The following is a 113,448-nucleotide window of genomic DNA, read 5'->3' as shown; positions in this document are numbered from 1 at the left end:
GGCGAAACACCACGACATGCGCGTCATCGACGATGTGGAAGCGCGTACCGACGGCGCTCATCTCGCTGAGCTCTGGGCGCGCCGGCAGCCGTTCTATCCCGCTGGTGATACTGATCTGCTGCGGCGCTTCATGATCGACGCCCTGCGGTCCGGAGAGATGGCGGCGGAAGGCCACCGGGTGGTGAATCGCTATCGGATGGAGGACCGTCTGGGGCAGATCCGCTGTCCCACGCTGGTCATTGCTCCGACGGGCGATCCGCACGTTCATCCGGTGGCTCCGAAGGTCGCTGGAGCCATCGAAGGCAGCATCTTGCGCGAGCTCTCAGGAGGCATGGTGCCGCTTCCCGATCAGATGCCGGAGGCTTTCGCCGGCCTCGTCCGCGATTTCATCGCCGCCCAGATGTCCGGAAACTGAAACGCCCCGCTTAACCGCGGCGAATGGGAATTCGCCCGCAGCGCTTGCTGTTCCGAGGTTGATGATCTCAGCCACGAGTGATGAGCCTTTATCAACGCAACTACCAATGCGACGTGCGCCCGTACAGGCGCCGGTGCCTGCCCAATTGTTTAAAGCCTAAAGTATTTATCGGCCGAAGGTCAATACGCCAGATTCGTGCGCCGCGGAAAAAGTTTGCCGCGGCGCGTGCGGGCCGCGAAGGCTGAATTCGCCTGTGCAAAAGGGCGAGGCGCTACCTGCCTGTCCTTTCAGCACGCGATCTTGTCGCGCGCTGAACGTATCGGCATGCGGTTCAATTGACGCCAAAATTATTTTGTGGTTGAAATATTTCGGTCGATGGAATGGCGCCACGCTACGGCGCGCTTTCGCAGTGACCGGCATGTGCGTGTCGTCAGCCCTCCAAGGCTGCGAAGGTTCGAGGACCGGCACGCTTAGCCTGTGAACAGGATACCCGCTGTGCGCATCTTCTGGCAGAGCTTCGTCGACCAAGCTACGAGCGCGCCCTACATGGCGCGGCTTGCGGCCTATCTGAACGAAATCGCGGCGCCCGGCACCAGCGTCCACGTTGAAGGCATCACGCCCGCCGATCGCGACTTCGGCCGCCTCAGCGAATTTCGTTGCGCGATCCAGGCAGTCGATAACGGGCTCGCGGCGCAGGAGAACGGCTTCGACGCGTATGTCATGGGGCACTTCCAGGATCCGGGATTGTACGAATTGCGTTCGGCGCTGACGATTCCGGTGGTCGGCGCTGGTGAGGCCACGCTGCTCGCGGCCTCGCAGCTTGGGCGGCGGCTCGGCCTTGTCACGCTCGATTCAGCTTTCGAGGTCTGGCATTACGAGCAGGCCGATCGTTACGGGCTTTCCGGCCGCGTGGTGCACGTCACCGGGATGGGCTGCCGTCCGGAGGATTTCAGCGCCGCGTTCGCAGGCGATGCGGTGGCAAGGGCGCGCATGCTGAGCGACTTTTCGGCCTGCGCGCAGCCACTCGTCGATCGTGGTGCCGACGTCATCATCCCGGCCGGCGTGTTGCCCGGTCTCCTCATTGCGAGCGAGCACGGCTTCAAGATCGGTCATGCGCCCGTGGTGAACTGTGCAGCGGTGGCGCTGAAGAGCGCCGAGATGTGGGTGCAGTTGCGATGCCTCAATGGCACCGAGCCGAGCCGCGGGCCGAGCTTCGCACTGGCCAACGACCGCGCCCGCCAGGATTTCCGCGCCACCGTTGCGCGCACGCAAGCCGACAAACCAAAGAGCCCCTGAGGACAAGACATGCTGCAGCCAGACAAGATTCTGTACGAAGCCGAGGTGACGGCGACCGGCGGGCGCGACGGCAAGGCCGCGAGCGACGACGGGTTGTTGTCAGTGTCGCTGTCGCTACCGAAATCGCTGGGCGGGCTGGGTGGACCGGGAACCAATCCGGAGCAGCTTTTTGCCGCCGGCTATGCCGCGTGTTTCCTGGGCGCAGTGAAGCTGGTTGCGCGCACCCGCAAGATCACGCCCACGGCGGAGCCGGCCGTTACCGCCAAGGTCGGCATGGGGCCGGTCGCGGTCGGTTACGCGCTCACCGTCGAGCTCAAGGTGCTGCTCCCCGGATTGGAGAAATCCGTCGCGGAGGAAGTCGTTGCCGGCGCCCACGAGCGCTGCCCTTATTCCAACGCAACGCGCGGCAATATCGACGTCAAGCTGACCGTGCTCTAAGCGGCTCACAGGAACCTGGTAGTCCGATGCAGAGCTCCATCCGAACACCTTATGATCGGGTTGTGATGGCGGTTCCGGTGACGATTCCCTATGTGCGCTACTCGATCGAGAGCGCACAGTGGTGGATCGGCCGCGCGCTGAAGGCGCTGGTCGATGGCGCCGGGATCACGCCGCGCGACATCGACGGGTTCTGTGTTTCGAGTTTCACGGCGGGGCTCGATAGCGGGATCAGCCTCACCCAGCATTTCGGCCTGTGCGTGCGATGGATCGACACCATTCCGCTCGGGGGCGCGAGCGCGATTGCCGCGCTCCGCCGCGCCGCGCGGGCAGTGCAGGCTGGGGACGCCCGCATCGTGGCTTGCGTGGCGGGTGATACCAACCATGTCGATTCCTTCCGCTATACGCTCGAAAATTTCTCGCGCTTCAATCAGGATGCCGTCTATCCCTATGGCGCCGGCGGCGCCAATGCGAGCTTTGCGCTGATCGCGCGCAACTACATGCGCACGTTCGGCGCGCGGCGCGAGGACTTTGGCAAGATCGCGGTTGCCCAGCGCAGCAACGCACTTCGCAATCCCCATGCCCTGATGAAGGCGCCGCTGACCCTCGATCAGTATATGTCGGCGCGACCGATCGCCGACCCTATTCATCTGTTCGACTGTGTGATGCCGTGCGCGGGCGCGGAGGCCTTCCTGGTCATGGGCGAGGACGTCGCCGCTTCGCTGAAGCTGCCTGCCGCCAAAATCCTCGGCACGATCGAGCGCCACAATGCGTTCAGCGACGATCCTGTTCAGGTGCGCGGCGGATGGGCGATGGACGTCGACGAGCTCTACGCGATGGCCGGTGTCAAGCCTGATGATCTGGACTTCGTCGAGACCTACGACGATTACCCTGTCATTTCGATGATGCAGTTCGAGGACCTCGGCTTCTGCCGAAAGGGCGAGGGGCCGGATTTCGTCCGGCAGCATGATCTCACGATCGATGGCAGCTTCCCACACAACACATCCGGCGGGCAGCTCTCGGTCGGGCAGGCCGGCGCGGGCGGCGCCTATCTCGGGGTGGTCGAGGCGCTGCGCCAGGTTCTCGGGCAGGCCGGTCCGACGCAGGTTAGGGATGCCCGCATCGGGTTGGCGTCGGGCTTCGGAATGATCAACTATGACCGCGGCCTCGCCTCGGGCGCGGCGATCCTCGCGGGACCAGGCTCATGATCGAACCGATCGTAAAACCGCGCCGGAAGAATCCGCTAAAGCGGACGCGGCTGCCGACATCGCCCCCGCGCGCACGCAGCCGCGCCTCGCACGGTTTTACGCGGGCCGCCGCCGAGGGCCACTTCATGCTGCAGCGCTGCGGCGCCTGCGGGACGTTCTGCTATCCGGCGCGCGATGCGTGCCCTACGTGCCTTTCCGCCGATCTCGTGTTCGCGGACGCACCGCGGCGCGGCACGCTTCTGTCCGAAACCACGCTGCACGTCCCGGCCGACGTGCATTTCCGCGAGCGCGCGCCATGGCGTGTCGGCCTGGTCGCGATGGAGTGTGGGCCCAAACTGGTGACGCACCTGCATGCCGATTGCGAAGAGGGCGGACCGGTCGTGATGTCGTTTCAACTGGACAAGAGCGGGCAGGCGGTAGCCTTCGCGCACCCCGAACGTGAGACCCCCAACATGATGGACGACAGGCAGTGGCGTGAGATGACGGCCGATCCAAAATTCCGGCGCGTTCTCGTGACGAACGGGCGGAGCATCGTCGGTCAGGAAGCGGTGGCCGCGCTGAAGGCGGCGGGCGCCTCGATCGTATTCGTCGGCGTTGCCGAACCGTGGAAGCCGTTCCGCGGTGAGGATGCGTTGCGCGCGCTGGAGGACGTCGAGATCGTGCCGCTCGATATCGGCGACGAAAAATCCGTCGCCGATCTGGCGGCTGATATCGGCGGCAAGGTCGATATTCTCGTGAACACCACCGAGCATGTCCGCGCCGGCGGGCTGCTCGATCGTCAGGGCACCAGCGTGGTGCGCGACGAGATCGACCAGAGCTATCTCGGCTTCGTGCATCTGGCGCAGGCATTCGGGCCGGCGATGCGGATGCGGGGCTCCGATGGTGTCAACAGCGCCGCCGCCTGGGTCAATATCCTGTCGGTCTATGCGCTCGCAAACTGGCCGGTATTCGGCGCCTATTCGGCGTCGCAGGCCGCGTGTCTGTCGCTGTCGCATTCCCTGCGCGCTGAGCTTCGGCCCGGCGGCGTCAAGGTGATGAACGTGTTCACCGGGCCACTCGATATCGAATGGTTCCAGACGGTGCCGCCGCCGAAGGTCGCGCCCCGCGCGGTTGCGAGTGCGATCGTGTCGGCGCTCAAGCGCGGACTGGAAGATGTGTTTGTGGGCGATGTCGCCAAGGACATTCGCCAGCGCCTTGCGGCCAATCCCAAGGCGGTCGAGCGTGAGCTAGGGGCGTAGGCGGGTTTGCTAGAAACGGGAGAAGCGCAATGGACAGCAACAGTCTCAAGCAATTTGCCGGCGCGGTTGCATCCGGCGCGGTGCGTGTCGTCGATCTGACCTTCACGCTCAGCCCGGACTTTCCGGTCATCGTACTGCCGCCGGAATTCGGCCAGGCCGCGCCCGTGCGCATCCAGCGGATTTCGCAATACGACGCGGCCGGCCCGGCCTGGTACTGGAACAACCTGACCTTCGGCGAACATACCGGCACGCATTTCGATGCGCCGATCCACTGGTTCACCGGCAAGGATCTGCCGAACAATTCGGTCGACACGCTCCCGGTGCGCGACATGATCGCGCCGGCCTGCGTGATCGATTGCTCGGCGCAGGCCGCGCAAGATGCGGATTTTCTTTTGACGGTACCGGTCGTTGAAGCCTGGGAAAAAAGCCACGGGCGGATTCCGGAACGGCACTGGGTGCTGCTGCGCACCGACTGGTCGAAGAAAGGCTGGCGCGACTACGCCAATTTGAAGGATGACGGCGCGCATACGCCCGGGCCGGGCGCCGCCGTGATGCGCTGGCTCGTCGAGGAGCGCGGCATCATCGGCCTCGGCACCGAGACCATCGGGACGGATGCCGGCCAGGCCGGTCATCTCGATCCGCCCTATCCGGCGCATCATTTCCTTCACGGTGGCGGGCGTTACGGCCTGCAATGCCTGTGCAATCTCGATCAGCTTCCGCCGACCGGCGCGGTGATCGTCGCCGCGCCGCTCAAGATCCAGAACGGCTCCGGCAGTCCGTTGCGCGTGCTCGCGCTGGTACCTGGGCAAGGTTGAATCCCTTCTTCCACATCGAGTGAGATCATGAAAAACAAAAAGACCTTGTTGATCGGTGCCGCGCTCCTGCTCGGTACGATCGCGCCGGCGCGTGCCGAAATCCTCGTCGGTTTCGTCACCGGCCTGAGCGGGCCGGTGTCCTCGATCGGCGTGCCGAACGCCAAGGGATTGGCCGCGGGCCAGGTCTATGTCGGCGAGATCGATGGTGAAAAAGTCCGCGTCATCCAGCTCGATGATGGCTCGGACCCGGCCGCATCCACGCGCAACGCCCGCAAGCTGGTCGAACAGGAAAAGGTCGACTTCCTGATCGGCACGTCAGGCGCGCCGCAGACGCTGGCGATGGCCACCGCGGCCATCGAAATGAAGGTCCCGATGGTGGCGGTCTCGCCGATCGCGCCGGTGCCGGCCGGTGAGGGCGGGCCATGGGTGGTACAAACGCCGCAGCCGACGCCGCTTCTCGTTCAAGGCATCGTCGATCATATGAAGAGCCGCAATGTGAAGACAGTGGCGTTCATCGGCTTCTCCGATGCCTTTGGCGACCTGATGTACAACTCGCTGCTGCAAGCCGCTGATGCGGCCGGCATCAAGGTGATCGCGAACGAACGCTATGCGCGCTCCGACAACTCGGTCACCGCCCAGGTGTTGCGCGCGATTTCCGCCCGCCCCGATGCGATCATGCTGGGCGGCACCGGCACACCCGGCGCGCTGCCCGTGATCGCGCTGTCCGAGCGCGGCTACAAGGGGCCGCTTTACGGCAATCACGGCATGATCAGCGCGGATTTCCTGCGGCTTGCCGGCAAATCCGCCGAGGGCATCATCTGTCCGACCGGGCCGGTGACGGCGGGCGAACAGCTTCCCGAGAGCAATCCGATCCGCAAGGTCGCGCTGGCGTTCCGCGCGGCCTACGAGAAGGCCAATGGCGAGGCGCCGGCCGACGCGTTTTCACCCTATGCGTTCGATGGCTGGCTGGTGTTCATGGATGCCGCCAAACGCGCAAAGGCGACGGGCGCGGCGCCCGGCACGCCGGCATTTCGCAACGCGCTGCGCGAGGCGCTGTTCGCGACCAAGGATGTCGTCGGCGCGCACGGCATCTACACTTATACGCCGGCCGACCGCCACGGCGTCGACAGCCGCGCGCGGATTCTGGTCCAGATCGAGAACGGGAAATACAAGTTGCTGCCGTGACGACAGCATGCTGGCGCGCGGCTCAGGCGTGGCGCAGCTTCGCCTTGAGCGCGCGCATGTCGATCGCGCGTTTGTCGCTGACCGAAGTGGCCGCGAGCGTCTTGATTTCGCCCCGGGCAAGCTTGCGCGTTGACGACAAGGGAAGTTCGTCGACGATGGCGATATAGCCGGGTACCTTGTGATAGGCGAGGCGTTCAGCGCAGGTCTTGACGATCGAGGCCGCGAGCGCAGCGGCGTCATCGACCTCGGCGTTCGGCACGATGAACGCGAAAACCTCTTCGCCGCGAATATCATCCGGAACGGGCGTCACCGCGCAGCCGCCGATGCGGGTGTCCATGTACAGCGCGCTTTCGACCTCGAGCACGCCGATGTTCTCGCCGCTGCGCCGCACGATGGTCTTCTTGCGATCGAAGAAATACATCAGCCCGTCTTTATCGGCGAAGACCAGGTCTCCGGTATGGAACCAGCCGTCCTGCCACGCCGCTTCGGTCGCTTCTTCGTCCTTTAGATAACCGCTGAAGAATCCGGCGCGGACATCGCCGCCTTTCGCGCGCACCAAAAGTTCGCCAGGTTTTCCAAGCGCGACATCGGCACCCTGATCGTCAACGAGGCGATATTCCATGCCTTCAGATGGCCGGCCGACGCAGCGTGCGCCAAAGCCCGCTGGTTCGCGAGCGGTGGTCGTCGCCGCCGCACCCCCGGTCTCGGTCATCGCCCAGGCCTCGACGATCGGGATGCGGTAACGCTCCTCGAAGGTGGCGCGGTGGCGCACATCGACGCCGGGCGCGAAGGCGAAGCGCACGCGATGCTGCCGTTCCGCCTCGGTCACCGGCAGTTGAAGCAGAATGGCGGGGATGACGCCGAGACAGTGCACGACGGTCGCCCCGCTATCGGCCACGCACTGCCACCAGCGATTGGCGTGAAAGCGGTCGAGCGGAACCACGGCGCCGCCGAGCACCATCATGCCGACGGCGCTGCAGCCGAGCGCATTCATGTGAAACATCGGCAGCGGCGTCAGGTTGATCTCGCGGTCCGGCTGCAGCTCGGCCACGCCGCCTTGCGTGACGTACCAGTCGGCGACCTGCAGGAAATAGCGGTTCGAAAGCATGCAGCCCTTTGGCTTGCCGGTGCTGCCTGAGGTGAACAGCAGCGCGCATTCGCCATTGAACTCGGCATCTTGCGCAACGACGTCCGTCCGGCACGGTGGAATACGACTGTCGGTGTCGATCAGGCGGGTGCGTCCGAGCACGGCATCCTTGGCCACGTGAATGCGATCCGGCGTCGCCACCAGCAGGTCAGCCTGTGACAGCTCGAGCTGGAAGGACAATTCGTCGGGGCGAACATCGGGGTTGATAGGAACGATCGAAACTCCGAGCGCATTGAGCGCGAGCCAGTGCAGAAAGAAGACCGGGCGATTTTCGAGCAGCAGGGCAGCCCGCGCCCCGCGTCCATAGCCGGCGGCCGCATATTCGGCGCGAAGCCGATCGACCGCCGTCTTGAACGCCCCGTATTCGATCTTGAATCCTTCCGGCGCGTAGGGCAATCCCGCGCTTGCCGGCGCCAGCAGGAATGGCGCGTCCGGACGTCTTTTGGCCGTGGCCGCGAAGGCATCGGACGGCGATTGATAAGGCGTGTCGAGGCTCATTGCGGATGTCGCTCCTGTTCGTGGGCTGCAGCCATTGCCAGGGATGTCGGCCGGAACCCGCGCGCAGCCCCTTGCTGCGGCGGCAGCTTTCGTGAATACTTTAAGCCTAAACTATCTCGCTGGCCAAGTGCGATCTATCGCAGACCAGTCCGGCGAAATCCCAGGAGGTGCGTGTGCAGGTAGATGAGAGCAGCGCGGCCAGGCAGCGGCGGGGTGCGCCGATCTGGTCGCAGGCGGCTGAACGTTTTCCGCCGGCGGACCGGATTCTCTCGACCATTCTGACGCGGCAGGCCGCGCAATACCGCGACCGCACGCTGTTTGTCTTTGGCGAAACACGATGGAGCTATGCCGAGACGGCCGCGATCGCCGCCGCATCCGCGGCCCGCCTGATGCGCGCCGGAATTCAGGCCGGCGACCGCATCGCCCTGATGTGCTCGAACCGGCCGGAATTTCTGGAAGTCTATCTCGGCTGCGCCTGGATGGGCGCCGTGACCGTGCCGATTAACACCGCGCTGCGCGGCATCCAGCTCAGCCACATCCTGCGCAACTCCACGCCGAAACTGCTGGCGATCGAGTCTGGATTTATGCCGACCATCGAAACGCTGGAAAGCGACGTCGCGCTGCCGGATCTTATCTGGATGATCGGAGAAGGCGCCGTGCCGCCGGCCGTGTCGGGATCGGTCTCGCCGCTGCCTGCGCTCGACGAGGAGGCCCCGGCCGCGCCCGTGCGGCCGGACGACACGGTCGCGATCCTCTATACGTCGGGCACCACGGGTCTTTCAAAAGGCGTCTGCTGCCCGCAGGCGCAGATGTTCTGGTGGGGCATCCACTCGGCGCGCGCGCTTGGGATCCTTGAAGGCGATGTGCTGTTCACGACGCTGCCGCTGTTCCACACCAATGCACTGAACGCGTTCTATCAGGCGCTCCTGAACGGCTGCACCTATGCACTCGAGCCGAAATTCTCCGCCTCCGGTTTCTGGGCAGCGGCGCGACGGCATCAGGCGACCGTCGGCTATCTCCTCGGCGCGATGGCCGTGATGCTGCTGGCGCAGCCGAGGTCCGCCGACGACACCGCGCATTTCCTGCGGGTCGCGCTCGGCGGCGGCGTGCCCGGCCAGTTTCACGGCCCGTTTCTCGAACGCTTCGGCGTGCCGCTGCTCGACGGCTACGGCTCGACCGAAACGAATTTCGTGTTCGCGAGCACGATCCCGTCCGATCGCCCCGGCACCATGGGCCATCTCGTCGAGGGCGTGGAGGCCTGCATCGTCGATACCGACGACGCGCCTCTCCCGGACGGTGAGGCCGGCGAGTTGCTGCTACGATCGCGCGAGCCGCTCGCATTCTCCACCGGCTATTTCGGAATGCCGGACAAGACGGCCGAAGCGTGGCGAAATCTCTGGTTTCACACCGGCGACCGCGTCGTGCGCGATGCGGACGGCCACTATCGCTTCGTCGACCGGATGAAGGATTCGATCCGACGGCGCGGCGAGAATGTTTCATCCTGGGAGGTGGAGCAGGTGCTGCTGAAGCATCCGGCGATCGCTGCCTGCGCCGTCTATCCGCTGCCGTCCGAACTCGGCGAGGATGAGGTTGCGGCCGCTGTCCAGCACGACCCCGGCCATATGCTGGAGCCGATCGATGTTGTCAGGCATTGCGAAGGAAAGATGGCCTATTTCGCGATTCCGCGCTTTGTCCGGATCGTCACCGAGATGCCGTTGACCGAGAACGGCAAGATCCGAAAGGTCGTGCTGCGCGAGGCCGGGAAGACTCCCGACACCTGGGACCGCGATGCCGCAGGCTACAAGCTGCGCCGTTAGGATCAGGCGCGGGCTTCGTCCGTCGCGCGCTTCACGGCGTTCTTCAGCTCGTCAAGCTCCTTGACCAATCCGTCGAGCCGCGCTTTCGGAAACCCGGCAAGCAGCGACGCCAGCCAGAGGCCGTGCTTTTTCGCCATCCGCCGGAACGCCTTCCTGCCCTCGGCCGTCATGCATACGATCTGCACGCGACGGTCGAGCGGCGACGGCGACCGCGTGATGAAGCCATCTTCGACCAGGCGATCCACAATCGGGGTCAGATTTCCGGCCGTGACCATCAGGCGCTTTGGCAGCTCACCCAGCACCAGCCCAACAGGCTCGCGATCGAGCTGTGCCAGCACGTCAAACCGCGGCATCGTGAAATCGAACTCTTCTCGGAACTGACGCCGAAGCTCGGCGCCAATTAACGACGTGCAGGCAAGGAGGCGAAGCCATACCCTGACCTGGGCGCGGTTATCAGCGTCTTCCTCGGTCATGTTCTCGTCGTCGATCAGCTCGGTCTCCTTGCCGGCCATCAATCCATGTCTCCCGACATTCCCTGTGCAGCCGAGCGGATCGGCATCAAAAGGTTCTGAAACGAACGTGTAGATCCTTTAGGACCAAATCAAGCGCCTGGTGCGAGAGAGGCCTGAACGATTCTGCTCCCGGTTCGTTGCCTGCAGCATCCACGACCGTAGTAGAGGATATCGTGGCGAGGCAAGCGGGCCGGGGCCCATTTACGCAGGAAATCGCCCTAAATTTCTGGAAAACGCGGCTCTGTGCCTCAACGCGGAATCGCCGATGAGAGGTGGGGTATGGCGTACGGAGACTTCGATGCTCGACTTTGCGCGGCGGCCCGGTTATAGAATAATACTTTATGCCTAAACTAAAATGAGCGCCTTGCATGGCCTGTTTTGAATCCATGACACTCTCCGAGCTGCCGAGTGGCATCTGGCGCACGCGCCTCCCGGTGCGCTTCGGCTCCTGCGATCCGGCCGGAATCGTCTACACGCCGGAATATCTCAACCTGTTCAACGGCGTGATCGAGGACTGGTACGGCGATGCGCTGGGACTGCCCTATCATCAGCTGGTCGGAACACGGAGAACCGGCCTTGGCTATGCGCACGTCTCGGCGGATTTCGCGAAACCCAGCCGCATGGGTGACGTGCTCGACGTCGCGGTCATCGTGCGCGATATCGGACGCACCTCGGTGAAGCTGACGGTCCATGCGTTCAAGGATGGCACCGAATGCGTACGCGCCACGTTCGTAACGGTGACGACTTCGCTGGTGGATCACAAATCGATCGCATTGCCCGACGACATGCGCCTCGCTTTGAAGGATTACCAGGCGAGTTGCGACGAGCCGACCAGCCCTGCTTCAACAAGCCTCGGATACGGACCGAGCAGCCTGCCGGCGTGACTGCCGCTCCCAGGCTGAACGCATCGAGCGCGCACACCGCTAAGAGCTCACTGAACACGATGTCGACGGGGCTTCCGGTCTGCGCGACCGTGTCGGTCGGCGGCGTCAAAGATCGCCTCGTATGATGCCTCATATGGGGTGGCTGATTTCCGTATCATTTCCTATCTGTTTGTGGACAAGAAATAATCAGCTTCCACATTGGCTTGTCCGCCGAAGGAGCCCCCAATGCGCGCATTGGCTTGCACGATTTTCACGATCGGAGCGATGCTGGTCGCCGCGTCCGCACGCGCCCAGACCTATAATCCAAACTTCCCGGTCTGCCTGCAGACCTACGCCCTTGGCGGCGGCTATATCGACTGCAGCTTTACTTCGCTGGCGCAGTGCGCCGCGTCCGCGTCGGGGCGTGCGGCGCAGTGCCTGAACAATCCGTATTTCGCGCAAGGCGACAGGAAACTGCCTCGGCACCGCGGCGTTTACTAGTGGCGGCCGCATTGGCTTGCTTCGGAGGCGTCATGCCCAATTTTGCCCACGCCATCGCTTCTACGTATAATCCGGCGAACCACCCATTCCGTGAGGTCATGTGACTGCCCCCAATCCCGCTGCCGGCAAACCGGTCGATTCCGCCTCCCTTGTCAACGTGCCGCAGTTGGTAACGGCCTATTTCGCGTCGAAACCGGATCCCTCTGATCCCACCCAGCGCGTTTCCTTCGGAACCTCTGGTCATCGCGGGACCTCGCTGAAGAACTCCTTCAACGAAAACCATATCCTGGCAACGACGCAGGCGATCTGCGACCACCGCCGCGAAACCGGGCTGACCGGTCCGCTGTTCGTCGGTATCGATACCCATGCGCTCGCCGAGCCGGCGCTGGCGAGCGCGGTGGAAGTGTTTGCCGCCAACGGCGTCGACATCATGATCGACGAGCGCAGCGGCTACACGCCGACGCCCGTCATCTCGCATGCGATCCTGAGCTACAACAAGGGTCGAACGAGCGGGCTTGCCGATGGCGTCATCATCTCACCATCGCACAATCCGCCTGAAGATGGCGGATACAAATATAACCCGCCGCATGGCGGCCCGGCCGACACCGATGTGACCGCCAAGGTCGAAAAGGCCGCCAACGCCTACATGGAAGCCGACATGAAGGGCGTTGCGCGGGTGCCGTATGAGCGCGCCCGCAAGGCGCCCTCGACGCATCTGCACGACTACATCCAACCCTATGTCGCCGATCTCGGCAATGCCGTGGACATGGCGCTGATCAAATCATCGGGCGTGAAAATCGGTATCGATCCGCTGGGCGGCGCCGCCGTTCATTACTGGCAGCCGCTGATCGAGCATTACGGAATCAGCGCGACTGTTGTGAACACCGCCGTCGACCCGACGTTTCGCTTCATGACGGCGGACTGGGATGGAAAAATCCGGATGGACTGTTCTTCGCCGTTCGCGATGGCGAGCCTGATTGCGATGCGCGACAGGTTCGACGTCGCCTTTGCCAACGACACCGACGCCGACCGGCACGGCATCGTGACGCGCACGGGCGGCCTGATGAATCCGAACCATTTTCTTGCGGCTGCGATTGCCTATCTGTTCGAGCATCGGCCGCAATGGGGCAGCGAGGCTGCGATCGGCAAGACCATTGTCTCCAGCTCGATCATCGACCGTGTCGCAGGTAAGTTGAACCGCAAGCTGGTCGAAACCCCGGTCGGCTTCAAGTGGTTCGTCGAAGGCCTTGGCACCGGTGCGTTCGGATTCGCCGGCGAGGAAAGTGCCGGCGCATCGTTGCTCAAGCGCGACGGCTCGGTCTGGACAACCGACAAGGACGGCATGGTGATGGGGCTGCTCGCCGCCGAAATCCTCGGCCGAACCGGCCGCGACCCAAGCCAGTTGTTTGCCACTCTGACCGCCGAACTCGGCGTGCCCTACTACGAGCGGATCGACGTGCCGGCGACGCCGAAGCAGAAGAGCGCGCTGAAGGCACTCGGGCCGGAGCAGCTCGATATGCGCCAGCTTGCCGGTGAGCCGGTCAGCGCGATTCGGACCCGGGCGCCGGGTAACGATCAATCCTTCGGCGGCATCAAGGTCGAATCGCAGGCGGGATGGTTTGCCGCGCGGCCATCGGGCACTGAAGACGTCTACAAGATCTACGCCGAGAGTTTCCGAGACCAGAGCCATCTGAAGATGATTCAGCAGGACGCCCAGCGCGCCATCGCGAAGGCCTTCTGATTTCGCGATGAGGCGGTTGGGGCAACGTCAAATCCCCGACCGCTCATCGCGCAGTGGGAAGAATGTTGCGCCAGGCTACGCCCAGGTGCACCAGTTCGGGTACACTCCTGCCCAGACGGGAACTGTGGAAATGGGTTTCCGGCGCCGTCGCGCTTGCGATCACGCTGAAATCACGAAGCTCCACGCAGTGTTAGCTTCGGGAGCTAGCTGCCAAAAGCCGTCCGAGAGCTGGGCGGCCTGTAAGCTATCACGAGGTACCGGGGGGATGAAATGAGTGCGGAATCAGTTGTCTACTATCTAAATCGCGTACCTGAGAGCGATCCGAATGACCAGACCGAATGGCTTTTGACTGCATTGGGGCAATATACCGGCGCGGAACTGCGTGAACTGCTCTATGTAGCGGAAGAGCCGGGATTCTTTGAATTGATGCGCGGGCTATTTGCGCTTTCGGACGAGAGCCGTGCCGTCCTGCAGCACTTTCTCGAAGCCGGCCACCCGCCGGCCATGAAGGCGGCGATCGACCCGAAGGGCCGGTTGACGATTGAGCACATCGATGTCGAGCGGCGCATAAAAATGCTCCCTGTGATCGCAAATTAGTATCTTGTGCTCCCTCAGGTTGTGCTAGGATTCCAGCTCGAACAGTTGGGAGCCTACCCATGGCGACGAGGAAATCTGGCCCGCTCGATGCGATGGTGGGTGCCAGGATTAGTATGTTGCGGGTCGACCGCGGCATGAGCCAGGCCATGCTCGCGGAACGGATCGGCGTTACCTTTCAACAGGTGCAGAAATACGAGCGGGGCGCCACCCGGGTGGGCGCCAGCCGGTTGTCGCAAATCGCTTCCGGGCTGGGTGTTTCGGTCGGCGAGCTGTTCGAATCTTCCGGGGTCGGATCTCCCGGCTTGAATTCGCCGGTTCGCTTGCTTGCCGAGCCGGGGGCCTTGCGCGTTCTCAAGGCCTATGCGCGAACGACCAGTCCGCGTGTGCGGCTTTGCATCGCGAAGCTGATTGAAAGCATCGCCAGTCGAACTCCCGGAGCGAAGGCCACGGTCGCGCTGTTCAATACTGTCGATCGTGGTGAGCGGCGGAAGTTTCCTCGCGAGGATAGTCTTCCGCAGGAAGACGAGCGGCAATCTTGTGCCGCCCCGTAATTTGATTGCAGGCGTCAGCCGGTCGCGCGAATCGCAAGCCGCTCCGGCGGCCTGCTGCCGGGAATGAATTCGCCGATCCAGTCGCGGCGCGTCGCTTCGATATGCCAGGACATTGCCTCGGCCGAATAGGGTGCCGGATCGGGAATGTCTTTGCGGATCTCCTTGCCGTCGAGCCAGCCGCAGCTGTGCGAGTAGCGCGCCTTGCAGACGAGGTGGATATCGCCGTGGTTCTGTAGCAGCACGTAGCCATCGGCCGGAAAAAACGTGCCGGCAAGCTCGATCGCACCAGGCAACTGGCGCACCAACAGGAACGTGCTGGTGGATTGCGATTCCGATTCGGAAACCAGTACGCCGACCAGGCTGTGGATCGGCGCGATCACCTGCGGTGCAACCAGCGCGAGAGGCTCCGTGATCGGGCCAGCCGTCGCGATCGAGAGATATTCGCCCTCCGGTCCCCAACGGCAGGCTATCAGCCACTCGCGGCTGCGGCTACGAATCAAGGTCGGCTTGGCATAGTCTGAACGGGCAATATCTGCTGCCATGGCTATGACTAAGGCTTTCGCGAGCATAATTTCCTCCAGGGCGAGGGCGGGCTGGCCTCTCGTCGGAGTCTGCAGGTCAAGTCGTGAGGTCACCGTGAGCGGTACCGAAAATTCGATGCAGGAATTGTTTGCGCGCGCGGCATCGTTGCTTATTGGCAACGAAGTGGACGCCGCCGGCGACCACGATGCCAGACATATCCTTCAGGCGCTGGAATATGCCTCGAAATCCAGCAAACGGATTGATCCGGAGACCGCGAATCGCGCCCATTTGCTGATCGCTGCTTCCCGATTTGCGCGGGTGTTCGAACTGTCCTCACCCGATGCGCCCGGCCTGTTCAGCTTTGGCGCGCAATTCGATCCGGCGCTTGCCGATCCCTTGCATGACGGAAGCCCGATGGTCGGCGTTTCCGGCGTCGGTCTGACGTTGCGGGATGCATTTCAGGGCTGCATCGGCGAGGGAATTGAGTACCTGTCTCAATTGCAGGCCGGGACCGACCTGCTGCTCAAGCCCGGCGTCGACGACTGGGCCGGAAAACTCGGTCCGAAGGCGCTGGCGCTAGTGGCTGCCGTTTCGGAACGCCGCATGCAACCAGAGCGAGCGCTTTCCTGGTACCGCGCAACGAGGCTGACCGACGGCGGCGAAGTGTGGCTTCCGGCCGACATCTGCCTGCGGCGTCCGCCGGCGCAGCGCGACTTTGCGCCGCCATTCCCCTTGAGCATCGGATCGGCCGCCGGTCCGTCACGGGACGCTGCGGCACTGCATGGCCTGCTGGAATTGATCGAGCGCGATGCGGCCAGCCTGTGGTGGCGGGGCGGTCAGCTGGCCCGATCGATTCCGCCGCAGCATGAAGCCGGCATCGTGGTGGAAGGTTTGCTGCGGCAGCTCCGGCATGGCGCATCGGTGCAGCGCCGGACATGGCTGCTCGATATCACGACGGATATCGGCGTGCCCTGCGTCGCGGCCGTCTCCTGCCGGGCGGACGGTTCCGGTTTTGCCTTCGGCCTCGCCGCGCGGCCGGCGCTCGAGGCCGCGGTCCGCTCGGCTACGCTCGAAATGTGTCAGCTCGAACTGGCCGACGCCGTCGTCGCAACCAAACGCAGCGAGCGCGGCGATGAGGCGCTCAACGCGCAGGATCGCATCCACCTGCAGCGCGCGGCGATCGATGCCGATCAGTGCAGACTGTTGCAGCCGGTCGCGGAGTACGCGGTCCATCTGCCTCTTCCCGCAACTGAAGCGAGCATCATATTTGGATTGATCGTACAGCGTTTGGAGAAGCTGGGAATCGAGACGTTTTGCCTTGATCTCACGCGCCAGCGCTTCGCCGTTCCGGTGGTCCGCGTGATTGCCCCAGGGCTGCAACTCGAGCCATCCGAAATCGTCACGGCCAGGCTGCAGGATGCGATTGCGCGAACCGGAGGCGGCGCAACCTATACCGGGGGTGTCTCTTTGATATAGACTGGCTGGAATTAACCAACCGGTTCCGAAAACCTTGCATGCCGGCCAGCACAAACGCCATGACAGCAGACAAGGCCACGGCGGCGCCTGAAAGCGCTCCGCGTCTTTCGGTGTCGCTGGTCGGACGGCTCGGCGTGCGGTTCAACGGCCGGGCGATCGCACTGCGAACCCGCAAGGCCGGCGCGGTCCTAAGTTACCTTGCGCTGTTGGAGGCGAAGCAGGAGAGCCGCGAGCGGCTCGTTGGCCTGCTCTGGAGTCGTTCGGACGAGGAAAAGGCACGTGCCTCGCTGCGCCAGGTCGTTCGCGAACTGCGGTCGATGCTGGAGGAGGCCGGATATGACGGCTTCGTCGCGGAGCGGCTGATGATCGGCATCGACGTCGGACGAATCGAAGTCGACATCGAAAGCGTGATCCAACTCGCCGAAGGCGGACGCGTTCACCCGCTGCTGCTCGATACTCCACAGCTTGATGGGCGGCTGCTCGAAGGAATGGACGATCTCGACCCGTCGTTCCGGGTCTGGGTGCTGGCCAAGCGGCAGACCATCCATGAACGACTGATGCGAAATCTCGACGAAGGCTTGACCTCCGCGCGCGTCCCCGCCGACGCCAAAAAGAGGATCGCGGCCGCGATCGTCAATCTCGATCCGACCCATGAATATGCCTGCCGCTATCTGATGCGGGCGCATGCGGAAGAGGGCGACGTCGCCGGTGCGCTGCGCATTTACAAGGCGCTGTGGGATCTCCTGGACCGCGACTACGCGATGGAGCCGTCGTCGGCCACTGAGGAGCTCGTCGCCAATATCAAGCTCGGCATTCTGGAGCGCACGCCGGCCGACCTGGCCGCCTCGGCAGCGAATGACGAGTTCGCCATCAGGATGGTCAGGGGGACGGCTCTCCAGCCGGTGGCCCCGATGTCGCCAGCGGTCAATGCATCTGCCAGGACGCGCCTGGTGCTGCGGCCCTTTGCGATGCATGGCGTCGACGAGGATCACAGCCATCTGGTGCAGGGGTTCTCGCAACATCTCGCCGCCTGTCTCGTCCGCTTCCGTGAATGGAGCGTGGTCGATCGTCCTCCCGCGGCTGTCGTACTTCCCGCCTCGGGCACGGCGTCGCAATACTGCATCGAAACCACCGCCTACCAGGCGGGCGCCGAAATCAACATCGTGATGGTGCTGCGGGACGATACCACCGGGATTTACGTCTGGAGCGAAAGCTTCCGGCTCGGCCTCGGCAACTGGTTCGAAACGCAGCAGCGCATCATCCGCCGGATCGCGACCTCGCTCAACGTTCAATTGTCGACCGAGCGGCTGATGCGGCTGGCGGGCGAGCCCGACGTGTCGCTCGAGCTGCACGACCGCTGGCTGCGTGGGCAGAATCTCATGTCGAAATTCGATCCCGAAAGCTGGCGGCGGGCAGTCACCATCTTCCGCGATGCGATCCGCGACAATCCAGGTTTCTCGCCCTGCTACAGCAGCCTCGTGCAGATGAACAACATCGAGCACCTGGTGCATCCCGGGATCTTTCGCGATCTCGACAAGGCCAAGGCCACCCTCGAACTGGCGAAGACCGCTGTTCAACTCGACCCTGTCGATTCCAGGGCGCATCTGTGCTGCGGCTGGTCCTACGTGATGGCGCTCCGTGAGGCGGAAGCAGCGCCGCACATGGAGCTGGCATGTGAGCTCAACGACAATGACCCATGGACGCTGCTGTCCAGCGCTCACTACTCGGCGATCTGCGGATCGATCGAGGATGCCCGCGCTCGCGCCGAGCGGTCGCTCGCGCTCTCACCTGCGCCGTCTTATCTCGAATGGGCGTATCACGGCACTGTGCGGTTCTTTTGCGGAGACTATGAAGGCACCATCGAGGCGTGCGATCGCGCGCAGGGCATCAACAAGGTCCTGCCGGCATGGCGCGCGGCTGCGCTGTTTCAGCTTGGGGAGCGCATGCAGGCGCAGCAGGAAATCCAGCGCTTCGTGAACGGTCTGCGTTCATTCTGGGTCGGATCGTCCACGCCGACGGACGAGGCGGCGGCGCGCTGGGTCATGCAAGCGCATCCAATCAGCGTGAGGGAGCGGTGGGAAGCCCTGCGCCAGAGCTTGCGTGGCGGAGGGCTTCCTGTCGATGGCATCACTCACCTAACGCGGAGCTAGATCATCAGGCACAGTAGCTGATGGTGTAGTCGCCGACACGTTCGGCATGGACGCGGAACTTGTCGCTCTCCGGAATTACCGGATCCAGGCCGTTGAACAGGCGCTTGTAGAACGGCGGAAGCGGATAGGTCGCGCCCGGCTTTTTGAGGCTTTCTTCGGAATCCGCAATCATCACGGCGGGCGGCAGGCGCACCACGATCGTGTCCATCTCCTGTTCGACGAACTTTACCTTCTTGAAGCGCTCCGGAACCGTCATGAACACCTGCGCCTTGGCGAGTTGCTCCTTGAATTCGTCGACGGTGGTCGGGATTGGGTATTCGTTGTCGTCGTCGAGATAGTTCTTGCCGGTGGACCAAGTCTTCACCAGGTTGCCCCAGCGCTCGTGGTTGGTTACTTGCATTCTTTCGATTGCCATAGCTTCACTCTCCGGGTTGCGTGAAACGGAGGATTCCGCCTCACAAAAATGCAGGCACTGCTTGCCGCAGCTCGGCAATTTCGGTGGTGAATTCCACGAGCTGCGCCATGCTTGAGATATCGGGAATATCCTGAAGTACGTTTGCCGGATAAAACTCGCGGGAAATTGCCGCCAGTTGCCCGGCAAGCGAGCCGCCGTCCGCGCAACGCGGGTCGCCGGCGAGCGCGCCAAAGATGACTTCCGAGACGATGATTGAGCCGAGCGGGCCGAGGTGCAGGCCCCCCGCCTGCGGTTGCCGCATCGCTTCGAACAGGATGAAGAAGGGCAGCGGCGGCTCGTTCGAAAGGGTTTCGATGTCCTCGGCCGTCAACGCGCCATACGCAGGCGCGGCTGCCAGCCATTCGCGAAGTTGATCGGCACGATAGGCGCGGTCGGCAAGCAGGCGCGACATGGCAATGAACTGCGGTCTGCGATTGCCGATCTCCGCAATCAGCGCGTCAACCGACCACATGCCGGCGAGGCCGGCGCCGAGCAGGTCGCGATAGAGCAGGCCGACCCGTTCCGTTTCGTCGAACGCCGGAAAGATCTGGTCATTGCCCAGCCCGTCACTGAGATGTGGTCCAATGCGGCGGCTGAAATTCGGCGTCGACCCGTTGATCTCGAAAAAACGCGACCATTGCACCATCCACGTCTCGTCGAGCGGCATATTTGCCGGGTCGTTTACCGAGCTCTTTTCGAGCGTGTTATTGAGGTCGTGGAGAGACAGGTCATTGATCTGGTATTCGGGTCGTACCATGGCGTGACCGAAGCGGAATGCGCCGTGCGAGAACTCGAACGGAATTTCCCAGTCGCCGGCCGGAAAGCCTTCCGCGGAATGGGGGCGATCGATGAAATCGGGGCTCGGTCCGTCATAGACGGCGTAGATCGCCGGATGGATCACCCGCCGCATCAGGTCCTTGCGCAGGATATTGTGATAGATCGCGATCAGCGACTCGCGGGCGCACAAGAAGTGCTTGTAGGCGGCACCGAACTGACCGTTTGGCCCCGTGTTGCCTTCATGGCGGCGAATGATATCGATGAGCCCGTTGTGCAGCAGCGCAAACAGCGCGGTGAGCTGCGACATGACGGCGTGATCGTCATTGCGCGGATCGGCGACCAGCGCCTCGGTGAGGGCAACGCGGACACCTGCAATGCTGCGGTCGATCCCCGTCACGTTCTCGGCCCGGGTTCGCGCGATGTCGCGGAACGGGCACCCGGTCGCCGGCTCGTTCTCTTTCCAGCGCATTCGCCCGAGCCGCAGCTTGGTGCGGCGGTCGTCATTCGGCGCATCGAGCGCGTAGATGTGCGGCGATCCGACAGGACCGCTGCCGTACAGCGTCTCCAGCCGAAGCGGCGTGCGGCGTGCGTTCGCGGTTCCTCCGCCGAGCCCGCCCGCGACCGAAAGCGGAATCGCCGAATGCACGAGGTCGTGCGCAATGAACTGCAGCAGATAGGTATAGCCCGAGGGGATGAAGGGATTTTCCCAGTATTCTGCCGATCGAACCTGGTGTGGCGGCCATTTGATTGCAGCATCCATTCGCCGCGACAGGCGATGCATCAGTCCGCGGAGCTCTGCATGGCGTGACGGCGAGCCGAGCGGGTCGACACCGAAGGCGCGGAAGCGTTGCGATGGAGCCGGCGTGCCCAGGAAGTGACGAAAGCCGGGAGTTGTCGCCACCTGAGCAGATTCGCGCGTATCGAACTCGGAAGTTCGGAAAGAGGATGCGTCAGCGACGTTCTGCAGAGCCATCAAAACTACTCTCGCACTTGGCCGGGGGCGCGGAGATTGCGAAGAAAGTCGTGAAATTATCGTGAGTTAATTCGTTAGAACCTGTGAACATCTGTGGACATCTTTGGGCCATTGTGCGGCAACTGGATGTTGCGAAACGCCGCGTCTCCCGGCTGTTTCCCGCAAAGCGATGCAGCTATATGGTCCGGCACCTCGTTGTGCCGGCTGAGATAGGAGCTTGGCGTGAAGCTTAAAGAGACGGCACCCTCGACGGCATCCTTGGCGCGATATGCCAGCGCAATGCTCGCGCTGATGTTTGTTGTTTCAGGCGCCGTGCGCGCCGAGCCGGTTTTCTCTTTCGACGCGACGCCGGGCAAGCTGCCGAAGACAGTCGTTCCGATCAGCTATTCAATCGAGCTGAGACCTGACGCCGAGAGCCTCGCGCTTCCCGGCATCGAAGTGATCGACATCGAGGTGCGCGAGCCGACGGCGCGGCTGACGCTCAACGCCGTCAACACGACGTTTGCTTCCGTTACCGCCGACGACGGCGCAGAGCGCGCCGACGTCGCGCTCGATGCTGCTGCCGAGACGACGACCTTCACTTTCGCACAGCCGCTCGCGGCGGGCGCGCATCGGCTGCGCATCGAGTTCACCGCGCGGATCAACAAGTTCGACCGCGGTTTCTTCTTCGTCGATTATCCGACCGACAGCGGCGTGAAGCGGCTGTTGACGAGCAAACTCGAGCCGGCGGACGCGCGGCGGATATTTCCGTGCTGGGACGAGCCGGCCTTCAAGGCGAGTTTCGCCCTGACCGTGAGGGTGCCGCAGCATTTTCTCGCGGTCGGCAACATGCCGGTCGTGCGCGAAGAGCCGGTCGAGCCGAACCTGAAGAACGTCGCCTTCGCGCCGACGCCGAAGATGTCGACCTACCTGTTCGTGCTGACGGTAGGCGAACTGGAGCGCATCACGGCGCAGGCGGAAGGCGTGACGATCGGTGTCGTCGCCACCACCGGCAAGGCTGCGAAAGGGCAATTCGCGCTCGATAGCGCGGCAAAACTGCTTGCCTGGTTCAACGACTATTTCGGTGTGAAATACCCGTTGCCCAAGCTCGACCTGATCGCGGTGCCCGGCGGCTTCGGCGGCGCAATGGAAAACTGGGGCGGCATCACCTTCTTCGAGAGCCGGCTGCTGTTCGACCCCGTAACAAATCCGGACAGCGCGCGACGCGGCATCTTTTCCATCATCGCGCATGAGATGGCGCATCAGTGGTTCGGAGATCTCGTCACCATGGCCTGGTGGGACAATCTCTGGCTTAATGAGGGCTTTGCGACCTGGATGGCGACGAAGGCTGCGGAGCAATTTTATCCGCAATGGCATAGCTGGCTGAACGGTTACGGCCAGAAGCAGTTCGCCATGGCGCTCGACGCCCGGCGCACCTCGCACCCGATCCAGCAGCCGATCGCCAACGAGAGCGAGGCCATGGCCGCGTTCGACGCCATTACCTACAACAAGGGACAGGCGCTGATCCGCATGCTGGAGAATTATCTCGGTGAAGCGGCGTTCCGCGACGGCATACGCGCCTACATGGCTGCGCATGCCTATGGCAACACCACCACGGCCGATCTCTGGCGGGCGCTGGAGCGCGCGGGCCACAAGCCCGTGACCGAAATCGCTGCGACCTTTACCGAACAGGACGGTGTGCCGCTGATATCAGCCGAAACCACCTGCAACGGCGATGCGCAGCGGCTGACGCTGCGGCAGGGCCGTTTCGTGATCGCGCCGGCGCGGACGGCTGCCTTGCCGCCGCGCAACTGGCAGATACCGGTCGCGGTCGGGCCGGTGGGCTTGGCGCAATCGTCCAATGTCGTGCTGCTGCAGGGCTCGACCGAAATCCCGGCCGGATCCTGCGGCGAGGCGATCAAGGTCAATCTCGGCGACATCGGTTACTACCGGGTCGAGTACGGGCCGGCGAGCACGGCCGCGCTGGCGAAGGCGCTGCCGCGGATGTCGCCGGCAGACCGCGTCAATTTCCTCGCCGACCGCTGGGCGATGGTGCAGGCCGGCCGCGCCGAGCCTTCATCCTATCTCGCCTTGGTCGAGAATGTCGGCATCGATGACCGCCGCCCGGTATGGGATCAGATCATCACGGTATTCTCCGCTCTCAACCGTCTGTCGCGCGATCGGCCCGAGCACCCGGCGCTGCAGCGCTATATCAGCGCCAAATTGCGCACCGTGTTCGACCGGCTCGGCTGGGATGGCAGCGGCTCGGGCGACGACGACAACACCCTGCTGCGCGGCAGCCTGACCTCGACACTCGGCGAACTCGGCGACGAAGAGATCATTGCGGAGGCGAAACGGCGGTTCGCCGGATTCCTCAGCGATCCGCAATCGCTGCCGGGGGCGCTGCGCGATTCTGTCACCCATGTCGTCGGCATCGCGGCGGATCGCGCGATGTATGACACGCTGCTGACGCTTGCACGCAAGAGCACCGTGACCAATGAGCGGCTGCGCTATTATTATGCGGCGGCCAGCGCGCGCGACCCGGCGCTGGCGCATGCCACGCTGGCGCTGACACTGACCGACGAAGTGTCGGGCACGATCGTTACCGGCCTGATCGGTTCGGTCGCTTCCTCCGGGGAGCAGCCTGATCTGGCGTGGGATTTTCTGCAGAAGAACTACGATGTGCTGTTCGCAAAGCAGGGGCCGCAATTCCGCGACCAGTTTATCGCCAACTTCATGACCAATTTCAGCGACGACGGCCACGCCGCCGAACTCGCAGCTTTCGCGCCGGCTCAGGCGACTTCAGGCGGCCGCGTGATGGCGGGCCGGGCGCAGGAAGTGATTGCAATCTCCGCCGACCTCAAAACCCGCGCGCTGCCGGCGGTCGAGGCCTGGATCAGGGAGCGCAAATGATTGCAACGCGCGGCGTTTTCAAGGAGCGTTGCCTTGCTCGGGCATTCCGGATAGCCATGACGGACAAACTTTCCCGCGCGGAGAACATTTCCTACCATGGCTGATTTCCACGGCGTCTTTCCCTATCTGGTCTCGCCCATCGATGCGTCAGGCCAGATCCGCACGGAGGTGCTGGGCCGGCTCTGCGACGACCTCATCAAATCAGGCGTGCATGGGCTAACGCCGCTCGGTTCGACCGGCGAGTTCGCCTATCTCAACCAGGCGCAGCGCGCGACCGTTGTACAAGCGACCATCGAAGCCGCTGACGGCCGCGTGCCGGTCATCGCCGGTGTCGCCTCGACGTCGACGGCGGACGCAGTGGCGCAGGCAAAGGCGCATCAAAAACTCGGCGCCGACGGCATCCTGGCGATCATGGAGGCGTATTTCCCGGTCGCCGACGCGCAGGTCGAATCCTATTTCCGCGCCATTGCCGACGCCGTCGATATTCCCGTCGTGATCTACACCAACCCGCAATTCCAGCGGTCCGATCTGACGCTCGACGTCATCGCGCGGCTCGCGACCCATCCGCGCATCGGCTACATCAAGGATGCCTCGACCAATACCGGCCGGCTGCTGTCGATCATGAACCGCTGCGGCGACAGCATCAAAGTGTTCTCGGCTTCCGCCCACATCCCGGCAGCGGTGATGCTGATCGGCGGGTTGGGATGGATGGCCGGTCCGGCCTGCATCATCCCGCGGCAGAGCGTCGAACTCTACAATCTCTGCAAGGCCGCGCGCTGGGATGAGGCGATGGCGCTGCAACGCAGGCTGTGGCGCATCAACGAAGCCTTCGCGCGGTTCAACCTGGCCGCCTGCATCAAGGCCGGCCTCGACATTCAGGGTTACGCGGTCGGCGATCCCATTCCGCCGCAGGCGGCGCTGACGGCAGATCAGCGCAAGGTGATCGAGGCGGCGCTGCGCGACCTCGGTCAGGCCTAGATCGCTCGCAGCGCTTCTTTCGGCGTTTCGCGTATCAGCGCTTCGAGATCGCTTTGCTCCAGGGTTTCCTTCTGCAGCAGCTTGTGCGCCGCCCGGTCCAATATCGTGCGGCGGGCCTTCAGGATGCTCTGCGCGCGTTCGAACACACGATCGACGATCGCGCGGACCTCGTGATCGACAGAAGCGGCGGTCTCTTCGGCATATTCGCGCTCGCGCGTAGGGAATGGCCGATCGGCGCCCGCCAGGAAATTGCCGGGGTCGCGCTCGTAGGCGATGCTGCCGAGCTTTTCGGACATGCCATAGCGCGTCACCATGCTGCGGGCGATGTCGGTGACGCGGCGAAGGTCGTCGGCGGCGCCGGTAGACAGATGGTTGAACACGATCAATTCAGCCGCGCGCCCGCCGAGCAGCACCGCCATCTTGTTCTCCAGCTCTTCCTTGGTCATCAGGAAGCGATCTTCGATCGGGCGCTGAATGGTGTAGCCGAGTGCACCGACGCCCCTGGGAATGATCGACACCTTGTGCACGGGATCGACGCCAGGCAGCGAGAGCGCGATCAGTGCGTGGCCCATTTCGTGATAAGCGACGATCTCGCGCTCCTTCGGATTAAGAAGCCGGTTTCGCTTCTCCAACCCCGCGACCATACGCTCGACCGCGTTGTTGAAGTCGGTCATTCCAACCGCACTGGCGCCACGGCGTGTCGCGAGCAGCGCGGCTTCATTGACTAGATTGGCGAGGTCGGCTCCCGTGAAGCCCGGCGTGAGCGCCGCAACCGCCTCGGGGTCGACGCTGGACTCAAGCTGAACCTTTTTCACATGCACCTTGAGGATCTCGATGCGTCCCTTCTTGTCGGGGCGGTCGACCAGCACCTGCCGGTCGAAGCGGCCCGCACGCAGCAGCGCCGGATCGAGGATTTCCGGCCGGTTGGTGGCGGCCAGAATGACCAGGCCCGAGCGCGAGTCGAAGCCGTCGAGTTCGACCAGCAACTGATTGAGCGTCTGCTCCTTCTCGTCATGCCCGCCGGCAAAGGGTCCAATGCCGCGGGCACGGCCCAGTGCGTCGAGTTCGTCGATGAAGATGATCGCCGGCGCCTTCTGGTGCGCCTGTTGAAACAGGTCGCGCACCCGCGCCGCGCCGACACCAACGAACATTTCGACAAACTCCGAACCTGAGATCGAGAAGAATGGTACCTTGGCTTCGCCGGCCACGGCCTTGGCGAGCAGGGTCTTGCCGGTGCCGGGCGGACCGACCAGCAACACGCCCTTGGGCATGCGTCCTCCAAGCCGCCCGTAGTCGGTCGGATTTTTCAGGAAGTCGACGACCTCGCGCAGTTCGTCCTTGGCTTCGTCGACGCCGGCGACGTCGGAAAAGTTCACGCCGGTATCGGCCTCGACATAGATCTTGGCCTTGCTCTTGCCGATCGCCATCAGGCCGCCGCCAAGGCCGCCACCTTCCGCGGCGCGTTTGCCGATGTACCACCACAGGCCGACGAACAGCAGCACCGGCATGACCCATGACAGGAGGTCGCGCAAAAAAGTGCTCTCGATCTGGCCGGTGAATTTTACGCCGTATTTCTCGAGCTCTTGCGCGGTCTCCTGGTCGACGCGCGTGGTGACGAACCGCGTTTGTCCGCCAGACAATGGCTCCTTCAAGGTGCCCTGCACGGTGCGGTCAGAGATGCCGACGGTCGCGACTTTCCCCTGCTTCAATAATTGCTGATACTCGCTGTACGGAACGATGGCGATCTGGCTGGCCGTGGAAATGAAGTACTGAATCACGAAGACGGCAAAGATCGCGGCGATCGCATATCCGAGGTTGAAACGCATCTTGTTGTTCATGATCGAACTCCGGTCGCAGATCCTCACGGGAAGCCGGGTCGGGGCATTCGCCTGATCCAAAGGGACCTGCGGCGAGCAGGATTGCGCCTCCATGACAATGGGAACGGGGAGGTTTGGTTTCAATGGACGCGGCTTGCGGGACAAATCGCGCTACCTAAATCATTGCTGAAAAGCCGATTTCAGCGCGCCAGCAAGTCTCTGAAAACCGGAAACTTTCGGCCGGTGTGGGCGTTTGGTGTGCTGGCACTTTAAACGGCTGAACGGCCCGTTGCTTGCTATTTGCCATTCGCACGGGAGCGGCATTGCCAGGTGAGTGATAGATGAACCGTCGCTTCGTGCTTTTCGCAGCCATTATCGCAGGCGTGTTGGTGGCGCTGACCGTCTCCAACATCAATATTCGCTACGGTCCGTGGACCAACTCGACCGCCCGGACCGTCGACCAGCGGGGACCGCTGTCCGAGGCCGAGCGCGCCAACATAGAGCTTTTCGAGCGCGTCTCGCCGTCGGTGGTGCAGGTCGCGGCGCGATCCGCTGTCACCAATCCGTTCGCCGACGACGAAGGCTCGGAAGCCGGCGCGGCAGCCTCGGGGACCGGTTTTGTCTGGGACAATAACGGCCATGTCGTCACCAACAATCACGTTGTCCAAAATGGCCGCGAGGTTGCCGTTCGCTTCGCCTCAGGCGAGGTGGCCCAAGCTTCAATCGTCGGCGTGGCGCCGAACTACGACCTCGCAGTGCTGCGGATCAGGAATCCCCGCCAATTGCCACCGCCGGTGGCGCTTGGCAGTTCGAGCGATCTCAAGGTCGGTCAAATTGCGTTTGCGATCGGCAACCCGTTCGGCCTCGACCAGTCGCTGACCAGCGGCATCATCAGCGCGCTCAAGCGCCGGTTGCCGACCAGCAGTGGCCGCGAGATCACCAACGTGATCCAGACCGATACGGCGATCAATCCCGGTAACTCGGGCGGGCCGCTTTTGGATTCGGCGGGACGGTTGATCGGCGTCAACACGGCCATCATCTCGCCCTCGGGCTCCAGCGCCGGTATTGGATTCGCGGTCCCGGCCGATATCGTCAATCGCATCGTGCCTGAGTTGATCAAGAACGGCCGCGTGCCGACGCCCGGTATTGGCATTGTTGCGGCCAGCGAAGCCGTTTCCACTCGCATGGGCGTCGAAGGGGTGGTCGTCGTGCGCACCGCGCCCCGAAGTCCGGCTGAGCGTGCCGGCATCCGTGGCGTCGATTTTGCCTCAGGCGCGCTCGGCGACGTCATCGTTCAAGCCGACGGCAAGCCGGTTCACCGCCTTTCCGATCTGACCGACCACATAGAGCAGGTCGGAGCTGGCAAGAGCGTCCGCATCACCCTGAAACGCGGTTCGGAGACGCGCGACGTCAATGTCGATATCGTGGATATCGGCCGCGGCTAACAATCCCATTTGGCGGCAGATCACACCCGTTCGCGGTCGCCCGCGCCCGGCGCGTTGGCGTGTTTGTTGCAGCGAATTGAATGAGTTGTCTCACGCCGAAAAACCGCTAAAACCCCGCCCAATCCGACAAGAAAGCTCGAAGGACAAACTGATGAATATTCTTCCCGGCAATATGCGTTTTGGTGCGGGCCAGCCGGTCAAGCGTTTGGAAGACCAGAGGCTGCTCACCGGGAAGGGACAGTTCATCGACGACAAGCCCGAGGAGGGCGCGCTGTGGCTCTACGTGCTGCGCTCGCCGCATGCCCATGCCCGGATCAAATCGATCGACACCAGGGCCGCGCTTGAAATGGCCGGGGTAGAGGCCGTCTATACCGGTGCCGACCTGGTGACGGACGATATCGGCACCCTCCCGACTCTCGCGATCTTCCAGCGGCCGGACGGCAAGCCGATGACGGTGCCGCCGCGGCGTCTGCTGGCCCATGAAATCGTGCGTTATGCCGGCGAGGCGGTGGCGGCGGTGGTAGCGGCGTCGCGGGTGCAGGCGCAGACGGCGGCCGAGGCGATCGCCGTCGATTACGAGGTGCTGCCCTCGGTGGTCGATCCCGTCGAGGCGGTGAAGCCCGGCGCACCCGCAGTGTGGCCCGAGGCGCCCGACAACATCGTGGCCGCCATGAGCTATGGCGACGCCGCCAAGGTCGAGGAAGCCTTTGCCAAGGCTGCGCACATGGTCTCGCTCGATCTGGTCAGCCAGCGGCTGGTGCCCTCGGCGATGGAGCCACGTTCGACGATTGCTGAGATCGAGAAGAAGACCGGCCGGTTGATCCTGCACGTGCAGTCGCAAACCCCCGGCTCGACCCGTGACCTGCTCGCGGAATCCATTCTGAAGCGGCCGAAGGACAGCGTGCGCGTGCTGGTCGGCGATATCGGCGGCGGCTTTGGCCAGAAGACGAGCCTCTATCCCGAAGACGGCATCGTCGCTTACGCCGCGACCAAGCTGAACAGGAAGATCCGCTGGCGCGGCGACCGCACCGACGAATTCGTCGGCGGCACCCATGGCCGCGATCTCACTTCGACCGGCGAATTCGCGCTCGACGCCAAAGGCCGCGTGCTGGCCTATCGCGTGCGCTCGATCGGCGGCACCGGAGCGTACTCGTCGGGGACCGCGAACATCATCCCGCTGGTGCTCGGCCCGTTCGTACAGACCGGCGTCTACGACCTGCCGCTGGTGCATTTCGAAGTGAAGTCGGTGATGACCAACACCGCGCCGGTGGGCGCCTATCGCGGGGCGGGGCGCCCCGAGGCCGTGTTCATCGTCGAGCGGCTGATGGATGCCGCCGCGCGGCAGATCGGCATGGACCCGCGTACCATCCGCAAGGTCAACTACATCAAGCCCGCGCAACTGCCTTACACCAATGCGGTCGGCCAGGTGTACGACTCCGGCGCCTTCGCGCACATGCTGTCGCGCGCCTCGGAGCTTTCGGACTGGGATGGCTTTGCAGCGCGCAAGAAGGCGGCGAAGAAGAAGGGCCTGCTCTACGGCCGCGGCCTCACCAGCTACATCGAATGGACCGGCGGGCGCGCGCACACCGAAAAGGTCAGCCTGCACGCGACCGCGGAAGGCCGCGTCATCCTGCATTCCGGCACCATGGCGATGGGGCAGGGACTGCAGACCACCTATACGCAAATGGTGTCGGATACGCTCGGCATCCCCATGGACAAGATCGACGTGGTGCAGGGCGATACCGACCTTGCCACCGGCTTCGGCAGCGTCGGCTCGCGCTCGCTGTTCGTCGGCGGTACCGCGGTCGCGGTCTCGACCAACGACATGATCCACAAGGCGCGCGAGAAGGCCTCGAACGTGCTGGAGACGTCGGTCGAGGATATCGAATATCGCGATGGCTGGCTCAGTGTGGTCGGCACCGACAAGCGCATCAGCCTGTTCGAAATCGCGAAGAAGGAAGACGGCGCGCGGCTTTCCGTTGACTCTGAAGGCGAGGTTGACGGGCCGAGCTGGCCGAACGGGACGCATATCTGCGAAGTCGAGATCGATCCGGAAACCGGCGTCAGCAAGGTGGTGCGCTACACCACGGTCGATGATGTCGGTATCGCCGTCAATCCGATGCTGGTGACCGGCCAGGTGCATGGCGGCGTAGCCCAAGGCATCGGGCAGGCGCTGTATGAGGGCGTCGCCTATAGCGAGGAAGGGCAGCTGCTGACCGCGAGCTACCAGGATTACTGCGTGCCGCGCGCCGACGATATTCCGCCGATTGCCGTGACGCTGGATGATTCCGCGCCCTGCCGCACCAATCCGCTCGGAGCCAAGGGCTGCGGCGAATCCGGCGCCATCGGCGGGCCGCCCTGCGTCACCAATGGCGTGATGGATGCGCTCAGTGAGCTCGGCATCACGCAGCTCAACACGCCGCTGACGCCGGCCAAGGTGTGGCAGGCGATAAGGGATGCGAGGGCGGGGGAATAAGTGGGCCGTCGTAATAAGCAGCTCGTCATGCCCGGGCTTGTCCCGGGCATCCACGTCTTGACAGACGTGCGGCGACAAAGACGTGGATGGCCGGGACAAGCCCGGCCATGACAGCGAAGGTCGCGAAGCCGCGCAGACCGCTACAGCCCCAACACCATCTTTGCCACGATATCCCGCTGGATCTCCGACGAACCACCGAAAATCGTGTACGCCCGGCCGTTGAGATATTCCGGCACGACCGGCAGCATCCCCTCCGGAATTCCCGGCGGCTCGTTGAGCCGGTAGAGCGGTCGCATTGGCTCGACATAGAGGCCGTCATTGCCGATCACGTCGACGCCGAGCCGCGTCACCGCCTGGCGGATTTCGCTGACGCGCAGTTTTAGCAGCGACGACACCGCGCCGGGATTTTGACCGGTCTGCAGTGCCGACAGCACGCGCAGTTCAGTCATCTCCAGCGTATCGATATCGACCTCGATCTCCGACATCCGCATTGCGATATCGGGATCGTCGATGGCGCGGCCGGTGGCGTCGGATTCGGCAAGGTCCGAAACCGTCTTCAGCGCGTCGCGCAATTTGGCCGAGGCGATGCCGGCGCCGCGCTCGAATTCGAGCAGATATTTGCCGTAGGTCCAACCCTTGCCTTCCTCGCCGACGCGATTGGCGACAGGCACGCGGACGTCGTCGAAGAATACCTGGTTGACCTCGTGGTCGCCGCCGATGGTGAGGATCGGCCGCGTCGTGATGCCTGGGCTCTTCATGTCGATCAGGATGAAGGAGATGCCGTCCTGCTGCCGCTCGGTCTCGTTGGTGCGCACCAGCGCGAACATCCGGTTGGCGTGATGGGCGTGTGTAGTCCAGATCTTGGTGCCGTTGATGACGTAGTCGTCACCGTCGCGCACGGCGCGGGTCTTCAGCGAGGAGAGGTCGGAGCCGGAGCCCGGTTCGGAATAGCCCTGGCACCAATAATCCTCGCCGGAGAGAATCCGCGGCAGGTAAAAGTTCTTCTGCTCGGGCGAGCCGAAGCCGATGATGACGGGGCCGACCATCTTGACGCCCATCACGTTCACATTGGGCACGCCAGCGCGGGCGCATTCGGCCTCGAAGATCCAGCGCTGCGCCGGCGTCCAGTCCGGTCCGCCATGCTCCACCGGCCAGCCCGGCGCGCTCCAGCCTTTCTTGTGCAGCGCGCGCTGCCAGGCCATGCCGATGTCAGGATCGGAGAATACCGACGGCGTCAGCGCGGTGGCGCGTTTCATCTCGGGTGTGAGATTTGCCGCGATGAAGTCGCGTACCTCTTTTTCGAAAGCGCGCTCTTCGGCATTGAAGGCGAGGTCCATGGTGCGCTCCTCTCAGGCCTGAACGGCACGGCCGCCGAGGGCCGCGTGACGGCGATAGTGATGGGCGCTGCCGCCGAACAACGTCTCGAAGGCAAGCAGCCGCTTGAAGTAGGCGCCGATGTCGAGCTCTTCGGTGACGCCCATCGCACCATGAAGCTGGACCGATTGTTCGGCGACGAAGCGCGCGCATTTGCCGATCTTGGCTTTCGCACCCGAGGCGGCGCGGCTGCGCGCCACCGGTTCGGCGTCGGCCATCAGCGCGGCGCGCAGCGCCATTGAGCGCGCCTCGTCGCATTGCATCGCCATGTCGGCGAGGCGATGACGGATCACCTGATTGGCGGACAGCGGTCGGCCGAACTGCTTTCGAATCTTGGTGTATTCCAGCGTCTGGTCGAGCAGGGTCTGCATGATGCCGACGGCCTCAGCCCCAAGCGCTGCCATGGCGCGGTCGATCACGGCTTCAATCGCGGGCAACGCGTCGCTGCCGTGGCCGAGCAGGGCGTCGGCAGGAAGCTGTACATCCCGGAGTTCGAGATTGCAGGCCCGCCCGCCGCCAAGCCGCGGAAAGTCGCGTAAGGCAAGGCCGCGCGTGCCTTGCGGCACCAGGAACAGGCAGAGCTTGCCTGGTTTGCCGGAGCCGTCATCGACGCGGGTCGAGACGATGATTTGGCTGGCGGCGTTGCCGTCCAGCACGGCGGTCTTGTGGCCGTCGAGGCGCCAGCCGTCCGGTGTCTTCTTCGCTGTGGTCCGAACGTCGGCGAGATCGAAGCGCGCCTGGCGTTCCGAATGCGCGAATGCCAGATACAGCGAACCGTCGGCGATTTTCGAAAGCCGCGCCTGCTTCTGTGCCTCCGTGCCGCATTCAGATATCAGGGATGCGCCGATCACGACGGTGGAAAGATACGGCTCGGAGACGAGACCGCGCCCGAACGCTTCCATCAGGATGCCGATCTCGATGGCGCCGCCGCCAAGGCCGCCATGGGCTTCGGCGATCGGCAGCGCCAGCCAGCCGAGATCGGCGAACTGCTTCCAGATATCGGCGCTGAAGCCGAGCGGATCGCTGGCGACCTTGCGGCGGTGATCGGCGGTATAGGTCTCGCTGACGAAGCGATCGGCACTTTCGCGCAGCAACCGCTGCTCGTCACTTGGGGTAAGGTCCATCTGATCTGCTTTGCTTGTTCTATTTTGCTTGTGCCGGTTTTCTGACGGAGGGGTGCAGGCCTGCAGGATCCACGATCATTCCGAACTCCTGAAGGTTATGCGCGTGGCAGAGCTGGTGCAGCGCGAACGCCTGTTCGATCGCCGCGGGCTGTCCCATCACGTCGACCGAGCGATTGACGGCTTCCTTTGTCAGTTTCAGCGCGAACGACGGCTTGGTTGCGATCCTTTCAGCGAGCTTCATTCCGAAAGAGGAAAGTTCGTCGCGCGGCACCACGTGGTTGACCATGCCGAGCCGGTGCGCTTCCTCCGCACTCCAGACGTCTGATGTGAACAGCAATTCCTTGGCCTTGCGCGGACCGAGCTCCCAGGGATGCACGAACCATTCGACGCCGCAGACACCCATGGTGACGACAGGATCGCAGAACTCGGCATCATGGCTTGCGACGATGAGGTCGCAGGCCCAAGCCAGCATCAGGCCACCGGCGATGCACTTGCCGTGCACTTCCGCGATCGTCGGTTTTGCAAGATTGCGCCAGCGCCTCGTGATCTGCAGATAGATTTCCTGCTCGCGCGCAAAGCGGCCGTGGGCGTTGGGCTCGGCGAAGCCGCCCCAATTTCCGACCGGCGGAAAATCAACGCCGGCGGCATTCTTGGCCCCGGGGCGCAAATCATGCCCTGACGAAAAATGCGGGCCGTTGCCGGCCAGGATGATGACCTTGACCGCATCATCCTGCACCGCCTGGTCGAAGGCGGCATTGAGATCGTAGGTCATCTGCAGGTTCTGCGCGTTGCGCGCCTCGGGCCGGTTCATCACGATCCGCGCGATGCGCGGCTCGGGTCGCTCCACGACGATGGTCTCGAACGCGGTCATGCGCCCTCCCTCTATTATTATCCGGCCATGTTGTTATTTCAGCGAACGATAGGCAAGGGCCATCGGCTGCCAAATCGGACTTGGCGCGGGCCTACGCCTTGCATACCTGACGCAACCAATCTGATACGTTGGCGTTTGAGGTTTCTTTGGGAGAGTTCGATGCGCAGATTATGGACCGTGCTGGCGGCGCTGGCGACACTAAGCCTGACCAATTGCGGCTACAACGCGATCCAGACCACCGACGAGCAGGTCAAGGCGGGCTGGTCGGAGGTCGTCAACCAATACCAGCGCCGCGCCGATCTGGTGCCCAATCTCGTCAATTCGGTGAAGGGCTTTGCGCAGCAGGAAAAGGACGTGCTGCTCGGAGTCACCAACGCCCGCGCCAAGGTCGGCAGCGTCCAGGCGACGCCGGAGGTGCTGAACGATCCTGCCGCGTTCCAGAAATTTCAGGCCGCGCAGGGCGAACTCACGAGCGCGCTGTCGCGCCTGTTGGTCGTGACCGAAAATTATCCGCAGCTCAAATCGGACGCGCTGTTTCGCGATCTGATGTCGCAGCTCGAAGGCACCGAAAACCGCATCACTGTGGCGCGCAACCGCTATATCAAGGCGGTGCAGGATTATAACGTCGGCATCCGCACTTTCCCGAACAATCTGACGGCGATGGCGTTCGGTTACAAGGAGAAGCCGAATTTCACGGTTGAGAACGAGAAGGCTATCTCGACGGCGCCGAAGGTGGATTTCAATCCGACGCCGGCGCCCGCGAAGTAATGGGGTGAACAGACGACCTGCGATGAACGCTGCAAGAGCCTCCCTTCTTGCGCTGCTGCTGTGCTGGGCCGCTTCGGCACTGGCGCTTGTCGCGGTGCCGGCTTTGAGCGGGCGGGTAGTCGATCAGACCGGCACCCTCGCGGCCAGCGACATCGCCTCGCTGACGCGGCGGCTGGAGGATCTGGAGGCGCGAAAGGGCAGCCAGATCGCGGTGCTGATCGTGCCGACGACGGACGGCGAGGCGATCGAGCAATTTTCGCTGCGGGTCGCGGAAGCCTGGAAGATCGGCCGCAAGAAGGTCGACGACGGCGCGCTGCTCGTCATCGCCAAGAACGATCGCCGCTTGCGGATCGAGGTCGGTTACGGCCTCGAAGGTGCGCTCACCGACGTCACCACCAAGCGCATCATCGACGAAGACATCACGCCCAAATTCAAGGCCGGCGATTTCGCCGGTGGCGTCTCCGCGGGCGTTAACCGAATAGTCCGGGTCGCCGAGGGCGAGAAGCTGCCAGAGCCGGCGCCGCCGCATTGGGAGACGTCTCAACTCCTCAATTACCTCAACCCCGGAAATCCGTTTGTCATCGCTGGGCTGATCATCCTCGCAGCCGTGCTGCGCAGTTTTCTTGGCCGATTCATCGGCGCACTGGCGACCGGCGGCATCGTTGGTGTTGTCGCCTGGTTCGTTGCGGGATCGCTCGCGGCCGCAATGCTGGTGGGCTCTATCGCTTTCGTCGTCACCTTCCTCCTCCAGAATCTGGGCTCGACCGGCCCGAGCGTGCGGCGCCGCCGATACGACCGGGACAATGGCGGATGGGTCATGGGCGGCAGCGGCGGGTCCTGGTCGGGCGGCAGCAGCTCCAGTGGTAGCGATAGTGGCGGGTTCAGCGGTGGCGGCGGCAACTTTGGCGGCGGCGGCGCCTCGGGGAGCTGGTAGACATGAGCATCCGACGCATTACCAGACATCTTCTGCAGCACCACTGGCGGCGCCGTGTCGCATTCCCGCCGGACGCGTTGGCGCGGATCGAGCGCGCCATCGAAGCGGGCGAGACCGCGCATTCGGGACAGCTCCGCTTCGTGGTCGAAGGCGCGCTCGACGGCGCGCCGCTGTTTCGCAATCAGCCGGCGCGGGAGCGGGCGCTGGATATTTTTTCACAGTTGCGGATCTGGGACACCGCGCAAAATAACGGCGTGCTGATCTATCTCCTGCTTGCCGATCGCGATGTCGAGATCGTCGCCGACCGCGGCATCAACGCGAGGGTGGGCACAGCGGGCTGGGAAAGAATATGCCGGGAGATGGAAACGGATTTCAGGGCAGGGGATTTCGAACGCGGGGTAATCAAGGGGATAGAAGCCGTGTCGCGCGAATTGGCCGCTCATTTCCCGAGGAGCGGCGGCGGCTCGAACGAGCTGCCGGATACGCCGGTGGTGATGTAGCCCACCACCCTAAACCAATGGATAGTCGGCTCATCCGTTTCCATGGTGTGAGCCTACCTCGGTACGGTTCGGCAATACCTACGCGCAATGGCGTCAGCCGGCACTGGGCGCTACTGATCAAAATAGTTCTAGCAACGGAATGCAAAGCAACGGAACCGGACCCGCGAGCCGGCAGTTGCAAGATGAGGTCGGCGGCGTAACGCCCGCCGGCCTTTTTCTTTGGGGCAAAGTCTACCCAGCGGCTGTCAGACGCCGAGATCGATCACGCTGGTCAAGTTGTCAGAGCGCTCAACACGGAGCTGTGCAAGGCATCGTCGGGCTCAAAGTTTCGCGCAAGAGTTCGTATCACCGTCTCAAAACGGATCCGGTAGGTGGCGGCATCGTCCGCTTCACCGATACTTTCGAATATCGTCGCGGCGCCGAGATAAACTCGCCATCCAGCGAGAGGAAAGTTGGCATTGTCAACGATCGACAAAGCGCGCGACAAGTGTTCCCGAGCTTCGTCCCGATCGCCGGTAGCAAAAGCGATCCGAGCTGACAGACCATGGGCGAGGGCGAGATGGTTCTGATCGGGTGCCGGGGCAGCGTAGTCGCGCAGCTGGATTGCCCATCTTCTCGCCTGATCAAATTCGGCAATCTGCAGGCAATATTCCCCCAAACAGTGATAAAGCTGCGTGGATATTGTAAAATCCAGCGGAATGCCATCTTGTTCGAGGCGGCGCTGAACGTCATTGAACTGTTTGCTTGCTCGTTGTGGGTCGCGTAATCCCACGAAAGCTTTCGCCAGGACCGCTCGCTGAAAGAAATAAGCAAACTGGTTTTCGTTGAGAGTGTTCTCGTCGACGCCTTCGCAGAGGGCGCGGGCTCCCTCAAAATCCATTGCTTCGACGTGCAACCATGCGAGTGTCAATCGACATAGTCCGCTGGCCTGTTCATTTCCGTTTTTTCTCGCAAATTCCAAGGCCGTTGTGGTTTCGCGCTGCAAATCCCGCCACTCGCCCAGATGAAGGAGCGCGGTGGACTCCAGCACATTGAAAAGGACAAAGACGTAAACATCCCCAGCTTCGCTGGCCAATCGCTTTCCATGCGTCGCCGAGCGACGACACTCTCGGTACCGCGAGCGCCAACAGTCAAGAATTCCCTCGATTCCATAACGCCTGATCAACGTGCCGTGGTCCTGTGCGCCCGCACTTAACTCCATTGCTCTCATGCAACGAGTAGCATCCTGATCGTGCCATCCCTTGAGATACAGGTTGATGCTGGCGCTGCTGCCTTGTACCAGGGCCTTAAAGGTGTCGTCCTCCAGGGCTTGGCTTTTAATCAGCACATCTTCGGCCGCCTGAAGGCAGAGGCGTCGATCTGCGTGCAAGCAGAAGCGGCTAACGGCAAGAAGGCCAGCGACCTCCTGTCGAAGCTCGCCGGCGTGTCCAGCGCAGACAATCATCTCCTTGAGATCACGAACCGAGCCAGCGAGATCACCACTTGAGCGCAGAGCAAGGCTGCGATGTCGCAACACGGAGATGCGCAGCCTGAACTTATCCGGCACATCAAAGCGATCGAGAATACTAAGACCACGCGTTAGATAGCTGGCGGCTTCCGCGTGGCCAAGGCGCTTCGCGGAACTCTCTGCCGCCTGTCCGAGGTAGCGCAAGGCGCTCGGAAAATCCCGGCCCTGTTCGAAATGAAGCGCGAGCACCGGCGCGATTTCCGAGGTCAGATCGCCATATGCCTGTTCCAGCCTCTTGCCCAGACGCCTGTGCGTTTGCACGCGCTGTCCCGGCGCGAGATGCTGATAAACGACGTTTTGATACAGAATATGTCGGAAAGCATACGATCCCGAGTACGTGCCATCCGGCCATTCAGACACACCCGACGGGACCAGCGTGTGATCCTTGCGGGTTAGCGCTTCCAGGTCACGCTCAACCTCGACGGCATCGCGTGACAAGCCGGCTGCCACCAGGGCGGCGGAAAAATCTCCGCCGGCTACGCTTGCGACTTCGAGTAGACGCCGTTCCTCCTCCGTGAGGCGGCTTACCTGATAATTGATCATATTCAGCAAGTCGGTCGGTACGCCATCTTGCGGAATCGCCGCCTCCGATGGCAGGCGCCAGGCACCGTCAGTTTCGACGATCACTCGCTGATCGATGAAAAACTTGATCAACGATGCGATGAACAGCGGCTGTCCCTGCGTTCGCTCGAACACGGGTTCAGACAAGGCGGACGCCACTGCATCATCGCGGAACCGCAGTGCGAGATGTCGCTCGACCTCCATTCGGGACAATCGATCGAGGCGCAATTCGCCGCAGCGCTCGTGTATCTCCAGATCTTGATGCAGGCGCCGAATGGGATGTTGGCCGATGATGCTATCTGCCGGCCGATAGGAACCGAGGATCAGCACCGAGGCCTTGCTATCTCCTCGCGCAAAGCGGGAGAGGGCGTCCAGCGTTGCCAGGTCGCTCCAATGCAGATCCTCGAGAACGATTACCCATGGACGATCGGCGCTCAGTGCTTCCACAAGATCGCAAAATTCGCGGAGCATGCGCTCGCGGGTCGCACCGAATACTTCGCGTTGAAACGCGGCGCGCTCCGTCGCACCAATCAGTCCTGGTATCTGCAGCATCCAGGTTGGCGCGTGGGCACGAATTGCTGTCTGCAGTTCTGCTCCATTCGTGCTGCGACAGCATGTCACCAGCGCGTCGATCAATGGCAGAAAGGCCTCATCGGTGCCGAACCTCTCGGTGCAGCGCCCGCACAATAAATCGACGCCCTGTTGCGACAGTCGGTCCACCGCCATCTGGATAAAAGCCGTCTTTCCAATTCCGGCCTCTCCGGTGACAAACGCTATCTGCCTTTGGCCGCTCAGCATGCGCTGTGCCATCCGGTCCAGCATATCGAGCGGCGCGGCGCGTCCAACCATATGGTGCGCGCGTGAATCGGTGAGCGCGGACACTGTCGGCAGGTCTTTCTGATCGTCCACGAGTTTGGGCGAGGGTAGCTTTGCTATTTCATAAGACGATCGGGCTGCCCGTGGTTCATCCGGTGTCGGCGGGTCTTTGTCCCCGGATCGTACGGCGGTACCGACGAAACGATAGCCGCGCCGCGGCAAAGTCTCGATCCAGGATCTCCCTCCAGGGACCAGCGCCAACGCCCGCCGCAACGCAGCAACCTGAACCGTGAGATTGCTGTCCTCGACAGCCAAGCCCTGCCAGGCAAACGCGATGAGGTCTTCCTTGCTGACCAACTGACCTGATCGCTCGACCAGCATTAGCAGAATGGAAACAGCCCGCTCACCCAGGGGTAGGGGGGTGCCGTCATGAATTAGAATGCGCGCGACCGGGTCCAGCACGAGCGACCCCATCCGCCACTCAAGGCTAGCGGCGCGGGCGGGAGGCGCTTCGCCATGCAGATGAGAAGGATTGGGCTCCGATCGTTCAACGACCATCGATGCCTGCCCGTCAATCAAAATAATATCGGAAGTCAACTCCTTCATCAGGTTGAAGTCAACGCGATAACAACGACTTCGCTCCGCTCGGTCGCTCGCTGCGAGCGGCTCAATTCGGATTCATTTTGCAACCTTTTCGGGAGTGCTTCGCGACATTGGGTAGTCGCGAGGCGCAGGTTGCTCGTGAGCATTATCCGTTGTCCGCCAGCCAGAGGAGGGGCAAGCCATGGTCAGGGTGATCGATCTTGTCGGATACGCAGCCCCGATGATGGTGCTCTTGATGACCAGGGAGATGATTTTGCGCGCACTCGGGATGCTCAGCCGTGTCGCGGTTGTCATCTTCAGTATCGTGGCGTGCCTTCTGCCCGTCTTGTTGCCGCATTTGATACTCTTGCCGATGAGCGCACTACGGCTGTGGGATATATTGACCGGCACTTCCGGCGACAGCGCGAGGCCAGCAGGCAGCGTGGCTTCGTCAGAAAGGAGGCTTAAATGACAGAAATTCGAATTAATGCAGGTAAAGCAGAACGAATAATCACGCAGATGTTGCGCGACGAGCAGGGCGTGCATCCAGCCGATGCAGTCGCGTTGGCTGCGGGTATCTGTCGGCGGCTTGCGATGGCGATGCCGACGAACCCGTCATTGGGTTGCTGCCGGATCATTTCGAAAGAGCCTCCAGATGCCGACGATTTCGCGATCGCGGTCGCAGAAAAGCTCAACGGGAAGAGTGAGCGTTGGAACGCGAGCGAACTTTGGGAGCTTGTCTACAATCAAGGTCGCCATCTTCGGATGAGCTAGTCACGGACCAGGTTCAATGCCTGCCGCTGCTCGGGTCCCATTGCCCGAACGCATCATCCACCGGCCGGAATGCCTTGAGCGGCGCGTGATGTAGCTCGCGCGGTAGCGCCTTCACAGGCGCACCGGCCCGTGCATCAACTCCGAGGCGCTTCCAGGCAAGTGTAGGGTTCACGCCTTCGCGGAAGGCCGTTCCCCCACGCGCGCCATCCATGCCACGATGTTGGTGTTGGCAGGATCGAGCGGCTGGCCGACCTGGCCGCCGAAATCGAGCCAGCCATAGAGCAGGATGTCGGCCAGCGTGAAGCGCTTGCCGCAGAAATAGTCGCGGCCGTCAGCCATCTGGCCGTTCAGCCATTGCAGCCGGTTGGCGGCAATCATCTTGAGGCCGGGCGAGGCTTCGGGGGCGCAGGGAATCCGCTTTTCGAAGAACTTCAAACCCTCGCCGAAGCGAAAGCCGTTTCCCATATGCTCGCAGATGTTGAGATCGACGCGGCGCGTCCACATCCGGCATTCGGCACGTTCTTCCGGCGTCGTCCCGATCATCGGAGGGTTTGGATGCTTCTCTTCGAGATATTCGCAGATCGCGGTGATTTCGGAGAGATAGTTGCCGTTGTCGAGTTCGAGGGTCGGCATCTGGCCGTGCGGATTGCGCTTCAGATGCTCGGCCTCACGGTTCTCGCCCTTGCGCAGATCGACGGTCTGCTTCGGCATATCGATGCCCTTCTCCGCCATGAACATGCGGACAACGCGCGGGTTCGGTCCGACCGAGTCGTAGAACTTCATGGTGCTATCTCTCCCGATGTTTTCTTGTGCAGTGTTGTTGGGAATTGTTGAACAGGCCGCCATGCCATTTGTCAAATGGACGGATCACACATTCGGCGCTACGGAATATGTTGCGGGCCGATGGCCTAGCTGTCGTCGAGCTTGTTGAGATCGCGCACCGACTGCATGATCGGCTCGAAGTTCGCTCGCGCATCCAATGCGTCGAACAATTGCGCGGTGTCCGACAATAATCCGTGCGAACGCTGGATCGCGATCCGCACGTCTTCTTGCGGTGTGTCGGATAGCCGGCCGTGGCCGGACAGCAGGATCTTCGAGTTCAGGCCCTTCAGCCGCTCGAGCGACTGGATGTAATCGGCGATGCTGCCGGAGCCGAATACGCCGCCCATCACGCCACCCGGCATCAGCGTATCGGAAGCGAACAACAGGCCCTTGTCCTGCTCGAACAGCGTGATGCAGGCCGAGGTGTGGCCGGGCGTGTACATCACGTTGAGGCGGAAATTACCGAGATCGATCAGATTGCCTTCTTCCAGCCAGAGATCGATATTGATCGGCACGTTCGGCTCGTTGAACATCTTGCGCAGCATCGAGAAGTCGTCGCGCAGCATGATCTTGTTGGCGGCCAGCCGATGCGCGGCGATGAAGGCGCGGCCGTGGAAATGATAGGCCGCACCGATATGGTCGAGATGCTCGTGGCTCAGCACCACCATGTCGATATCGTCGGGCTTCACGCCGATATGGTTGAGGGACGTCAGTAGATGCGGATAGTTCGAGGATAGGCCGACATCGATCAGGATGGTGCGTGAACTGCCGCGTACCAGATAGGCGTTCGCCGCGCGGTTCTTGAAGCGTACTTGATAGACGTCCTCGGCCGCCTCGATCAGCGTACAGACGTCGCTGTCGAGCAGCGTCTTGAAGGGGCTCGGTCTGCGCTCGCTCATGAACCGGCCGCGGCTTTGAAGGCCACCGTGTTGGAGGCGCGCAAGCGCTTGCTGAGCGCATCCATGATCATCAGCGCGAAGGCCGGCTGCTGGCTGACCAGGTAGACGAAGCGGGCGTGATTGATCCGCATCACGCGGGTATTTGGCGCGGCCGCAATGGCGGTTGCCGAACGGGACGAGCCGTCGATAACAGCCATCTCGCCGAAGAACTCACCCTTGCCGAGCGTGACGATCACCGTCTTGCTGGTGCCGTTCATCTTGACGATCTCGACCTGGCCGTCGAGCACGACGAACAGTTCCCGCCCGGTCGAGCCTTCCTCAAAAATGACGTCATCTACATCAAACTCGTTGATGCATTTCTCGATGGTCATGGTGGCCACCTGCCTTTCTGGCTGGTCGGTCCATGTTAATCGGGAAACAGACCGGCGCAAACAAGGCTGCCGCAGGGCAGCATAGCGGACCTTGGGACCGGGACGGCCGACAAGTGGCGGCTAAAACCGGGCCGGATGAGTTCCTAAAATTTCGGTAAGGCCGAGGCCGGTAAGGATTTGGCAAGTAATAAAAGTTACCAAATGGTCAATCAATTCTGGAGAATCCAACGTGAGCGATCAGCACCCCCAGCCCACCAGCGGTGAAACCGGAACCCTTGGCGCCGGGCCGACAGCTCCCGACATGCCTGCGCCGAGCGAGCCGGTAACGACCGCGGCAGAGATCGAGGCGGCGAGACTGGCGCCCGAGCAGGATGAGACGGCGCCGAAGCCTGACGCGCCCAAGGTGGAGGCCGTCAAAATGGAAGAGCCTAAGGTCGAGGCGTCAAAGGCCGAAGCTCCCAAGATCGAGGCTCCCAAGATCGACGCCGTGAAGCCGGAAGCGCTGCGCTTCCCCGGCAACGTGACGATCATGTCGCCCGGCGATCGCGCCGGCGTCGATGCGAAGGCGGCGCCGGCGGAGGGATCGTCCGGCAAACGAAGAATCGGGGCGATGGCCGCCGTGGTGGCGCTGGCGACGGTGGCGGGTGCGCTGGGTGGCGCGCTGGCAACCGCGGGCATTGGAAAGCTGATGGCCGGAGATTCGGCGCAAGATTCGGCCCAAGCATCAGTGAAGGATAGCGCGCTCGAAGCCACCGTGGCGCGGCTCGATGCCAACATCGTCGCGCTGAAGGCGAGCCTCGATCATACCGCCAAGGCCGGCGTGACCCAGTTCAACAAGGCCAGCGACCGCCTCGACAAGGTCGAGAAGGCGCAGGCCGAGCCGGCGGCAAAACTCGCCAAGCTCAGCGAGACCGTCGACAAGCTCCGCGCCGCCCAGGCGTCCGCGACGACGGCCGCCGCCGCGCCGGCGCCTGCGAAGGAAGTGACGGGCACGATACCGCAACAGCAGCAGCAGGCCGCAGCCGCGGCGGCGCCTGCGCCTGCGGTTCCGCCCAAGCCCGAGGTTGCCCGGCTGCCGACCGTCGAAGGCTGGGTATTGCGGGACGTCGCCAATGGCAGCGCCCTGATCGAGGGCCGCCGCGGCATGTACGAGGTCTATGCCGGCGATCCAATCCCCGGTCTCGGCCGTGTCGACGCCATTCGCAAGCAGGACGGCCGCTGGGTGGTCGTGACCAGCAAGGGCCTGATCGTCGCGCGCTGACGGGACGATATGCGAACAGGAAGGCGTTTCACGGCGACGTGAGGCGCCTTTCTTCTTGAATAGGTCTCATTGCGCGGTGTTAGTTGGGATATGAGCCGCGTGCCCCGACTTCTCGCCATCCTATTTGCTCTACTGTGCGCTGCTTTGCCGGCGCGTGCGGCGCAAGATGTGGCGCCGGAGCGTGGCACCGCCATCACCGATCCCGCGACGCTGCGCGAACTCGATGGCGGAAAATTTCGCCTCGACCGTATGTTGTTGCCGGAGCGGTCGGCGGACATCCCGCTCGCAAACAGCGCGGTGTTCGCCGTGCCGTCGATGATCCCAATCCGGCAGGCGATCGATGGCGAGTTCGATCGCTACATCGCGCGGCACAGCGCGAGCCTGCCGAAGGAGACGATCGGCGTCGGCGAGGGTTTTGACTTCCAATTGTTCGACCGCACGCTGCTTTATTCGGCAGAGACGCGGTTCGTGCTGGCCGGCATCGTCAACCGCATGGACCGCACTTATGCCGCGGAAGCAAGCTGCGGCGAGATCCGCCTGATCTACCGCTTGACGCGGATGAACAGGTCAGCCGACGACGCTTCGCCGCCGCGGCTGCCGATGACGCTGAACCTCGTGCTGAAGGCGAAAGGCGAGGGAGCGGCGATCACCTGCTCCGAAATCGCGGGTCGCTGGCTCGCCGCACCGCTCGGCGGGACGCTGGCGGCAAAGGATGACCCGCTCGATCTGATCGGCCACGAAAATATCGACCGCATCGAGACCAATCTCCAGATCGCGCACGCGCCGAAATCTGCGGTTCGCGATTTCCGCACCGATTATCTGTTGAAGGTGTTTCGTTACGATCGGGTCGCGCGTGTATTCGCGGAAGCGCCGATGGAAAACCAGATCGACCGCGCGCGGCTTCTGGCGGACGATGGCCTCAAGCGTGAGTTCAGGGCATGGCTGCTCGATCCCGCCAATCTCGTCGCGTTCGATCGCGGCACCGTGCTGATCCCGGAAAAATTCCTCGCCAACGGCGCGATTGCGCCAACTCCGGTCGGGTTCGATCCGTCGGACCTGGAGCCTGAATTCGGACTGGTGCAAGGCGAGGACGCCGCGTTCAGCGAGGCCGACGTCGTGGCTGCGCTAAGGAAGGCTGTGGAAAGTGGCATGAAGCTGCAGAACATCCGCTCGCCTGCCGGGTTCGAACGACGGCTCAACGACGTGACTTGTTCCGGCTGCCACCAGACGCGCGGCATCGGCGGCTTTCACTTCGCCGGCGTCGACTGGATGGCGGACAAACCGTCGAATTCGACCGTGGTGCCGGCGTCGCCGCATTTCTTCGGCGACCAGATCCGCCGCCGCGATATTCTCGTAAGCCTGCGCGACGGCAGGCCACCGGATTACTCGCGTGGGTTCGCCAGCCGTCCGCAATTGCGCGGCAGCACCGAACTCGCCGGCACCAATTATTACGACGGCTGGGGCGCGCATTGCTACGTGCAGAGCAAGCCGGCGGCCAACAATGACGCAAGTTTTCGCGACTGGACCTGCGCCGAAGGCCTGACCTGTCAGGCCGCCGGCAAGATCTCGCGCATCGGCATGTGCTTCGTCAAAAGCCGTTAAGGGTACGAACGGTCACATGGCATAAGTTTACTTGGCGTAGTGCGTCAGGCGTTTGCCGGGTAGCAGATCATAGGCCGATTTCCATCCCGGCAATTGCGCCATGCGCTTAAGCCAGGCGCTGATCGCGGGATGGCTCGCCGCCAGGTCATAGCCGGTTTCATCAGCGGGGTAATGCAGATAGGCCATCATCGAGATGTCGGCCACCGTCGGCCGTTCGCCGATGGCGAATGCATTCTTCTGCATGTGCTGCTCGAGAATCGACAGGAAATCGTCGAGCCGCCTGCGGAAATGCTTCAGCACATGCTCGTCCGGCGACGGCGTGAAGGTCCGGAAATAGCGGTAGGTTGCCATGTAGCCGGTGAGCTTGTGATTGTCCCAGAACAGCCAGCGCAACAGTTCGAACTCTTCCTGTTCGGTCTCGCCGCTAAACCGGCCGAATTGCTTTGCTAGCTTGAGCAGGATTGGCGCGGTCTGGGTCAGGCGTTCGCCGTCCATATCGAGCACCGGAATTTCGCCCATCTCGTTGACGTCGCGCCGCCATTCCGCCGTCCGCGTCACGCCGCCGCCGAAATCAGTCCAGACCGGCTCGAAGCGCTGGCCGCACAGAGTGAGCATCAGCGCGAGCTTGTAGCTGTTTCCCGATTCCGGGAAGTAATGCAGGCGATAGCTGGGCACGGCTTGCGGCCTCACGCCACCGCGCCGGCCGCGCGCAGCTCGCCGATAGCGGCTTCGTCATAGCCCGCGTTGCGCAAGATCTCGTCGCTGTGCTCACCGATGCCGGGCGGCTTGCGCGGCTGGACCTTCTTGCTGCCATCGACCCAGATCGGGCTGGAGATCGTCAGCATGGTGTCGTTCTCGAACGGTACCAGCACCTCGTTCTCGATCATCTGCTTGTCGTTCGGAATGTCGTCGAGGATGCCGACGACGCCGAACACCAGACCGTTGCCGTCGAGGATCTTGCGCCACTCGGCCAAGTCCCTGGTCGCAAAGGTTTCGTCGAAGATCTTGATCAGTTCGAGCGATCGCGCATGGCGCTCCTTTTTGGTCTCGAATCTGGAATCAGTGATGAGATCCTCGCGGCCCAGGCAGCGCGCCAGCGTCGGCCATTGCCGGTCCTCGTTAAGCAGGGAGAGGATCAGCCAACGTCCGTCCTTGCACTGGTAGTGATTGGTGACCGCGTTCAGCGCGCGCTCGCGTGGGCGGCGTTCGCCGAATTTTGCACCGACCAGTTTTGCTTGCGCCAGCACCGAAGCGGCCCAGACGCCGTTGGCCATCAGGTTGGAGCTGACATGCGAGCCCTTGCCGGTGCGCTCGCGCTTGTAGAGCGCGGTGACGATCGCGCCGTAAAACGCCATCGCGCAGGGGTGGTCGCCCATGCCGGCGATCGATCGCGCCGGCGTGGTGTGCTCATCCGCGCGCACCAGGTCCATCAGGCCCGAGCGCGCCCAATAGGCATTGCTGTCGAAGCCGGGCTTGTTGGCTTCCTCGCCCTTTTCGCCATAGCCGGTGAAGGAGGCGTAGATCAGGCGTTCGTTGAGTGGCGCCAGATGGTTGTGGGTGATGCCGAGCCGCTCGCGCACCTGCGGCGGATAATTGGTGATGAAGACGTCGGCTTGGGCGGCCAGCCGGTGCAGCACCGCCTGGCCCTCGGGTTTCGAGAGATCAAGCGCGAGGCTCTTCTTGTTGCGGGCTTCCAGCATCCACGCGAAATTATGCTCGCTATGCGGGTAGCCCGGTAAATTCGGCAGATTGCGATAGGGATCACCAGTGCCGGGCGGCTCGATCTTGATGACGTCGGCGCCGAAATCCGACAGCACGGTGGCGGCCGCAGGCGCTGCGATAAAACTCGCGCAATCCAGAACCTTGAGGCCTTCGAAAATACCCTTATCCATCGTGGCGCCGCTCCGTGACGTTTGTCGTTCCTGTTGAATTATCGCTGTGCGATCAGGTTCAAAAACGTCATTTGGCCCATCTTGAAGGGTGATGCAACTACTCCCCATCAGACATCAGCGCTGCATTTCCGCCGGCCGCCGCCGTATTGATCGTCACCGTCTGTTCGGTTGCAAAACGCGCGAGATAATGCGGCCCGCCGGCCTTGGGCCCGGTGCCGGACAAGCCATGTCCGCCGAATGGCTGCACGCCGACGACGGCGCCGATCATGTTGCGGTTGACATAGATGTTGCCGACCTGAAGCCGTTCGATCGCGTCCTCCACCGTATCGTCGATCCGGGAATGGATGCCGAGCGTCAGCCCGTAGCCCGAGCGTTCGACCGACTGTAGCACCTGTTCGAACCGGTCGGCGCGATAGCGCACCACATGCAGCACCGGGCCGAATACTTCTTCCGTGAGCTGGCCGGCATCGGACAATTCGAAAATATGCGGCGCGACGTAATTGCCTTGCGGTGCGTGACCCGCAAAATGCACCCGGGCTTCTTTCTTCATCCTTTCGATATGCGCGTCCAGCCGCTGCTTGGCCTCGGCATCGATCACCGGTCCGATATGCGTGGCCGGATCGCAGGGATCGCCGATGACGAGTTCGCGCGCCGCGCCCGCGATCATCTCAATCACGCGGTCGGCGACGTCGTCCTGCAAGAACAACAGCCGCAGTGCCGAGCAGCGCTGGCCGGCGGAGCGGAAGGCCGAGGTCACGACGTCGTCGGCGACCTGTTCGGGCAGGGCGGTGGCGTCGACGATCATCGCGTTGATGCCGCCGGTCTCGGCGATCAGCGGCACGATCGGCCCATCCTTGGCGGCGAGCGCACGGTTGATCGTGCGCGCAACTTCGGTCGAGCCGGTAAAGACGACACCGGCGATATCGGGGTGCGCCACCAGCGCGCCGCCAATCCGGCCGTCGCCTGCCACCAGATGCAGCGCGGACGCCGGTACGCCGGCTTCATGCAACAGCCGTACGGCCGCAGCCGCAATCAGCGGCGTCTGCTCAGCCGGCTTCGCAACGACTGCGTTGCCCGCCATCAAGGCGGCCGTGACCTGACCCAGAAAGATCGCCAGCGGAAAATTCCACGGCGAGATCGCGACGAAGACGCCACGGCCGCGCAGGCAGAGCATGTTGCTCTCGCCCGTCGGTCCCGGCATCGCCTTGGCTTCGCCGAACAGTTCGCGTCCTTGCGCGGCATAGTAACGGCAGAAATCCACGGCTTCGCGAACTTCGGAAACCGCATCGTCCAGCGTCTTGCCGCCTTCGCGTTGCAGCAGCGCGATGAAATGCGCCGCGCGCCGTTCCAACAAACCGGCGGCCTGCTCCAGCGCCGCCGCGCGCGTCTCGGCCGGCGTTCTGGCCTTGAAACCCTCGCGCGCAGCCACTATCGCCGCATTGGCTTCACTCTCGGTCGCATCGGCGATGCTCGCCGGCGCGGGCAATGGTGCGGCGGCGATGTCTGAGGCGAGTTGCTCCAGCGCCGCGCGTTCGCCGAATTCAATTCCGCGGGAATTTTTTCTTTTGGGTCCGTACAGATCGCGCGGCAACGGGATTTGGGGATGCGCGGCGTTGTCGGCACTGCCGACAATATCGGCCGGCCGCCGCAGCAATTGCGACACCGGTACGGTCTCGTCGGCAGCGAGCGCGACAAAGGACGAATTGGCGCCATTCTCCAGCAATCGCCGCACCAGATAGGCCAGGAGATCGCGGTGGCTGCCGACCGGCGCGTAGGTGCGATGGGCGATATCGGGGCGATCTTCGCCGAGCTTCGCATAGAGCGCCTCGCCCATGCCGTGCAGGCGCTGGAATTCGAATCCGCTCTGGTCGGTTGCCAGCTCGAGGATGGTTGCGGCCGTCAGCGCGTTGTGGGTGGCGAATTGCGGAAAGATCCGTGGCCGCAGCGCCAGCAATTGCTGCGCGCAGGCAAGGTAGTTCAGATCCGTCATCGCCTTGCGGGTGAACACCGGATAGCCGTCGAGCCCGCGTTCCTGCGCGCGCTTGATCTCGGTGTCCCAATAGGCGCCCTTCACCAGCCGCACCATCATTTTTCGGTCGAGGCTGCGTGCGAGACGATCGACGTAATCGATCACATCGGAGGCGCGCTTCTGATAGGCCTGGATCGCGAGGCCAAACCCGTGCCAGCCCGCAAGCGAGGGATTGCCGAGCGCTGCCGCTATCACGTCGAGCGACAATTCCAGCCGGTCCGCTTCCTCGGCGTCGACAGTGAAATTGAGGTCATAGGATTTGGCTTGCCGGGCGAGATCGATCAGCCGCGGCACCAGTTCGCTCATTACCCGGGCGCGGCTCACCGCCTCGAAGCGGGGATGCAGTGCCGAGAGCTTGACCGAGATACCGGGGCGGTCGGGCAGGGGACGGTCCTCGGCCCTGCGGCCGATCGCATCGATCGCGCTGGCATAGGAGTTGAAATAGCGCGCGGCGTCTTCGACCGTCCGCGCGCCTTCGCCGAGCATGTCGAAGGAGTAGCGCCGATGGCGCGATGAATGCGGCTGCGCGCGCGACAGCGCGGCTTCAATGGTCTCGCCGAGCACGAAATGATTGCCCATCAACCGCATCGCCTGCCGCGTCGCCGCCCGCACGGCCGGCGCGCCCAGCCGCTTGGTCAGCCGTCCGATGGTCCCCTGCGGCGTCTCGCCGGGCTGGATCACGCGAGCCGACATCCCGAGCGCCCAGGCCGAGGCATTGACCAGGAACGCACTCGACCTGGTTTCGTGATGGACGAAGTCGCCCTGGCCGAGCTTATCCTCGATGAACTGGTCGGCGGTGCGGGCGTCCGGCACGCGCAGCAGCGCTTCCGCCAGCACCATCAGCGCCAGTCCCTCTTTGGTCGACAGCGCGAACTCGCGCAGCATGTCCTCGACGCCGCCGAGCGGATCGTCGTTGGCTCTGATGGCCTCGATCAGCCGTGTCGCCATGCGGTCGATACGCGCTTCCTGCGCCGGCTCAAGCGGCACGGCCCGGAGCAGGCGATTGGCCATGGCACGGTCGTCGGGCGCGTAGGGCGCGCTGAAGGGCGGAAGGGGCGACTGAGGAATCAGCATAGGATTCTCTTGGCTCCAGCCAGTCTACCGGGGCCGGGATTGACAGAACAGGGCGCAAATTTCCCCAATTTTCCGGGGGGATGGCCGGATCGCCAAGGCCGGAATGGTGTGCTAGCGGAACCAACTGGCGCACGGAAAACACAGCAGGCGGAATTTCCGCGGCGGGATCCACAGATTGCCGGCTTGCTTGTTGGCAGCGTGAAGGAGCCGCGCTAATCGTGAGGCTCGTCGCATGGGAACAGCAGGGATGATGAGAGACGCCGCTCTGCCGATACGGGGAAGCCGCACGCGGAATAGTTTCGTGGCTGTGTTTGGCGTGCTTCTCGCCGCGTTGTTTGGCACCTCGGCGGCGAAGGCGGTCGAGATGAGCGCTGAGGTCGCCAATCTCTACAGCTCGGTTTCGATCTATCCGCCGTCGGCCAAATCCATGACTGTCTGCTACGGCTTCGTCTGCCGGCGCCGCGAGATCCTCGATTTCACGGCCAGCGACCGCAACGCGATCACACAAATCATGGCGGCGGGGCGCGTCTCAGCCGCGGCCGAACGCGCCGCGGTGCAGAAGGTGGTGGTGTGGTTCGATCGCCGCATGGGGCCGATCCTCGGCACCAACAAGCGCGTGGCGAAAGCGGATTTCCGCTACTTCGACGACAAGCACAATTATGATTGCTGGGACACGACGCGTAACACCACGAGCCTGTTGCTGGTGCTACGCGAGTGGGGCCTCCTGAAGCATCACGCGATCGGCGATCCGAAATATCGCGGCAATACGCTGGTGCTGCAGACGCCGCACAACACCGCGGTGCTGGTCGATCGCGCCACCAAGATCGAGTGGGTCGTCGATCTCTGGCCGCGGGGCTATCTGCAGCCACCCGACGTGATGACGGTCCAGAAATGGGTCACGGAAGATTGAGCGGCCGGTTCTCGCGCACGATTTAGCTATCGCACGTGCTGAAGCGGTGCCCGCTCCGCCGAACGCTCACAGTTTTTGAGAAATTTTTTTAGCCCAGCTCCCGGCTTTTAGTCCGAGAGCGCGCCGTTGCCGATCGCGCGTTTGCGCTAAACCTTGAGGTTCTCGGCCGAAGTCTTGCCCCGGTTGGCGATCTCTTCGTACTCGACGGACTGCCCTTCATTGAGCGTCGAAAGACCAGCTTTCTCAACTGCCGAAATATGAACGAACACGTCCTTGCCGCCATTCGAGGGCTGGATGAACCCGTAACCCTTGGTTGGATTGAACCACTTCACCGTACCTTTAGCCATTCACGTCGTCTCCGCGGAATCAAAAAAAGTAAACGAGCCGTCGGTCCCCGCACTAACCGGCATGCCCGAGGCATCAGGATACGCGGGTTGGGGCGGGCTGGGTAGCGCAAACGGAATGGCCGTTTCGGCAAAAAACCGCCCATTCGCCGCCGATTCACGCCGTTTTGCCGGTTTTGCGCTCATTTGACGCGGCCGGCGGGCGCCGATGCCAAAATTGGGCAATTGGTTCGACCCGCTGCCGGTTGACATCATTCCACCGCTTGCAGGGAGGCGGCGGCGGGCCTCCGGCGCCGCCCATCGCGGCCGGAAAACCCCGGCCGCGCGAGCGGCCGGGGCTTCCGCACATACGCTTCGAAACGCTATCACTGCAGCGGTTTCAGGCTGCGGCGCTTTGCTCTTCGTTAACCAGCGCCGGCAGCGTTTGCGCATCAGCAACAGTGCGTACGATCATCGGCTCGTTGCGCCCGCGGATCTCGACTTCCTGCGCCGGCAGCGCATCTTCCGCCAATCCTGCCGTTGCGCGAACTTCATCCGAGATGACAACCTCGCATGCAAGAATCTTGGTCATGTCCTGCAATCGTGCCGCGACATTGACGGGATCGCCGAGCGCGGTGAACACCATGTGATCGCGGTAGCCGATGTCGCCGACGATAACTTCGCCGCCATTGATGCCGATGCCGAAGCGGATGGGCTCGCGCAGATCGTGTTCGAGAAACTTGTTCAGCTCGTCGACATTGACGGCGATCAGGGCTGCTGCCCTCAACACCTGACGGCACGCCTCCTGGCGGCTGCAGGCGAGTCCGAACAGCGCCAGCATGCCGTCGCCGACAAACTGGTTCGGCATGCCGCCGCTCTCGAGCACCGCCTGCGACACCGCGCCGAGGAAGCGGTTGACGATGAACACCGTGTCGAACGGCAGCCGCTTTTCCGCCAGCTTGGTCGAGCCGCGCATGTCCACGAACAGGCTGACGAGATAGCGCTCCTGGCCGATCCGCGTCGGGTTCGACTCGTGGCCGTCGGCGGACATCGTGTGCGGCAGGAACAACTGGAAAAACGAGAGATCGGTCGGCGGCCGCAACTGGCAGGCGAGGCGAATGGAAGGATCCGATGTGCCGACCCGGCCAAGCACGAACGCCTCGCGCTGCGAGGGCTTGGGCAGGTCGCTGCAGTCGCCGATGATGCGGATGCGGCAGGTCGAGCAGCGCGCGCGGCCGCCGCAGACGCTGGCATGCGGCACGTTGTTGCGCAGGCTGGCCTCGAGCACGCTGAGGCCCTTGGGGACACGCACCATCCGGCCATTGCCGTAGGACAGGTTGATCATGCCGCGGCGGCGCTCGTTGACGGCGCGGACGCCGCGGGCCAGCAGCGCGACGCCGATCAGGCCGAAATATCCGAACAGAAAATAGTCCGTGATGCGATCGAGCGCTTGCGCTTCGGCACGGGTGCCGATCAGGCGCTGCGACTGGGTCTGCGCGCGCCATTCCACGCTGTCATTGTCGATAACCATGCGCCCGCTCTGATAGAAGCCCAGCATGGCGAGCGTCGGAACCAGAACCGCCGCGGCGAGCAGGAACGGCGCGGTGCGTTTGTAGAACGCCCGCATCCGCAGCCAGAAATACAGCCCGATGCAGCCATGGACCCAGGCGATGATCATGACCGCGAGCATCAGCCAGATCCGGTATGGCGCCCAGACCCAGTAGAGGAAGAGCACCTGCGGATAGAGCTTTTCATGTCCGAACAGCGTCTGGCCGAGCCGGACACCGATGATATGGGCGATAATCAACATCGGCACGCTGAGGCCGAGCGCAAGCTGCAGTGGCTCGATCGCCTTCCAGCGGAATTGCCGGCGTTCGTAGAGCGCCCAGATGCCGAGTGCGGTATGCACCAGGCACGCGGTGTAGAACAGGATCGTGACGGGGAGGAATTGCCAGAACGCGGTGTGCAGATAGACGCCGCTCGCCAGCGCCTCCAGCGAGATATTGCCGAGCGTATGGTTGAGGAAATGAGTGACCAGATAGGCGAACAGCACGACGCCGCTGACAAGGCGGACCTGCCGGAGGCTGATGCCGCGGACGAATGCCGTCAGTTGTTCTCGGGAAAGAGTGGCCATGCGATCCATGGGGTCAATATTGGGCGATACTAATGCCTAATTCCAGCGGTGCATACCATCAACGAGTCGTCGCTGCGTTCGCAGGGACGACGTGGGGGAAAGGCGAGAACCCATCAACGTGTCGCCCCTGCGAACGCAGGGGCCCATACGCCGCGGCCGGCGGGCGGGGCAGGAGGGAAGACGGCTTCGCTTCAGCAAGCGACTGCGGTAGTTGGCAGGGCGTCTGCCACCAGGCTTTCTCGACGGATCACGCGGTATGGGTCCCTGCGTTCGCAGGGACGACGGAAGTGATTTTTCTCCACGGCTCGTTGACACTCCCGGCACAGTCGAGGAGAAAGCGCCGTGACGATTGCCAAGCCCTATAAAAGCCGAGCCAGTTCCGCCGCGCCGCCGTGGTTTGACGTACCCTGGCTTGCCGTTGCGCTGCTGATTGCCGCGTTGACGGCGATGCGGCTGGTCTATGCCGGCGTGCTCGATCTGCGCACCGACGAGGCCTATTACTGGACCTGGTCGAAGGAGAGCGCGCTTTCCTTTCTCGATCATCCGCCCGGCATCGCGTGGTTGATCCGGTTCGGCACCGCGATCTTCGGCGACACCAGTCTCGGCGTGCGGTTCGGCGGCATCGTCGCGATGCTGGTCACGCAGCTCTTGCTCGCCGACATCGTCCGGCGCGCGACGCATGATGTGCGCGCCGTCATCCTCGCGGTGCTGTTGCCGGAAGCGGCGCTGTATTACGGGCTGTTGATGGCGAAGGTCGCGCCCGACACGGCGATGATCCCCTGTGCGGTCGCGATGCTGTGGTCGCTGGTGCGGCTGCACGAGAGCGGCAATCCGCGCTGGTGGCTGGCCGCGGGTCTGTTCGCAGGGCTGGCGCTGCTGTCGAAATTCACCGCAATCATGCTGTTGCCGGCGGTCGTCGCGTTCGCGCTGGTGCCGGACTGGCGGCGGCGCTGGCTGCTCAGCCCCTGGCCGTGGCTGGCGGCGCTGATTGCGGTCGTGGTGTTTCTGCCGGTGCTGATCTGGAATGCAGAGCACGACTGGGCGTCGTTCCGCTTCCAGTTCGTGCGCGCGGTCGCGACCCAACAACTGTCGTTCCGCACCATCGGCGAATTCATCGGGCTTCAATTCGGTCTCGTCGGCTTCGTGCTGTTGCCGGTGGTTCTGTCCGGCGTGACGCTTTCGGCCTGGCGCGGCTATCGCAGCCGCGAGCCGGTCGCGATCCTGCTGTCGACTGCCGTGCTGGTGCCCTTCCTCTATTTTCTCTGGAAGTCGCTGACGCTGCGTGTCGGCGACACCTGGCCGATGTTTCTGTGGCCCGCCGGCTTTGCCGCCACCGCCATCAATCTCGTCATGCTGCCGCGCGAGGGTTGGCCGGACTGGATCGTGAAGTCGACATTCTGGTGGGCGAGGGTGGCTGTGATCTCCGGCATCGCTTTCGTGGTCGGCGTGTTCTTCTATTATGTCGCTGCGCCCTGGAATTTGATCGGCAGGACCGATCCCGTCGGTGGCGAGGCCGGCTATGAACAGGTCGCGGCGCGCGCGCGCGAGCAGTTGCGACAGAGCGGCGCGACCTGGATCGCGACATCGGACTATCGCACCTATGCGATGCTGCGCTGGCATTTCAACGGGCAGGTGCCGGTGGTCCAGATCAACGAACGCGGGAGATTCATGGGCTTTCGCGATCCGGGCATGAACTCGATCAAGGATCATCCCGGCCTCTATGTCGCGCGCGAGCCGGACAATCGCCTTCCGCTGTGGGATCTCACGACGGCAAAGCGGCAACCGCTGGCGCGCGTCGAGCGCGTCTGGCGCGGAGTGGTGATGGATACCTACGCGCTGGAAAAATTGACCGGATGGACGCCGGAACTCGCGCCGCCGCCGGATTCGCCGCTGTTCCGCTGGCGAGTGCTGGCGGGGGGACTGCGATTCGATGCAGTAGTTTCGTAGCATCTTCGCTCGCAATGGCGTGACTCCTGTAGGATGGGTGGAGCGAAGCGATACCCATCAACGGTGGCGCGTGTGGCGATGGGTATCGCTGCGCTCCACCCATCCTACGAAAACACGCTTTTCCTACGAAAACACGCTTTCGCGATCTCGCAGCGCATTGCGCCCGAGGTTTGCATCGTCGTTGCCCTCTTCGATTAGAGGGCGCAGGGAAGACCGGGTGCTTGCTGCACCCGCGGTCTCGCGTGCGATTTGCGCAAACAAAAGTGCACACGAGCATACAGGGCAGCGGGAGCATTCCGGCCTTCCCTGCGCAATGGCTTTACGGCTTACTTCGTGCTCTTCCCGGAGAACGGCTTTCTTGCCTCCGTCGCCTGCGCTTCTTATCGCACGCTTAACGCCAGCACCGCGGCGCCCGAACCACACGACTTCGCCGTACGCTCAAGGCGCGTACGTCTAGCGCGCCTCTTGCGTCCATCGCATCTCACCGCACGTTCGTGACGATGGCCAACGCCCCTCATCTGCCGTGAGACGGCGGAGTTATGCCGATGATTTGCTTTGGAAGTTAAGCGGAATATTTTTGCAAAAGGGGCTGGACAGGTTTTGACTGATTTGCCCGTCGTGTTGATTTGTCGCAAGTGTGCGTCGAGATTGCGCTTGCGCGTCAGGCAAATCAGTTCGCAGTCCGAAGTGAGATCAGTTCGGCGGCATCAGGCCTGCCCCATCAGCTCGCGCAAGGATCTGGCATCGGCAGGTGCCGCGCTTTTCTGGTCGTTGTCGAAATAAACGAACACGTCGCAGCCTTGCTTTTTCCAGGACCTGATACGGCGGGCCCATTCCGAGAGGGTCCGCGGGCTGTAGTGGCCTTTGTAGCGGCCCGTGGGTCCGTGTCCGCGCACGTAGACAAAGTTGGCGGTGCGCGTCCAGGGGGCGGGCGCGTCGTGATGGTCGGATATGCAGAGCGAGATGTTTCGCGCCCGAAGCAGACGCAATATCTGCGGTGCGTACCAGCTGGGATGCCGGAATTCGAAGCTGTAGCGCCGCTTCTTCGGCAGCAGCTTTAGGAAGGAGGCGAGCCGGTCGGCATCTACCTCAAAGTTCGGCGGTAACTGAAACAGGATCGGCCCGGCTTTCCTGCCGAGCAGGGACAGGCGATCCTCCAGCAGTTCGAGGCTGTTGACCGAGTTGTCCGAAAGCCGCTTCCAATGGGTGATGAATTTGGACGCCTTCCAGGCAAAGATGAAGTCGCGCCCGGTCTGATCCCGCCAACTCGTCACCGCCTGCGGCGTGGGTGTTCTGTAAAACACGCCGTTGAGTTCAGTCGTCGGGAACTGGCTGCTGTAGTATGGCAGCTGCTCCTCGAGGGGCAGGCCCTTGGGGAAGAACGGCCCGCGCCAGGAATCGTAATGCCAGCCGGACGTGCCGATCAGGACCCGCGCCATGAGGTCACGGCTTCAGGACGACCTTGATGCAGCCGCCCTTCCTGTCCCGGGACATCCTTTCGGTTCGGGAACGCTGTCGCAGCGAATATCGCCCTTGCCGGGCTGCGCCAGTGCTTTGCATCTTCGAGCCTCCTCGCATCGGTGGCTGATAAGAAGATCGGGAAGGATGAGTTGTTCCTTCCGAGTGGAGCGTGAGATGGTGGGCACGGCGCAGTGGGCTTCGCGCGATGAGCGGGGCGTTGAGGGCACTTTCCGAGTCCGGGCACCGAGGGGAGGTGACATCGAAGGCAACGACTATAAACCTTCGTATAGAAGCTGCATCCGTTTGTATCTGCGCCGCTTACCTACGGACAATTGAGCGCTTATGTCGCGGACCTTAGCGTCACTGCAATCGGGTTCGGCCGTCGCAGAAAAATTTCACGGCCAAAGCGATCGCGTACAGCAACGATATTCGAGCTGTCCACAGTGGCGAGTCCTGCTCTCTTCTACGAGTTAACGGTGAGTGTGGCCCGAGATGCCCGCAGGCGAATTTGTTGTGCCGCGCATCCAGTAACCTGAAGTGACGTCCTTGTTTCCTGGCTATTCAAGTTTAGGGTCATTGCCAAAATGTCATCCTCCCTCGGCAAGATCGCGCTGCTGATCGACGGCGCCAATCTCTATGCGACCAGCAAAACGCTTGGGTTCGATATCGATTACAAGCGGCTGCTCAAGGAATTCCAGAGCAGAGGCACGCTGCTTCGTGCGATTTACTACACCGCGATCATCGAGGATCAGGAATATTCGTCGATCCGGCCCTTGGTCGACTGGCTCGATTACAATGGCTACACCGTAGTCACCAAGGCGACCAAGGAATTCATCGACGCCAGCGGCCGTCGCAAGGTGAGGGGCAACATGGATATCGAGCTCGCGGTCGATGCCCTGGAGCTCGCAGAACACGTCGACCAGATCGTGCTGTTCTCCGGCGATGGCGATTTCCGCTCCCTGGTCGAGGCATTGCAGCGTCGCGGGGTCCGGGTGACCGTCGTTTCGACGATTTCGTGTCAACCTCCAATGATTGCCGACGAATTGCGGCGCCAGGCCGACGTCTTCACTGATCTGATGGAGTTGAAGTCCAAGGTTGGCCGCGACCCGTCCGAGCGGCCGCTCCCGCGCGAGCTGCGTCATCAGATGCCGGAGTTCTTGCAGCGCGACAATGGGTTGTGATCACGGCGATCTTCAACGCTTGTCCCAATCGCCGCGGACCTCGCGGCTGCTGCTCGAAGTCAGAGGATGGGCGCCCAGCGGACATGCCGACCCTTCCGACTGGTGTCTGCTTGCGGGGGTAGACCGGGCATGGCGAAGTAAACCGCCACTTCCGCCCATTGACCATAGGTTGAAATTTTTGAACCCAGCCGGCCGCGCCGGCGTTCAAAAATTGCTGGCACGCAACAAATTCCGCACCTCGTGAACATAAAACATTTGACGGGCTGAATTTTCTCTGCGTTTAGATCATGACATTCGTCGCGGGTGAAATTGCCTGCACTCTTGAGGACCGTAATGCGCACCGCACGCACACACATCGCAGAGACTGCCGCCCGCGTCCGGCCGCTTATTCAGCTGGCCGCTTGGTCGTGCATGTCCGTGATGGCACGGGGTCCGAATTTTCAGCTCCAAGCGGGGCTGATCCGCAAAGCAAGAGTGTAACTCTCGGCGCAGGGCTGCTCCCTCCGCCGAAACGGCAGGAGGGCAAGATGAACGCCCGCAACGACGTCAAGATACCATCCGATCAGAGCTTGGACGCGAGGCTTGTTCTGGCAGCGGCTCGACTGCGATTTTCCGCGCGGGTTGATTTTCTCGTGGCTCGCTGGCTCGAGCGCTGCGCCACGAACGCCGAGGCCGCACAACTGTTGTTCAAGACCGATCGGAAGCCCACACGTGAGTTCGGGATGGGCGTGAGCCTTGTCGTTTCATCTCCACGTTGGGATGAGTCCCCATGACGGGGGCAGGCGGCGGGGTGAGGAATAGCATCAAGATATGGAGGGAGGCTGCCAGATGGCAGCCTCCCTTAATCTATTGCAGATCACCAGTGTTGACCTGATGCATCCTCAAAGCCTCCCTGTTCAACGTCGACTCTTCACGAACCGGATCTACCGACTGATCTGACGATGTCTGCTTACGCGGGCATGGCATATCTCCCGGTGCATCTCCGGACTTCCGAGTTTGACTCATCTCGGACCTGGGTTGACGATGGCAGAATGCCTGCCGCTGGGGCTAAAGTCATCACGGCCGTACGTGTCGCGTCGGAGCGCAAGGCGGGGAGGAACAGCATGGCAGCGCGCGGATCAGGTGGACTGCTCCTTTGCGTGGGTCTCCTGCTTACGATGCCGGCGCTGGCTGCTACGCCGGCTGACCGCGGCGAGTGCGCCGCCAGCGCCGACAAGCTCGACTTCGGTGGCGCGGCCTGCAGCCGCATCATCGACGATGCAAGCGAGCGGCTGGCAGAACGCGTCGAGGCCTTCAAGAACCGGGGCCGCGGCTCCTTCAACAGGAAGGATTACGACCGCGCGATTGCCGACTACGGCGAGGCCATCAAGCTCAGCCCGAAGGACGCCTGGGCCTTTGCGCACCGGTGTGAGGCATACGAGAGCAAAGAGGACCACGCAGCGGCCGTTGCGGATTGCACCGAGGCGATCAAGATCGATCCGAAATATGGCTGGGCCTACAACAACCGTGGCGTCGCCTATTACGGTCTGCATGAATACGACGCAGCGCTGGCCGACCACGCCGAGGCGATCAGGGTCAATTCCAGGGACGTGTGGGCCTATGCCCGCCGCGGCATGGCGTGGACGGAAAAGGGTGAATTCGACCAGGCGGTCGCCGATATCACCGAGGCGGTCACAATCGATCCGAAATACGCCTTTGGTTTCGGCCAAAGGGGTCAGGCGCTCTTCAGGAAGAGGTTGATCACGAAAAAAGGCGGATGGGAGCCCGCCATTGCAGACTACAGTGAGGCAATCAAGCTCGATCCCGATCTGCTTTGGCTGTACAGCTCGCGTGGCGTTGCCTACAGTAACAATCGCCAATACGACCTCGCCGTTCCGGATTGCAGCGAGGTCATCAAGCGCGAACCCAAAAATTCCCGCGGGTACAATTGCCGCGGCGTCGCTTACGAAGGCCTGAAGGACTATCGCCGCGCGATCGCCGACTATGATCAGTCGATCAGCATCAATCCAAAGAACGGCGTGGCGTATTGGAATCGCGGCAATGCCTATACTGCGCTGCGCAAGATCGATGACGCGATCCGGGACTATGACCAGGCGATCGCGATAAACCCCAAGGACTTCAACGCTTTCAACTCCCGCGGCAAGGCCTACGTCGCGAAGGGTGACAGCAACCGCGCGATTGCAGATTTCGCGCAAGCGATCCAGTTCGGTCCGTCCTATGTCGAGGCCTACAACAACCGCGGCCTCTCCTATGAAGCGTTGGGCCGCCGCGCCGAGGCGATCGCCGATTTCCGCAAGGCGCAATCGATCGACTCGGCCGACCGGATCAGCAAGCAACAGCTCCGCGTGCTCGATTTCTGACCGCGTGCCGTTCAAATTCTGCTCAAAGGGCAGACCCATGATCCGACTCGTCCGTGCTGCGTCGCTTTTGCGACACCGATCGACTACACCCCGTCTCGATCTCTGCTCTTGAGCGCATCTCGGACGAGATTTGCTTCACCCTGAGTTCTTCCGGGTTTGGCACTCAGCGGACGTGGCGCGATGTCCGGCCTGAGTCTGTTATGCGAACCAAATCGGACGTTCGCCAACGCCTCTCTGGTTTATGAGTCCAGACCTCGCTTTCGATAGGTAGTTGAAGCGTTAACCGAGGCGGCCTGCGAGCGCTGTGGGTTGCGCAACTAAGTGTGCAACACTGATCAAGAGCTGCGGGATAACTATTTGTAATTTCGTCTTATTTTTCGTCGGTTCGATTCAGTGGCGCTCCCCAGCGGAATCGGACCTCACCCCTCATCGTCGCGCTTGCGCAGCAGGTCCTTGGCGAGATCGCCCAATGCGGGCCGCGGCAGCGCGGTGAAGGGCAGCGGGCGGGTGACGTCTATCGCGGCTAGTCCGAGCCGCGCGGTGAGCAGGCCGTTGAGCACGCCTTCGCCGAGCCGTTGCGAGAGTTTGGCGGCGATGCCGTGGCCGAGCATCTGCTGCACCAGGCTGTCGCCCACCGCCATGCCGCCGGTAATCGCGAGGTGGCCGATGACGTGGCGCAGCAGGCTGATCATGCCGAGCGTGCCCGGCCGGCCGCCATAGAGCCGCGCCAGTTGCCGGATCAGCCGCATCGCGGCGACGAACACGAACAGCACGTCGATCAGCGCGCGCGGGCTTACTGCGGTGACGACCGAGACGCGTTGCGCGGCGGTGGAAACGAGCCTGCGCGCTTCCTCGTCGAGCGGCGCCATCAACTCGCGCTCGGCGAGCTTGATCATGTCGGCGCCGTCGATGATGTCGTCGGCATGGCTCACCAGCGTGGCGCGGGCGCGCGCCAGTTGCGGGTTCTGATGCGCGAGCTTCAGCAAATCGTTGACGATGGTGCGGCTCTCGGCGCGGTCGTCGCTGCGCAGCACCTCGGCGGCGCGCAGATGCAGTTTCTCGATTGCCGCCAGCCGCGCCAGCCCGAAGGCTTCGCGCCCGATGACGACCGCCAGCGCCAGCGCTGCGGCGGCAGCGAATGCCAGCGCGATGTAGCCCAGGGTTTCGCTGCGCGCAAACAGGTCCTCGATCAGATTGACGATGCCGAGCCCTGTGCCGAGCAGCACCAGCCCGCCGACGGCGGACCAGAACAGCGTGCCCCAGCGAAAGCCGCGGCGCGCGGGGACACGTGGCGCATCGATCGGTACAGGCAGGGTGGCAGGATCCGCCTCGGGCGTGATGTGGACCGTGCCGCGGGGAGGGCGGCCGGTTTCATCCGGACCCATCACGATGACGCCGGGATCGCCGAGCTTGAACGTCGCCGGCCGCCGATGCGGCGTTTTCTCGCTCATTGCAGTCGGTTTCCGAGCAGGAACTGGAGGGCGCGGTCGAGGCGGATGTGAGGCAGCGCGGGCTCGTCGTTGGCGGTGCGCTCCAGGAGCGGCGGCCGGAAGCGCAGGAAGCGGAAATCGGCCTGTTCGGAAACGGTGCTGGAAAGGCCGCGAAAGCCGCCGTTGAACAGCTCCTCGGGATCGGCGGGCAGGTCGCCCGGAAAGGTCGCGACCTCGGTCTCGCCATCGAAGGCTTCGCCATTGGCGGTCTCGCCGGGCGCGGGCGTGCCGATAATGGACGGCAGCTTCTCCCGGCCACGCGCGACCTGCGCCTCGCGCGTGGCGCGCACCGCCGATAGCGCGACCACGTCGATAGCAGCGCCGGCATATTCGGCACGGCCGGCCGCCTTGGCGACCGCCCGCCGCAGCACGGCTTCCAGCCGGTCATGGCTCTGGTGGTGCAGATGATCGGCCTTGGTGGCGGCAAACAGAATGCGATCGATCCGGGGACGAAAGAGGCTGCTCAGGATCGTGCTGCGGCCGATGCGGAAGCAATCGAGAATGCCTGACAGCGCGGCTTCGAGATCATGCAGCGCCTCGGGTCCGGCATTGAACGCGGCGAGCGCATCGACCAGCACGATCTGCCGGTCGAGGCGGGCAAAATGATCGCGGAAGAACGGGCGCACCACGACGTCCTTGTAGGCCTCGTAGCGCCGCCGCATCATCGCCCATAGCGAACCGTCGGGCGCGCTGCCGTCGGCAGCCACTTCCAGCGGCGCAAAGGTCAGCGCCGGTGTATCAGCGAGATTGCCCGGCATCAGGAAACGCCCGGGCGGCAGCAGGCTCATCGCAAAACGTTCGTCGCGGCAGGCGCGCAGATAATCCGTGAACAGCTTTGCCGCCATGCGCGTCGCCTGTTCGTCCTCGCGGCCCTCGGGGTGAAGCGTCTTCAGATGTTCGTGCCACGGCGCGGCGAGTTTTGCGCGCGGACCCTCGCGCGACAGCGCAAGACTCTCGGCCGACCATTGCTCGAAACTCTTGTTGAGCAGCGGGAGATCCAGCAGCCATTCGCCGGGGTAATCGACGATGTCGATCGTGAGCGTGCGGTCTGCGCCATTCTGCCGCTGGTAGTCGATGACGAGGCGCAGTTCGCTGATGTCGACGGTCGAGCTCGGCCAGCGCCGCTCCTCGATCAGCGTACGGACGTGGTTCTCATAGTCGAAGCGCGGCACGGCATCGTCCGGCTGCGGCTCAAGCCGGGCGCGGGCGATCCGGCCGGTGGCATAGGGCTCGAAGACCGGAAACCTTCCGCCGCGGGTCAGGCCGTGGACCAGCGCCGTGATGAACACGGTCTTGCCGGCGCGCGACAGGCCCGTGACGCCGAGCCGCACCGTCGGATTGAAGAAGCTGTCGCCATAGTCCAGAAGCGCCCGCGCCGACAGGCGCGCTTCCTCGACGATGTCTGAAAAACTGGGGGCCATGCGGGCGTGGAGGGCTCGATGTAATGCGTTGGTGGGCGATTACCGCAAAGTGGCGATTGGCGGGCCAAAATCAAGCGTCCGTGATAGGCTGACAACGGGCCCCCGAGGATATACGGCCGGTAACGGCAGCACGAAAATGCCACGGCCGTGGAATACTAGACCACCTGCTTTCGCGGATGATGAACGCCTTCAGGCCGGTGGCCTTGAACGGTTCGTTGACCTCGGAAGACCCATGTCTTAATCGCTCCCTCACCAGATTCTGTGGGCCTGCATGACCATCTTCAGACTGAAACAATTCGCTTCGACATCCATCCATGCGGCGGTTGACGCCATGCACTGGAACTACGACCGCGCCGAGCTGATTGCCGATGGCGTCGTGCATATCGTAGGCATCTGTCTTGGGCTTGTCGCCGCCACCGTCCTGATCGTGCTGACCGCGGTCTATGCCAGCGCGTTCGAAATTGCCGTGGTATCGGTCTACGTCGCGGGCCTGCTCGCGATGCTGACGTTCTCGGCGGTCTATAATCTCTGGCCGGTGTCGCGCGCCAAATGGGTGCTGCGCCGCTTCGATCATTCGGCGATCTATCTCTTGATCGCCGCCACCTATACGCCTTTCATCGTGGCGCTGAAAGAGAGCTATCTCGCGATCGCGCTGCTGACCGGGGTGTGGTGCGCCGCGATCCTCGGTGTGGTGCTGAAGCTGGCGCTCCCGGGCCGATACGATCGTTTGGCGGTGGGGCTCTATCTCGCGTTGGGCTGGAGCGGCATCATGATTTACGATTCGGTGGTGAAGGCGGTGCCGCCGCTGGCGCTGGGCTTCGTGGTGGCGGGCGGCGTGCTCTATAGCCTCGGCGTGATCTTCCATGCCTGGCAGCGGCTGCGTTTCCAGAACGCGATCTGGCACGGCTTCGTCCTGCTCGGCGCCGCGTGCCATTATACGGCTATTCTCGACATGATGATCCTGGCGTAACGATCCGAGGGGAGAGCGGCCATGCAGGTGACCGGCAAAGTTGTGGTTGTCACCGGTGGCGGCAACGGCATCGGCCGGGCGATGTGCGAGGCCTTCCATCGCGCCGGCGCCGCCAAGGTCGTTGTCGCCGATATCGATCCCGACGGCGCGCGAGCCGTCGCCACTCCGATCGGTGGGGCGGCCTTCAAATGCGATGTCGGAAAGGAGAAGGACATCCTTCACGTCATCGAGGAGACCGAACATCAATTCGGCCCGATCGCGTTGTTCTGCTCCAATGCCGGCATCGGCGGCGGCTTCGATCCACTGTCGGTGAATGCCGGCGGAAACTCCGACGAACCGTGGCAGCGAAGCTGGGCCGTTCATGTCATGGCGCATGTCTATGCGGCGCGGCACCTGATCCCGCGCATGAAGGCGCGCGGCGGCGGCTATTTCCTCAACACGATTTCGGCGGCCGGATTGCTGTCGCAGGTCGGCAGCCCGGCCTATTCGACCACCAAGCATGCCGCCGTCGGCTTTGCCGAGAATCTGGCGATCTCGCACAAGGCCGACAACATCAAGGTGTCTATCCTGTGCCCGCAGGGCGTCGATACCAACATGCTGCGCTCAATCCCGAAGGGCCCGCAATCCGGCGACGGCGATCTTTCGCCGGAGCAGGTGGCGCAGGACGTGCTGAAGGGACTGGAAGAGGAAACCTTTGTGATCCTGCCGCACCCGCAGGTGCTCGGCTACATGCGCAAGAAGACCGAGAACTACGACCGCTGGATATCAGGGATGGCGAAGATCCAGGCGAAGATGCGGGAGAGTTACGGGAAATAGCGTAGCGAGAAGGGCGGCCGTCCGGCCGCCTTTCCCGATTACGTCGCTACTGGCACCTGTGCATCCGGCCATCCTCCAGGCGGACCATTGTGCCGGGCTGGCAGATTATGCCGTTGCGCGCCGCGTAGTCCTGGCTCCATACGCCCGGGCCGCCGTAATAGCCGTAGGGACTGCCACCGCCGTAATAGGCGTTAGGACCATTGCCGCCGTAGTAGGCATAGGGGCCGCCGCCGTAGTAGGCGGCAGTCGCTCCGGCTGCGACAGCACCGGCACCCACGGCAGCCGCGCCGGCCGCGGCCCGCCGCGCCTGCCGCCGGGTAACGCCCGGCGCCGGGGTCAACGGATCAACCGTCTGTGCCTGCGCGCGCTCGATAGATAGCGAAGCGCTCCTTTGTTCGCTCCAGTCAAACGAGAGCATGGTCGCGCATGTAAAGACGGAGACCGCGAGGGCAGCTATTCTGAGGCTTGGCTGTTTCATGGCGTTCACTCCATGGTTGCCCCATGCCGAATTCTCGTGCGAACGTAGAGCAACGTCAAGTAATGCCGCGTACGGAACTCGCGGGCGAATTGTCGAGCCTTATGAGGTCATGAGCTGGTATGCCAGGAGTAGGGCGGCCTCTCCCCGTCATTGCGAGCGAAGCGAAGCAATCCATCTCATTGCACGAGGAGAGATGGATTGCTTCGTCGCTTCGCTCCTCGCAATGACGGGGAGAGAGCTTCGCTCACCCCTTCTGCGCGTAGAGCAGCGGCACTGCCGAATCTACCATCACCTCGATCAGGCTGACGCCGTCACAAGAGAGCCCGTAGCTGAGCGCGCCGGCGAGTTCGGATGATTTCGTCACCCGCACGGCGTGGCAGCCCATGCCTTCGGCGAGCTTGACGAAATCGATGCCGGGCAATTCCAGCCCCGGCACATTGCGCACCTGCATCACCTGGCTGAACGAACGCATCGCGCCGTAGCCGGCGTTGTTGATGACGACGACGGTGAGCGGCAGCTTGCGCCGGGCCGCGGTCCACAGCGCCTGGATCGAATACATCGCCGAGCCGTCGCCGATCAGGCAGACCGTGCGGACGCCGGGACGTCCGAGCGCCATGCCGACGGCGGCGGGCAGGCCGTAGCCGAGGCCGCCGCTCGCCATGGTGTAAAAGCTGTCCTGGCCGCGCATCGGCATGAACTTTTGCATCGCCGGGCGATGCGAGGGCGCTTCCTCCACCAGCACCGCATTGGCGGGCATGGCTTCGGACAGCGAGTGCAGCAGGAATTCGACCGGAAGCGGATCGGCGGCGGATGGCGCCGGCGGCAGCACGCGACCGGCCTGCATGGCGCGCGCTGTTTCCGGCAGCAGATCGAGCAGCATCGAAAGCGCCGGCTTCATGGTCGCGATGATGCTGGCGCCCGACGGCGTGACGGCGGCGGCATCGGGATCGTCAGTGATCTGGAAGATCGTGGTCGCGCCGTCGAAGATCGCGGCATGGCCCTCGACATGGAAGGTGAACACCGGCGCGCCGACCACCACCACGAGGTCATGATCGCGCAGCGCATCCGATAGCTGGCCCGGCGAGGCGTGCAGGAAGCCTGCAAACTGCGGATGTCGTTCCGGGAACGAGCAACGTGCCGAGAACGGGCTGACCCAGACGGCGGCCTTTGCCTTTTCCGCGACCCGCACCATCAGATCGACGGCCCCGGCGCGGTCGACGCCGGGCCCGACGACGAGGGCAGGGCGCTTGCTCGCCGAGAGCGCGGCGGCCAGCGCCTTCATCGCGTCCGCGTCGGGACCGAGTTCGCGGCTGACCTTGCGGGCTTCGATCGGCTGCGTGGGACGCGTCCAGTCGTCGATCGGGATCGAGACGAAGGTCGGCCCGCAGGGCGGCTGCATCGCGACGTAGTAGGCGCGCGCGATCGCCGCCGGCACGTCTTCGGCGCGCGCCGGCTCGACGCTGTATTTGACATAGGGCCGCGGAAATTCCGAGGCGCGCTCGGCGTAGAGAAAGGCCTGCAGCGGCAGGATCGAGCGGGCCTGCTGGCCGGCTGATATCACCAGCGGCGTCTGGTTGCGATGGGCGGTGTAGATATTGCCGAGCGCATTGCCGACGCCGGCGCCGGAATGCAGGTTGACGAAGCCGGCGTTGCGGGTAGCCTGTGCATAGCCATCGGCCATGCCGACGACGGAAGCCTCCTGCAGGCCGAGCACGTAATCGATGTCGTCGGGCCAGTCGCTGAGGAACGGCAGTTCGGTCGAGCCGGGATTGCCGAACACGCGCTTGATGCCGAACGCGCGGAGCAGGCCGAAGGTGGCGTCCTTGACGGTGAGCGAGGTGGTGGCGGTTTTGGCTGGTTTGCGGGACGACATCAGGTGACCCTCGCTGATTTAGGATTCCGTCATTGCGAGCGAAGCGAAGCAATCCATGCTTCAACGCGGGGATAGATGGATTGCTTCGCTTCGCTCGCAATGACGGCGAAGATCACCACGTCGCGGTGCCCTTCATGGTCGGCTGTCCCTCGGCATTGGCGATCCACAGTTCCATGCCGGCGTGGGTCTCGTTGGCGTTGATCGAGAACTCGCTGCCTTCGAACAGAGGCTGCACGCCGCGATAGCTGAACTTCTTCGGCGCCGAGTCGCCATGAAGTTTTGCGGCGAATTCGACGATCAGCGCCGCCTGCAGCGGGCCGTGGAAGATCAGGCCCGGATAGCCTTCGACCTTGGTGACATAGTCGCGGTCGTAATGGATGCGGTGGCCGTTGAAGGTCAGCGCCGAATATCGAAACAGCAGCACGGGATCGCTGACATGGCTTTCGCGATGCTTTGCGACGGGCGGCGGCGGAGGGGCCTTGGCGATGGGCGCCGCGCCGCCCATGTCGCGATAGACGATGTCCTGCCGTTCGCGGATGGCTGTGCCGCGCGGCGTCGTGATGGTGTGTTCGACCGAGACGAAGCACAGCACGCCGGTCGAGCCGGTCTTCATCGTCACGTCCGAGATCCGCGACGTGCGCGTCGATTCATCGCCGACGCGCAGGGGCTCGATGAATTCGATTTCGCCGCCGGCCCACATCCGGCGCGGCAGCGGCACCGGCGGCAGAAAACCACCGCGGGTTGGGTGACCGTCGGGGCCGAGCTGCGACATCGGAAACACCGGCTGCGCCAGGCACCAATGCGTGGTCCACGGCGCGGCGTCGCCTGTCTTTGGCTCGCCGATGTCCTGGAACAGCGTCGCGCGCAAACCCTTGACCAGTTGTGCGGTGACGATGTCCGAAGCTTCCGTGTCGCGGCCAATCCATTGCCGCAGATGATCGAGATCGAGTTTTTCGGTCATGACTGGCGGCTCCTGATACGGGGAGCTTTGGGAAGTTCGACGTGGTCGCCGATCCCGGGCACGGCGCCATAGTGGCGTGGCTCATTCACGAAGATCGCGGCGGGCGCGGCATAGCTTACCTTGCCGTTCGGCGTATCGACCTCGATCCGGCGCAGATGCGGATGCACGGCAAGATCGGCCATGGTGTTGACCTCGGCGAACGCGATATCGGCGTCCGCGAGGCGCTTGAGGAGATCGACGCGCGTCATCGTCGCAAAACTGTCGGCCACCGTCTTGTCGGTGAGCTGGCGGTTGCGCACGCGCTCGACCATGTTGGCGAAGCGGGGATCGTTCGGCAGGTCGGGCTGATCCAGCACGTCGGCACAGAGCTTCTTCCATTCGCGCTCGCTCTGGATCGAGATCAAGATGCCCTTGCCATCCCTGGAATTGAACACGCCGTAGGGCGCGATCGAGGGGTGCGCCAGCGCCATCCGCTTCGGCGGATTGCCGGCTTCCGAATTGATCAGCGGCACCGCCATCCAGTCGGCCATGACGTCGAACATCGAGATCCGGATATCCGCGCCCTTGCCGGTGTGTCCGCGCGCGATCAGCGCCTCGAGGATGGCGGCGTGCGCGGTGGCGCCGGTCGCGATATCGACCACTGAAATGCCGACGCGCGACGGCCCCTCGGGTCCGCCGGTGATCGAGGCAAGGCCGCTCTCAGCCTGGATCAAGAGATCGTAGGCCTTGCGGTCGGCATAGGGGCCCTCGTCGCCATAGCCCGAGATGGTGCAGCAGATCAGCGCCGGATAGTCCTTCTTCAGCCGCTCCAGCGAGAAGCCGAGCTTGTCCATCGAGCCGGGCTTGAGGTTCTGCAGCAGCACGTCGGCGCTCGCGATCAGCTCTTCGAGCGCGGTGCGGCCTTCCCTGGTCGCAAGATCGATCACCACGGAATTCTTGCCGCGGTTGAGCCAGACGAAATAGCTGCTCTGGCCCTTGGCGGCGGCATCATAGCCGCGGGCGAAATCGCCCTCCGGGCGCTCGACCTTGACGACATGCGCGCCGGCGTCCGCCAGCCGCGAGCTGCAGAAAGGTGCAGCAACGGCCTGTTCGACGGAGACGACGATCAATCCCTCTAACGGCAACATCTGATGTTCTCAGTAGGAGCGGGGCAGGCCGAGCACATGCTCGGCGACGTAGGACAAGATCAGATTGGTCGAGATCGGCGCAACTTGATACAGCCGCGTTTCGCGGAACTTGCGCTCGACGTCGTATTCCTCGGCAAAGCCGAAGCCGCCGTGGGTCTGCACGCAGGCATTGGCTGCCTCCCAAGACGCATCCGCCGCCAGCATCTTGGCCATGTTGGCCTCGGCGCCGCAATCGAGCCCCGCCTCATATTTGCGGGTGGCTTCCTTCACCATCAGCTCGGCCGCGCGCATCGCGGCGTAGGCTTTTGCGATCGGGAACTGGATGCCTTGATTCTGACCGATCGGGCGGCCGAACACGGCGCGCTCCTTGGCGTAGGCGGTGGCTTTCGCAATGAACCATTTGGCGTCGCCGATGCATTCGGCGGCGATCAGGATGCGCTCGGCATTCATGCCGGACAGGATGTAGCGAAAACCCTTGCCTTCGTCGCCGATCAGGTTTTCGGCCGGCACCCGCATGTCCGTGAAGAACACTTCGGTAGTGGCGTGGTTCATCATAGTGCGGATCGGACGGATCTCGAGGCCCTTGCCCTTCACTTCGCGCATGTCGACGATGAACACCGACAGGCCATCGGTGCGCTTCTTGGCCTGCTCCTTCGGCGTGGTGCGCGCCAATAGGATCATCAGGTCGGAATGCTCGGCACGGCTGGTCCAGATCTTCTGGCCGTTGACGACGTAGTGGTCGCCGTCGCGCTTGGCGACGGTCTTCAGCGAGGAGGTGTCGGTGCCGCTGGTCGGCTCGGTGACGCCGAACGCCTGCAGCCGCAATTTGCCGCTGGCGATCTCGGGCAGGTATTTCGCCTTCTGGGCGTCGTTGCCGTGCCGCAGCACGGTGCCCATCGTGTACATCTGGGCGTGGCAGCCACCGCCGTTGCATCCCGCCCGCTGGATCTCTTCCAGAATCGCGGCCGCGGCCGACAGTTTCAGCCCGGAGCCGCCATATTCCTCGGGGATCAAGACCGAGAGGTAGCCGGCCTCCGTCAGCGCGTCGACGAACTCCTTGGGGTACGCCATCTGACGGTCAAGCTTGCGCCAGTATTCGCCGGGGAACTGGGCGCAGAGTTTGGCGACGGCATCGCGGATGTCGTGGAATTCGTCCTGTTGTTCTTGTGCGGTCATTGGTTTTTCTGGCGATGGATGGTGGGGGATGTCAATTGCCGGATGGCGGGCGGTTGTGAAACCACAGCCGGTCTCCTATGCTGAATTGTTATAGCGTATGAACCTGCCTTCGAAGATTGGCAAGCGATGGATATCAGGCAGCTCAGGACCTTCAGTTGCGTGGCGGAGCTCGGCAGCCTCAGCAAAGCTTCCGACACGCTGCGGGTGGCGCAGCCGGCGCTGAGCCGTCAGATCAAGCTGCTCGAGCATGAATTGCGGGCCGATCTGTTCACCCGGAACGGCCGCGGCATGGTGCTGACCGATGCCGGCCGCCTGCTGCTCGCGCGCACCGCCGGCATCGTCCGTCAGATCGACCAGGTGCGCGACGAGATCCAGTCCTCGGGCGGCCCGCCGTCGGGCCGGGTGGTGCTGGGGCTCGTGCCGACCGTGAGCTGCGTGATTTCGGCGCGGCTCGCCCGGCGCACCGTCGACAGATATCCGGGCATTTCGCTCTGCATCGTCGAGAGCTACAGCGGCCATTTGATGGAATGGCTGCACCGGGGCGAGATGGATCTGGCGCTGATCTACGGGCCGTCGAGCGACCTGCATCTGACCGTGCAGAGTCTCGGCCGCGATCCCATCGTCGCGGTTGGGCCGCGCGGCAGCGGGCTTTCGCAGAGGAAGCAGGTCGATATCGGCTGGCTGCTGCGGCAGCGCCTCGTGCTGCCCAGTCATTCGCACGGGCTCCGGGCGCTGATCGAGCAGGCGGCGGCGAAGAAAAAACTAAAGCTCGACGTCAAGCTGGAAGCCGATTCCTTCCGGGTGCTGACAAGTCTGGTCGAAGAAGGCCTGGGATACACGCTGTTGCCGCCATCCTCGGTGCGCCACGAAGTAGCCAGCGGCCGGCTGGAAACGGCTGCGATATCAAAACCGTCGCCGATGCGCGAACTCATCCTTGCGTCTCCCATCGATCATCCCGGCTCGACTGCGATTGCGCTTGTGAGCGAGCTGCTTCGCAGCGAACTTGTCGCCTGCCGCGAAGAGGGCCTCTGGGACATCAAGCTCGCCTGAGCCGCTGCCGGGCCTTAAGGACTGGCTTAGAACAAAATGATCCGGGCCTGCATTCTCATCTGGCTACAGCAGTCATGCCGCAATTGTATAGGGCGGCGCAGGCTTGCTGGAACGATTGCTGTTAGGCCGTGAACCCGAATTTCAGACCTGTCCAATCAACAACACGGCCATGGAATTCGTTCTCCGGCTCAGTCACCCCGTCTGGCAGGAGCCAGCACAATCTCTATTCCCCTCGGCTCAATGCCGAGAGTGTCAAATCCGGGATGCCTGCCAGAGGCGACGTTGTCCTTGGTCATAAGCTCGACCTGGTTTGATGTAACAGGAGAAGCAGGCAAGAATTCAGCGGCAGCAGCGAGCATCTTCCACACGGTAATGGGCATTGGCGCGAGGACCCGCCGGATATCAAGGTAATTGCAGATCGTCTGAAGCAATTCCTTGTAAGTATAGGTGTTGGGGCCGGCTAACTCGTAAATCATTCCCGGCTCTGGGGCGTCGAAACAGCGCGCAATCGCCTCCCCAACGTCTTCCACATACGCGGGCTGAAGCGCAGTCTGACCGCGTCCGAACATCGGAAAGACGGGAAACATCCTTAGCATCTTCGTGAGCGGGATTAGAAATGCATCACCCGGCCCAAACATTACTCCAGGACGGATAATCGTCGCCTCGGCGAACGCAGCTCGTACTGCGGACTCGCCTTCGCCCCGGCTTCGAATGTAGGACGAGTGTGACTGCGCATCGGCGCCAATTCCGGAAACGTGGGCCAGGCGCTGCACACCTGATCCTCGTGAATGCTGTGCCACTCTCGCAGCAGCTTCGACGTGCACGGAACGAAACGTATCGCTACCGCGCTCGACATAGAGACTTACGGCGTTGACGACAGCGAAAGCGCCAGCCACCGCGCCAATCACCGATCTATCGTCGCCGACATCGGCCCTAACAACCTCCAGTCCCGATGATCTATTGCGAAAGACCTGAGCTCCCCGCTCTGGATGCCGTGACGCTGCCCTGACCTCGAAACCGTGGTCCAAAAGGTGTTGAACGACGCGCCGGCCCAAAAAGCCGGTACTGCCGAAGACAGTCACTTTTCGGCTAGTCATCCTGGTTCAACCCGACCGCAAACTCGACTGGATGATCCCGCACCGCCTCGGCCTCATGGCGGCCGCGAAAGGTTTCCTCGTTTACTTCACACGCGATCGCGAAGATCGGTCACACCTTCTTTTTGAGCGCAGTGGTCGCAGCAGTAATAGGTGCCATCCTTTTCCAGGCCGTGTCCGACGATGCGCGTTCCACAATGCTCGCACATCGGCGCCAAGGCATGAATTGCGCACTCGAAACTATCGAACGTGTGCGCTTTGCCGTTCATCACAACCTGAAAAGCCTTGTCATAGTCATTGCCGCAGGTTTCGCATGTCGCCATTTTCTCCTCCTTCACGCCGGACGCGCTTCGGCGTCGGTCATCGGCTCGTCCCCTGACACCCAATCGTCGGGTGACTTGCGAATGTTGGCAGCGCTTTCTTTGTTACTCATGGCTGTATCCTCGCGCTGAAAACGGCAGAGTTCGCTAATTGTTCCTGTGCGAGCTGGCGGCCTCGTTCATTTCGGACGGCTCTTTTCGGACCTCACGCGATGTCGGACTTGAGTCCGGGATGCGCTCAAAGCGGACGCCCGCCGACCATTCAGGATTTACGAGTTCACTTGCTGCTCACCCGGAATGCGAACCGGGAGCCACGCGGTTGACATTGGAGCTTTTACTTTTTTTCGACCATCTCGACGAGCTGGATGAGATTGCCGCATGTATCGTCAAAGACAGCCATTCTGACCGGGCCTGCATCCATCGGCTCTGCTGTGAATTCGACACCAAGCTGGCGCAGCCTCTCGAACTCCTTCTTGAGATTATCCACCTGGAAGGACGCGGCAGGAATCCCATCGTTCACGAGCGCGGATTTAAATGGCCCGGCGGCAGGGTGCTCACTCGGCTCAAGCAGGAGTTCGGTTCCTTCCGGTGCCTCGTTCGACACGACGGTCAACCAGCGATGATCGCCCATCGGAATATCGTGCTTGACGATGAAGCCCAGCTTGTCCGTGTAGAAATCCAGGGCCTTGGCCTGATCGTCCACCAAAACGCTCATGACATAGATTCTCATTTTGCACTCCTTTTTTTCAGATGATTGTTGAGCCAGGCAGCAGCTGCCTTCCGCAGAGGCGTATCGTCGAACGTATGCATTTTGGTGCGCCCGCTCCAATGGGTCTGGACAAGTCCAGCCCTCTCCAGCATGTCGAGATGCTGCGAGATCGTTTGCCGCGACAGGCTTCTGCCATCCTCTGCAAACGACGCAGCGCAGATCTCAAACAAGGACTGCCCGGGACGCTTCGCCAGGCGATCAAGGATGCGGCGGCGGATCGGATCGCCGAGCGCCTTGAAGACATTGTCCAGCTGGTCGTCGTCCATGCAAACCAAAATGCAGTAATTTTACTGCATGTCAAGCTGCGCGGAAGAACCTGTACGGCTACGCCGCGGCAGGCGGTCCGAACCAGATGGTTAGCGCGTCGGCGAGTCCCGGCTGGGTTGAGTCTCCCACCCAAGCCACATATCCGTCGGGCCGAATTAATACGGCGTGGGGAGCAGTGACCGCGCCAAGTGCCGGAAGCTCCCACACGCCGTCGTATTTTGCGTCGATCAGCTGGACCCGATCCGCCCACGGCGTGATGTCGAAGCCGCCGGGCTCACCAAAGTTGAGCAGTACCGGCCGGGCATCGTGCAGCAAGGTGAAGACCCGCAGCGGGCCGTTGGCGGTGATCAGGTCGAGATCGGGCATGCGGCGTCCGAGCAGCTTGTGGCCCTCCCCGAGGTCGTAATGAATGCCCAGACCGGACATCTCAGCGGCTAGTCGTCTGCGCGGCTCGTCCATGCCGAGGAGCTCGGACATGGTGTCGCCCAGGGCCTTGGTGCGGTCGTCCGTGCGACGAAGCGCGACCTGCGCCATCGTGTTGCGCAATACGCGGGCAGCTACGGGAAAGCGCTCGGCGTGATAAGTATTCAGAAGGCTTTCCGGTGATGTCCGCTTGACCACCTGGGCCAGCTTCCATCCCAGATTCACCGCATCCTGCACACCAGTGTTGAGGCCCTGTCCACCTACCGGCGGATGCACGTGTGCCGCGTCGCCGGCCAGCAGGACCCGCCTGTCGCGGTAGGCCGCGGCCTGCCTGGTCATGTCGGTGAACCGGGAGATCCAGGTGGGACTGTGGATCCCGTAATCGGTCCCGTATACGGCGACGAGCGCCGCGCTGACATCGCGCAGTGTAGGTTCGCTGTCGAGCCGCAGCTGCGGCTCGGTCAGCACGATGCGGGCCGACCCGCCATTTTCCACCTTGCCGATCCCATGAATGCCGAACGCATCCTGGTGAAACCCCCACTTCGGCTCTTCGGCCGTCTCGGCTTCGGCGATCAGCCAGCTCGTCGTCGGATCCCACCCGGAGAACGCGATGCCGGCCGCCTTGCGAATCAGGCTGCGGCCGCCATCGCAGCCGACGAGATACTCCGCCCGGAGCGACTGACCGTCGGAGAGCGCGACGTCGACGCCGGTGTCGTCCTGCGCGATGTCAGTCACTTCACGTCCGCGATAGATCGTCACCGCCTTTTCGCCAACCCACTCGGCCAGGATGCGCTCGATATGGTTCTGCCACAGCCCGAGAACGTAGTTGTGCCGGGTGGGAGCGTCGCTGATGTCCAAAGGTATGTGGAAGTGCACGACCGGAAATACCTGTCCCTGCGAGAGGAACCGATCGGCTATACCGCGCTGATCGAGAACCTCGATGGCGCGAGCGTGCAGACCGCCGGCGCGCGAGCCAATGAGGTCCTGACTGGCGCGCCGCTCGACAATGGCAACGTCGACGCCCGCCAACGCCAGCTCGCCCGCCAGCATCAGCCCGGTCGGACCGCCCCCGGCGATCACCACCGCATGGTTGGTCATCGCCACAGTCGTTTCCGCCGCGGCGATCGACTCGGCCTCGCGCGAACCGTTCCTCGACAACAATGCACTCATTTCGTGACCCCGCAGGTTGTGGCTTCGGTCGGGGGTTCTACGGGATGAGGCGGGTCTTGAAGCAAGCCCGTTGCGCGCTACATATTAGCGTGGGGAGGTCGGTACTGGCGGCTAGGTCGGTACTGGGCGGCTAAGCCGGCGTGGCTAACACCTCGATAATCCTTTTGACGCAATCATTCACGGACAGTTTGCTGGTATCCAACAACACACGCTCCCCGGTCCAGTCTTCGTAGTCGCGGCTCTGAACGCGTTTCCAATCCGGCAGATCAAGTCCGACGATATCGCTGCGACGCTCCTCGACCCGGCGCTTGTGTTCAGCTCGATCCGAGCAGGCAATTTCCACGTTCAACAATCGTGCATCGCAGGCTTTTGCGGCCTCGGCCCACCACCTCCTTGTCAGCTCAATGGGATTCACCGTGTCTGCTACGACATCGAGGCCGTGCATCAGGTTGTCTTTCGCGACGGCAACGGCCGCAAGATATCCGGCATCCTCGGCCGGATGGACCTGCAAGCTACTGTTTTTCAGGGCTACCTCGATCGAGTCCACGCGTATGTAAACGGCGTTGATTTCCTGCGCGAGGGCGCGGGCCACGGTCGTTTTGCCGACCCCCGGCAAACCGGAAAATGAGATCAAAACGGACATGCCATTTCCTGGCGGTAACGATGCGGACACTCGCCGCACCGGTACGGCCCTTCACGTTGATCGCTTGCGCGATCGGGCCGATCGAGGTCGCTACCGCTCACCCCGGAATGCGCACCGGCAGCTGCTCGATGCCGCGCACGAAGCTGGAGTAGACCCGCTTCGGCTCGCCGACCACTTCGATGCGGTCGAAGCGTTTCAGCATTTCCTGCCACACGATCTTGAGCTGCAGCTCGGCGAGCCGCATGCCGACGCAGCGGTGGATGCCGAAGCCGAACGACAGATGGGTGCGGGGCCGGGCGCGGTCGATGATGAACTCGTCGGGCTTCTCGATGCCTTCCTCGTCGCGGTTGCCCGAGACGTACCACATCACGACGCGGTCGCCCTTCCTGATCTTCTTGCCGCCGATCTCGGTATCGACCAAAGCGGTGCGGCGCATATGGGCGAGTGGGGTCTGCCAGCGGATCACTTCCGGCACCATGGTGTCGATCAGATCAGGGTTGTCACGCAGTTTCTGATATTGATCCGGATGCTCGTTCAGCGCCAGCACCGAGCCGCTCATGGTGTTGCGGGTGGTGTCGTTGCCGCCGACGATCAACAGGATGATGTTGCCCATCAGATTGTCGGGATCCATGTGCCGCGTCGCGTCGCTATGGGCCATCATCGACAGCAAATCGTTGCGCGGCGGCGCGTTGACGCGCTCGTTCCAGAGTTTTGAGAAATAGCCGTAGCATTCGTCCATCTCCTGACGTCGCTGCTCGGGCGATTCCACGACGCCGCTCTTGGGCAGCGCGGTCGAGACGTCGGACCAGCGCGTCAGCTTGCGCCGCTCTTCCCAGGGGAAATCGAACAACGTCGCCAGCATCTGCGTAGTCAGTTCGATCGAGACCCGCTCGACGAAGTTGAAGGTCTCGTTGCGCGGCAGTTCGTCCAGCACCTTTTGCGAACGCTCGCGGATCAGTTTTGCCAGCTCATCCAGATGCGTCGGCGTGAACATCGGCGACACCGTCTTGCGCTGTGCCGAGTGCCGCGGCTGATCCATCGCGATGAAGCTCGGATAGTCATAGCCGGGCGGCACGTCACGGATCGAAATGCCGCCGAGGGTCGAGTCCGAAGAGAACATGCCGTGGTTGGTATCGACATGCATGATGTCGTTGTACTTGGTGACCGACCAATAGGGTTCGATCGGCGAGTTGGTGCAATAATGCACCGGCTCTTCCTTGCGCAGCCGCTCGAACCATGGCCACAGCGTGTCGTTCTGGAACAGCTTTGGCGCACCGGGATGAAAGTCCTTCAGCGGCGTCGAATAGGCCTCTTCGCGCGCGGCGCGCAGAAGCTCTTTCTTGTCGGCTCTGATGGCGGTCCGGACGTTCATTTTCGATCATCCCAGGTGATAGGGCTCAACTGTTTAGCCGGCGATCCGGACCGGCAAGGTCTCGTAGCCTTTGACAAAACTCGAATACACCCGCTTGGGTTCGCCGACCACCTCAATATTCTCGAATCGCTTGAGGATTTCTTCCCAGATAATCTTGAGTTGCAGTTCTGCCAGCCGAATTCCGACGCAACGGTGGATGCCGAAGCCGAACGAAACGTGGGTGCGCGGCCGGGCGCGGTCGATGATGAAGTCGTAGGGTCGTTCGATCACGTCCTCGTCGCGGTTGCCCGAAACGTACCACATCACGACCTTGTCACCCTTCTTGATCTGTTTGCCGCGGAACTCGATGTCTTCGAGCGCGGTACGGCGCATATGCGCCAGCGGCGTCTGCCAGCGGATTACCTCGGGGACGAAACTGTCGATCAGGTCCGGATTGTTGCGCAGCTTGCGGTACTGATCCGGATTCTTGTTCAGCGCGTAGATGCTGCCTGACAGCGTGTTGCGGGTGGTGTCGTTGCCGCCCACGATCAACAGGATCAGATTGCCGAGGAAGTTGTTCGGGTCCATGTCGCGGGTGGCGTCGCCATGCGCCATCATCGAGAGCAGGTCGCTCTTCGGCGGCTGGCTGATGCGCTCCTTCCAGAGGCGGGCGAAATAGGTCGCGCATTCCATCAACTCGACCTGGCGCTCTTCCTCTGACGCGACGAGGCCGCCGGGGCCGGGAAGGGTGGTCGCGACGTCGGACCAGCGCGTCAGCTTGCGGCGGTCTTCCCAGGGGAAGTCGAACAGCACGGCGAGCATCTGCGTAGTGAGTTCGATCGAAACCTGGTCGACCCAGTCGAACACATCGCCCTTCGGAAGGTTGTCGAGGCATTCGGCCGAACGCTTGCGGATGTTGATCGCGAGCTGATCGAGATGCGTCGGCGTGAACATCGGCGCCACTGTCTTGCGCTGCGCGGAGTGGCGCGGCTGGTCCATGGCGATAAAGCTCTCGCGGCGCAGGTCCGGCGCGATGTCGCGGATGGTGATGCCGCCCAGCGAAGCCGCCGACGAGAACACCGCATGGTTGGTCTCGATGTCCATGATGTCGTTGTATTTGGTCACCGACCAATATGGCCCGAACATGCTGTCCTTGCAGTAGTGGACCGGGTCTTCCCGGCGCAGCCGGTCGAAATACGGCCAGAACGTATCGGTCTTGAACAGTTCGGGATTGCTGACGTCGAAATCATCGAGCGGAATCGACTGAGCCCTTTCGAGCGCGGCGCGCAGATGGGAATCTCCGGCGAGATCGATGGTTCCGTGCATGAGCACCTCCCTGACTGTTCCCCGCCGAAGCATGCCGGAGGGGCGATGTTTTACCCTATTACATCCCGAGCCGTGCGCCGGCGCAAGGACGAGTTGGGTGCATTTGGCCGCATCGACACCGCCGCCCGGCCTTGGGCTAACCGGCGCATTTCGCCGCGTGACAAGCGTATCCTCTAAGATTAAGCCTGTTTGAAACAACGTTTAATTCGCCGGGAGGCGGCCATGATTCCCAACGCATTTCGGATGTTTAACTTCGATCTCGGCGAGACCGCGGATGCCATCCGCGAGACGGTGCATGCCTTTTCACAAAACGAAATCGCGCCGCGCGCCGCCGAAATCGACCGCAGCAATCAGTTCCCGCGCGACCTCTGGCCGAAAATAGGATCGCTCGGCCTGCACGGCATCACCGTCGAGGAGGAGTATGGCGGCACCGGCTTGGGCTATCTCGAACACTGCATTGCGGTCGAGGAAATATCGCGCGCGTCGGCTTCAGTCGGGCTGTCCTACGGCGCCCATTCCAACCTCTGCGTCAACCAGATCCGCCGCAACGGCAACGAAACACAGAAGCGCAAATACCTGCCAAAACTGATCTCGGGCGAGCATGTCGGTTCGCTGGCGATGTCCGAGCCGGGCGCCGGCAGTGACGTGGTGTCGATGAAGACCCGCGCCGACAAAAAGGGCGACCGCTTTGTGCTGAACGGCAACAAGATGTGGATCACCAACGGCCCGGTGGCTGATACGCTGGTGGTCTACGCCAAGACCGATCTCGAGGCCGGTCCGCGCGGCATGACCGCCTTCATCATCGAAAAGGGCATGAAGGGATTTTCCACCGCGCAGAAACTCGACAAGCTCGGCATGCGCGGCTCCGACACCTGCGAACTGGTATTCGAGGATTGCGAGGTCCCGGAGGAGAACGTGCTGAGCGAGGTCGGCCGCGGCGTCAACGTGCTGATGTCCGGCCTCGATTACGAGCGCGCGGTGCTGGCGGCTGGTCCCATCGGCATCATGCAGGCCTGCATGGACGTCGTGCTGCCCTACGTGCACGAGCGCAAGCAGTTCGGCGAGCCGATCGGCAGCTTCCAGCTGGTGCAGGGCAAGATCGCGGACATGTACACCACGATGAACGCCTCGCGGGCCTATGTGTATGCGGTGGCAAAGGCTTGCGACCGCGGCGAGACCACGCGGGAGGACGCGGCCGGCGCGATCCTCCACGCGGCGGAAAAAGCCACCCAATGCGCGCTCGACGCCATCCAGTTGCTCGGCGGCAACGGCTACATCAACGACTACCCGACCGGGCGGCTGCTGCGCGACGCCAAGCTCTACGAGATCGGCGCCGGCACCAGCGAAATCCGCCGCATGCTGATCGGGCGGGAATTGTTCGAAAAATCGGCATAGAGCGTCGGTTCTGATTGAATCAGAACCGAAGCTCTAGATTCTGGTTTGACGCGTTCTCTACCGCAGATAAGTCTACGCAATCCGCGCAAGCTTGATTGCTATGCGAACCGGTATCCACCCCCGGATCGAGTCTGAGGGCATGCTTCGCTCGAAAACGTTTCGCGTGTGGGACTTGGGTCACACAACGGCCGACAGATTTGTGGTTTGATCCGCTACCGTTCGCGCTGGAGTTGAACCATGAACCAGATGAGCTGGCCCCCGCAGGTGCTGCCACCGCCGCCTTCGCCCGTGCCGCCGCCGATGCCGGTGGCGTTTTCCGGCGGCCGCGGCGAATTCTTTGATCTGGCCAAGCGCGGCGCCGCTCTGGAACTGGTCACCCTCGGCTTCTATCGATTCTGGCTCCTCACCGACATTCGCCGCCATCTCTGGTCCAACACATTGGTCGATGGCGATGCCGCCGAATATACCGGCCGCGGCAAGGAGTTGCTGATCGGATTTCTGGTCGCGCTCGCGATCCTGGTGCCGATCTATCTCGGTTATTTTCTGATCGGTCTCGAGGCCGAGCACTATCAGGCGTTCGCCAGCATTCCCCTGATCGCCTTCTTCTATCTGTTCGGGCAGTTCGCGATCTACCGCGCGCGGCGGTACCGGATGACGCGAACGGTATGGCGCGGTGTGCGCTTCTGGATGACCGGCTCGGGCTGGATCTATGCCTTGCAGGCGTCGCTGTGGGGTGTGCTGATGATCCTCACGCTCGGACTGGTGCTGCCATGGCGGGCCGCGGCGCTCGAACGCTACAAGATGCACCATTCCCATTACGGCGACCTGCAGGGCAGTTTTGAGGGGCGCGGCTGGGAGTTCTTCAAGCGCGGCTGGTGGCTGTGGCTGCTGACGCCGATCGCACTCTATGTAAGTCCGATCGCCCCCTTCATTTACGCAGGCTACAAGGCCATCGAATGGCGCTGGTGGCTGTCCGGCGTCCGGTTCGGCGGCGTGCGGCTGGAATCGTCGTTGCCGAAGAGCGCATTGATCGGGCTGTACTGGAAAGTGATCGGCTGGATGGCCCTGCTTGGACTAGTCTTCGCGGTCTATCTGGCCCTGTGCGCGGTGCTGGTCGCCAGCATGAGCGGCGCGGGATTGACGGAGTTTTTCAAGACGCCGGAATTGATGAGGAGCATTCCGCTGCTGGTGCTGACTGGTCTGGGCTATTTGGTATTGGCACTGGCGCTCAACGTCGTGATCCGGGTCTATCTGACGCGCGATCTCTGGGTGATCGTGCTGGGCTCGGTCAATATCAGCGGCCTCGAGGCCGCCGCCAACGTCGCGGCGCGGGGCGACCTGGCCAACGCGCTCGGCGAGGGGTTTGCCGACGGTCTCGATGTCGGCGGATTCTAGAGCGTGATGACCATGGATAGCGACGCGCCAGAGATTTCGAAAACGCCGCCGGCCAATGCGGCGACCTATTTCGACGGGGCGTCGAGCCGGCGCCGCGCGGTTACGCTCCAATTTTCCGACCGGCTCGAAATCATCGAACACGAACAGAAGCTGGCTGTGTTGGGACTATGCCGACATCCGCCGCGCCGACAGCCCTTCGGGCATGCTGCGCCTCGGCTGCCAGAGCGCGCCTGCGCTGGCGCGGCTGGAGGTTCGCGACAACGCACTTGCGGCCGAGCTGGTCTCACGCTGCGCCAAATTGGATGACAACACGCCCGGCCGCCGCGGCGTTGCCGTCATTGTCGGCTGGTCGCTCGCGGCCGCGGTTTCGATCGTTGCCGTGGTGCTGTTCGGACTTCCGCTGATCGCCGATCGCCTCGCGCCGCTGGTGCCCGAAGCGTTCGAACGGCGGCTCGGCGACGTCGCGGACAGTCAGATCAAGACGATGTTCGATGCCAAGGTTTGCGACAACGCCGCCGGGCAGAAGGCCTTCGTCAAGCTCGTCACCGCGATTCGCGCATCCGCGGGCTTCGACACCTCGGTGCAGTCGGGCGTGCTGTCGAGTTCGATTCCCAATGCCTTCGCGCTGCCGGGCGGCAGGGTCTATCTGTTCAACGGATTGCTGGCGAAGGCCGAGAACGCCGACGAAATCGCGGGCGTGCTGGCCCATGAACTCGGCCATCTCAAGCATCGCGACAGCATGCGCGGACTGATCCGTGACGGCAGTACGTCGTTCCTGATCGGACTGCTGTTCGGCGACATCACCGGCCCCAGCGCGCTGATCTTCGGCTCGCGCACGCTGGTGACGTCGTCGCATTCGCGCGAGGCCGAGACCAATGCCGACGGTTTTGCAATCGACGTCATGCACCGGCTGGGCCGGCCGGCGAAGCCGACCGGGGAATTGCTGCTTCGGGTCACCGGAAAGGAGGGCAAGGGGCTCTCGATCATCTCCACCCATCCCCTCAGCGAGGACCGGTTGGCGCGGATGAGCCGGGAAGACCGGTCAGCCAGCGGGCCGCCGCTGCTGACATCAGAGGAATGGCGATCGCTGAAATCGATCTGCAATGGCAAGTCTGAGCCGGGCAAGTCTGAGCCGGGCAAGTCTGGCCCGGGCAAGTCTGCCCCGGCCAAAATTTGAGCCAATCGGGCTACCTCCGGGCGCTTTTCCGCGACCGTGCCGCTTCGATCGGCGCCGGCGCTGCGCCGCCCGGCTTCGGCTCCCACACCGCCTGCATGGCCGAAAAGGCCTGCGAGATGATCGGCTCGCGACGCCGCGACGTCAAACAGGCGAAGCTGAGGTCGCAGGTCAGCGCCACCTTGTCGGCAATCACGAAATTTCGTTGGCGCGTGATGCGGTCGAGCACGCAGTCGCGGGCGAGGCTGAGGCCGTTGCCGGCTTCGACGAACTCGATCATGGCGTCTTCATGATCGGCGAAGGCGACGCGCTTCGGTGATGACCCTATTGGCCGGAAGATGTCGTCGATCAGCCGCCGATGCACCGAGGCATGCGGCGTCGCGATCCAGGGCAGGCCGGCGAGGTCGGCCCAATCCCTCCCCAGCACCTTGTCGCTCCATTCGCGCGGGGCGATCACACGGTAGTCGTAGCGCACCAGCGCCGTGAGCTGGAATTTTCCATCGTCGATGGTGCGTTCGAGCAGCATCCCCGACGCAAGGCATTCGGGGGGCGTGGCATCGATATAGTATCCGACATCGAGCTCGCCTCTGCCGATCTGCGCCAGCACGTCGTCGCTCAGGCCGTAGCGGAGGAAGACTTCGGTCTTCTTCGAGGAAGTGGCGAGGCTTCGCACGAACGGGCCCAGCCGGATCGATTCGGGATCCAGGATCGTGCCGACACGCAGCGTTGCCCGCAGCGACTCCCGCAAGGAATCCGCCGCCGTCCTGAAATCCGCCGAGGCCGATACCGTCCGGTGCGCCAGCGGCAGCAAGGTCGCGCCCGCTTCCGTCAGGGTAAAGCCGCCCGGCGTCCGGTTGAAAAGCTGCAAGCCGGTGCTTTCCTCCAGCCCCTTCAATTGCAGGCTGACAGCAGGCTGGGTCAGGTGCAGCAAGATGGCCGCGCGCGAAACCGTGCCTTCGCGGGCCACGGTGATGAAGCAGCGCAAGGCCTGGATACGCGGCAGGTCGTTCATTTGGAAAACTTATAGGGAGCGCCCATAGACCTCATTAGATAGGATTTGCTCCCGGAAGTCACAATCTTTCGTCCACAAAACTTTGCGTTGTCATTGGAAAAAGGCGGATGCGAGGGCCGGCGGGGTCCTTCAACCGCCGCGCGAGGGGTTCCGGCTGCCGCCGATTCTCCGCCGTCATTGCGAGCGAAGCGAAGCAATCCATTGTTACGTCGTACGCGGACAGATGGATTGCTTCGCTTCGCTCGCAATGACGGGGTGAGGCCGGCGGATTGCTCATGCGTTCACCTCGCGATGAATCTCCGCGTTGGCGGCTGACCGGAGGCCGTCACTTACGGCAGGTTGTTGACCTTGCGCACCCAGGCGCGCACGTCGGCCAGCACGTCCGGCAGCAGCGCCTTGACCTCCAGCACGGTCATGCCGGGCTTGATCCGGGGATCATAGAGAAGGTTCAGGAGATACTGGTCGTAGACGTCGAAATAGCCCATCGAGACGTTGTCGTTGAACATGGTCCAGCGCACGCTCGCGGTATCGTTGATCGGTCCCAGCGATTGCAGCAATTCCTCATAGGCGCAATCGAAGAAGACGAAGTCACCATTGTCGACGGTGAGGATCACGTCGGAATGCTCGATTTCGAACTTCTCGTTCTTGCGGAAGCCCGACAGGCATTGCGGGTCGAGCGAGGAGCGAATCTCTTTGGCCCGATCGCTGCCGTAGAAGGTCGTGATGGTGCGCTGGAGGTCGCGGTCGCGCACCAGCTTGACCTGCACATTGGCGTCTTCGAGGCTGCCGGTCATGGCGATGTCGAGATGCTGAACGCGGGCGGCGATGTCGGCCACGATTTTCGCGAGCTGCGCCTTGCGGTCGGCGCGGCTGCCGTCGGCAAACACCCGCACCGGCCCGTCATATTTGCGGATGCGGTCGACGCGGCCGGCGAGATGATATTCCGCGCCGAACGCGATCTTCAGAAAGCCTTCGACGATCTCGCTGTCGGTGAAGATCTTTTTCTCGGCGCGCTGACGCTGCGCGATTGCCGGGATGTCGGCGAAAGCCGTGCACGGCACCAGGATTTCGCCGAGCGCGACGGCGCCCAAGGCCGCCGCTAACGTCTGCAGGTAAAGGGATCGGTGAGGCGTGTGCATTCAAACGACGCTGCCGCAATCGGCACGCGCGTGCAAGGCTTGAAAGGCGGGGATTACGCGCTTGCGCGCATCGCCGCGCCAAGTTCCAGCCTAGTTTCTCACGACAACCGGGGTGCCGATGCGGACGCGGCTATAGAGATCGGTCACGTCTTCATTGGTCATGCGGAAGCATCCGGACGACACAGCCTGTCCGATCGTCTCGGGCTCGTTGGAGCCGTGGATGCGGTAGAGCGTCGATCCCAGATACATCGCCCGCGCGCCGAGCGGATTGTCGATGCCGCCGGACATATGGCGCGGAAGATCCGGTCGCCGCCGCAGCATCTGGGCCGGCGGCGTCCAGCTCGGCCATTCCTTCTTGGCGGTGATGCGGTGGGTTCCGCTCCAGCGGAAGCCGTCCCGGCCGACGCCAATGCCATAGCGTATCGCCTGGCCGTTGCCGAGCACGAGGTAGAGCCTGCGCTCCGCGGTATCGATTAAAATTGTCCCGGGCGCGTAATGGCCGACAAAGTGCACGGTGGTGCGCGGGATCGGGCTTGCTCCGCTGGGCATGCCGGGTCGGAAGAAACCGGGGCCGCCGCCCATGATGTCGCGCGTGTCGTCAAAGAAGAATTGGGCCTGTGCCTGGCCGGCCCCCGCCAGCACGGTGAGCGCCACAAACAGCAAAGCAAAAGCCCGGGTCATTTTCTTCCTCGCGAAAAAAACTGAGTATGCAGGTCGAGACAGGCCATAATTGCGGCGATCGTGCAAGCAACGAGCCTGTGACCACAGCCATTTTCAAACACCGCGGTTAAAAAAAGACAACATGCCCTGGGCGATGGCTGCATTGTGCCGCTAAACCTTTGACGAAACGTGCGAACAATGATTGATCGTCAGCGGCTCTCAAGAACGAAGCGCGAAGGGGAACGAGACCATGAACGGTGCGGAAAGTCTGGTGCGGACATTGGTCGCAGGCGGCGTGGATGTCTGCTTCACCAATCCCGGCACCTCGGAGATGCATTTCGTCGCCGCACTGGACCGGGTCGAGGGGATGCGTTGCGTGCTCGGCCTGTTCGAGGGCGTGGTGACAGGCGCCGCCGACGGCTATTACCGCATGAAGGGCACGCCAGCGTCGACCCTGCTGCATCTCGGGCCCGGCCTCGCCAATGGCCTCGCCAATCTGCATAACGCCAAGAAGGCCAACTCCGGCATCGTCAACATCGTCGGCCAGCACGCGACCTACCACATCGGCTACAACGCCCCGCTGACCTCTGATATCGAGGGGCTGGCGCGGCCGATGTCTTCCTGGGTGCGGACCTCGCCGGATGCGAAATCCGTTTCCGCCGACGGCGCTGCCGCGATCGCCGCGGCGAAAAGCGCGCCGCCGCAGATCGCCACGCTGATTCTGCCGGCCGATACCGCCTGGAACGAAGCCGACGGCATTGCGCAGGTGCCTGTGGAAAGCCAGCGCGCCAATTATTCCGCGCAGGCCGTGGACCATGCCGCCAAGGTGTTGCGCAACGGCGGCGCGTCGACGCTGCTGCTGATGACCGGCAGCGCGCTCACCGAGCACGGGCTGGCACTGGCTGCCCAGATCGCGGGCAAGACCGGCTGCAAGGTAATGGGCCAGACCTACAATCCGCGGATGGCGCGCGGCAGGGGCCGGTTCGCAATCGACCGCATCCCTTACGTGATCGAGCAGGCGCTGCCGATCCTGAAGGATTTCAAGAACATCGTGCTGGTCGAGGCCAACGATCCAGTGGCGTTCTTCGCCTATCCGAACAAGCCGAGCATGCTCAAACCCCAGGGCTGCGAAGTGCATCGCATGACCTCGGGCGCCGAAAATTCCGTAGCCGCGCTGGAAGCGCTGGCCGGCGCGCTTCACGCGCAGCCGGCCGACCGGCCGCCGCAGAAGCTGGTGGAAATCGCAAAGCCGACCGGCGCGCTGACGCACGCCTCGATCGCGCAGGCGATTGCGATGGCGATCCCGGAAAACGCCATCGTGGTCGATGAATCCGTCACCACCGGCCGCGGCTTCTTTCCGCCGACGGCGGCCGCCGCCCCGCACGACTGGTTGCAGAACATGGGCGGCTCGATCGGCTTCTCGACCCCGGTCGCGACCGGCGCCGCGGTCGCGTGCCCGGACCGCAAGGTGATCTGCATGGTCGGCGACGGCAGCGCGATGTACACGCTGCAATCGCTGTGGACGCAGGCGCGCGAGGGTCTCAACGTCGTCACGATCGTCTTCGCCAACAAGATCTATCAGATCCTGCGGGGCGAATTCGACGGCGTCGGCGCCGGCGAGCCAGGGCAGCGGGCGCTCGACATGCTCAAGATCGACCGCCCGGACCTCGACTTCGTCGCGCTCGCCAAGGGCATGGGCGTGCCGGGTCGCGCGGTCGCCAATGCCGACGATTTCAACAAGGCCCTGGCGGAAGCCATCGCCGAACCGGGCCCGCGGTTGATCGAAGTGCAGATGTAAGAGGGACGATCGTCCTAAAGTTTTGAGCTAGCCGGAATGCCGCAGTTATGAAATCGTCATTGCGAGCGTAGCGAAGCAATCCAGAGAGCCAGGAAGTAAGACTGGATTACTTCGTCGCTTCGCTCCCTTGCGCAAACGCTTCGCGTTTGTCGCAGGCAATGACGGTGCGGAGGCCAGATGCAGACCGAACTGAACAAGGTCGTCACCGCACTTCACGAGTTCTACGCGCGCGAGACCTTTCTGCTCGAACGGGATGTCGGCGAGCGCGCGCTGACGCACCGGCTGGCGGTGCAGTTCGAAAAGCAGTTCCCGGGCTGGGAGATCGATTGCGAATACGACCGGCTGGGCGATCGCACGCTGCGGCTGCCGCATGGAACGATCGTCTCGACCGACGACCACCTCGCAAAGTCCATCTATCCCGACATCGTGGTGCATCAGCGCGCCATTCCCAATAACCTGCTCGCCGTCGAGGTCCGCAAGGCGGCCAATCATCAGCCGCTCGACCATGACCAGCACAAGCTGCGGGCGCTGACCGATCCGCATTTGTGGTTCGCCTACTGGATCGGTGTGCTGCTGACGCTCGACAAGACGCAGGTCACGATGTCGGAAGTCTATACCAGCGGCGTTTTCGACCAGGCCCTGTCCGTCTGGTTCGCAGCGCGGCTGAAGGATGCGGGCTTGAGCGCAGGATAGCGTTGCGAATGGAGATCTACGCATGACACTCACACGATCGATCCTGGCCATCGCCTTTGTCGCTGTCGCGCAGCATGCATTGATGCACAAGGCTCTAGCGCAGGCGGCTTCCGCGCCCGACCTGGAGGCCATTCTCGCCCATCCCAAAATCGTCAAGACGCTCGACGACATCAAGGCCGACGACGAGCGGGCCTTTGCCGAACAGAAGCGCATCACCGAAATTCCGGCGCCGCCGTTCAAGGAAAAGGTCCGCGCCGAATATTATCTGAAGCGGATGCAGGAACTCGGCTTCAAAGATGCGTCGATCGACAGCGAAGGCAATGTGATCGCGCTGCGCAAGGGCAGTGGCGGCGGCCGGCCCAGGCTCGTGGTGTCGGCGCATCTCGACACGGTGTTTCCCGAAGGCACCGACGTCACCGTAAAGGAGAAGGACGGCGCCATCGTAGCTCCGGGCATCGGCGACGATTCGCGCGGGCTTGCGGCGATGCTGTCGCTGATCAAGGTCATGAACGAAAACCAGATCGCGACCATAGGCGACATCATGTTCGTCGGCACGGTCGGCGAGGAGGAACTCGGCAATCTCCGCGGCGTGAAGGCGCTGTTCCGCGATCACGCCGATATCGACGGCTTCATCTCGATCGACGGGCTCGGCATCACCCGTGTCGTCAACCAGGCGACCGGCAGCCATCGCTACGAGTTCATCTTCAAGGGTCCCGGCGGGCACTCGTTCCAGGAGTTCGGATTGCCGAGCGCGACGCACGCGATGGGAAGGGCGATCGCGAAAATCTCGGAGCTGCAGCCGCCATCCGATCCCAAGACCACCTTCACCGTCGGCACCGTGAATGGCGGCACCTCGGTCAACGCCATCGCCGCCGAAGCGCGGATGGCCGTCGACATGCGCTCGAACTCGACGGACGAGTTGCTCAAGCTCGAGGCGCGGCTGCTCGACCTCGTCAAGGAGGCGGTGGCGGATGAAAACGCGCGCTGGAAATCGGACAAGATGACGGTGGAGACCAAGCTGATCGGCGACCGGCCGGCGGGCATCGTCGCGATGGATTCGCCGATCGTGCAGGCGACCCAGCGCGCGGTCTCGGCCGTCACCCGCGGGCCGCGGCCGACCTTTGCCGGCTCCTCGACCGATTCCAACATCGCGATGTCGCTCGGCATCCCCGCCGTCACCATCGGCGGCGGCGGGGAGGGCGGCAACTGGCACTCGCGCAACGAATGGTACAAGCCGGTTAACGCCTGGTACGGCCCGCAGAACGCACTGTTGACCGCTTTGATCCTGACTGGCCTCGACGGCGTCACCAAACCGGCACTTCTGGTGCGAAAAGCCGCCAAATAGGGGCCAAAAGGGCTCTCCAAGCCGCCTTTGCGGCGTTAACCCGCCGTTAACCATGCCCCCGATTGGACAAATTGTCGGCCAATTGCGGCCAAAGCGGTAGCCGAACATGGTTCCCCAGTAGTTCTACGTGCGTAGGGGGTGTGGCATGGCGTACAGGATCGTGGCGGAACGCAGGGACGAGACCGTCAGGATGGACCGAAGCAGCATGCTGGTGGCGGTTGCCAAAGCGCGGGTCTGGGCCAGCGAGGGGTGGAAAGTCACCATCATCGTCGGCGACGAAAACGAAATTGCACCTTCCGACGCACGCCGGCTTTCCTTCGTGTGACGACCGGCCGGGCAGCCTCTGCTGACTGGCCGCCAAAATAGAACGGAACCGGGAACCCGGACCAACGTTATCCTGCGGGCAGGCTTCGTGGAGCAATGCCATGCAGTGGCGGTCAGCAAGCACCGACCCCGACGCAATGCGCGGCACCGGCGACGACGAAATCTCCTACGCAACCGGATGGACCATCAGCGGCCTCGCAACGCTAGGCACCATCGTCGCGATCTGGCTGCTGGGGATCTGACTTAAGCCTTACCTCTGCGCGACCCGCTTGCCGCCGGTCACGCGCAGTCCTGCCCTGCGCCCGATCAGCAGGCGCCACCGACGAATGCTGATGCGATGGATTCAGTGCTCCGACCTGGCATCCAAAGACTTGGCATCCAAAAAAGACTTGGCATCCAAAAGTGACGCCAAACAAAAAGACCGCCCGAAGGCGGTCTCTCTGCACTTCGATCGGGCTGGCGATCGATCAGGCAGCGCCAAGCGCGGTTGGTTGGTTGCTCCGGCGGTAGGCCATGAACCCAACGCAAGCAAAGCCGAGGACCATCATGACCCAGGTGGAGGACTCGGGAACTCCGGCGACCACGAGGAAGGCATCGGCGATCACCGCGTGAGCCGCCGCTGTCGGATGAATGCCATCCCAATATGCGTAGGTGTTACAGTTCGCGCCTACAACTGCCCCGCAGGCATCGGTCACGTTGGTAAAACCAAATGCTCCTGGATTGAGTGCGATCGACGTGCCCAGGCCGAAGATGTCAAAAGTCGTCACGCCCGTCTCGCCCGCCAGCTCGGCGGCGAGCGCTGCGTTCATACTGGTGGCGAGGAAACCTCCCAATCCGGGAGCGCCTGCCGCCGCAACAGCCGGCGCCAACCCGAGATTTGGCGTGTTCCAGACCACAATGTTCTTGGCGCCGGCGGCTTGAAGCGCGTCCACAATGGCGCCGACATTGGCTGCGTATGCAGCCGCGGTTGCCGCCACGGTTGCCAACACAGTCGGTCCCGGGCACGCCGGGCACGCTGCGATCGCGCCAAGCGCCGCTCGGGCATCATTGCCACCGCCGGCGATGACATAAAGCGCATTGGCGGAGACCGTGTTGGTGGCCAAGTACTGGTTGGCCTGGGTGAGAAGGCTGTACGGAAAGCCGTTGCCGGCCGGACCCGTGGTCGCGCCCCCATACGCGTAATCCGTTAGCGTTACGCCGAGTTTCGATGCGGCGTCCGACGCCCAGACGGGTCCATTGCTGTAAACCCCGGAGCCGTAGGGGTGACTGGGGACGTACGTGTTGCCTGAAATGAGCTGTCCGGCATCTGTGCCGATCACGGCGGCGTTGTTACCATTGTCCGATAGGCTGTCGCCAAAGACAACGAGTGAGTTATATATGCTGGCCGAGGCCGGCAGGGCCGCTAACGAAACAACTGTGACGGCAACTAACGGCAATAACCTAGTGAAGAACGTGTATTTCATGAAGTTACCTACTCTCTTGCTGAACAATTCAGCATAGCACTGCGTCGCGCGAGGTGTGTCAATTGCTCAATCACATGTTGCAGTGCGTTCATTTTGCTGCGCTGTAGGGCGCTGGCCTCACCGACTTACCTGGACAGAAATGCGCGAGCGACATTCATGACGAACGTATCGAGGCTCGACAGGCTTTCAAAAGCGGATGGGCATGAACGACGAACCGTTCGTACTCGTGGATACTTCATGGGCTTTTGATGGTGGACGCACAAGGGATCGAACCTTGGACCTCTCCCGTGTGAAGGGAACGCTCTCCCGCTGAGCTATGCGTCCGGGAAATGTGGGCGAACCAAGTGCCCGTCAGAGCCCGCGATTTACGAAGTACCGGCCCATAGTGTCAAGCGATCAGTCGGGCCGTAACGTCGCGTTTTCGCGCGAAACAGGGGAATTTACGCCCCCTGCTGGCGGGCTCGTGAAGCGTGGGACTGTAGCGCGCGGATACGTTCGGCCAGCGTCCCGCCGCCTTCCGAGACGGGGGCGGCGCCGGCGACGTCGTTGGCGGGCTTGGCCGGCACTTTCGGTACCGAGGGTTCCGCCGCCAGCATCGCCTCGATCGCCGAATTCGGGCCCTCGAGCTGCATGGCGAGTTTTGCCACCTCGGCGGCGATGTCGTTGATGCGCTCGCGCAGCAGCGCATTTTCCATCCGCTCGGTCTGCCACGAGCTTTCGGCCTGCTGCTGGATCGCGTTGATGTCACGCTGCAGTTTGGCGCGTTCGTCCCGGGCGACACGAAGCTGCTGCTCGACCGCGGCTTTCTCGCTGCGCAATTTCTCGACAATCGGCGATTTGCCGCCGTTCATCGCCGCGATCTCCTCGCGCAGTTCGCGTGCGGCGCGTTCGGCGTTTTCGTTCGCCTGCCTGAGCTGATTGTTTTCGTATTCGCGCTCGGCAAGAATCTTGCCTTGCATCGCCAGCCGCGCCTCGAGGTCGTTGACGCGGTTGCCGAGCATCTCGGCTTCCTTGACCTGGACGATCAACTGCCGGTCGAGATCGGTGACGCGCATGGCTCAGATTTTCGACGCGGCTGCGCGCTTCGCTCAGTTCGTACGTCGCGCGCTCGGAGTCGGCGCGCTCCTGGGCGAGGCGAGCCTGCGTCGTCGAAAATTCCTTTTCGGCGTCGCCGACGCGGCCTCTCAGTTGCTCGATCTGCGTGCGCACCGCGACCAACTCGACCTGGCGGCTGTCCGCCGTCATCGAACGATCGTTCAATTCGTGATTGATCCGGGCGAGCTCGGCCTGCTTGGCGGTCAGCGCCGCTTCGGCGTTGCGCAAGAGTTCGGTCTTGGCCGCGAATTCCTCTTCGGTGGCGCGCAGCTGCTCCTTCATCGCCTTCTCGCGCGCTTCGAGCGAAAAGATCGTGGCGTTCTTTTCGCCGAGCTCGATCTTCATGCGGTTGATGGCGTCGCTCTTCTTGCCGAGTTCGGCGAGCTGGCTCGTGGTCTTGTTCTTGAGCTGCTCGACGTTCATTTCGAGCCGCCGCGCCGACATCGCGAATTCCGCGCGCAACTGGTCCTTGTCGGCCTGGATCTCGGCCATCGACAGCGGGGTTGCCGCCTCGAGCCGCCGCGTCGTCAGCCGCACCGCGCGGTTATGCACCAGCGGCACGATCATCAGGCCGAACAGCATGGACACCAGAAAACCGATCGCCAGGTACATGATCGGTTCGATCATCGATGGTCACTCCACACAGACAGGGATTCGTTAATCACAATGCCACGGCGAGCCGGCCCTACGCCAGCCCAATGCCGGGTTAACCTGAATCCGCCTGGGGAGACGCGCGTCTACGCTTGAAGTCGGGCTCAGAACGGGTTCCAGGTCGCGCGCGGGGTAAATTTGAGATAGCCGACATTGGCGCCGAGCCGCAGTCCGATGCCGGAGCGAATCGGTACCAGCACGATGTTGTTGGCGGTCAGCGCGGTCATGCCGAAGCCGCCGACGATATAGGCGGAGCCGTCGATGCCGACGAAGCGCTGATAGATCGCGTTGGTGGCGGGCAGGTTGTAGACCAGCGTCATGGTGCGCGCGCCGTCGCCGCCCCAGTCGAAACCGACCGACGGCCCCTGCCAGTAGACCCGCAAGTCGCCGGCGTTCTTGGTGTAGAGCGTGCCTTCGCCATACCGCAGGCCAGCCACAAAAGCGCCTGAGCCTTCCTCGCCGAGCACATAGCCGTTGGGAAGGCCCCATTGGCTGACCGCGCGCTCGATGACCGAGGCGAGCCCGCGCGAGACGTTGCCGAAGAACTTGTGCCCGGCCGAAACCAGTTCGTCGGGTCCAAAGGTTTCGGGCCCCGGCTGGCGTTGCGGCGGCGGATAGGGTGCCGGCTGCGGCTGCTGCTGCGGATATGGTGCCTGCGGCGGCTGCTGTGCGGAAGCCGGCACGGTCCAGCACATCAGCGCGGCGAACGTCACCGCGGCAAGGCGTGAAGCAAACGTCATGAAAGAACCCCTGGCATCGAAATTCTGGCCGCCGCCTTAACCTGACGCCAACAAGCATGGCTCTAGGTTGCGCCCAGTGTCCCCTCGACTCGCATGTTATCGGCACCAACTATGACGGCAGAACGGCAGGAAAGATACGCTTTGCGCCCCGGAATAGCCCTTATTGCCTTATTGGCGATTTTTTTTAGCGCGCTCAGCCTTGATTTCGCCGCGCAGGCTTCGACCACCGAGCGGGTGGTGGTGAGCCGCTATTCCGGGCTCGCCATCGAGGGCTTCGATCCCGTCGCCTATTTCACGGAAGCCATGGCAGCCCAAGGGTTGCCCGACTTCGAGGCCCGCGAAGCCGGCGCCGTCTGGCGTTTCCGCAACCAGGGTAATCGCGCCTCTTTCGTGGCGCATCCGGAAATCTACGGGCCCCAGTTCGGCGGCTATGATCCGGTCGATCTGGGACGAGGGGTAACCTATGCGGGCAACCCGCGCTTTTGGGTGGTCGCGGGCCAGCGGCTCTATCTGTTCGGCCGCGAGGAGAACCGCGATGCGTTCGCTGCCGAGCCGGCACGTTTCCTGAAAGACGCGCGCGCGCGCTGGCCGGTGCTGGTGCAGGGGTTGGCGCAGTAGTTGCGAGCAGCCGTAGCGAGAATGACAACTTCACATATTCCATTCGGCTGGCACCGCTCCCGGGGTCGCATCGCTCGCCCGGGCTACGGATTCCGTTCAACCGCCTTCGGATCGCCCCAGGCGATGAACTCCGGAACGATGAAGTCTCTTCGCCCGGTGCCAAAAACCAGCGCCGCGCCGCTTGAATCCGTGATCCGGCCGCCGGCGGCCGCAACGACCGCATGGCCCGCGGCGACGTCCCATTCCGAGGTCGGCGACAGCCGCGGATAGATATCGACCGCGCCTTCGGCCACCCGGCCGAATTTGACCGCCGAGCCGAGTTCGCACCGTATTGCGCCCGGCCTTGCCGCAATGAAGGCTTCGGTCCTGGCATCGCCATGCAGGCGGCTGACCGCGACCGTCCACGGCTCTCCCCGTGGCGGGCAAGGACGAGTGCGCACCGGCTCGATCAGCGACTTGCCTTCGCCCAGCGTCAGCCGTTCCGCGCCGCGACCGACAATGCCGCGCCAGACCAGCCCGAGCGCGGGCGCGCTGACGATGCCGAGCAACGGCGTCCCGCGGGTTACCAGCGCCAGGTTGACGGTGAATTCCTTGCGGCCGGCCATGAACTCCTTGGTGCCGTCGAGCGGGTCGATCAGGAAGAAGCTTTCCTTATGGGAAAGCGTGCCGGGCTGGACCCGCTCTTCCGAAAGCGACGGTATTGTTGGCGCTAGCTGCGCCAGGCCTTCGGCGATGATGCGGTCGGCCGCCAGATCCGCTTCCGTTACCGGCGATCCGTCGATCTTGCCGTCTACCTTCATGGCGGAACGGTTGATGGCGAGGATGGCGGCGCCGGCCCGGATCACGATCTCGGTCAGCGGTTCGATCAGGGCCGTGGCAGCATCGTGATCGAGTACGGGATGTGCCTCATTCATGAGCTAGGCCTCTCTCTTGCCTTACCATTGCCGCCCCGCGCTGGCAGCACGCGCCTGCGCAGTGTATCAAACCAGAAAGCACGCGTGATTCGTAACTGTCCGCCAGGAACTGAGACTCGGCGGCTTTCCAGGAACCCATGATGTCTGGCACTTCGTCTCCCGGTCCGGCTCCCGATACCCTCGAACTCGCGGCGCTGTTGTGTTCGCGCGTCTGTCACGATCTCATCAGCCCGGTGGGCGCGATCGTCAATGGGCTTGAGGTTCTTGACGACAATCCGAAGCCCGAAGACCGCGATTTCGCGCTCGATCTGATCCGCAAGAGTGCCAAGACCGCTTCCGCACGATTGCAGTTCTGCCGCCTGGCGTTTGGCGCTGCGGGATCGGCGGGCGCGCAGATCGATCTCGGCGATGCGCAGGCCATGGCGCGCGGCCACATCGAGGACGGCAAGATCACCATCACCTGGAATCTGCCGCGGCTGTTGCTGCCGAAGAACCGCGTCAAGCTGCTGTTGAACATGCTGATCATTGCGCAGCAGACGATCCCGCGCGGCGGTACGTTGACGATCGATCCGATCGGTGACGGCGAGACGATGAGTTTTCGCGTAACCTCGGCCGGCCTGAACGCCCGCCTGCCGCAGAACATCGCCGATCTCCTGAGCGCGAATTCGACGGCTTCCGTCGATGCGCACGCGGTGCAGCCTTACTATACGCGGCTGTTGGCGCAGGCCTGCGGGCTGACCGTGACGCTTGCGCCCGACGGGGAAAAGGTGGTCGTTACCGCGGCCTAAAGCGCGCCAATGCGCAAACATGGTTAACCAACAGTTGAAAACAGGCGGCAGAATTCATTTCTGCCGTCTTATCTCTTTGTTGATCCCGTTCTTTTCCATTTGAGCAACCAATATTAAACGCTTTGCATAGAAGCTGGCCATGTTCCGTAAGGCACGTCGATGTCGCGTGCCGGTGCGTACGAAGGCCGGTTTCATGGATGATTTGTTGCGGGAGTTTTTGACCGAAACCAGCGAGAGCCTGGATACGGTCGACAATCAGTTGGTGCGGTTCGAGCAGGACCCGAGCGACGCGAAGATCCTGGATAACATTTTCCGGCTGGTCCACACCATCAAGGGCACTTGCGGCTTCCTGGGGTTGCCGCGGCTGGAAGCGCTGGCCCATGCCGGCGAGACGTTGATGGGCAAATTCCGCGACGGCATGCCGGTCAAGGCCGAAGCCGTGACGCTGATCCTGTCCTCGATCGACCGCATCAAGGAAATCCTCGCGGGCCTCGAGGCCACCGAGACCGAGCCCGAGGGTACCGACGAAGACCTGATCGAGAAGCTGCATGCGATGGCCGAAGGCGGCCACCATGCCGAGGCCGAAGCGCCCGCGGCCGCGCCCGTCCCGGTGGTCGCCGCGCCGCCGGTGCTAACAGCAATGACGGCGGGCACGCTGGTGGACCAGGTGCTGGAACGCCCGTTGCGTCCCGGCGAGGTCTCGCTCGACGACCTCGAACGCGCCTTCCGCGAGACCGCCACCGAAGCCGCCCCCGCGCCCAAACCCGCGCCGGCCCCCGCCGTCAAGCAGGCCGCACCTGCGCCCGCGCCGGAAACCGCCCCCGCGCCGCCGGCCGCCAAGGAAGTAAAGGCCAAGCCGGCGAGGAAGCCGGTCGCCATCGACGCCGACGTCCAGGAAGCCGACAAGATCGCCAACCAGTCGATCCGCGTCAACGTCGACACGCTGGAACACCTGATGACCATGGTCTCCGAGCTGGTGCTGACCCGCAACCAGCTTCTGGAAATCTCCCGCCGCAACGAGGACACCGAGTTCAAGGTGCCGCTGCAGCGGCTCTCCAACGTCACCGCCGAGCTGCAGGAAGGCGTCATGAAGACGCGGATGCAGCCGATCGGCAATGCCTGGCAGAAGCTGCCGCGGATCGTGCGCGACCTAAGCGGCGAACTCGGCAAGCAGATCGAGCTCGAGATGCACGGCGCCGACACCGAGCTCGACCGCCAGGTGCTCGACCTGATCAAGGATCCGTTGACGCACATGGTGCGCAACTCCGCCGACCACGGCCTGGAGACCCCGGCCGAGCGGCTCGCCAGCGGCAAGGGCGAGCAGGGCACGATCCGGCTTTCGGCCTATCACGAGGGCGGCCACATCATCATCTGCATCGCCGACAATGGCCGCGGGCTCAACACCGAGCGGATCAAGGCCAAGGCCGTCTCCAACGGGCTCGTCAGCGAGGCCGAGCTGGAGAAGATGACCGAAGCCCAGATCCACAAGTTCATCTTCGCGCCGGGCTTCTCCACCGCCGCCACCGTCACCTCGGTCTCCGGCCGCGGCGTCGGCATGGACGTGGTGCGCACCAATATCGACCAGATCGGCGGCACCATCGACATCAAGTCGGTGGCGGGTGAGGGCTCAAGCGTCACCATCAAGATCCCGCTGACGCTCGCCATCGTCTCGGCCCTGATCGTGGAAGCCGCCGGCGACCGCTTTGCCATTCCGCAGCTCTCCGTCGTGGAATTGGTGCGGGCGCGCGCCAACTCCGAACACCGCATCGAGCGCATCAAGGACACCGCGGTGCTGCGGCTGCGCAACAAGCTGCTGCCGCTGATGCACCTGAAGAAGCTGCTCAAGATCGACGACGGCTCGTCAAGCGACCCCGAGAACGGCTTCATCGTGGTCACGCAAGTCGGCAGCCAGACCTTCGGCATCGTGGTCGACGGCGTGTTCCACACCGAAGAAATCGTGGTCAAGCCGATGTCGACCAAGCTGCGGCACATCGAGATGTTCTCCGGCAACACCATTTTGGGCGATGGCGCCGTGATCATGATCATCGACCCCAACGGCATTGCGAAAGCGCTCGGCGCCTCCGGCTCCTCGGCCCATGAGATGGCCGACGAGGCGGCGGCGGCACATGGCTTCGGCAGCGAACAGCTGACCTCGCTGCTGGTGTTCCGCGCCGGATCGAGCCAGCCCAAGGCGGTGCCGCTCGGCCTCGTCACCCGGCTGGAGGAGATCGCCACCGACAAGATCGAGCTCTCTAACGGCCGCTACATGGTGCAGTACCGCGAGCAGCTGATGCCGCTGGTGCAGATGAACGGGGTCACCGTGCAGACCTCAGGCTCGCAGCCGATCCTGGTGTTCGCCGACGACGGCCGCTCGATGGGGCTGGTGGTCGACGAGATCATCGACATCGTCGAGGAGCGGCTGCACATCGAGGTCGCCGGCCAGCAGGACGGCATCCTGGGTTCGGCCGTGATCAAGGGCCAGGCGACGGAAGTGATCGACGTCGGCCACTTCCTGCCAATGGCGTTTGCCGACTGGTTCTCGCGCAAGGAGATGCGGGCGTCGTCGACGGCGCAATCGGTGCTGCTGGTCGACGACAGCGCCTTCTTCCGCAACATGCTGGCCCCGGTGCTGAAGGCCGCCGGCTACAAGGTGCGGGTCGCCGTCAACGCGCAGGAGGGGCTGTCCGCGCTGCGCTCGGGCCACACCTTCGACGTGGTGCTGACCGACATCGAGATGCCCGACATGAACGGCTTCGAGTTCGCCGAAGTGATCCGCGCCGACAACAATTTGAGCACGATGCCGATCATCGCGCTGTCCTCGCTGGTGTCGCCGGCGGCGATCGAGCGCGGCCGGCAGGCTGGCTTCCACGATTACGTCGCCAAGTTCGACCGTCCCGGCCTGATCGCGGCGCTGAAGGAACAGACCGCCGAGACCAGGAACGCGGCATGAACGAGTTCAGCCGGACGGCGTAGAGCACGATCATGCTCAAACAAGGTAAGTGCACATGACAACCAAGACCGAGACCATCGAGGGCACCGTGGCCGAATACGTCACCGCCGTGATCGGCGGGCAATTGTTCGGCCTGCCGATCTCGCGGGTGCAGGACGTGTTCATGCCGGAACGGCTGACGCGGGTGCCGTTGTCGTCGGCCGAGATCGCCGGCGTGCTCAATCTGCGCGGCCGCATCGTCACCGTGGTCGACATGCGCGCCCGGTTGGGTTTGCCCAAGAACGACGACGGCAAGCCGCCGATGGCGGTCGGCGTCGATTTGCGCGGCGAGTCCTACGGCCTGCTGATCGACCAGATCGGCGAGGTCTTGAAACTCCACGATAACGGCCGCGAGGAAAACCCCGTCAACCTCGATCCCCGCATGGCCAAGCTCGCCGGCGGCGTGCACCGTCTCGACGGCCAGCTCATGGTCGTCCTCGACGTCGATCGCGTTCTCGAAATCGTGCCGGACCTGATGGCGGCATGAAGACCGAACCTGGAATGGAAACGTCCCTCTTGGGATCTGGTGTAATTGGAGGCCTAAAATGAAAACATGTCTTGTGGTCGACGACTCGAGCGTCATCCGAAAAGTCGCACGCCGCATCCTCGAAGGTCTCGACTTTCAAATCGTCGAAGCCGAGGACGGCCAAAAGGCGCTTGAAGTCTGCAAGCGCGCCATGCCCGAAGCGGTTCTGCTCGACTGGAACATGCCTGTCATGGACGGCTACGAATTCCTCGGCAATCTGCGCCGCATGCCTGGCGGTGACGCGCCCAAGGTGGTGTTCTGCACCACCGAAAACGACGTCGCACACATTGCGCGAGCGCTGCATGCCGGTGCCAACGAGTACATCATGAAGCCGTTCGACAAGGACATCGTTACCGCGAAGTTCCAGGAAGTCGGCCTGCTCTGATCTCGCCTGTGTGATCCCGGCGGCTCAACGGCCTTCGGCGTTGTTTTGTAAGTGTGCCGCTTGAGTCGGGTCGGGTGAAGTAATGAGTGTTGCGTTAACGAAGTCTCCACCGCCAATCTCGACACGGCAAGACAAGCTGCGCGTCATGGTGGTCGACGACTCCGTCGTGATCCGCGGGATGATCTCGCGCTGGATCGGCGCCGAGCCGGACATGGAGGTTTCGGCCTCCTTGCGTACCGGTCTCGACGCCGTCAACCAGATCGAACGCATCAAGCCCGATGTTGCCGTGCTCGATATCGAGATGCCGGAGCTCGACGGCATTTCGGCGCTGCCGCAACTGCTGGCGAAAAAGCGCGACCTCGTCATCATCATGGCGTCGACGCTGACCCGCCGCAATGCGGAGATCAGCTTCAAGGCGCTTTCGCTCGGCGCGTCCGACTACATTCCAAAGCCGGAGAGCACGCGCGAGGCCACCGCGGCCGAGACCTTCCACCACGATCTGATTCAGAAGATTCGTCATCTGGGCGCCAGGGCCCGCCGGCGTGCGCAGCCTGCCGCGAGCCCGTCCATGGCGCCGGCCCCTGAGCGGGCACGCGAAGTATCGGCCCAACCGGCCGCTGCACCGGCTACGCAACTGCAACTGGCGCGCCGGCCCTTCAGCATGCTGGCGCCGCGGGTGCTCCTGATCGGCTCGTCGACCGGCGGCCCGCAGGCTCTGATGGCGCTGGTTGCCGACATCGGCCCGGTGATCGATCGTTTCCCGGTGCTGATCACCCAGCACATGCCGCCGACCTTCACCACAATTCTCGCCGAACATCTGGCGCGCGCGAGCCGCCGGCCGGCGCATGAAGCCGTCGATGGCGAGATCGTCAAGCCCGGCCGGATCTATCTTGCGCCGGGCGGTCGCCACATGCGCGTGGTGCGCCATGGCGCCGAGACCACGATCGCGCTCGATGACGGGCCGCCGGTGAACTTCTGCAAACCCGCGGTGGACCCGCTGTTCAACTCCGCCATCGACGTCTGGCAGGGCGGCATCATGTCGGTGATTCTGACCGGCATGGGCTCCGACGGCATGCGCGGCGGCAAGGACATCGTCGCCGCCGGCGGCAGCGTGATTGCCCAGGACGAAGCGACCAGCGTGGTGTGGGGCATGCCCGGCGCGGCCGCCAATGCAGGTATTTGCGCGGCGGTTCTGCCGCTCAATCAGATCGCGCCAAAACTGGTTCGGTTGTTTTCGGGAGATCGTTCGTGACGCCTTCAGACTATGAGTATCTGCGTAAACTTCTGAAAGAGCGCTCCGGGCTCGATCTTTCCGCCGACAAGCAATATCTGGTCGAAAGCCGGTTGTTGCCACTGGCGCGCAAGTCCAGCCTGCCGGGCATTTCCGAACTCGTCGAGAAGATGAAGGGCGGAGCTGTCGCGCTGACGGCGGAGGTGGTCGAAGCGATGACCACCAACGAGACCTTCTTCTTTCGCGACAAGATTCCGTTCGATCATTTGCGGGAGACGGTCATCCCGGCATTGGTGCAGGCGCGTGCGGCCCGCCGCGCTTTACGCATCTGGTGCGCGGCTTCCTCCACCGGGCAGGAGCCGTATTCGATCGCGATGTGCCTGAAGGAAGCCGGACACTTGCTGTCGGGCTGGCGCACCGAGATCGTCGCGACCGACCTGTCGCAGGCGGTGCTGGAGAAATCGAAGGCCGGAATCTTCAGCCAGTTCGAGGTGCAGCGCGGACTGCCGATCGGGTTGCTGGTGAAGTATTTCACCCAGAACGGCGAGCTCTGGCAGATCAATGCCGAGATCCGCAGCATGGTGCAGCATCGTCAGCTCAACCTGCTGCAGGATTTCTCCCATCTCGGCGTGTTCGACATCATCTTCTGCCGCAACGTGCTGATCTATTTCGATCAGAATACCAAGACCAACATCTTCGAGCGGCTTTCCCGAATGCTGGAGCCCGATGGCGTCCTGGCGCTGGGCGCGGCCGAATCCGTGGTCGGCATCACCAACACCTTCAAGCCCTATCCGGAGCGGCGCGGACTTTATCGTACGAATATCGCGCCGGTGATCCGGGTGGGGGCGTCGCCCCTGGTGCCGCAAACCCTGCGGGCCGTCGCCGCGGCGCGCTGAGCCTGGTCTTCGCCTCGTCCGCTTGCCATGTCACGCTACAATATCGCGTGCGGCAGGAAGCGTGACGTGTTGCCGGTGATCGGGTTCTCGTCCTCGCGGATCGACAGGCCGCATGGCGTGTGATCGACCAGCCAGCTTCCAAGCACCGGGTATTGGTCGGAAAAGCTCGGCAGCGGCGCGAAACCCTGCCGGATGAATCCTTCCGCCCCGTACGGGCCTTGCTGTTCCATCAGCGTGGCGCCGGCGCTGACGAGCGCGACATTGGCGCCTTCGCGCGAATAAAGCGGCTTGCGCACGAACGAGGAGCCAAGCATTGCCGCCTTCGGATCGTCCTCGAAATAAGCCGGCAGCAAATTGGGGTGCTTCGGAAACATCTCCCATAGCAGCGGTAGAATGCCCTTGTTGGAAAGGATCGCTTTCCAGGGTGGCTCGATCCAGCGTGTCGGCGCGCTCGACAGCTTCGCGCCGAATGCGTCGTGGAACATCCATTCCCAGGGATAGAGTTTGAAGGCGAGCTCAATTCCGCGATCGTCGAGATCGACGAAGCGGCCATCACCGCCGAGTCCGACGTCCTTGATGTCCATCAGCGTGGTCTTCAATCCAGCCTGGCTCGCGGTGTCCTGCAGATAGGCCAGCGTGCCGGCATCCTCGGCATTATCGGTGATCCCCGCGAGATGCAGATGCTTCGCGCCGCCGTGTTTCTTCCAGGCGTCGATCAGGCGCTCATGGATTGAATTGAACTGGTCGGCGCGCTTCGGAATGATGTTGCGCTCCATCGCCTGTTCAAGCCAGGTCCACTGAAAAACCGCCGCTTCGAAAATCGAGGTCGGGGTGTCGGCGTTGTACTCCAGCAGTTTCGCCGGGCTCCGGCCGTCGTAGCTCAGGTCCAGCCGGCCGTAGAGGCTGGCATCACGGCGGCGCCAGCTCTCGGACAGCAGCGGCCAGAAGGCTTCGGGTATTTTCAACCGGCGCAGATATTTTTCGTCGTTGATCGCGCGGCCGACCAGTTCCAGGCACATCGCATCGATCTCGCCGGTGGGCGCCTCGATCCGCCGTTCGATCTCGTCCAGCGTGAACGCGTAATAGGCCCGTTCGTCCCAATAGCGCTCGCCGTTGATGGTGTGAAAATCAAATCCGAAGTTTGCGGCCGTGGTGCGCCAGTCATCGCGTTCGGGGCAATCGATGCGCTGCATGGATTACCCGCCGGAAAAGCCAACCGCATGCGCAAACGAGCCGAAGCCGCCGCGCTGCGCGCTGTGCGAACTGGTGTCGTGCGTGCTGGAGGAGGATGAGTGGTCCGACGAGGAGCTGCCGCTGTAGTAACTGCTGCGCGAAGACGATCCGCCGCCCGAGCCGCCATGGCTGGACGAAGAACTGCGCGATGAGCATTCGGTGCTGCTTTGCGTCGGCGATGCCGCGGAGGCATTCGGCGGCCGCTCGCAATTCTGGCTCGGCATCAGCGTGTAGGCGGCGCTGCCGACGGCAAACGTGCCCATCAGCAGGAGCGCAACGTGACTCGATCGCTTGGCCGGCGGCGGCGGAACGGGGCGCGGTGCCGCCGGCACCGAGACCTGATTGCGCTTGCCAAATTCCTGGTCTGATTTGTTGGCCATGGTCAGTAGATCATGCAGGCAGCGTTGATCGCACCGGCGGCCAGCGAGGACAGCCCGAGCCAGATCGCGGCGGCGAGTTCACCGGAAGCGATCCTCTTCGAAAGGTTCGGTACCGGCACCCGGACGAGGAAATAAACGATGATCTGCACGATCAGCGCGATCGCGGCCCAGATCAGGCAATCCCAGACATTGGCGGAATGGGCGATGGCGCTAACCAGCGGCAGCACGAAGCCGAGCAGGCTCAGGCCCAGCGCGATCGCCGCTGCCGGCTCGTTGGCGCGGATCAGGTCGAACTCGTTATGCGCGGTGACGCGGGTATAGACGAAGAGGTAGGCAACGACGGCAATGATCGCCATGCAGAAATACACCAGGAACGCCGGAAGCCCGGCGAGGGATTGCAAAATCATTGAATTCGCCCCGACTCGTGCGTTCGATAAGGTTCGCACGATCTGTCAGTCGGCGCATAGGAGCAGGCGGTTCAATCCCAATAAAAACTCTGCCTGGAGCCCGGGTTCTGATTGAATCAGAACCGGGCTCCAGATGCTTGTTTTGACGCGCAGGTTCTTGTGGAACTTCGATCGATCCGGAGAGGTTGTAATATAAGGTGATTAAACTTTGGGGAGCAATCCGGAGTGGGCGGGGATTAACTTGAGCAGGTAATTGCACCCTTGCTCGGGAGGATCGCCATGGTCACGAATTTGGTCTCTGTAGTAACGCAATTCCTCACACCGGACATGATCGCGAAGATCGCTTCTGCTCTGGGTCTTGATCGCAATGTCGCGCAAAAAGCCATAGCGGGTGCAATTCCCGCCCTTCTTGCAAGTCTCGCTGACGTTGCCTCCACTCCCAATGGGGCACGCCAGCTCACGAATACGCTGACACAGCAATCCGGGTCGCTCGATAGCCTCAAGGATCTCACCGGCGATCGCGATCTGAACTCGCTCGCGGAAACCGGGTCGAACATGCTTTCCGGCCTGTTCGGTGGCGGAACCCTGGATGCGATGGCGCAGACCATCGGCAAGTTCGCAGGGATCGGCGAGGGTACGACCAAGTCGATGCTCGGCATGCTTGGCCCGGTGGTCCTTGGCGCTCTGGGTCAGCAGCAACGCAGCGCTGGTCTCGACGCAAGCGGGCTGGCGTCCCTCCTCACTTCACAGAAGGATCAGATCGCCGCGGCAATGCCATCCGGTCTTGCCGGCCAGTTGAGTGCCGCCGGTCTTATCGATGGCGCGACTGAAAGCTTGCGCAGCGGTGCGGCGGCGGCCAGTACGGCCGGCAGCCGAATTGCAGAGGCTTCGGAGCGGACCATTTCCGGGGCCGGTCAGGCGGCCTCCGCGGCGGCCCGCAGGACCGCGGTACCACAATGGCCGTATTGGCTGGTCGCCGCGGTGGTATTGGGTGGTCTGATCTGGTTCGCCCTTGGTCGTCCAGGGGAGGACACAGTCGCTCAGGTGTCGCCTCCCTTCACGAAGCAGACCGAGACCGGAACCGTGGGCAAGGCCCCGACGGATTTAACGGTCGGAGGGATGAATCTTGCGAACCAGGTCAACTCGTCGGTTGGGTCCATCAGGATCGTGCTTTCCGGCATCACCGATGCCGCATCGGCCCAGGCCGCCCTGCCCAAACTAAAGGAAGCGACAGATCAGTTGAATGAGGTCGGCTCGCGCGCGGCGCAGCTCTCTCCTGAAGGAAAGAGCACCCTCGTAAAGCTGGTTGTTGTCGCGACCCCCATGATCAACCAGATGTGTGACAAGGTGCTGGCGACGCCCGGCGCTGGCGATGTTGCGAAGCCGGCGATTGACGAGCTTCAAGGCAAGCTCGACGCGCTCGCGCGGTCCTGAGTTTCGGAACGGCGTGCCGTCCGGCCTGCGCCGGACGGCTGGGCAACGCACCGATGGCCGATGGCGCAATTGACGGGAGCCATCTGCCCCAAACAAAAACCCCGCCATTTTTGGCGGGGTCCAGTCGGGCGGAGTGAGCCTTGCAGCTTGCCGTAAACCCTGGTCAGGCGGGGATGCGCTCTTCCTGCTCGTGCGGCTCGCGCAGCACGTAGCCGCGGCCCCAGACGGTTTCGATGAAGTTGCGGCCCTCGGAGGCGTTCGCCAGCTTCTTGCGCAGCTTGCAGATGAAGACGTCGATGATCTTCAGCTCGGGCTCGTCCATGCCGCCATAGAGATGGTTGAGGAACATTTCCTTGGTCAGGGTGGTTCCCTTGCGGAGCGAGAGCAGCTCCAGCATCTGGTATTCCTTGCCCGTCAGATGCACCCGCTGGCCGCCGACTTCGACCGTCTTGGTGTCGAGATTGACGACGAGATCGCCGGTCTGGATGACCGACTGGGCGTGACCCTTGGAACGGCGCACGATGGCGTGGATGCGGGCGACCAGTTCGTCCTTGTGGAAGGGCTTGGTCATGTAGTCGTCGGCGCCGACGCCGAGGCCCTTGACCTTATCCTCGATGCCGGCGAGGCCGGAGAGGATCAGAATGGGGGTCTTGATCTTCGAAACCCGGAGCTGCTTGAGCACGTCGTAGCCGGACATGTCGGGCAGGTTGAGGTCGAGAAGGATAATGTCGTAATCGTAGAGCTTACCGAGATCGACGCCTTCCTCTCCGAGATCCGTCGTATAGACGTTGAAACTCTCGGATTTGAGCATCAGCTCGATCGACTGCGCGACAGCGCTGTCATCTTCAATCAGCAAAACGCGCATGCCAGTCCCCTTTAGTCCGCCGCTCCGGGCGTCAGGTCGGCCGCACTTGCGGCACTCAAAACGCCTTTGAACAACTGATTCGGATCCTGACTGCACATGGTTAACAAAATCTGATTCCGGTTCGCAAGGTCTTTCAGTGCAATTTTTATCGAATCGCCCTAAGATGTTGCGTGGAAGCAGCTTTTCCCTACCGTGCGTGCTCAAGCTCCAGATTAAGAGGCGGGCCTAACCGACTCCCGCGTTTCGCCCTTCTTCTGACGGGCGAGCGCTCTCTCAGTCACCAAAGACAGTGACGTAATGATTAACGATGCGGGTAAACACGAGGTTAAGCGTCGCCGGCTAAAGCGCGGAAACTTAAGGTTTTCGCAATGAAGGCGCTCGCGGAGCAGATCGGCGATATCGACGGCGTCAATATATATGGCCGCGTTGTGGGCGTGCGCGGGCTGATGGTCGAGATCGCGGGGCCCATCCATGCGATGTCGGTCGGCGCGAGGATCGTGATCGAGACCGGCGGGAATCGATTCATCCCGGCTGAAGTCATCGGTTTTTCCGGCAGCAATGCTGTCGTGATGCCATTCGGCGGGCTCGAGGGTGTCCGGCGCGGCTGCCGCGCGGTGATCGCAATCGCCGCCAGTCAGGTGCGGCCGTCACCGGCCTGGCTCGGCCGCGTGATCAACGCGATGGGCGAACCGATCGACGGCAAGGGACCGCTCGTGCAGGGCCCGTCGCCGATGTCCTTCCGAAATTCGCCGCCGCCGGCGCATTCGCGCCAGCGCGTTGGCGCCCCGCTCGATCTCGGGGTGCGTGCGCTCAACACCTTCCTGACCTGCTGCCGCGGCCAGCGGCTCGGCATCTTCGCCGGTTCCGGCGTCGGCAAATCGGTGCTGCTGTCGATGCTGGCGCGCAACGTCGATGCCGACATTACCGTCATCGGCCTGATCGGCGAACGCGGCCGCGAGGTGCAGGAATTTCTGCAGGAAGATCTCGGCGACGAGGGTCTTGCGCGCTCGGTCGTGGTGGTGGCGACATCGGATGAGCCCGCCTTGATGCGGCGGCAGGCGGCCTATCTGACGCTGGCGATTGCGGAGTATTTCCGCGACGAGGACAAGGACGTGCTGTGCCTGATGGATTCGGTCACGCGCTTTGCGATGGCGCAGCGCGAGATCGGGCTGTCGGCCGGCGAGCCGCCGACGGCCAAGGGCTATACGCCGACCGTGTTCACCGAATTGCCGAAACTTCTGGAGCGGGCAGGGCCGGGCACCGGCGTCGGCACCATCACCGGCATTTTCACGGTGCTGGTCGACGGTGACGACCATAACGAGCCGATCGCGGACGCGGTCCGCGGCATTCTGGACGGCCACGTCGTGATGCAACGCTCGATTGCGGAGCGCGGAAGGTTTCCCGCCATCAATATCCTCAAATCGGTCTCCCGCACCATGCCGAGATCGGCCAATCCCGACTATTTGCCTGTGATCATGCGGGGCCGCCAGGTGATGGCGACCTATGCCGACATGGAGGAATTGATCCGGCTCGGCGCCTACCGGGCGGGTTCAAGCCCCGAAGTCGACGAGGCGATTCGGCTGCACGAGCCGCTGGAGGCCTTCCTGCGCCAGGCCAAGGACGAAAAATCGAGCCTGGATGACGGCTATCGCCAATTGGCGCAAATCCTCACCAATTTGGAAACGGAACGCTAACTTTGTCAGGCCATCATCCCCGTCACATGATTAATGACGCCGGCGGGGCCCCCCGGGGAGCCGGCTCCGTCCCGCGTTCAGATTGGGACTTCTGGGGAGTATGAGTCGATGAAGTCACGAGAAACGCTGATTCGCCTGAAGAAATTTCAGGTCGACGAGAAGCGCCGAAGGGTTACCCAGATCGAAGGCATGATCGCCGACTTCCAGCGCATGTCGGTCGATCTCGAGCGCGAAATCCAGACCGAGCAGGAGCGGGCTGGGATCAACGACCCCTCCCATTTCGCCTACCCGACCTACGCCAAGGCCGCGATCCAGCGTCGGGAAAACCTGACCCGTTCCGCCGACGAGCTGCGCATCCAACTCGAGGACGCCAAGAGCCTGCTGAGCGAAGCGTTCGAGGAGCTGAAGAAGGTCGAGCTGCTCGACGAGCGCGACCAGGCGCGCGAGCGCGCCGAGGAGAGCGCCCGGGAGCAGGCCGACATGGACAGTATCGGCCTGATGCGCGCCCGGCTTGGCGTCGCCTGACGCCTCTCACACTCATCGGTTGCACGAAGCGAAACCCCGGGCTGCAAGGCCCGGGCTTTTTCTTTTGCAGATACCCCGAAACCGGCGACTTGGTGGCCCCTTCGGCGCAGGGTATGCTACGAAACTTCTCGATTGCTCCGGCGTAAGACGCGATGGAGGATCGCGATTTGGGGGACGCTGAATGCTGACGCCAGCGGAGCTGGTATGGCTGATTGCCGCGGTGGCGAAGGGGGATGAGGCTGCTTTTGAGCGCCTTTACGCCGCCACGCGCGCGAAACTCTTCGGCGTCGTGCTCCGTATCTTGCGGCGTCAGGACCTCGCGGAGGAGGTCATTCAGGAGGCCTACGTCAAGGTCTGGAACAGCGCCGGACAGTTCAACCCGGCGCTCGCTTCGCCGATTACATGGATGGTGTCGATCGCGCGCAACCGGGCGATCGACGTGGTGCGCAAGAAGAGCGAGAGCTCGATCGAGGAGGAGCCGACCGCGATGGAAGTCGCGGCCGATTCACCCGATCCGCTGGCGCGGCGCGAGATGACGGAAGAGTTGAAGCGGTTGCTGGAATGCGTCGGCCGTCTCGAGCCGGATCGGCAGAAGCTGGTGCTGCTGGCCTATTACAACGGCTGGAGCCGGGAGCAGCTTGCCGCCAAGTTCGAGACACCGGTGAATACGGTGAAGACGTGGCTGCGCCGCAGCATGATGGAAATAAGGGAGTGTCTCGGGCTGTGAGGTCCGGATCTTGAACGATGGCCCATAGTGAAGACCATATCGCGCTCGCCGCGGAATATGCGCTCGGCACCCTCGATGCCGACGAGCGCGCGCAGGTCGAGACCATGATGGCCGTCGATACCGAATTCACCGCGATCGTCCACGCCTGGGAATACCGGCTCGGCGTGCTGAACCAGATGGTCGGCTCCGTCGAGCCGCGGCCGATCGTGTGGGAAAACATCAAGGCCGCGATCGGACATTCCACCGGGCAGCAGGCGGCGCTGGTGCTGCCCGAGGCGCCGCCGCCTTCGGAGCCTGCATCACCACCGGCCGAGCAGCCCGTGGTTGCCGAGACGCCTCCTGTCGCTGAAGCGCCGCCGGTCGCCGTGGCGCCTTCCGTCGCCGTGGACAGTTCGAACGTCATCCAGTTGACGGGCCGGGTTCGGCGCTTGCGCAGTGTGGCGTCGATAGCCACCGCGCTTGCCGCAGCCCTGGTCGCGATGCTGGCGGTGCAGGTCTATCAGCCCGAACTGCTGCCGGAAGCGTTGCGGCCGAAACCGCGCGTCCAGACGGTCGAGGTCAAGACGCCGGCGCCATCGCCCGTGCCTTCGGCGCAATATGTTGCGCTGCTGCAGCGTGACGCCGGCTCGCCCGCTTTCATCCTGACGGTCGACGCCGCGACCAGGAACTTCACCGTCCGCAAGGTCGGCGCCGATGCCGAGCCCGGCAAGAGCTTTGAGCTCTGGCTGATCTCCGACCGCCTGTCGCAGCCGCGTTCGCTCGGCGTGATCGGCGGCAGCGATTTCACCGCGCGTCCGCTGCTCGCCGACTACGATGCCGGCACGATCAATGCCGCGACCTATGCGGTAACCGTCGAGCAGGCCGGCGGATCGCCGACCGGCCAGCCGACCTCGGCCCCGATCTATACCGGCAAGCTGATCGAGACGGTGCCGGCTACTCGCTAGTCGCCGAATTATCCGCTCATGGTGAGGAGGCGCGAAAGCCCGTAGCCCGGGTGAAGCGAAGCGAAACCCGGGACCGCCGCCAAATGTCGCAAGAATCCCGGATTACGCTTCGCTCCATCCGGGCTACGAACTCCTCAGGATGAAGTCAGTGGGGTGGTGGCGAACTCCGCAACAGTCCCGACCAAACCAAAAAGAAAACGCCCGTGGGGAGCGGGCGTTTTCGTAGTCAACTTGGGGGTAGTTGGGGTCTTAATTATCCACGTGGCGACTTTGGGGGCTGTAAAGGCCACGTGAATTCCGTGAATTCTCCTTTAGCGTACGACAGAGTTGCCTGAGCTGGTAATCACAACCGGCTTACCGGCCTTCATCACGCGCGTGCCCGCGGTCTGGGTCAGACCTTCATCCGAGGTGTCGCGCGCGGAGATGCTGAAACCGGCGACCAAGACACCCGCAACCAAAGCCACGACCACGATCTTGAGATGGGTCGTGCGATCTGCGCTGTAGATCGAGTGGTTCATGGAAGTCTCCTGCCCGCCTTCCGTCCTGCAAATTTGTCGATGCCATTCGCAGGGCGGTTCAACGTCTCGCACGAGGGAACGTAGGAATCCCGACAATCGTTCCCAATAGGCGATCACAAGGCGGTGAAAACACTTGAACGGCCGCGACCAAAGGACCGCGACCTGAGGCGTAAAATCGAAAATCTATTATATATTACAATAGCTTATAGCATAAATTGCGACGCGTGCGGCGAATGCCTGCCGATCGATGCGATGTTAACAAATTATTTGCATGTGACGAAAATGCTTCGCCTTTTTCGCCGCTGATTTGCGCCGCGCCCTCGCATTCCGACTACACGCTTCCCACTGTCTTCAGCCGCGCGCGCGGGTGGATTTCAGCCTGCGACAGCACGGTGGTCTGCGAGCGGAAGCGCTCGACCAGCGAGCGCACGAACGGGCGAATTGCCGCCGAGGTGACCAGCACCGGCGCTTCGCCTTCGCGGGCGGCTTGCTCGAAGGCGTTGCGGACCGTGGTCATGAACTCCGACAGTTTTGAGGGCTGCATGGCGAGGCTGCGGTCTTCGCCGGTGCCCACGATCGATTCGGCAAACGCCTGCTCCCAGCGCGCCGACAGCGCGATCAGCGGCAGGTAGCCGTTGTAGGTGGTGTTCTGTGCGCAGATCTGCCGCGCCAGCCGGGCGCGGACGTGCTCGACCATGGTGGCGGGGTTGCGCGAGAAGGCGAGTGCGTCGGCGATGCCTTCGAGAATGGTGGAGAGATCGCGGATCGAGATCCGCTCGGCCAGCAGCAATTGCAGCACGCGCTGGATGCCAGAGACCGTGACCTGGCTCGGCACGATGTCCTTGACCAGCTCGCCCTGTTCCTTCGGCAGGTCCTTCAAAAGCTTCTGCACCTCGCCATAGGACAGCAGGTCGCTCATGTTGTTCTTGAGCAGCTCGGTCAGATGCGTCGACAGCACGGTGGCGGCGTCCACCACCGTATAGCCCTTCAGCGACGCCTCTTCCTTCAGCGCGGCGTCGACCCAGGTAGCAGGAAGACCAAACGTCGGCTCGATGGTATGGATGCCGGGCACGCCGACCTGGTTGCCGGCGGGGTCCATGACCATGAACTGGTTCGGCCAGATCTTGCCGGTGCCGGCGTCCACTTCCTTGATCTTGATGACGTAGGTGTTGGCCTCGAGCTGCACATTGTCGAGGATTCGCACCGCCGGCATCACAAAGCCCATTTCGATCGCAAGCGACCGGCGCAGCGCCTTGATCTGTTCGGTCAGGCGGTCGGTGCCGTCGGGGCCGTTGACCAGCGGCAGCAGCGCATAGCCGAGTTCGATCTTGAGGTCGTCGATCTTGAGCGCGGTGGCGATCGGCTCTTCGGCCGCGGCGTGGGCGGCTGCGGCTGCGAGTTCGGGCGCGGCGGCGGCGGCCGCTTCCTCAGCCCTGGCGGCGCCGTTGCGGTTCCGAGCCTTCCAGGCCAGCGCCGCGGCGCCGCCGCCGAGCGCCAGGAACGGGAGCATCGGAATGCCCGGCAACAGCGCCAGCACCAGCATCACGCCGGCCGACATGCCGAGCGCCTGCGGGTAGCCCGAGAGCTGCTTCATCATCGCCTTGTCGGCCGAACCGGTGATGCCGGCCTTCGAGACCAGCAAGCCCGCCGCGGTCGAGACGATCAGCGCCGGCACCTGCGTCACCAGGCCGTCGCCGACGGTGAGCACGGTGTAGGTGCGGGCGGCGTCGCCAAAGCTCATGCCCTGCTGGGCGACGCCGATGATGATGCCGCCGATGACGTTGATGAAGACGATCAAAAGCCCCGCGATGGCGTCGCCGCGGACGAATTTCGAGGCGCCGTCCATGGCGCCGAAGAAGCCGCTTTCGTCCTCCAGCGTCTTGCGGCGTGCCTTGGCGGTCGCCTCGTC

At 63.0% G+C, this 113,448-nt stretch carries 102 protein-coding genes, 1 tRNA gene and 1 pseudogene (2 of these 104 running past the window's edge); 55 read left to right on the top strand and 49 right to left on the bottom strand.

All coding sequences use genetic code 11. From position 1 onward, the window contains the following. The 7 genes from V1279_RS27685 to V1279_RS27655 all read left to right on the top strand — a co-directional run. On the top strand, positions 1 to 415 hold the 3' portion of the coding sequence (locus V1279_RS27685) for an alpha/beta fold hydrolase (RefSeq protein ID WP_334442455.1). Its footprint begins 410 nt before the window's first position; the window shows 415 of its 825 coding nt (coding positions 411-825); its start codon lies beyond the left edge, outside the window; it ends in the stop codon at positions 413 to 415. 495 nt (positions 416 to 910) lie between these two features. Then, positions 911 to 1,711 (top strand): aspartate/glutamate racemase family protein, encoded by an 801-nt coding sequence (locus V1279_RS27680; protein WP_334442453.1) that lies wholly within the window; start codon positions 911 to 913, stop codon positions 1,709 to 1,711. A gap of 9 nt (positions 1,712 to 1,720) precedes the next feature. Then, positions 1,721 to 2,149, top strand: coding sequence for an organic hydroperoxide resistance protein (locus V1279_RS27675; RefSeq protein WP_334442451.1), 429 nt, complete (start codon positions 1,721 to 1,723; stop codon positions 2,147 to 2,149). 26 nt (positions 2,150 to 2,175) lie between these two features. After that, positions 2,176 to 3,354, top strand: a complete 1,179-nt coding sequence (locus V1279_RS27670; RefSeq protein ID WP_334442449.1) for a thiolase family protein — start codon at positions 2,176 to 2,178, stop codon at positions 3,352 to 3,354. Next, positions 3,351 to 4,592, top strand: a complete 1,242-nt coding sequence (locus V1279_RS27665; protein WP_334442446.1) for an SDR family NAD(P)-dependent oxidoreductase — start codon at positions 3,351 to 3,353, stop codon at positions 4,590 to 4,592. The genes V1279_RS27670 and V1279_RS27665 overlap by 4 nt, the downstream gene beginning before the upstream one ends. 29 nt (positions 4,593 to 4,621) lie before the next feature. Continuing rightward, positions 4,622 to 5,407 carry a cyclase family protein gene (locus V1279_RS27660; protein ID WP_334442444.1) on the top strand — a complete coding sequence of 262 codons (786 nt, stop codon included), beginning with the start codon at positions 4,622 to 4,624 and terminating at the stop codon, positions 5,405 to 5,407. 27 nt (positions 5,408 to 5,434) lie between these two features. Beyond that, on the top strand, positions 5,435 to 6,592 hold the full coding sequence (locus V1279_RS27655; RefSeq protein WP_334442442.1) for an ABC transporter substrate-binding protein: 1,158 nt from the start codon (positions 5,435 to 5,437) through the stop codon (positions 6,590 to 6,592). Between the two features lie 22 nt (positions 6,593 to 6,614). Here the strand turns inward: V1279_RS27655 and V1279_RS27650 are convergent, their stop codons facing one another. Continuing rightward, positions 6,615 to 8,237 carry an AMP-binding protein gene (locus tag V1279_RS27650; RefSeq protein WP_334442440.1) on the bottom strand — a complete coding sequence of 541 codons (1,623 nt, stop codon included), beginning with the start codon at positions 8,235 to 8,237 and terminating at the stop codon, positions 6,615 to 6,617. A gap of 173 nt (positions 8,238 to 8,410) precedes the next feature. Here V1279_RS27650 and V1279_RS27645 point away from each other — a divergent pair, with 173 nt between their 5' ends. Then, positions 8,411 to 10,054: an ATP-dependent acyl-CoA ligase gene (locus tag V1279_RS27645; RefSeq protein WP_334442438.1), complete on the top strand. Its 1,644-nt coding sequence runs from the start codon at positions 8,411 to 8,413 to the stop codon at positions 10,052 to 10,054. A 2-nt stretch (positions 10,055 to 10,056) separates the two neighbouring features. Here the strand turns inward: V1279_RS27645 and V1279_RS27640 are convergent, their stop codons facing one another. Beyond that, positions 10,057 to 10,566, bottom strand: a complete 510-nt coding sequence (locus V1279_RS27640; protein WP_334442436.1) for a MarR family winged helix-turn-helix transcriptional regulator — start codon at positions 10,564 to 10,566, stop codon at positions 10,057 to 10,059. A gap of 368 nt (positions 10,567 to 10,934) precedes the next feature. Between V1279_RS27640 and V1279_RS27635 the strand changes: the two genes are divergently transcribed. The 5 genes from V1279_RS27635 (at position 10,935) to V1279_RS27615 (ending at position 14,819) form a co-directional block, all read left to right on the top strand. Then, positions 10,935 to 11,450 (top strand): acyl-CoA thioesterase, encoded by a 516-nt coding sequence (locus V1279_RS27635; RefSeq protein ID WP_334442434.1) that lies wholly within the window; start codon positions 10,935 to 10,937, stop codon positions 11,448 to 11,450. A 225-nt stretch (positions 11,451 to 11,675) separates the two neighbouring features. Further along, a complete protein-coding gene (locus tag V1279_RS27630) occupies positions 11,676 to 11,930 on the top strand; it encodes a DUF3551 domain-containing protein (protein WP_334442432.1) in 255 nt (84 codons plus the stop codon). 100 nt (positions 11,931 to 12,030) lie between these two features. Continuing rightward, positions 12,031 to 13,671 (top strand): phosphoglucomutase (alpha-D-glucose-1,6-bisphosphate-dependent), encoded by a 1,641-nt coding sequence (gene pgm, locus V1279_RS27625; RefSeq protein ID WP_334442430.1) that lies wholly within the window; start codon positions 12,031 to 12,033, stop codon positions 13,669 to 13,671. Between the two features lie 270 nt (positions 13,672 to 13,941). Next, positions 13,942 to 14,268 (top strand): hypothetical protein, encoded by a 327-nt coding sequence (locus tag V1279_RS27620; protein WP_334442427.1) that lies wholly within the window; start codon positions 13,942 to 13,944, stop codon positions 14,266 to 14,268. A gap of 59 nt (positions 14,269 to 14,327) precedes the next feature. After that, positions 14,328 to 14,819, top strand: coding sequence for a helix-turn-helix domain-containing protein (locus V1279_RS27615; RefSeq protein ID WP_334442424.1), 492 nt, complete (start codon positions 14,328 to 14,330; stop codon positions 14,817 to 14,819). 14 nt (positions 14,820 to 14,833) lie between these two features. Here the strand turns inward: V1279_RS27615 and V1279_RS27610 are convergent, their stop codons facing one another. Continuing rightward, a complete protein-coding gene (locus V1279_RS27610; RefSeq protein ID WP_334442421.1) occupies positions 14,834 to 15,388 on the bottom strand; it encodes a hypothetical protein in 555 nt (184 codons plus the stop codon). 67 nt (positions 15,389 to 15,455) lie between these two features. On the opposite strand from V1279_RS27610, the gene V1279_RS27605 reads away from it, so the two are divergent. Together V1279_RS27605 and V1279_RS27600 are read left to right on the top strand one after the other, a co-directional pair. Next, entirely contained in the window at positions 15,456 to 16,817 is a 1,362-nt protein-coding gene (locus V1279_RS27605; RefSeq protein WP_334442418.1) for a YcaO-like family protein, read from the top strand. Between the two features lie 59 nt (positions 16,818 to 16,876). Beyond that, positions 16,877 to 18,967: a BTAD domain-containing putative transcriptional regulator gene (locus V1279_RS27600; protein ID WP_334442416.1), complete on the top strand. Its 2,091-nt coding sequence runs from the start codon at positions 16,877 to 16,879 to the stop codon at positions 18,965 to 18,967. A 4-nt stretch (positions 18,968 to 18,971) separates the two neighbouring features. On the opposite strand, the gene V1279_RS27595 is transcribed toward V1279_RS27600, so the two are convergent. Further along, complete coding sequence (locus V1279_RS27595) at positions 18,972 to 19,382, bottom strand: hypothetical protein (RefSeq protein WP_057855314.1); 411 nt, start codon at positions 19,380 to 19,382, stop codon at positions 18,972 to 18,974. 40 nt (positions 19,383 to 19,422) lie between these two features. Next, positions 19,423 to 21,171, bottom strand: coding sequence for a peroxidase family protein (locus V1279_RS27590; protein WP_334442413.1), 1,749 nt, complete (start codon positions 21,169 to 21,171; stop codon positions 19,423 to 19,425). A gap of 222 nt (positions 21,172 to 21,393) precedes the next feature. On the opposite strand from V1279_RS27590, the gene V1279_RS27585 reads away from it, so the two are divergent. Beyond that, positions 21,394 to 24,063, top strand: a complete 2,670-nt coding sequence (locus V1279_RS27585) for a M1 family metallopeptidase (protein ID WP_334442409.1) — start codon at positions 21,394 to 21,396, stop codon at positions 24,061 to 24,063. Positions 24,064 to 24,159: 96 nt separating this feature from the next. Beyond that, complete coding sequence (locus V1279_RS27580) at positions 24,160 to 25,041, top strand: dihydrodipicolinate synthase family protein (RefSeq protein ID WP_334442406.1); 882 nt, start codon at positions 24,160 to 24,162, stop codon at positions 25,039 to 25,041. Here V1279_RS27580 and ftsH read toward each other — a convergent pair. Further along, on the bottom strand, positions 25,038 to 26,879 hold the full coding sequence (gene ftsH, locus V1279_RS27575; protein ID WP_334442404.1) for an ATP-dependent zinc metalloprotease FtsH: 1,842 nt from the start codon (positions 26,877 to 26,879) through the stop codon (positions 25,038 to 25,040). The genes V1279_RS27580 and ftsH overlap by 4 nt on opposite strands. A 320-nt stretch (positions 26,880 to 27,199) precedes the next feature. Between ftsH and V1279_RS27570 the strand changes: the two genes are divergently transcribed. After that, positions 27,200 to 28,303 (top strand): S1C family serine protease, encoded by a 1,104-nt coding sequence (locus V1279_RS27570; RefSeq protein WP_334442402.1) that lies wholly within the window; start codon positions 27,200 to 27,202, stop codon positions 28,301 to 28,303. 151 nt (positions 28,304 to 28,454) lie between these two features. Beyond that, positions 28,455 to 30,779, top strand: a complete 2,325-nt coding sequence (locus tag V1279_RS27565) for a xanthine dehydrogenase family protein molybdopterin-binding subunit (protein ID WP_334442399.1) — start codon at positions 28,455 to 28,457, stop codon at positions 30,777 to 30,779. Between the two features lie 140 nt (positions 30,780 to 30,919). Here the strand turns inward: V1279_RS27565 and V1279_RS27560 are convergent, their stop codons facing one another. The 3 genes from V1279_RS27560 to V1279_RS27550 are packed head-to-tail and all read right to left on the bottom strand — an operon-like array spanning position 30,920 to position 34,148. Then, complete coding sequence (locus V1279_RS27560) at positions 30,920 to 32,116, bottom strand: acyl-CoA dehydrogenase family protein (protein WP_334442395.1); 1,197 nt, start codon at positions 32,114 to 32,116, stop codon at positions 30,920 to 30,922. Between the two features lie 12 nt (positions 32,117 to 32,128). Continuing rightward, positions 32,129 to 33,277, bottom strand: coding sequence for an acyl-CoA dehydrogenase family protein (locus V1279_RS27555; RefSeq protein ID WP_334442393.1), 1,149 nt, complete (start codon positions 33,275 to 33,277; stop codon positions 32,129 to 32,131). 19 nt (positions 33,278 to 33,296) lie between these two features. Further along, positions 33,297 to 34,148, bottom strand: coding sequence for an enoyl-CoA hydratase (locus V1279_RS27550; RefSeq protein ID WP_334442391.1), 852 nt, complete (start codon positions 34,146 to 34,148; stop codon positions 33,297 to 33,299). Positions 34,149 to 34,307: 159 nt separating this feature from the next. On the opposite strand from V1279_RS27550, the gene V1279_RS27545 reads away from it, so the two are divergent. Genes V1279_RS27545 through V1279_RS27535 form a run of 3 tightly spaced genes read left to right on the top strand, consistent with a single transcriptional unit; the run spans position 34,308 to position 36,350 of the window. Continuing rightward, positions 34,308 to 34,916, top strand: a complete 609-nt coding sequence (locus V1279_RS27545; protein WP_334442389.1) for a LemA family protein — start codon at positions 34,308 to 34,310, stop codon at positions 34,914 to 34,916. A gap of 22 nt (positions 34,917 to 34,938) precedes the next feature. Then, entirely contained in the window at positions 34,939 to 35,850 is a 912-nt protein-coding gene (locus V1279_RS27540; RefSeq protein WP_334442387.1) for a TPM domain-containing protein, read from the top strand. A 2-nt stretch (positions 35,851 to 35,852) separates the two neighbouring features. Beyond that, entirely contained in the window at positions 35,853 to 36,350 is a 498-nt protein-coding gene (locus V1279_RS27535) for a TPM domain-containing protein (RefSeq protein ID WP_334442384.1), read from the top strand. A gap of 271 nt (positions 36,351 to 36,621) precedes the next feature. Here the strand turns inward: V1279_RS27535 and V1279_RS27530 are convergent, their stop codons facing one another. After that, positions 36,622 to 39,840: an ATP-binding protein gene (locus V1279_RS27530; protein WP_334442381.1), complete on the bottom strand. Its 3,219-nt coding sequence runs from the start codon at positions 39,838 to 39,840 to the stop codon at positions 36,622 to 36,624. Positions 39,841 to 40,018: 178 nt separating this feature from the next. Here V1279_RS27530 and V1279_RS27525 point away from each other — a divergent pair, with 178 nt between their 5' ends. Together V1279_RS27525 and V1279_RS27520 are read left to right on the top strand one after the other, a co-directional pair. Further along, entirely contained in the window at positions 40,019 to 40,288 is a 270-nt protein-coding gene (locus V1279_RS27525; RefSeq protein WP_334442378.1) for a hypothetical protein, read from the top strand. Continuing rightward, the gene (locus tag V1279_RS27520) at positions 40,285 to 40,590 is read left to right on the top strand and encodes a hypothetical protein (RefSeq protein ID WP_334442376.1); all 306 of its coding nucleotides are present in this window, start codon (positions 40,285 to 40,287) and stop codon (positions 40,588 to 40,590) included. Before V1279_RS27525 ends, V1279_RS27520 begins: the two co-directional genes overlap by 4 nt. A gap of 168 nt (positions 40,591 to 40,758) precedes the next feature. Here V1279_RS27520 and V1279_RS27515 read toward each other — a convergent pair whose 3' ends face one another. The 3 genes from V1279_RS27515 to V1279_RS27505 form a co-directional block, all read right to left on the bottom strand. Then, complete coding sequence (locus tag V1279_RS27515; RefSeq protein ID WP_334442373.1) at positions 40,759 to 41,373, bottom strand: glutathione S-transferase family protein; 615 nt, start codon at positions 41,371 to 41,373, stop codon at positions 40,759 to 40,761. Positions 41,374 to 41,498: 125 nt separating this feature from the next. Beyond that, positions 41,499 to 42,311, bottom strand: coding sequence for an MBL fold metallo-hydrolase (locus V1279_RS27510; protein ID WP_334442370.1), 813 nt, complete (start codon positions 42,309 to 42,311; stop codon positions 41,499 to 41,501). Further along, complete coding sequence (locus V1279_RS27505; RefSeq protein ID WP_334442367.1) at positions 42,308 to 42,682, bottom strand: Crp/Fnr family transcriptional regulator; 375 nt, start codon at positions 42,680 to 42,682, stop codon at positions 42,308 to 42,310. Before V1279_RS27505 ends, V1279_RS27510 begins: the two co-directional genes overlap by 4 nt. 229 nt (positions 42,683 to 42,911) lie before the next feature. Between V1279_RS27505 and V1279_RS27500 the strand changes: the two genes are divergently transcribed. Further along, positions 42,912 to 43,943: a hypothetical protein gene (locus V1279_RS27500; protein WP_442894826.1), complete on the top strand. Its 1,032-nt coding sequence runs from the start codon at positions 42,912 to 42,914 to the stop codon at positions 43,941 to 43,943. A 90-nt stretch (positions 43,944 to 44,033) separates the two neighbouring features. After that, positions 44,034 to 45,545 (top strand): hypothetical protein, encoded by a 1,512-nt coding sequence (locus V1279_RS27495; RefSeq protein ID WP_334442364.1) that lies wholly within the window; start codon positions 44,034 to 44,036, stop codon positions 45,543 to 45,545. 27 nt (positions 45,546 to 45,572) lie between these two features. On the opposite strand, the gene V1279_RS27490 is transcribed toward V1279_RS27495, so the two are convergent. From V1279_RS27490 to putA, 3 genes are all read right to left on the bottom strand, one after another. Beyond that, complete coding sequence (locus V1279_RS27490; RefSeq protein WP_334442362.1) at positions 45,573 to 46,220, bottom strand: glutathione S-transferase family protein; 648 nt, start codon at positions 46,218 to 46,220, stop codon at positions 45,573 to 45,575. A gap of 11 nt (positions 46,221 to 46,231) precedes the next feature. Next, the gene (locus tag V1279_RS27485) at positions 46,232 to 47,437 is read right to left on the bottom strand and encodes a CaiB/BaiF CoA transferase family protein (protein WP_334442360.1); all 1,206 of its coding nucleotides are present in this window, start codon (positions 47,435 to 47,437) and stop codon (positions 46,232 to 46,234) included. 97 nt (positions 47,438 to 47,534) lie between these two features. Next, positions 47,535 to 50,534 (bottom strand): bifunctional proline dehydrogenase/L-glutamate gamma-semialdehyde dehydrogenase PutA, encoded by a 3,000-nt coding sequence (gene putA / locus V1279_RS27480; protein ID WP_334446595.1) that lies wholly within the window; start codon positions 50,532 to 50,534, stop codon positions 47,535 to 47,537. A gap of 370 nt (positions 50,535 to 50,904) precedes the next feature. Here putA and V1279_RS27475 point away from each other — a divergent pair, with 370 nt between their 5' ends. After that, positions 50,905 to 51,450 (top strand): hypothetical protein, encoded by a 546-nt coding sequence (locus V1279_RS27475; protein WP_334446594.1) that lies wholly within the window; start codon positions 50,905 to 50,907, stop codon positions 51,448 to 51,450. A gap of 146 nt (positions 51,451 to 51,596) precedes the next feature. Here V1279_RS27475 and V1279_RS27470 read toward each other — a convergent pair whose 3' ends face one another. After that, positions 51,597 to 51,797, bottom strand: coding sequence for a cold-shock protein (locus tag V1279_RS27470; RefSeq protein WP_212419956.1), 201 nt, complete (start codon positions 51,795 to 51,797; stop codon positions 51,597 to 51,599). A 376-nt stretch (positions 51,798 to 52,173) separates the two neighbouring features. After that, on the bottom strand, positions 52,174 to 53,907 hold the full coding sequence (locus V1279_RS27465) for an adenylate/guanylate cyclase domain-containing protein (RefSeq protein ID WP_334442355.1): 1,734 nt from the start codon (positions 53,905 to 53,907) through the stop codon (positions 52,174 to 52,176). 447 nt (positions 53,908 to 54,354) lie between these two features. Here V1279_RS27465 and V1279_RS27460 point away from each other — a divergent pair, with 447 nt between their 5' ends. Next, positions 54,355 to 55,854 (top strand): glycosyltransferase family 39 protein, encoded by a 1,500-nt coding sequence (locus tag V1279_RS27460; protein WP_334446593.1) that lies wholly within the window; start codon positions 54,355 to 54,357, stop codon positions 55,852 to 55,854. A 707-nt stretch (positions 55,855 to 56,561) separates the two neighbouring features. On the opposite strand, the gene V1279_RS27455 is transcribed toward V1279_RS27460, so the two are convergent. After that, the gene (locus V1279_RS27455; protein ID WP_334442353.1) at positions 56,562 to 57,293 is read right to left on the bottom strand and encodes a DUF72 domain-containing protein; all 732 of its coding nucleotides are present in this window, start codon (positions 57,291 to 57,293) and stop codon (positions 56,562 to 56,564) included. Between the two features lie 606 nt (positions 57,294 to 57,899). Between V1279_RS27455 and V1279_RS27450 the strand changes: the two genes are divergently transcribed. The 3 genes from V1279_RS27450 to V1279_RS27440 all read left to right on the top strand — a co-directional run bounded on the left by V1279_RS27450 (position 57,900) and on the right by V1279_RS27440 (position 60,856). Further along, positions 57,900 to 58,496, top strand: a complete 597-nt coding sequence (locus V1279_RS27450; RefSeq protein WP_334442351.1) for a LabA-like NYN domain-containing protein — start codon at positions 57,900 to 57,902, stop codon at positions 58,494 to 58,496. 527 nt (positions 58,497 to 59,023) lie between these two features. Then, positions 59,024 to 59,269, top strand: a complete 246-nt coding sequence (locus tag V1279_RS27445; protein ID WP_334442348.1) for a hypothetical protein — start codon at positions 59,024 to 59,026, stop codon at positions 59,267 to 59,269. Positions 59,270 to 59,599: 330 nt separating this feature from the next. Beyond that, positions 59,600 to 60,856, top strand: a complete 1,257-nt coding sequence (locus tag V1279_RS27440; RefSeq protein ID WP_334442345.1) for a tetratricopeptide repeat protein — start codon at positions 59,600 to 59,602, stop codon at positions 60,854 to 60,856. Between the two features lie 419 nt (positions 60,857 to 61,275). Here V1279_RS27440 and V1279_RS27435 read toward each other — a convergent pair whose 3' ends face one another. Both V1279_RS27435 and V1279_RS27430 read right to left on the bottom strand, forming a co-directional pair. Then, the gene (locus tag V1279_RS27435) at positions 61,276 to 62,307 is read right to left on the bottom strand and encodes a YcjF family protein (protein WP_334442344.1); all 1,032 of its coding nucleotides are present in this window, start codon (positions 62,305 to 62,307) and stop codon (positions 61,276 to 61,278) included. Next, positions 62,304 to 63,767, bottom strand: a complete 1,464-nt coding sequence (locus V1279_RS27430; protein ID WP_334442342.1) for a YcjX family protein — start codon at positions 63,765 to 63,767, stop codon at positions 62,304 to 62,306. The genes V1279_RS27435 and V1279_RS27430 overlap by 4 nt, the downstream gene beginning before the upstream one ends. Positions 63,768 to 64,038: 271 nt before the next feature. On the opposite strand from V1279_RS27430, the gene trhA reads away from it, so the two are divergent. Beyond that, positions 64,039 to 64,737 (top strand): PAQR family membrane homeostasis protein TrhA, encoded by a 699-nt coding sequence (gene trhA, locus V1279_RS27425; protein ID WP_334442339.1) that lies wholly within the window; start codon positions 64,039 to 64,041, stop codon positions 64,735 to 64,737. Between the two features lie 21 nt (positions 64,738 to 64,758). Then, positions 64,759 to 65,553: an SDR family oxidoreductase gene (locus tag V1279_RS27420; RefSeq protein WP_334442336.1), complete on the top strand. Its 795-nt coding sequence runs from the start codon at positions 64,759 to 64,761 to the stop codon at positions 65,551 to 65,553. Positions 65,554 to 65,599: 46 nt separating this feature from the next. On the opposite strand, the gene V1279_RS27415 is transcribed toward V1279_RS27420, so the two are convergent. From V1279_RS27415 to V1279_RS27395, 5 genes are all read right to left on the bottom strand, one after another. Further along, the gene (locus V1279_RS27415) at positions 65,600 to 66,031 is read right to left on the bottom strand and encodes a hypothetical protein (protein ID WP_334442334.1); all 432 of its coding nucleotides are present in this window, start codon (positions 66,029 to 66,031) and stop codon (positions 65,600 to 65,602) included. Between the two features lie 244 nt (positions 66,032 to 66,275). Next, on the bottom strand, positions 66,276 to 67,904 hold the full coding sequence (mdlC, locus tag V1279_RS27410) for a benzoylformate decarboxylase (RefSeq protein WP_334442332.1): 1,629 nt from the start codon (positions 67,902 to 67,904) through the stop codon (positions 66,276 to 66,278). Positions 67,905 to 68,016: 112 nt separating this feature from the next. Beyond that, positions 68,017 to 68,865: an FAS1-like dehydratase domain-containing protein gene (locus V1279_RS27405; protein ID WP_334442330.1), complete on the bottom strand. Its 849-nt coding sequence runs from the start codon at positions 68,863 to 68,865 to the stop codon at positions 68,017 to 68,019. Further along, complete coding sequence (locus V1279_RS27400) at positions 68,862 to 69,992, bottom strand: CaiB/BaiF CoA transferase family protein (RefSeq protein WP_334442328.1); 1,131 nt, start codon at positions 69,990 to 69,992, stop codon at positions 68,862 to 68,864. The genes V1279_RS27405 and V1279_RS27400 overlap by 4 nt, the downstream gene beginning before the upstream one ends. Before the next feature lie 9 nt (positions 69,993 to 70,001). Continuing rightward, positions 70,002 to 71,168 carry an acyl-CoA dehydrogenase family protein gene (locus tag V1279_RS27395; RefSeq protein ID WP_334442327.1) on the bottom strand — a complete coding sequence of 389 codons (1,167 nt, stop codon included), beginning with the start codon at positions 71,166 to 71,168 and terminating at the stop codon, positions 70,002 to 70,004. Positions 71,169 to 71,294: 126 nt separating this feature from the next. Here V1279_RS27395 and V1279_RS27390 point away from each other — a divergent pair, with 126 nt between their 5' ends. Beyond that, positions 71,295 to 72,218, top strand: a complete 924-nt coding sequence (locus V1279_RS27390) for a LysR family transcriptional regulator (protein ID WP_334442325.1) — start codon at positions 71,295 to 71,297, stop codon at positions 72,216 to 72,218. 188 nt (positions 72,219 to 72,406) lie between these two features. Here the strand turns inward: V1279_RS27390 and V1279_RS27385 are convergent, their stop codons facing one another. The 9 genes from V1279_RS27385 to V1279_RS27345 all read right to left on the bottom strand — a co-directional run bounded on the left by V1279_RS27385 (position 72,407) and on the right by V1279_RS27345 (position 79,581). Further along, on the bottom strand, positions 72,407 to 73,315 hold the full coding sequence (locus V1279_RS27385; protein ID WP_334442323.1) for a complex I NDUFA9 subunit family protein: 909 nt from the start codon (positions 73,313 to 73,315) through the stop codon (positions 72,407 to 72,409). 86 nt (positions 73,316 to 73,401) lie between these two features. Then, complete coding sequence (locus tag V1279_RS27380) at positions 73,402 to 73,635, bottom strand: hypothetical protein (RefSeq protein ID WP_334442321.1); 234 nt, start codon at positions 73,633 to 73,635, stop codon at positions 73,402 to 73,404. A gap of 11 nt (positions 73,636 to 73,646) precedes the next feature. After that, positions 73,647 to 73,745 carry a DUF3072 domain-containing protein gene (locus V1279_RS27375; RefSeq protein ID WP_334442319.1) on the bottom strand — a complete coding sequence of 33 codons (99 nt, stop codon included), beginning with the start codon at positions 73,743 to 73,745 and terminating at the stop codon, positions 73,647 to 73,649. Positions 73,746 to 73,966: 221 nt separating this feature from the next. Beyond that, entirely contained in the window at positions 73,967 to 74,362 is a 396-nt protein-coding gene (locus V1279_RS27370) for a VOC family protein (protein WP_334442317.1), read from the bottom strand. Further along, the gene (locus V1279_RS27365; RefSeq protein WP_334442315.1) at positions 74,359 to 74,667 is read right to left on the bottom strand and encodes an ArsR/SmtB family transcription factor; all 309 of its coding nucleotides are present in this window, start codon (positions 74,665 to 74,667) and stop codon (positions 74,359 to 74,361) included. Before V1279_RS27365 ends, V1279_RS27370 begins: the two co-directional genes overlap by 4 nt. Before the next feature lie 58 nt (positions 74,668 to 74,725). Next, on the bottom strand, positions 74,726 to 76,189 hold the full coding sequence (locus V1279_RS27360; protein WP_334446592.1) for an FAD-dependent monooxygenase: 1,464 nt from the start codon (positions 76,187 to 76,189) through the stop codon (positions 74,726 to 74,728). 202 nt (positions 76,190 to 76,391) lie between these two features. Continuing rightward, positions 76,392 to 76,904, bottom strand: a complete 513-nt coding sequence (locus tag V1279_RS27355) for an AAA family ATPase (RefSeq protein ID WP_334442313.1) — start codon at positions 76,902 to 76,904, stop codon at positions 76,392 to 76,394. 97 nt (positions 76,905 to 77,001) lie between these two features. After that, positions 77,002 to 78,276 (bottom strand): cytochrome P450, encoded by a 1,275-nt coding sequence (locus V1279_RS27350; RefSeq protein ID WP_334442311.1) that lies wholly within the window; start codon positions 78,274 to 78,276, stop codon positions 77,002 to 77,004. 33 nt (positions 78,277 to 78,309) lie between these two features. Then, on the bottom strand, positions 78,310 to 79,581 hold the full coding sequence (locus V1279_RS27345) for a cytochrome P450 (RefSeq protein WP_334442307.1): 1,272 nt from the start codon (positions 79,579 to 79,581) through the stop codon (positions 78,310 to 78,312). A 222-nt stretch (positions 79,582 to 79,803) separates the two neighbouring features. Here V1279_RS27345 and V1279_RS27340 point away from each other — a divergent pair, with 222 nt between their 5' ends. From V1279_RS27340 to V1279_RS27330, 4 genes are all read left to right on the top strand, one after another. Then, entirely contained in the window at positions 79,804 to 80,976 is a 1,173-nt protein-coding gene (locus V1279_RS27340) for an isovaleryl-CoA dehydrogenase (RefSeq protein ID WP_334442304.1), read from the top strand. 237 nt (positions 80,977 to 81,213) lie between these two features. Then, a complete protein-coding gene (locus V1279_RS27335; protein WP_334442301.1) occupies positions 81,214 to 82,371 on the top strand; it encodes a DUF898 family protein in 1,158 nt (385 codons plus the stop codon). Positions 82,372 to 82,377: 6 nt separating this feature from the next. After that, positions 82,378 to 82,677 carry a DUF7092 domain-containing protein gene (locus V1279_RS38000; RefSeq protein WP_442894825.1) on the top strand — a complete coding sequence of 100 codons (300 nt, stop codon included), beginning with the start codon at positions 82,378 to 82,380 and terminating at the stop codon, positions 82,675 to 82,677. Further along, complete coding sequence (locus V1279_RS27330; RefSeq protein ID WP_442894824.1) at positions 82,574 to 83,548, top strand: M48 family metallopeptidase; 975 nt, start codon at positions 82,574 to 82,576, stop codon at positions 83,546 to 83,548. The genes V1279_RS38000 and V1279_RS27330 overlap by 104 nt, the downstream gene beginning before the upstream one ends. Positions 83,549 to 83,558: 10 nt before the next feature. On the opposite strand, the gene V1279_RS27325 is transcribed toward V1279_RS27330, so the two are convergent. The 3 genes from V1279_RS27325 to V1279_RS27315 all read right to left on the bottom strand — a co-directional run bounded on the left by V1279_RS27325 (position 83,559) and on the right by V1279_RS27315 (position 86,377). Beyond that, positions 83,559 to 84,557, bottom strand: a complete 999-nt coding sequence (locus V1279_RS27325) for a LysR family transcriptional regulator (protein ID WP_334442295.1) — start codon at positions 84,555 to 84,557, stop codon at positions 83,559 to 83,561. Positions 84,558 to 84,886: 329 nt separating this feature from the next. Further along, on the bottom strand, positions 84,887 to 85,696 hold the full coding sequence (locus tag V1279_RS27320; protein WP_334442292.1) for a DUF2927 domain-containing protein: 810 nt from the start codon (positions 85,694 to 85,696) through the stop codon (positions 84,887 to 84,889). A gap of 90 nt (positions 85,697 to 85,786) precedes the next feature. Next, positions 85,787 to 86,377 carry a L,D-transpeptidase gene (locus V1279_RS27315; protein WP_334442289.1) on the bottom strand — a complete coding sequence of 197 codons (591 nt, stop codon included), beginning with the start codon at positions 86,375 to 86,377 and terminating at the stop codon, positions 85,787 to 85,789. A 229-nt stretch (positions 86,378 to 86,606) separates the two neighbouring features. On the opposite strand from V1279_RS27315, the gene V1279_RS27310 reads away from it, so the two are divergent. The 5 genes from V1279_RS27310 to V1279_RS27290 all read left to right on the top strand — a co-directional run bounded on the left by V1279_RS27310 (position 86,607) and on the right by V1279_RS27290 (position 90,758). Next, positions 86,607 to 88,154 (top strand): acetolactate synthase large subunit, encoded by a 1,548-nt coding sequence (locus V1279_RS27310; RefSeq protein WP_334442286.1) that lies wholly within the window; start codon positions 86,607 to 86,609, stop codon positions 88,152 to 88,154. Between the two features lie 177 nt (positions 88,155 to 88,331). Then, positions 88,332 to 88,847 carry a hypothetical protein gene (locus V1279_RS27305; protein WP_334442283.1) on the top strand — a complete coding sequence of 172 codons (516 nt, stop codon included), beginning with the start codon at positions 88,332 to 88,334 and terminating at the stop codon, positions 88,845 to 88,847. A 22-nt stretch (positions 88,848 to 88,869) separates the two neighbouring features. Beyond that, complete coding sequence (locus V1279_RS27300; protein ID WP_334442280.1) at positions 88,870 to 90,192, top strand: M20/M25/M40 family metallo-hydrolase; 1,323 nt, start codon at positions 88,870 to 88,872, stop codon at positions 90,190 to 90,192. A gap of 145 nt (positions 90,193 to 90,337) precedes the next feature. After that, positions 90,338 to 90,517 (top strand): hypothetical protein, encoded by a 180-nt coding sequence (locus V1279_RS27295; RefSeq protein WP_334442277.1) that lies wholly within the window; start codon positions 90,338 to 90,340, stop codon positions 90,515 to 90,517. A gap of 100 nt (positions 90,518 to 90,617) precedes the next feature. After that, positions 90,618 to 90,758 (top strand): hypothetical protein, encoded by a 141-nt coding sequence (locus V1279_RS27290; protein WP_334446784.1) that lies wholly within the window; start codon positions 90,618 to 90,620, stop codon positions 90,756 to 90,758. A gap of 225 nt (positions 90,759 to 90,983) precedes the next feature. Here V1279_RS27290 and V1279_RS27285 read toward each other — a convergent pair whose 3' ends face one another. The 4 genes and pseudogenes from V1279_RS27285 to V1279_RS27270 form a co-directional block, all read right to left on the bottom strand. After that, a complete protein-coding gene (locus V1279_RS27285; protein WP_334442274.1) occupies positions 90,984 to 91,979 on the bottom strand; it encodes an SGNH/GDSL hydrolase family protein in 996 nt (331 codons plus the stop codon). Between the two features lie 249 nt (positions 91,980 to 92,228). Then, positions 92,229 to 92,303 (bottom strand) — tRNA-Val (locus tag V1279_RS27280). A gap of 116 nt (positions 92,304 to 92,419) precedes the next feature. Beyond that, a pseudogene (locus V1279_RS27275) lies at positions 92,420 to 93,701 on the bottom strand (hypothetical protein). Positions 93,702 to 93,829: 128 nt separating this feature from the next. Then, positions 93,830 to 94,465: a DUF1134 domain-containing protein gene (locus V1279_RS27270; RefSeq protein WP_334442272.1), complete on the bottom strand. Its 636-nt coding sequence runs from the start codon at positions 94,463 to 94,465 to the stop codon at positions 93,830 to 93,832. Positions 94,466 to 94,606: 141 nt separating this feature from the next. Here V1279_RS27270 and V1279_RS27265 point away from each other — a divergent pair, with 141 nt between their 5' ends. Next, positions 94,607 to 95,083, top strand: a complete 477-nt coding sequence (locus tag V1279_RS27265) for a YHS domain-containing (seleno)protein (protein ID WP_334442269.1) — start codon at positions 94,607 to 94,609, stop codon at positions 95,081 to 95,083. Positions 95,084 to 95,166: 83 nt separating this feature from the next. Here V1279_RS27265 and V1279_RS27260 read toward each other — a convergent pair whose 3' ends face one another. Continuing rightward, on the bottom strand, positions 95,167 to 95,997 hold the full coding sequence (locus V1279_RS27260) for a 3'(2'),5'-bisphosphate nucleotidase CysQ family protein (RefSeq protein WP_334442266.1): 831 nt from the start codon (positions 95,995 to 95,997) through the stop codon (positions 95,167 to 95,169). Between the two features lie 140 nt (positions 95,998 to 96,137). Between V1279_RS27260 and chpT the strand changes: the two genes are divergently transcribed. The 6 genes from chpT to V1279_RS27230 all read left to right on the top strand — a co-directional run bounded on the left by chpT (position 96,138) and on the right by V1279_RS27230 (position 102,812). Then, positions 96,138 to 96,785 (top strand): histidine phosphotransferase ChpT, encoded by a 648-nt coding sequence (gene chpT / locus V1279_RS27255; protein WP_334442264.1) that lies wholly within the window; start codon positions 96,138 to 96,140, stop codon positions 96,783 to 96,785. Positions 96,786 to 96,978: 193 nt separating this feature from the next. Next, positions 96,979 to 99,735, top strand: a complete 2,757-nt coding sequence (locus tag V1279_RS27250) for a hybrid sensor histidine kinase/response regulator (RefSeq protein ID WP_334442262.1) — start codon at positions 96,979 to 96,981, stop codon at positions 99,733 to 99,735. Between the two features lie 55 nt (positions 99,736 to 99,790). Continuing rightward, positions 99,791 to 100,261: a chemotaxis protein CheW gene (locus V1279_RS27245; protein WP_334390203.1), complete on the top strand. Its 471-nt coding sequence runs from the start codon at positions 99,791 to 99,793 to the stop codon at positions 100,259 to 100,261. Positions 100,262 to 100,319: 58 nt separating this feature from the next. Next, positions 100,320 to 100,685 carry a response regulator gene (locus V1279_RS27240; RefSeq protein WP_108517399.1) on the top strand — a complete coding sequence of 122 codons (366 nt, stop codon included), beginning with the start codon at positions 100,320 to 100,322 and terminating at the stop codon, positions 100,683 to 100,685. 82 nt (positions 100,686 to 100,767) lie between these two features. After that, positions 100,768 to 101,937: a protein-glutamate methylesterase/protein-glutamine glutaminase gene (locus tag V1279_RS27235; RefSeq protein ID WP_334442259.1), complete on the top strand. Its 1,170-nt coding sequence runs from the start codon at positions 100,768 to 100,770 to the stop codon at positions 101,935 to 101,937. After that, positions 101,934 to 102,812 carry a CheR family methyltransferase gene (locus tag V1279_RS27230; protein WP_334442257.1) on the top strand — a complete coding sequence of 293 codons (879 nt, stop codon included), beginning with the start codon at positions 101,934 to 101,936 and terminating at the stop codon, positions 102,810 to 102,812. The genes V1279_RS27235 and V1279_RS27230 overlap by 4 nt, the downstream gene beginning before the upstream one ends. Before the next feature lie 35 nt (positions 102,813 to 102,847). Here V1279_RS27230 and V1279_RS27225 read toward each other — a convergent pair whose 3' ends face one another. From V1279_RS27225 to V1279_RS27215, 3 genes are read right to left on the bottom strand one after another with little or no spacing between them, the layout of a single operon-like run. Further along, the gene (locus tag V1279_RS27225) at positions 102,848 to 104,005 is read right to left on the bottom strand and encodes a glutathionylspermidine synthase family protein (RefSeq protein WP_334442255.1); all 1,158 of its coding nucleotides are present in this window, start codon (positions 104,003 to 104,005) and stop codon (positions 102,848 to 102,850) included. Positions 104,006 to 104,008: 3 nt separating this feature from the next. After that, entirely contained in the window at positions 104,009 to 104,425 is a 417-nt protein-coding gene (locus V1279_RS27220; protein ID WP_334442252.1) for a hypothetical protein, read from the bottom strand. Between the two features lie 2 nt (positions 104,426 to 104,427). Beyond that, positions 104,428 to 104,832, bottom strand: a complete 405-nt coding sequence (locus tag V1279_RS27215) for a DUF350 domain-containing protein (protein ID WP_334442250.1) — start codon at positions 104,830 to 104,832, stop codon at positions 104,428 to 104,430. Positions 104,833 to 105,111: 279 nt separating this feature from the next. Here V1279_RS27215 and V1279_RS27210 point away from each other — a divergent pair, with 279 nt between their 5' ends. Continuing rightward, a complete protein-coding gene (locus V1279_RS27210) occupies positions 105,112 to 106,266 on the top strand; it encodes a DUF937 domain-containing protein (RefSeq protein ID WP_334442248.1) in 1,155 nt (384 codons plus the stop codon). 163 nt (positions 106,267 to 106,429) lie between these two features. Here the strand turns inward: V1279_RS27210 and ctrA are convergent, their stop codons facing one another. Beyond that, positions 106,430 to 107,131 (bottom strand): response regulator transcription factor CtrA, encoded by a 702-nt coding sequence (gene ctrA / locus V1279_RS27205; RefSeq protein WP_015688285.1) that lies wholly within the window; start codon positions 107,129 to 107,131, stop codon positions 106,430 to 106,432. 368 nt (positions 107,132 to 107,499) lie between these two features. Here ctrA and fliI point away from each other — a divergent pair, with 368 nt between their 5' ends. The 4 genes from fliI to V1279_RS27185 all read left to right on the top strand — a co-directional run bounded on the left by fliI (position 107,500) and on the right by V1279_RS27185 (position 111,021). Beyond that, complete coding sequence (gene fliI, locus V1279_RS27200) at positions 107,500 to 108,825, top strand: flagellar protein export ATPase FliI (RefSeq protein WP_334442243.1); 1,326 nt, start codon at positions 107,500 to 107,502, stop codon at positions 108,823 to 108,825. Positions 108,826 to 108,933: 108 nt separating this feature from the next. After that, entirely contained in the window at positions 108,934 to 109,350 is a 417-nt protein-coding gene (fliJ, locus tag V1279_RS27195; RefSeq protein ID WP_057842912.1) for a flagellar export protein FliJ, read from the top strand. Between the two features lie 181 nt (positions 109,351 to 109,531). Next, entirely contained in the window at positions 109,532 to 110,077 is a 546-nt protein-coding gene (locus V1279_RS27190) for a sigma-70 family RNA polymerase sigma factor (RefSeq protein WP_334442241.1), read from the top strand. 17 nt (positions 110,078 to 110,094) lie between these two features. Beyond that, complete coding sequence (locus tag V1279_RS27185; RefSeq protein ID WP_334442238.1) at positions 110,095 to 111,021, top strand: anti-sigma factor; 927 nt, start codon at positions 110,095 to 110,097, stop codon at positions 111,019 to 111,021. Between the two features lie 311 nt (positions 111,022 to 111,332). Here V1279_RS27185 and V1279_RS27180 read toward each other — a convergent pair whose 3' ends face one another. Continuing rightward, complete coding sequence (locus tag V1279_RS27180; protein WP_334442235.1) at positions 111,333 to 111,539, bottom strand: hypothetical protein; 207 nt, start codon at positions 111,537 to 111,539, stop codon at positions 111,333 to 111,335. Positions 111,540 to 111,870: 331 nt separating this feature from the next. Continuing rightward, positions 111,871 to 113,448: the 3' portion of a flagellar biosynthesis protein FlhA gene (gene flhA, locus V1279_RS27175; RefSeq protein ID WP_334442234.1), read on the bottom strand. Its footprint extends 657 nt past the window's final position; only the last 1,578 of its 2,235 coding nucleotides appear in the window; the start codon falls outside the window, past its right edge; the stop codon is at positions 111,871 to 111,873.

This window comes from Bradyrhizobium sp. AZCC 1610 (genome assembly GCF_036924515.1).
Classification (GTDB): domain Bacteria; phylum Pseudomonadota; class Alphaproteobacteria; order Rhizobiales; family Xanthobacteraceae; genus Bradyrhizobium.
Note: the sequence above shows the minus strand (reverse complement) of the source record. Positions and strands in the feature narration are given on the sequence as shown.

Excerpts from the sequence above, each read along its gene's own strand:
- V1279_RS27395 (WP_334442327.1), bottom strand. The coding sequence starts at position 71,168 with ATGACCGCACAAGAACAACAGGACGAATTCCACGACATCCGCGATGCC.
- V1279_RS27545 (WP_334442389.1), top strand. The coding sequence starts at position 34,308 with ATGCGCAGATTATGGACCGTGCTGGCGGCGCTGGCGACACTAAGCCTG.
- V1279_RS27390 (WP_334442325.1), top strand. The coding sequence starts at position 71,295 with ATGGATATCAGGCAGCTCAGGACCTTCAGTTGCGTGGCGGAGCTCGGC.
- V1279_RS27315 (WP_334442289.1), bottom strand. The coding sequence starts at position 86,377 with ATGACCCGGGCTTTTGCTTTGCTGTTTGTGGCGCTCACCGTGCTGGCG.
- V1279_RS27220 (WP_334442252.1), bottom strand. The coding sequence starts at position 104,425 with ATGGCCAACAAATCAGACCAGGAATTTGGCAAGCGCAATCAGGTCTCG.
- ctrA (WP_015688285.1), bottom strand. The coding sequence starts at position 107,131 with ATGCGCGTTTTGCTGATTGAAGATGACAGCGCTGTCGCGCAGTCGATC.
- V1279_RS27380 (WP_334442321.1), bottom strand. The coding sequence starts at position 73,635 with ATGGCGACATGCGAAACCTGCGGCAATGACTATGACAAGGCTTTTCAG.
- V1279_RS27350 (WP_334442311.1), bottom strand. The coding sequence starts at position 78,276 with ATGAACGTCCGGACCGCCATCAGAGCCGACAAGAAAGAGCTTCTGCGC.
- V1279_RS27665 (WP_334442446.1), top strand. The coding sequence starts at position 3,351 with ATGATCGAACCGATCGTAAAACCGCGCCGGAAGAATCCGCTAAAGCGG.
- V1279_RS27620 (WP_334442427.1), top strand. The coding sequence starts at position 13,942 with ATGAGTGCGGAATCAGTTGTCTACTATCTAAATCGCGTACCTGAGAGC.
- V1279_RS38000 (WP_442894825.1), top strand. The coding sequence starts at position 82,378 with ATGACCATGGATAGCGACGCGCCAGAGATTTCGAAAACGCCGCCGGCC.
- V1279_RS27600 (WP_334442416.1), top strand. The coding sequence starts at position 16,877 with ATGACAGCAGACAAGGCCACGGCGGCGCCTGAAAGCGCTCCGCGTCTT.
- V1279_RS27435 (WP_334442344.1), bottom strand. The coding sequence starts at position 62,307 with ATGAGCGAGAAAACGCCGCATCGGCGGCCGGCGACGTTCAAGCTCGGC.
- V1279_RS27235 (WP_334442259.1), top strand. The coding sequence starts at position 100,768 with ATGAGTGTTGCGTTAACGAAGTCTCCACCGCCAATCTCGACACGGCAA.
- V1279_RS27245 (WP_334390203.1), top strand. The coding sequence starts at position 99,791 with ATGACAACCAAGACCGAGACCATCGAGGGCACCGTGGCCGAATACGTC.
- V1279_RS27345 (WP_334442307.1), bottom strand. The coding sequence starts at position 79,581 with ATGCACGGAACCATCGATCTCGCCGGAGATTCCCATCTGCGCGCCGCG.
- V1279_RS27180 (WP_334442235.1), bottom strand. The coding sequence starts at position 111,539 with ATGAACCACTCGATCTACAGCGCAGATCGCACGACCCATCTCAAGATC.
- V1279_RS27460 (WP_334446593.1), top strand. The coding sequence starts at position 54,355 with ATGCGGCTGGTCTATGCCGGCGTGCTCGATCTGCGCACCGACGAGGCC.
- V1279_RS27555 (WP_334442393.1), bottom strand. The coding sequence starts at position 33,277 with ATGGACCTTACCCCAAGTGACGAGCAGCGGTTGCTGCGCGAAAGTGCC.
- V1279_RS27340 (WP_334442304.1), top strand. The coding sequence starts at position 79,804 with ATGATTCCCAACGCATTTCGGATGTTTAACTTCGATCTCGGCGAGACC.
- V1279_RS27310 (WP_334442286.1), top strand. The coding sequence starts at position 86,607 with ATGAACGGTGCGGAAAGTCTGGTGCGGACATTGGTCGCAGGCGGCGTG.
- chpT (WP_334442264.1), top strand. The coding sequence starts at position 96,138 with ATGTCTGGCACTTCGTCTCCCGGTCCGGCTCCCGATACCCTCGAACTC.
- fliJ (WP_057842912.1), top strand. The coding sequence starts at position 108,934 with ATGAAGTCACGAGAAACGCTGATTCGCCTGAAGAAATTTCAGGTCGAC.
- trhA (WP_334442339.1), top strand. The coding sequence starts at position 64,039 with ATGACCATCTTCAGACTGAAACAATTCGCTTCGACATCCATCCATGCG.
- V1279_RS27360 (WP_334446592.1), bottom strand. The coding sequence starts at position 76,189 with ATGACCAACCATGCGGTGGTGATCGCCGGGGGCGGTCCGACCGGGCTG.
- V1279_RS27530 (WP_334442381.1), bottom strand. The coding sequence starts at position 39,840 with ATGAAGGAGTTGACTTCCGATATTATTTTGATTGACGGGCAGGCATCG.
- V1279_RS27565 (WP_334442399.1), top strand. The coding sequence starts at position 28,455 with ATGAATATTCTTCCCGGCAATATGCGTTTTGGTGCGGGCCAGCCGGTC.
- V1279_RS27415 (WP_334442334.1), bottom strand. The coding sequence starts at position 66,031 with ATGAAACAGCCAAGCCTCAGAATAGCTGCCCTCGCGGTCTCCGTCTTT.
- V1279_RS27675 (WP_334442451.1), top strand. The coding sequence starts at position 1,721 with ATGCTGCAGCCAGACAAGATTCTGTACGAAGCCGAGGTGACGGCGACC.
- V1279_RS27660 (WP_334442444.1), top strand. The coding sequence starts at position 4,622 with ATGGACAGCAACAGTCTCAAGCAATTTGCCGGCGCGGTTGCATCCGGC.
- V1279_RS27520 (WP_334442376.1), top strand. The coding sequence starts at position 40,285 with ATGACAGAAATTCGAATTAATGCAGGTAAAGCAGAACGAATAATCACG.
- V1279_RS27190 (WP_334442241.1), top strand. The coding sequence starts at position 109,532 with ATGCTGACGCCAGCGGAGCTGGTATGGCTGATTGCCGCGGTGGCGAAG.
- V1279_RS27505 (WP_334442367.1), bottom strand. The coding sequence starts at position 42,682 with ATGACCATCGAGAAATGCATCAACGAGTTTGATGTAGATGACGTCATT.
- V1279_RS27535 (WP_334442384.1), top strand. The coding sequence starts at position 35,853 with ATGAGCATCCGACGCATTACCAGACATCTTCTGCAGCACCACTGGCGG.
- fliI (WP_334442243.1), top strand. The coding sequence starts at position 107,500 with ATGAAGGCGCTCGCGGAGCAGATCGGCGATATCGACGGCGTCAATATA.
- V1279_RS27295 (WP_334442277.1), top strand. The coding sequence starts at position 90,338 with ATGGCGTACAGGATCGTGGCGGAACGCAGGGACGAGACCGTCAGGATG.
- V1279_RS27405 (WP_334442330.1), bottom strand. The coding sequence starts at position 68,865 with ATGACCGAAAAACTCGATCTCGATCATCTGCGGCAATGGATTGGCCGC.
- V1279_RS27250 (WP_334442262.1), top strand. The coding sequence starts at position 96,979 with ATGGATGATTTGTTGCGGGAGTTTTTGACCGAAACCAGCGAGAGCCTG.
- V1279_RS27305 (WP_334442283.1), top strand. The coding sequence starts at position 88,332 with ATGCAGACCGAACTGAACAAGGTCGTCACCGCACTTCACGAGTTCTAC.
- V1279_RS27440 (WP_334442345.1), top strand. The coding sequence starts at position 59,600 with ATGGCAGCGCGCGGATCAGGTGGACTGCTCCTTTGCGTGGGTCTCCTG.
- V1279_RS27470 (WP_212419956.1), bottom strand. The coding sequence starts at position 51,797 with ATGGCTAAAGGTACGGTGAAGTGGTTCAATCCAACCAAGGGTTACGGG.
- V1279_RS27580 (WP_334442406.1), top strand. The coding sequence starts at position 24,160 with ATGGCTGATTTCCACGGCGTCTTTCCCTATCTGGTCTCGCCCATCGAT.
- V1279_RS27465 (WP_334442355.1), bottom strand. The coding sequence starts at position 53,907 with ATGGCCACTCTTTCCCGAGAACAACTGACGGCATTCGTCCGCGGCATC.
- V1279_RS27590 (WP_334442413.1), bottom strand. The coding sequence starts at position 21,171 with ATGGCTCTGCAGAACGTCGCTGACGCATCCTCTTTCCGAACTTCCGAG.
- V1279_RS27630 (WP_334442432.1), top strand. The coding sequence starts at position 11,676 with ATGCGCGCATTGGCTTGCACGATTTTCACGATCGGAGCGATGCTGGTC.
- V1279_RS27375 (WP_334442319.1), bottom strand. The coding sequence starts at position 73,745 with ATGAGTAACAAAGAAAGCGCTGCCAACATTCGCAAGTCACCCGACGAT.
- V1279_RS27650 (WP_334442440.1), bottom strand. The coding sequence starts at position 8,237 with ATGAGCCTCGACACGCCTTATCAATCGCCGTCCGATGCCTTCGCGGCC.
- V1279_RS27560 (WP_334442395.1), bottom strand. The coding sequence starts at position 32,116 with ATGGACCTCGCCTTCAATGCCGAAGAGCGCGCTTTCGAAAAAGAGGTA.
- V1279_RS27270 (WP_334442272.1), bottom strand. The coding sequence starts at position 94,465 with ATGACGTTTGCTTCACGCCTTGCCGCGGTGACGTTCGCCGCGCTGATG.
- V1279_RS27330 (WP_442894824.1), top strand. The coding sequence starts at position 82,574 with ATGCTGCGCCTCGGCTGCCAGAGCGCGCCTGCGCTGGCGCGGCTGGAG.
- V1279_RS27640 (WP_334442436.1), bottom strand. The coding sequence starts at position 10,566 with ATGGCCGGCAAGGAGACCGAGCTGATCGACGACGAGAACATGACCGAG.
- V1279_RS27290 (WP_334446784.1), top strand. The coding sequence starts at position 90,618 with ATGCAGTGGCGGTCAGCAAGCACCGACCCCGACGCAATGCGCGGCACC.
- V1279_RS27385 (WP_334442323.1), bottom strand. The coding sequence starts at position 73,315 with ATGACTAGCCGAAAAGTGACTGTCTTCGGCAGTACCGGCTTTTTGGGC.
- V1279_RS27335 (WP_334442301.1), top strand. The coding sequence starts at position 81,214 with ATGAACCAGATGAGCTGGCCCCCGCAGGTGCTGCCACCGCCGCCTTCG.
- V1279_RS27365 (WP_334442315.1), bottom strand. The coding sequence starts at position 74,667 with ATGGACGACGACCAGCTGGACAATGTCTTCAAGGCGCTCGGCGATCCG.
- V1279_RS27430 (WP_334442342.1), bottom strand. The coding sequence starts at position 63,767 with ATGGCCCCCAGTTTTTCAGACATCGTCGAGGAAGCGCGCCTGTCGGCG.
- V1279_RS27420 (WP_334442336.1), top strand. The coding sequence starts at position 64,759 with ATGCAGGTGACCGGCAAAGTTGTGGTTGTCACCGGTGGCGGCAACGGC.
- V1279_RS27215 (WP_334442250.1), bottom strand. The coding sequence starts at position 104,832 with ATGATTTTGCAATCCCTCGCCGGGCTTCCGGCGTTCCTGGTGTATTTC.
- V1279_RS27225 (WP_334442255.1), bottom strand. The coding sequence starts at position 104,005 with ATGCAGCGCATCGATTGCCCCGAACGCGATGACTGGCGCACCACGGCC.
- V1279_RS27670 (WP_334442449.1), top strand. The coding sequence starts at position 2,176 with ATGCAGAGCTCCATCCGAACACCTTATGATCGGGTTGTGATGGCGGTT.
- V1279_RS27570 (WP_334442402.1), top strand. The coding sequence starts at position 27,200 with ATGAACCGTCGCTTCGTGCTTTTCGCAGCCATTATCGCAGGCGTGTTG.
- V1279_RS27185 (WP_334442238.1), top strand. The coding sequence starts at position 110,095 with ATGGCCCATAGTGAAGACCATATCGCGCTCGCCGCGGAATATGCGCTC.
- V1279_RS27450 (WP_334442351.1), top strand. The coding sequence starts at position 57,900 with ATGTCATCCTCCCTCGGCAAGATCGCGCTGCTGATCGACGGCGCCAAT.
- V1279_RS27655 (WP_334442442.1), top strand. The coding sequence starts at position 5,435 with ATGAAAAACAAAAAGACCTTGTTGATCGGTGCCGCGCTCCTGCTCGGT.
- V1279_RS27485 (WP_334442360.1), bottom strand. The coding sequence starts at position 47,437 with ATGGATAAGGGTATTTTCGAAGGCCTCAAGGTTCTGGATTGCGCGAGT.
- V1279_RS27355 (WP_334442313.1), bottom strand. The coding sequence starts at position 76,904 with ATGTCCGTTTTGATCTCATTTTCCGGTTTGCCGGGGGTCGGCAAAACG.
- V1279_RS27595 (WP_057855314.1), bottom strand. The coding sequence starts at position 19,382 with ATGGCAATCGAAAGAATGCAAGTAACCAACCACGAGCGCTGGGGCAAC.
- V1279_RS27550 (WP_334442391.1), bottom strand. The coding sequence starts at position 34,148 with ATGACCGCGTTCGAGACCATCGTCGTGGAGCGACCCGAGCCGCGCATC.
- V1279_RS27615 (WP_334442424.1), top strand. The coding sequence starts at position 14,328 with ATGGCGACGAGGAAATCTGGCCCGCTCGATGCGATGGTGGGTGCCAGG.
- V1279_RS27320 (WP_334442292.1), bottom strand. The coding sequence starts at position 85,696 with ATGCACACGCCTCACCGATCCCTTTACCTGCAGACGTTAGCGGCGGCC.
- V1279_RS27475 (WP_334446594.1), top strand. The coding sequence starts at position 50,905 with ATGAGCGCTGAGGTCGCCAATCTCTACAGCTCGGTTTCGATCTATCCG.
- V1279_RS27400 (WP_334442328.1), bottom strand. The coding sequence starts at position 69,992 with ATGTTGCCGTTAGAGGGATTGATCGTCGTCTCCGTCGAACAGGCCGTT.
- ftsH (WP_334442404.1), bottom strand. The coding sequence starts at position 26,879 with ATGAACAACAAGATGCGTTTCAACCTCGGATATGCGATCGCCGCGATC.
- V1279_RS27370 (WP_334442317.1), bottom strand. The coding sequence starts at position 74,362 with ATGAGAATCTATGTCATGAGCGTTTTGGTGGACGATCAGGCCAAGGCC.
- V1279_RS27540 (WP_334442387.1), top strand. The coding sequence starts at position 34,939 with ATGAACGCTGCAAGAGCCTCCCTTCTTGCGCTGCTGCTGTGCTGGGCC.
- V1279_RS27635 (WP_334442434.1), top strand. The coding sequence starts at position 10,935 with ATGGCCTGTTTTGAATCCATGACACTCTCCGAGCTGCCGAGTGGCATC.
- V1279_RS27445 (WP_334442348.1), top strand. The coding sequence starts at position 59,024 with ATGAACGCCCGCAACGACGTCAAGATACCATCCGATCAGAGCTTGGAC.
- V1279_RS27210 (WP_334442248.1), top strand. The coding sequence starts at position 105,112 with ATGGTCACGAATTTGGTCTCTGTAGTAACGCAATTCCTCACACCGGAC.
- V1279_RS27240 (WP_108517399.1), top strand. The coding sequence starts at position 100,320 with ATGAAAACATGTCTTGTGGTCGACGACTCGAGCGTCATCCGAAAAGTC.
- V1279_RS27260 (WP_334442266.1), bottom strand. The coding sequence starts at position 95,997 with ATGAATGAGGCACATCCCGTACTCGATCACGATGCTGCCACGGCCCTG.
- V1279_RS27525 (WP_334442378.1), top strand. The coding sequence starts at position 40,019 with ATGGTCAGGGTGATCGATCTTGTCGGATACGCAGCCCCGATGATGGTG.
- V1279_RS27300 (WP_334442280.1), top strand. The coding sequence starts at position 88,870 with ATGACACTCACACGATCGATCCTGGCCATCGCCTTTGTCGCTGTCGCG.
- V1279_RS27285 (WP_334442274.1), bottom strand. The coding sequence starts at position 91,979 with ATGAAATACACGTTCTTCACTAGGTTATTGCCGTTAGTTGCCGTCACA.
- V1279_RS27610 (WP_334442421.1), bottom strand. The coding sequence starts at position 15,388 with ATGCTCGCGAAAGCCTTAGTCATAGCCATGGCAGCAGATATTGCCCGT.
- V1279_RS27510 (WP_334442370.1), bottom strand. The coding sequence starts at position 42,311 with ATGAGCGAGCGCAGACCGAGCCCCTTCAAGACGCTGCTCGACAGCGAC.
- mdlC (WP_334442332.1), bottom strand. The coding sequence starts at position 67,904 with ATGTCGTCCCGCAAACCAGCCAAAACCGCCACCACCTCGCTCACCGTC.
- V1279_RS27515 (WP_334442373.1), bottom strand. The coding sequence starts at position 41,373 with ATGAAGTTCTACGACTCGGTCGGACCGAACCCGCGCGTTGTCCGCATG.
- V1279_RS27325 (WP_334442295.1), bottom strand. The coding sequence starts at position 84,557 with ATGAACGACCTGCCGCGTATCCAGGCCTTGCGCTGCTTCATCACCGTG.
- V1279_RS27455 (WP_334442353.1), bottom strand. The coding sequence starts at position 57,293 with ATGGCGCGGGTCCTGATCGGCACGTCCGGCTGGCATTACGATTCCTGG.
- V1279_RS27495 (WP_334442364.1), top strand. The coding sequence starts at position 44,034 with ATGAGCCGCGTGCCCCGACTTCTCGCCATCCTATTTGCTCTACTGTGC.